We start from the raw sequence: 114,406 nt of genomic DNA, 5'->3' as shown, positions 1-114,406 counted from the left end.
CCTCCGTACGCTTGTCGGCGGGGTTGGTGAACAGCTTGCCGGTCTGGCTGAACTCGACAAGCCGACCGTGACGCACCTGCTTGTCGTCCACCTCGGCGGTGAAGAAGGCGGTGTAGTGGCTGACCCGGGCGGCCTGCTGCATGTTGTGCGTGACGATGACGATCGTGTAGTCGCTGGTCAGCTCGAACATCAGGTCCTCGATCTTCGCCGTGGCGATCGGGTCGAGCGCCGAGCAGGGCTCGTCCATGAGGATGACCTCGGGCTTGACGGCGATCGTCCGGGCGATGCACAGCCGCTGCTGCTGGCCGCCGGAGAGCGCCAGGGCGCTCTTGCGGAGCTTGTCCTTGACCTCGTCCCACAGGGCGGCCTTGGTGAGCGCCTCCTCGACGTGGTCGTCGAGACGGCCCTTGATGCCGTTGATCCGCAGGCCGTACGCGACGTTGTCGAAGATGGACTTCGGGAACGGGTTGGGCTTCTGGAACACCATGCCGATGCGGCGGCGGACCTGGATCGGGTCGACGTCGCGGGCGTACAGGTCCTGGCCGTGGAAGGACACCTCGCCGCTGACCCGGGCGCCGGGGATCGGGTCGTTCATCCGGTTGAGCGCCCGCAGCACTGTGGACTTGCCGCAACCCGACGGCCCGATCATCGCGGTGACCTGGTTCTGCTGGATCGGCATGGTGGTGCCGCGCACCGCCTCGTAGCTGCCGTAGTAGACGCTGACGTCACGCAGTTGCATCACCGGCGTGTCGGTGGGCTCGACACCGGAGGCGGTACCGCCGGGGGCGTGCACCGCGACGGAGGGGCGGGTGGTGAGGTTGTTGCTGGCCATGTCAGCGCTCCTTGATGGCGAACCGGCTGGAGATGAAGCGGGCGATGACCGTGAAGCTGAGCACGATCACGATGAGCGTCAGTGCCGCACCCCAGGCCCGGTCCTGGGCGGCCGGGAACGAGGTGCTGGCGTTGCGGAAGATCTGTGCCGGCAGGGCGGTGTTGGAGCCGTCGAAGAGGTTCCAGTTCGGCGTGAAGACGATGCCGGTGACGATGATGATCGGCGCGGTCTCGCCGGCCGCGCGGGCCACGGCGAGCAGTGAGCCGCTGGTGATGCCGGAGATCGCCGCCGGCAGCACCACGGTCAGCGTGGTCTTCCACTTGCGCGCGCCCAGCGCCATGCTCGCCTGGCGCAACTCCTCCGGGACCAGCCGGAGCATCTCCTCGCTGCTGCGGATGACCACCGGCAGCATCAGGCAGGCAAGCGCCAGCGCACCGGCGAAGCCGGTCTGCTGACCGACGAGCAGCACCCAGCTGATGTAGACGAACAGACCCATCACGATCGACGGCACGCCGGTCATCACGTCGGCCATCAGCCGGATCACCCGGGCCAGCGGCTTCTGCTTGCCGTACTCGTTGAGGTAGATCGCGCCGAAGACGCCCAGCGGGATGGCCATCAGCGCGGCGGCGCCGGTGATGACAAGCGTGCCGATGATCGCCGGCGCCATGCCGCCGCCTTCCCGGCGGTAGGAGTTGGGGATGTCCTCGGTCAGGAAGGACAGGCTCATCACCCCGGCGCCCTTGCCGATGACCGTGTAGGCCACCAGGGCCAGCGGGATGACGGCGAGCAGCACGGCCCCCCAGATGGCGGCCGTGGCGAGGTGGTTGGTGAACCGGCGACGGCCCGACAGGGCGGCCCGGGTCAGGTCGGGTCCGCCGGTGGCCGGGCGGGTGGCGGGTGGTGCGGTGACGCTCACGCGACGCTTCCCTTCATCCGGGCCTCGGCCCGACGGACGACCGTCTGGGCGAGCACGTTGATCAGCACCGTCATCGCGAAGAGCACGACGCCGAGGCCGATCAGGGCCGCGGTGAAGGTGCCGGTGGACTCGCCGAACTGCTGCACGATCACGGCGGCCATCGAGTTGCCGGGGGCGAACAGGTTGGCCGTGATGTTGGTGGCGCCGCCGATCACCAGGGCCACCGCGATCGTCTCGCCCATCGCCCGGCCGAGGCCGAGCATCACCGCGCCGACGACGCCACCGAAGCTGTGCGGGAACACCGCGCCGCGGATCATCTCCCAGCGGGTGGCGCCGAGCGCGAGGGCAGCGTCCTTGTCGGCGCGCGGCACGGTGCTGAACACCTCGCGGGTGATCGAGGTGATGATCGGCGTGACCATGATCGCCAGGATGAGACCGGCGGTCATGAAGTTCCGCCCGCTGCTGACCGGGCCGAAGATGCTGCCCAGCACCGGAATGCCGCCGAAGACGTCGTGCAGCCACTGGTAGACCGGCACCATGGCGGGCGCGACGACCAGGATGCCCCAGAGACCGAAGACCACCGACGGTACGGCAGCCAGCAGGTCGATCACGGTCACCGCCGGCCCGCGCAGCCGGCGCGGCGCCAACTCGGTGAGGAACAAGGCGATGCCGACCGAGACCGGCACCGCGAACAACAGGGCGATGAGTGACGAGATCGCCGTGCCGAACGCGAACGACAGCGCGCCGAAGATCGCGTCACCGGCGGCCGGGTTCGGGTCCCAGGTCCGTTCGGTGAGGAACCGCAGGCCCATCGCGTCGAACGCCGGCCATGCCTCGCGGACGGTGGTGATCAGGATCAGCCCGAGAATCGCCAGCACCAGCAGGCCGGTGCCGAGCGTCCACCAGGAGAAGACGCGGTCGCCGAGTGCGCTGCTGCCGCGTTGGGACAGCGTCGACCGGGCGGTGGGGGGCTTGTTCGTCAAGGTCATCTTTACTCCAGCTCAGGTACCCGGCTGGGGACGGGATCGCGTCGATCCCGTCCCCGGCTGGCGATCTTGGTCCTGATCAGCCCTGGATCTTGTCGACCTGGGCCAGCGCCTTCTCCTTGAGGGAGGCGGGCAGCGGCGCGAAGTCGATCTCCTTGGCCAGGTCCTGACCGTCGTTGAGCAGGTACGTGAGGAAGCCCTTGACCAGGTCGGCCTTGGCGGCGTCGCCGTACGAGGTCTTCACGATGATGAAGGTCGGAGCGGTGATCGGGTACGAGGTGGCACCGGCGGCGTTGAGCGGGTTGTAGCTCAGGTCCGCGGCGATCTCGGCGCCCTCCAGGCCGGCGGTGGTGCCCTCGATCGTCGGCTCGACGAACTGGCCGTCCTTGTTCTTGATGGCGGCGAACTTCAGGCCGGTGGCCTTGGCGTCGCTGAGGTCCACGTAGCCGACGGCGCCGTTGGTCTGCTGCACGATCTGGGCGACACCTGTGTTCTTCTCGCCACCCTGGGTGCTGGCCGGCCAGTTCACGGTGTCACCGCTGCCGAGCTTCCAGGTGCCCGCCGCAGCGGCGTCGAGGTACTTGGTGAAGTTGCTGGTGGTGCCCGAGCCGTCCGAGCGGTGCGCGACCACGATCGGGGTGCTGGGCAGCGTGACGCCCGGGTTGTCGGCCTTGATCGCGGCGTCGTCCCAGGTCTTGATGTCGGTCTGGAAGATCTTGGCGAGCGTCTCCGGGCTGAGCTGGAGCTTGTCCACGCCCTGCAGGTTGTAGGAGATCGTGATCGGCGCCGCCACGGTCGGGACGTAGAGGAACGAGCCGGCGGCCACGCCGTCGGTGTCCTTGACCAGGCTGTCGGTGCCGGCGAAGTCGACCAGACCCTCACCGAACTGCTTCTTGCCGGTGCCCGAACCGGTCGCGTTGTAGGTGACCGTGACCTTGCCGGCCTCACCCTTGAAGGCCTCGATGACCTCTTGGTAGTACGCGTCGGGGAAGCTCGCGCCGGACGCCTTCAACTCACCGGACAGGTTCGCGTAGGCGCTGTCGCCGCCGCTGTTGCTGCCGGGCTCCGTGCTGTTGTCGTTGCTTGCGCAGCCGGTAAGCGCGAGCGCGGCAAGCGCGACGCCGGCGAGGACGCGCCGCGAAAGCACGTTGCGGTTCACCAGGTAAGCCTCTCTATCGGGGTGCATCAGCCCGTCCGGGCCGTACGCGAATCAAGCTGTCAGGCCCAGGTAGCCGGACTCCCGGCACCAGGTGAACGAAAAATGAACTTGGCGGCACCGGTGATGGCCGACCGGGAACGAGATGTGACGCTCTGGCGCACCGACGCCTCAGATGCCCGGTATGGGCACCCGGCTCAGAGCCGGACGGTCCCGGTCACCAGGTAGACGACCTGCCGGGCGACGTTCACGGCCTGGTCGGCGTAGCGCTCGTAGTAGCGGCCGACAAGCGCCAGGTCGATCGCCGACTCCACGCCGTACGACCAGCCGGAGACCAGCATCGACAGCAGGCGTTCCTGCGCGGCGTCGACCTCGTCGTCGTCGAGGCCGAGCTGCATCGCGTCCAGCGGGTCCCGGGTGGCCAGCACCACGGTCGTCTTGTCGGCGATGCGGGCCGCCGCGTGCGCCATCTCGGTCAGCACCGGCACCGCCGGCGCCGGCACCACACCCACCGGGTGGCGCATCAGGACGACCTTCGCGATGTGTACGGCGAGGTCACCCATCCGGTCCAGGGCGCCGGCGATGCGCAGCGCGCACACCACCAGACGCAGATCGGAGGCGACGGGCTGGTGCCGCACCAGCACCTCGGGGATCATGGCCTCGGCCTCGGCGCGGCGGCGGGCCAGGACCGCGTCGTCGGCGATCACCGTCTCGGCCGCGTGTCGGTCGACGTCGAGCAGGGCGACGCTGGCTTGCCGGATCGCCGCACTGGCCTCGCGGCTCATCGTCGCCAGGATTCCGGTGAGCCGGTCAAGTTGCTCGTCGTAGCTCTCGCGGCCCATCGCCCCTCCGTCCCACCGGGGCCACGGCCCGTCCTGCCGCAGTACCCGCCCAACGTCAGGCTGAACACCGTGGCACGGCGCCGCCGGGCTGGTCGGCGCCCTGGCCAGCAACCTACCTGCCGAACCCGCCCCACGCCCGCTCCACGCCCGCTCCGCAATCCGCCGGCAGGGCTTTGTTAAAAGGGGGCCCTTGCTATACATCAGGCGTTAAGAAGGTGCCCTTCCTTACATCTCGGCGAGGAGGTCGAGCAGGAGGGCGGCGGTCCAGCTGAAGGCCGGGGAGCCGAGGCCCGCGCCGGTGTCCGGATGGAAGTACTCGTGGCACCCCGCCGTGGCCGCCAGCTCGATCATCGACGCGCCCAGGCCGGCGGCCAGTCGGGGGTGCCCGTGTGTCAGCAGCCCGTACCGGACCAGCCAGTTGATGTTCATCCAGCTGGGGCCGCGCCAGTAGCGCAGCGGCTCGAAGTCGACTGCGGTGCGGTCGTGGCTGGGCAGCGGGCGGGTCATCCGGGCGGCGAGCCCGAAGCGGGGTGAGCCGGCCTCGACGAGGATCGCCTCGACCTGCGCGGTGGGCAGGTCCGGCAGGATCAGCGGGGTCAGCCCGAGCACCGTCCGGGCCGGGGTGAGCCGGCCGGTACGCAGGTCGCGGGCGTGGAAGGTGCCGGTCGTCGGGTCGTAGAGCCGGTCCACAAGCGCGGTGGTGATCGCCGCGGCGCGCTGTCGGTGCGGGCCAGGGTCCGCGCCGATCTCCTGCGCGATGTGCGCCAGCGCCGACTCGGCCGCGCCCATCGCCGCGTTGAACAGCGGACACTCCACCAGGAACGGGTGCCGGTCGGCCAGCTGCTCGTCCCGGTAGCCGGCCGCCCGGTAGGCGGTGACTATCGCGACGTAGCGCGCGTAGTCCAGGTCCGTGGGGCGGTGCGCGGCGGCGGCGTGCACGATGTCGCGCCGACGGTACGCCCGCAGCACCGCCGCCTCGGCCGGCACGGCGGCCAACGGCTCGTCCCAGGCCGGGCTGTTGTCCAGCCCGGACTCCCACGGATGCACGATGCTGGCCAGCCCGGCACCACCGACGTCACGATGGTTGCTCAGGTAGTGCTGCTGAGCCACCAGGCGCGGATAGAGCCGGCCCAGCGCGGCACGGGCCGGCTCGGACGGTGCCCGGCGGTAGGCGTGCCATGCGGCCAGGGCGTGCACCGGCGGCTGGACCAGCCCGGAGGTGGCCGTACGCGGTGTGCCGGCCACCGAGGTGGTGGCCCAGAAGGCTGGTCCGGGGAAGTAGGCGTCGTCGGCGACCACCGGGTTGAAGACGATGTGCGGGACCCGCCCGTCGCGCCACTGGGCGTCGAACAGGCTGGTCAGCTCCGCCCAGGCGCGCTCGGGGCGCAGGTGCGCCCAGCCGATGGCGATGAACGCCGAATCCCAGCTCCACTGGTGCGGGTAGAGGGTGCGAGAGGGCACCGTGTGGTCGTGCTCCCAGTTGCCGTCGAGTGTGGTCCGGGCCACCGCGGCGAGGGCGGCCCGTTCCCGTGCTGCGGTGTCGGCAGGCGGGGTGTCCCCCGGCCCGACTGCTGGCACAACCTGTTCCACCATGTGTCACTTCCCGGTAGCGCTGGGTTCCAGAATAGGCTCCGGCCAATTCGACGCTCGCCGGACCCGGCCGCCGGCTCCCGGTGGCAACGATCACGAGATAGTCTGGGAACCGGCGCATATGGGTCGAAGGTGGTCGATGGCGCAGACCCGATCCATGCGTACGGGGGCGGCCGCAGGTCCAGTGGCATGACGAGGCGAAGGAGCCCCGGATGAAGCAGTCGCGGCAGGGTCCCACGGGCACCCAGGGCGCGGACTACACCGAACGCTTGCAGCAGCTCAGCGGCGCCCGCTGGAAGCGGGTCCTGGACGTGCAGGCGCCCTACCGGTGGAACCTGCGCCGGCTGCGCCTGGGCCGGACCCTCGACGTCGGCTCGGGACTCGGCCGCAACCTGATCAACCTCGGCGAGGGGGCGATCGGGGTGGACCACAACCCGACGTCGGTGGCGCACAGCCGCGCACTCGGCCTGCAGGCGTACACCACCGAGGAGTTCTTCGCCTCCGAGCACGCCCGGCCGGGTGCCTTCGACTCGCTGCTCGCCGCGCATCTGCTGGAGCACATGCCGGCCGAGCAGGCCCGCGCGGTGGTCGCCTCGTACCTGCCGTTCGTCCGCCCCGGCGGCCGGGCGGTCTTCATCACCCCGCAGGAGCGTGGCTACCACAGCGACTCGTCGCACGTCCGGTTCGTCGGCTTCGCCGAGGCGGCCGAGGACTGCGACGCACTCGGCCTGAACGTGCAGCGGCAGTACTCGTTCCCGTTCCCCCGCGCCGCCGGGCGGGTGTTCACCTACAACGAGTTCGTGACGGTGGCCCGACTGCCCTGAGCGCCGCTGGTTACGGTGGTCCGATGAGCGAGCGCAGCACCGCCCCGGGCAGCCCGACCCGCTGGGCCACCGACACCGGACCGGAACACTCGCAGTGGTACGTCGACCGGTTCCGGCAACTGGCCGCCGAGGGCGCCGACCTGGCCGGTGAGGCACGGCTGGTCGACGCACTGGTGCCGCCACGCTCACGGATTCTCGACGCCGGCTGCGGCACCGGCCGGGTCGGCGCCGAACTGGCCGCTCGCGGCCACACGGTCGTCGGCGTGGACGCCGACCCCGTGCTGGTCGAGGCCGCCCGCGCCGACCATCCGGGGCCACGCTGGCTGGTCGCCGACCTGGCGACGTTGGATCTCGCCACGGCCGGGGAGCCGGAGCCGTTCGACGCGGCGGTGCTGGCCGGCAACGTGATGACCTTCGTGGCCGCCGGCACCGAGGTGGCGGTGCTGCGTCAGGTGGCCGCGCACGTACGCCCCGACGGGGTGATCGCGATCGGCTTCGGCACCGACCGGGGCTATCCGCTTGCCGACTTCGACGCCCATGTGGCCGCCGCCGGGCTGCGGCGCGACCACCGCTTCGCCACCTGGGACCTGCGCCCGTGGCACGACGACGCGGACTTCGCCGTCAGCGTGCTGCGCCGCCCCGCCTGACCACGTCACGAGTCGCGGTCCGCGCCGCCCTCCGGACCGGCCGCGCCCTCCACAGCGGGTGCGGCCTGCGGAGCGGGTGCGGCCCCGCCGTGGGAGGTGCGGGCCGGCGGCAGCGGGCGGATCGGGGTGATCGTGGGGAGGTAGGCGATCGCGTCGAAGCTCTCGGTCAGCGACGGCAGGTCGTAGTAGTGCTCCTCGTCGCGTTCCGCCTCGTAGAGGCCGGAGATCAGACGGGTCCGCCAGGGCCGGTCGAGTTGGTGCGCGAGGTTGGCGGCAGGTTGGCCGCGCAGGTCGACGACCTGTGCACCGGTACGGTCGAGCAGCGCCTCCACCGATGTCGGGTCCGGCGGCGGGATCTCGGTGCCCGGTATCCGGCCCCGGCCGACGGTGATGTGCACGGCGGCGTATCCGCCGCCCAGCGCGGCCCGCAGGTGGGCGCCCATCATCGTGTCGCCGTGCGCCGCGACGTGAGCGCTGCCCTCCCAGACGACGACGCGGTCACCGGTACGCCGGTGGTGATCGAGCAGTCGCCCGGCGGCGTCGCGTTCCTCCCGGGCGGTGTCCCGGCCGACGCCGATGGCGTTGCCGTGGAAGTCGACAATCGCGTCGACCAGTCGCAGCGCCTCGTCGCCCCCCGGGCCGTCGGTCACGCCGGCGACCAGGTCGCGGGCGGTGCGGGCGAGGTGGACGAACGGTACGCCGGGGTGGGTGCCGAGCCGGCGTTGGACGTGTTCGCCGTTGTCGTGGGCGGTCCGGATGATGTCGAGGAGTTCACCGACCCGGGTGGCGGCCGCCGGGTCCAGCGGGGCGAGCAGTTCCGTGACCCGGTCGTAGTCGGCGGGCAGGGTGCCCGGGGCGTTGACCGCGACGACGCGTACCCGGTCGTGCGGGTGGGTCTCGTTGTGCCGTCGGAGCCGGATGAGCGCGTCGCGCATCTCCACCGTCCGCCACGGGCCCCACGCCTGGGCGAGGGTCGAGGTCAGGTCGACGTCCTCGCCCCGGACGAACCGGTCGTAGCGGTCACCGACCCGCTGGTTGTCCAGCAGCGCAATGGTCCGGAAGCCGCGCCGGATGAGCGCGTGGGTGGTCTGCTCGACAAGCCGGAAGGGTTCGGTCGCCTCGCGGGTGCTGGTGCCCAGGCCGACGACGGTGGCCGTCCCGACGAGGGCGGCGAGTCTCTGCGCGGTGCGGTGCTCGTCCATTCCCCGACGATGGGACTTGAACCATTGTTGAAGTCAAGTCGTGAGGTCAGCGGGCCGGGTCGTGCCGCCCGATCTCGCACAGCTTGGCACCGGACTCCATCGCGGCGAGTTGCGCCTTGAGGTGGCGTACCCGCTGCTCGACCTCGGTCACCAGCCGGCCCGCGACCCGCTCCCAGTCCTCGCGCTGCGGATCGACCGGCAGGTCGGTGAACAGGTCGGCGATCTCGCGCACGCTCAGGCCGACCCGCTGGGCGAGCTTGGCCACCTGGATCCGACAGGCGGCGGACTCGTCGAAGCGACGCTGGTTGCCGGCGGTGCGTACGGCGGTGACGACCCCGTGGTTCTCGTAGAACCGCACGGCCGACGGCGCGACACCGCTGTCGGTGGCCACCTCGCTGACGCTGTACGTGCGATGTTCGAGAACCGTCATGACGGCAGGATAGGCACCTCGCCCCGTTGACCTCAACTAATGTTGAAGTTGCAGGCTGGTGGTCATGAGCGGTCCGACCGAACACCACAGCCCTCCCACCGACGTACGCATCGCCGTGATCTCGGGCAGCGTCCGCACGGAGCGGATGGGTCCGACGATCGCCGGCTGGGTCGTCGCCACCCTCGACGACACCACCGTCGATCTGATCGACGTCGCCGACGTCACGTTGCCGGACGACAGTCTGCTGTGGCCCGGTGGTGGCCCGAGAAGCGAGGTGGCCGACCGGATAGCCGCGGCCGACGGGTTCGTCTTCGTCACACCGGAGTACAACCACAGCTACCCCGCCGCGCTGAAACGGCTGATCGACTGGCACTACGCCGAATGGCGTCTCAAGCCGGCGACCGTGGTGGCCTACGGCGTGCAGGGCGGGCACGCGGCGATCGAGCACCTGCGCGGGGTGCTCGCCGAACTCGGCGTGGTGGCGACCCGGCGGGCGATGGGTCTGCGCGCACCGTGGCAGTTCCTCGACGATCAGGACCGGTACGCCCCGGACCCGGAGGTCTGCCAGGGCCTGGCCGCGAGCCTGGCCGAGCTGCGGTGGTGGGCCGAGCTGTTGGCCGAAGCCCGCCGCGACCGGCCCCTGCCGGTCTGACGTTCCTACGGGGACAGCCGACCCGGCCGCGCCTCGGTGCCGCAGTGGCGTCGGGGGCGCGGTCGGGTCGGCTGGGCGTCAGCGGTCAGTCCGCCGAGTTCAGCCGGGCAAGGTGCGCCTCGTCGAGGGTGAGGGCGACTCCGTCCAGGGCCGCGTCGAGCTGGTGGAGTTTGCTGCCGCCGAGGATGGGCCGGATGCCCTGGCTGACCAGCCAGGCGAGCACCACCTGGCCGCGCGTCGCGCCGGTGTCGCGGGCCACCGCGTCCAGCGCCGCCAGCCGGCGGGTGTTGCCCGGATGGTCGTAGACCTGCGGGATCGACTTGGCCGGATTGTCGTACGCCCCGCTCAGCAGCGGCGTGTAGGCCCAGAGGTCCATCCGGTGCGCGCGGGCGAAGTCGAGTTGCTCGTCGCTGAGCACCCCGTGCGGGTGGACCACGCCGTCCGGTCGGGTGCCGGGGCGTACCCGCAGGTAGGTGGCGTTCAACTGGAACGCGTCGATCGGCATGGTGCCTCGGGCGGTCGCGTACGCGCGGGCCCGTTCGATCCGCCAGGCCGGGTGGTTGGAGGCACCGACCCGGCGTACGGTGCCGGCGGTGACCTGCTCGGCGATCGCGTCCACGCTCTCCTCGATGGGCGTGGCCCGATCCTCCTGGTGCAGCCAGAGCAGGTCGACGTGTCCGACTCCCAGCCGGTCCAGGCTGCCGGCGAAGGCGTCGCTTATCGCCCGGCGGCTCAGCCCTGCCCGGTGTGCGGGCCAGGAGCCCTTCCACAGCGGCTCCGCGCCGACCTTGGTGGCGATGCGCACCCGCTCACGGACGCCGGGGCGGGCGGCGAGCCAGCGGCCGAGGATCCGCTCGCTGTCCCCGCCCCGTCCGTCCGGGCTGTGCCAGAACGCGTAGCAGTCGGCGGTGTCGATCCATTCGCCCCCGCGTTCCACGAACCGGTCGAGCAACTCGAACGACGTCTTCTCGTCGACGACAGTGCCGAAGGTCATCGCGCCGAGCACAAGAGCGGACACGGCCGGGCGTCGAGCCTCATCGAGGTGATCCGAAGTCATGCGACCACGATTCAACCTGGAGCGCGCTCCAGGTCAAGCGGTACGGTCCCGAGGGTGAGGACGTACACACCCGCCGAGGCGGCGCGGCGCAGCGGTTTCTCCATCGACACCTTGCGCTACTACGAACGGGAGGGCATCCTCGCGCCGGTGGCGCGTACACCCGGTGGGCGTCGGGTCTACCGCGACAGCGATCTGTCCACACTGGATTTCCTGCGCTGCCTGCGCGACGCGGGCATGCCGATCGAACGGCTGCGTCGCTACGGCGAGCTGTGCCGCGACCCCGACACCGTCGCCGAACGCGTCGAACTGCTGCGCGAGCACGCCGCCGCCGTCCAGCAGCAGATGGACCAGCTTCGAAGCTGGCAGGCCCGGGTCGAGGAGAAGCTCGCCTGGTACGAGAGGCAGCTCGAACAGAGCTGAAGACCGTCGACGTCGCCGGGGCGGCAGATGATGCCGCCTGTGTGAATTACGCCATTTTATGCTTGTTTGTAAGCTTGGCCTGGTAGTTGGCTGGTCGGCATGGCACGCATCGCATACAACGCAGCCGACGCGGCGGCGTTCAAGGCCACCCGACACGTCACCGAGGACAGCCTCGCCGCCTGGCAGGCCGCCGTGATCCGGCATCTCGACCCGCAACCGGGGATGCGGGTGCTCGACCTGGGCTCCGGCACCGGAAGTTGGGCGCGGGCCTTCACCACCTGGCTGCCCGACGCCGAGGTCGTCGCCGTCGAACCATCAGCGGCGATGCGGGAGCAGAGCGTGTTCGCGCCGGTCCTGGCGGGCAACGCGGCGCACATCCCGCTGCCCGACGGCAGCGTCGACGCGGTCTGGCTCTCCACCGTCATCCACCACGTTCCCGACCTGCCCGCCGCCGCACACGAACTGCGCCGGGTGCTGCGCCCCGGCGCCCCGGTGCTCATCCGGTCGGGGTTCGCCGGTCGACCCGAGAGGATCAGCCTGTTCCGCTACTTCCCGGAAGCCATCGCGGTGCTCGACACCTTTCCGAGCATCGCCGACGTCGAAGCCGCCTTCGGCGCGGCGGGCTTCGCCCTGGCCGCCGTCGAGCAGATCCCCGAACTCACCGCCACGTCGCTCGGCGAGGTGGTCGCGAGCCTGCGTCGGGAGGCGCACACCCTGCTGCAACTGATCGACGACGACGCGTACGCCGCCGGGCTGCGGCGACTGCACCAGGCCGCACAGGCGGACAGTGGACCGGTGATCGACGCGCTCGACCTGCTCGTCCTGCGCTGATCGTGTTTCGGGCCACCGGGCAATCGTCGACTCCACTACGGTCATCGGTGGACAGCAGCAGGTCGTCGCCGGAAGGGCCGTGATGCCGGGTCGGTTCGTGTACTGGATGAACGTCTCCGTCGATCTGCGGATCGAGTACGCCACGGGCGAGGCGGGCGGCGGCAACTGGATGCGCATCACCGAGCCGCTGCACCGCGTCTTCAACGAGCGGGCCCGGGCCATGTCGCTCGCGGTCGAGGGCCGCACGATCTACGAGACGATGGAGTCGTTCTGGCCGGCCGCCCGGCACGACGACGCGCTGCCCGACTTCCTGCGCGAGTACGGCGAGATCTGGACCTCGATGCCCAAGGTGCTGGTGTCGCGCACCCGCACGCACGCCGAGCACAACACCCGGATCATCGGCGGCGACGACGCGATCGAGCAACTGGCGCAGCTGCGCGCCGAGACCGGCGGTGTCATCGGCGTCGGCGGCGCCACCCTGGCCACCCAACTGCTGCGCGCCCGGCTGCTCGACGAGGTGCTGCTGTTCACCCATCCGGTCGTGCTCGGCAGCGGTCGGCCGCTGTTCGACGCGTACGACGAGCCGCTGGAACTGGACCTGCTCGAACAGGCGTCCTTCGACGAGGGTGTGACGATGCACAGGTACGCCGTCCGGAACACCCGCCCCGCGTCGTCGTGAGCGCCATCCGGGCGGCCACCACCGTGATCCGTCCTGCCCGCGACAGCGACGCGGACGCCGTCGCCGAGGTGTTCCTGGCGTCCCGAGCAGCCGCCATGCCCTACCTTCCGCGACTGTACGACGACGAACAGACCAGGGCGTGGATCACCCAGGTGATGCTGCCGGCCAGCACCACCTGGGTGGCCGAGTCCACGGCGACCGCCGAGATCCTCGGCTTCGCCGCCCTCGACGGCGACCTGCTGGCACACCTGTACCTGCGGCCCGACGCCCGCCGGCAGGGCATCGGCACCGCGCTGCTGGCCCGGGCACAGCAGGCCAGCCCGGGTGGGCTCAGCCTCCGCGTCTTCACCCGCAACACCGCGGCGCGGGTCTTCTACGAGCGGCACGGTTTCCGCCCGGTCGACAGCGACGACGGCAGCCGCAACGAGGAGAACGAGCCCGACATGACGTACCACTGGCCGGGTCTGCGCTGACCCACGACGGGTCAGCCCACCTCGGGCAGGTCGGCGGCGGCACCACGGAGGGCGGCGACGCTGGCCAGCACCGCGGGATGGTCGGCCGCACCCAGCCGGTACGCGATCCGGGTTCGTCGGCGGATGGGCAGCGGAATCAGGCGGGTGCCGGCCGGTGGCCCGTCGACAGCCAACTGTGGCACCAGCCCGACACCCTGACCGGCGGCGACCAGGGCGAGCACGGCGGTGAAGTCGTCGGCGTGGTGGCGCACGGTGGGGCGGAATCCGGCCAGTTCACAGGCGTGCAGGGTGACGGCGTGACAGAGCGTTCCCGGGCTGCCGATGATCCAGTCGGCGTCGCGTACCGCACGCATCGGGTCGTCGGGCACCGGGTCGGCGGCGGGCAGCGCGAGGAACACCGTCTCGTCCAGCAGCGGCGTCGAGTCCAGCGCCGGGTCGGGCTGCACCGGCACGATGTCGTAGTCGTGCACGAGGGCGACGTCGAGGCGACGCTCGCGCAGCGCGGCCGGCACCGCGACCGGATCCAACTCGGTGACCAGCAGATCCAACCCCGGATGCTGGCGGGCCAGGTCGACCAGGGCGGGTAGCAGCAGGGGACGCACCGCGCTGGGGTACGCCCCGATGCGTACCGTGCCGAGCAGTCCACCGCGAGCGGCGGCGAGGGTGGCCTCGGCGGCTTCCAGCCCGGCGAGGATCACCTCGGTGTGCTGCACCAGCGCCGTCGCGGTGGCGGTGAGGCGTACCCCTCGACCGACGCGTTCCAGGAGCACGACGCCGGTCTCCCGTTGCAGCGCGGCCAGCTGCTGGGAGACGGCGGACGGTGAGTAGGTGTGCGCCTCGGCGACGGCGGCGATGGTGCCGAGGCGGGCCAGGTCGCGCAGCAGACGCAGCCGACGAACGTCAAGCATCAGCTCAGCTTACGGATTCGTGGAGGAATCGGAACTGGTGCTTCACGCTGTGCGGTCGCAGGCTTGTGGCATGACACCCACCGGACTGTACGTACCGCTGATCACGCCCTTCGACGCGCGCGGCGAGGTCGACCAGGACGCGCTGACCCGCCTCGCCGACCAGGTGCTCGCCGACGGCGCCGACGGTCTGGTGGCCCTCGGCACCACAGGCGAACCGCACGCGCTGAGCACCACCGAGCAACGCGCGGTGCTCGACACCCTCGGCGCTGCCTGTCGGCGACACCGCGCCGGCTTCATGGTCGGCGCGCACACCGCCGAGGACCTGCGCGCCCTCGCCGGGCGGCCCGGCATCACCGCGGCGCTGTGCCTGGTGCCGCCGTTCCTGCGCCCCGGCGAGGAGGCGGTGCTCGCGCACTTCGCCCGGCTGGCGGAGGTCTCCCCCGTGCCGTTGGTCGTCTACCACGTGCCGTACCGCACCGGGCAGGCGCTCTCCGCCGGGGCGCTGCGTCGCCTCGCCGACCTGCCACAGGTGGTGGGCGTCAAGCACGCGGTCGGCGGCATCGACGCCGACACCATCGCCCTGCTCGCCGACCTGCCACCGGACTTCGCGGTACTCGGCGGCGAGGACGCGTACCTCTCGCCACTGCTCGCGCTCGGCGCACACGGCGGCATCCTCGCCTCCGCGCACCTGGCCACCGCCGACTACGCCGCCCTGGTCGCGGCCTGGCGCGACGGGGACCTCGCCCGCGCCCGGCCGCTCGGACACCGGCTCGCCACCCTCTCGACGACGCTGTTCGCCGAACCCAACCCGTCGGTGATCAAAGCCGTGCTGCATGCCCAGGGACGCATCCCGACCCCGACGCCGCGCCCACCACTGCTGCCCGCCACCGCCCAGGCCACGGCACTGGCGTTGGCGTGCGCCGAGGAGGTGACCAGGACGGCCGACCCGCGCATGGTCACCTCGACCGTCGGGACGTCATCGCGGTGTGACGCCGGGGCGTGACCATTGCGCGGTGGGGCGGCCGTTGAGACGCCACGGGTGCCCGGTGACCCGAGGCCAGCCTTCAGGCGAGTTCTCCCAGTTCTCCTGCCGGCCGTACACCGTGAGGTCCAGGGCGTGGTAGGTGGTCGTCAACGCCTCCACGCCCCGCCCGGTGGTCCAGTAGGTCTCGTAGACCTTGTCGCCGTCGCGCAGGTAGCACGCGATGAGCCCGAAGCCGCGACCGTCGACCAGGGCCGGGTCGGAGTCTTTCGCCGAATACCAGGGGAACCGGTAGCCCATGAACTCCGCGAACGGGGCACTTTCGTCGTAGGACCCCTGGCAGAACACGGCGTAGGTGACGTCCCGCGCGTGCAGGTAGTCAAGCATCTGCATGTGACAGGTCGAGAAGGTGCACCCCTCACACTGCTGCTCGTACGGTTTGCCGTCGTGCCACATGTGGAAGTAGGCGATGAGCATCCGACGGCCCTCGAACACCTCCACCAGCGGGATGTCCCCGCCAGGTCCCCGCACCGTCACCGTCGGCATCAGGGTCATCGGCAGCTGACGACGAGCGGCGGCGATCGCGTCTCCTTCGCGGGTGTGTGCCTTCTCCCGGGCCAGCAGTTCGTCACGCTCGCGCAGCCAGGTCTCCCGGTCGACGATCGGGGGCGCGGCGGCGCTGGAGGTGGGGGTTGCCGTCATGGCTGTCTCCTTCGTGCAGTGGGGATCGGTCACAGGTACAGACGACCGAGTCGGCGATCGTCATCGGTGACCGATGACAAATGGGTCCACGGTCGTCAGTACGGTAGTGCGGACCAATCAGCCCCGGAGAAATCACATGTCCGACTCGCCTGATGAGCAGGCGCTCTGGCTGCAGCGCGCCTTCGACGAGCACCGGCGTGAGCTGCACGTCCACTGCTACCGCCTCGCCGGCAACGTCACCGACGCGGACGACCTACTCCGGATCGAGAACGGGAAGATCGTGGAGAGCAACGCCTTCATCGGTGCCCGCCACGTCGCCGCCTTCGGCATGCCCGCCACGCTCGAGCCCGACGCCGGAGCCGAGTGACGTGGGAGTACTAGGAGCTGATCGACCGGCGGGCCGCTTGCGGGTCCAGGCTCGCTCCGGCCGGGACCAGGCTCACCAGGCCCGCCGGCAGCCGGACGGGACGGGTCTGCCCGTAGCCGAGCATGGTGGCAACCTCGGCGTCGGCGAGCACGTAGCGCCGGCCCAGGTCGGTGACCACGCAGAGCGCGCCGCCGGCGGCGCCCGGGGTCGCCGTCGCCTCGACCAGGGCGCCGCTGCCGGGCTCGACCAGCACGTGGTCGGCCACCGTCCGGCCGGCCGCCGCCGCGACGGTGGGCGTGGCGGCGGACAGGTCGGGCAGGGTCGCGTCCAGGCGCAGGTCGACGCCGGTCAGGTCGTCGCCGACGAGGGCGCAGAGCACCGGTGAGCCGGGGGCGGCCAGTCGGGGCGGCGCGCTCGGTGGCGCGTCGGGGCCGGTGGGCGCGAGATCGGGCAGCTTCGGCAGGGTGGCGAACCGCCCGAGGCTGATCTGCTCCGGTTCGCGCTGGCCGGTCCGGGCGAGTTGCAGGCCGGCCTGCAACTCGGTGACGCCGGCGAGGCCGTCGCGCAGCACCACCGCGTACTGTCGTCCGCCGCCGGAGTTGCTGACCAGCAGGACGTCGCCGATCCGGGCGTCGACCACCCGGTCGGAGGGCTCGCCGAGGTCGGGCAGGTGCAGTGGGGCGAGGTCGAGTCCGGCGGGCACGGTGTTGAGCACGGCCGCGGCGACCGGGACGGCCCGGGCGCGGGTCGTGGCCAGCGCGGCCAGCACCCGGTCGGCGTCGCGGATCAGGTGCCGGCGCTGTTGCCGTACCAGGTGCAGCCGGCCGCCCGGGTCACGCAGGATCAACGCCTCGTCGCGCAGCGGCCGCCCGCCGGGGTCGCCGGTGCCGATCAGCAACACCGACCGGGGATCGCGCCGGCCGGCCTGCGGGCCGGTCGAGCAGACCGTCCAGGGCGCGGCGGAGAGCCGGTTGGCCGCCGGCAACGAGTCGGGTGCGTCGGCGATGCCCAGGGGCAGCCCGCGGGGTACGCCGTCGATGGCGCGTCGCGACACGAGCACGGTCTTCGGCTGTTCGGCGCCGATGACCAGCAGCGCCGAGGTGTAGTTGGGCACCGGGTGCAGCCGGTTGTCCCGGTAGACGAACCGGGCCCCCGACTCCTTCTCCACGATCACCGCCGCAGTGTCGCGCCACTTCGCCGCACCACCGGTGAACAGGCCGTAGAGGGCGAAGCCGCCCAGCCCGACGACCGCCACCAGGACGCTGGCCAGGCCCGCCCCGGCGAGCCGGCGAAACGGTGACTGCGCGGGGTCGGTTTCGCGCATGACCAGCGCGGCGACCACCCGCTGGAGGGTGAACTGATACGAGTGCAGCTGATCCTGCCGCGACGGCATCGCTTCCCTTCCGGCGAGGTGATCGGCGCACAGAATATGCGGTGCGTCGATGTCTCGCCGACCGTCCGCGACGACGCCGCAGCCGCACCGGCGGCTGCCAATCGGCATGAACCGGGCGTTTCGGGGTAGCTGACCGGGCGGGCCGTCCGGATCGACCAGGCGGCGGGTTCGGGAGGTGGGAGATGCGCGCGCTGCTCTGGGTCGTCGGAGTCGTCGGAGGAATTATCGTCCTGCTCGGCCTGCTCCTCGAAGCGGTCCGCTGGCTGGTGATCATCGGGCTGGTCGCGCTCGCCGGAGTGATCATCCTGGCCTTCGTGCGGGGACGTCAGTCGGCCCACAACTATCCGAACCGCCGCTGAGCTCAGGTCGACCCGATCGGGCACCCCGCGTCAGCCGGGACGTGGCCCTGCGGTGGCCACGGCGCCCAGGCGGTACAGACCGCCCGCGAGCCGCGCCACCGCGGACCGTACGTGGATCAGGTGCCGGCGGGAACGAGGGCCGGGGTCGGGTTCTCCTCGACCACGCCGGGCCGACGACGGTTCGGCAGCGAGAGCCGGAAGATCTTCTTCCAGGCCGAGAAGACCTGCCGCGGCAGTGAGCCGGTGACGTACTTGAGGCCGTACTTGTCGAACAGGGCCCGCACCTCGGGGGCGATCTCCTGGTAGCGGTTGCTCGGCAGGTCGGGGAAGAGGTGGTGCTCGATCTGGTACGACAGGTTGCCGGTCATGATGTGCATCAGCCGGCTGCCGCTGATGTTGGCCGAGCCGAGCATCTGCCGCAGGTACCACTCACCGCGGGTCTCGCCCTCGATCGACGTCTTCTCGAAGGTCTCCACCCCCTCCGGGAAGTGCCCGCACATGATGACGGCGTGGCTCCACAGGTTGCGGATCAGGTTGGCGGTGAAGTTGGCGGCCATGGTGTGGAAGAACGACGGACCGGACAACACCGGGAAGAGCACGTAGTCCTTGAGGATCTGGCGGCGCAGCTTGCGGCCGGTGGCCTTCAGGTTGGCGCGGAACTGCGGGTCGTTCTTGAGGCTGCCGTCCTTGAGCTTCTCGCGCAGCTCCAGGTCGTACGCGGCGATGCCGTACTCGAAGAAGCAGGCGTTGACGAAGTTGTAGAACGGCTGACCCAGGTGGGCCGGGTGCCACGGCTGGTCCTCGTCGACACGCATGATGCCGTAGCCGAGGTCGTTGTCCTTGCCGACGACGTTCGTGTAGCGGTGGTGCAGTTCGTTGTGCGACTGCTTCCACTGCTCGGCGGGGCTGACGTGGTCCCACTCCCAGGTCGTCGAGTGGATCTTCGGGTCGCGCATCCAGTCCCACTGGCCGTGCAGGATGTTGTGCCCGATCTCCATGTTCTCGAGGATCTTCGCCAGCGACAGCCCGGCGGTGCCGACGATCCAGGCCGGCGGGAACAGCGAGAACAGCAGCACGACCCGGCTGCCGACCTCCAGCTTGCGCTGGGTCGAGATGACCTTGCGGATGTAGGCGGCGTCCCGCTCACCCCGGTCGGCGATCACCCGTTCCCGGATGGCGTCGAGTTCCTTGCCGAGGGTCTCGATGTCCTCGGCGCTGAGGTGCGCGATCGGGTTGACGGCTTTCTTCTGGATGACGGTCACGTCGACGTTCTCCGATCAAATTTCGAGTTCACAGGCGCCGGCCGCGGCCGACACGCAGGTCTGCACGCGTACGCCGTCGCCCGGCAGGGCGGTGGTGAGCTGCCCGTTACGCAGGTCACGGACCGCGCCTTGACGCATCGGCAGCACACAGCCGAAACAGATACCCATCCGGCAGCCCGAGGGCATCAACACTCCGGCGTTTTCTCCGGCGTCGAGAAGAGGGGTGCCGCCGTCGGCCTCGATGGTGACCGACGAGCGGGTGAAGGTGACCGTGCCGCCGTCACCGGCGGTGATGATCGTCGGCCGGAACCGTTCGGTGTGCAGCCGGTCGGTGGCGCCCCGCGCGGCCCAATGCTGCTCGACGGCGTCCAGCAGACCGATCGGGCCACACGCCCAGGTCTCGCGTTCGCAGTGGTCGGGCACCAGGGTGTCGAGCTCGGCCACGTCCAGCAGGCCGTCGACGGCGGTGTGCCGCTCCACCAGCCGGATGACACCGCGCGCGGCCAGGTCACGCAGTTCCGCGCCGAACACCACGTCGGCCGAGGTCGGCGCGGAATGGATCAGCACCACGTCGCTGCCGGCCAGGGCGCCGCTGCGCAGCATCCCGGCGACCGGGGTGATGCCGCTGCCGGCGGTGAGGAACAACACCCGCGACGGTGCCGACTGGGGCAGGACGAAGTCACCGATCGCCTGGTCGAGCTGCACGATGGTGCCGGGGCGCACCCGGCGCACCAGGTAGTTGCTGACCACCCCGTCGGGGATCGCCTTGACCGTCACCGTGATCGGGTCGGTCCGTCCACCCGGCGCGGACGTCACCGAGTAGGCCCGCCACAGGCGTACGCCGTCGACGTCGACACCGAGTCGGATGTACTGTCCGGGCACGTGGCCACGCCAGCTGCGGCCGGGCTGGATGACCACGGTCGCCGCGTCCGGGGTCTCCGGGCGTACGGCGAGGATGCGGCCGCGCAGGTCGGCGCCGGCCCGCAGCGGCGCGACCATGTCGAGGTAGTCCGCGGGCAGTACCGGCGTGGTCACCGTCTCGGCGAGCCGCCACAGGCGGCGCCGGAGGGACCCTTTCGCGCCCGGTGGCGGAACGGTGGCGGTCATATAACGATCGTCGCGGCCCGCTGGCATAAAATCTTGGCCAGCGAAGGTAAAGCGATCCATCCCTTTTGTGCGGGGAGAACAACGTGGCGGACATTTCCGGCACCACTCATCGGGCATCCCGCCTCGAACTGGAACAGCGGGTGGCCCGCGAGCTACGCGACCGGCTACCGCTGGTCGCCGCGCAGACGGTCAGCGCGATCACGGCCGAGGTGCCCAGCTACTCCGGCACCCTGACCGGGCAGATGCGGGACAAGATCGAAAACGCGGTGCAGATCGCGTTGGGCACGTTCCTGCAACTGTTGGAACGCCCGCAGACCAGCGCGGCCAGCACCCCGCTGGTGCCCGCGCTGGAGGCGGCGTACGCGCTGGGCAGCGGTGAGGCCCGCTCCGGTCGCAGTGTGGACGCGCTGCTGGCCGCCTACCGGATCGGCGCCCGGGTCTCCTGGCGGGAGATGGCCGCGGCCAGCGTGGCGCTCGGGCTGCCCGCGGCCACCGTTGCGGAGTTCGCCGAGCTGATGTTCGCCTACATCGACGAGCTGTCCGCCGCCAGCGTGGCCGGGCATGCCGACGAGCTGGCCAGCGCCGGCCGGGCCCAGCGACGCAACCTGGAACGGCTCACCCAGCAGTTGCTCGCCGGTGAGCCGGAGGAGGTGCTGATGCGCAGCGCCGAGCGGGCCGGCTGGCAGGTCCCGGAGACGCTCACCGTCGCCCTGCTGCCGCAGGCCAAGCTGCGCGGCGCGCTCGCGCTGCTCGACGAGCACACCCTGGAGAGCAGCGAGGAGCTTCCCGCCGGTGAGCCCGGCGAGGAGACGGCCGTGCTGCTGGTGCCGGACATGCACGGCGACCGGCGTCGCCAGCTCGCCCGGGTGCTGCACGGCCGCCGGGCGGTGCTCGGCCCGGCCCGCCCGTGGGCGCACGTCAGCTCGTCCTACCGGCGGGTGGTCCGCATCGTCGGGCTGGGCATCGCCCACCCCACCGACGGTGAGCCGCTGGACACCGACCGGCATCTGGCCGAGCTGCTGCTCAGCGCCGACATGGAGGCGCTGACCGACCTGCGCGCCCGGGTCCTGCAACCGCTCGCCGACCTGCCCTCGGCCACCGCGGAACGGCTCGCCGAGACGCTGCGTTCCTGGCTGCTGCACCAGGGTCGACGCGACGACATCGCCGCCGACCTGTTCGTGCACCCGCAGACGGTGCGCTACCGGATGGGGCAGCTGCGCCAGCTCTACGGCGAACGGCTCACCGACCCGCGCAGCCTGCTCGACCTGACGGTCGCGCTGGCGCTGCCCGGCGAAATCGCCACCGCGAGCTGACCGGGCGCTACCTCACTCGGGGGTCCTGGGCCCGAGCAGGCGGATCTCCTCGACGTCGAGTCGCGCCTCCAGCTCGCGCTGGACGGCGTCGTCGATCTGCCGGCGGTCCCGTAGCCGGGTGATCTCGCGCCGCTTGTGGTCGAGGGCCGCCAGGCGCAGCTGGCGTTCGACCTCCCGCGCGGCCGTCGTCTCGTCCTGCGGGTCGGACTGGAGTACGTCGAGATGGCTCTCGTACTCGTCCTGGATCCGGCGCACGGTGTCCGGGTCGGCACCGACCCGGTCGGCGAGGTCCGGCAGGGCGTGCAGGGTCTGCCGGATGGCGTGGCTCTGCGCCTGCCGTTTCTCGTCGGTGCGGTCCGGGTCCCCGGTCAGCCGGGCCCATTTCATCACCAGCGGCAGGGTGGTGCCCTGCACGAGCATGGTCAACAGGATCACCGCGGCGACACAGAAGATGATCAGGTCGCGCTCCGGCACCGGCTGGCCGTCGATGCTCATCGGGACCGCGAGGGCCGCCGCCAGGGAGACCGCACCGCGGAAACCAGCCCAGCCGGCCACCATACGGACCCGCCAGTTGACCCGCCGGTCGAGGTGGGCCTTGCGCACGTCCGCCAGGCGCAGGATGACGGCCATCAGGTTCACCCAGAGCATCCGTACCGCCACCAGCACCACGGCCACCACCACCGCGATGAGCAGCGCGCGGGTCAACGCCAGGCTGGTGACGCCGCGGACCGCCCGGGGGATCTGGAGCCCGACCAGCACGAAGAGCCCGCCGTTGATGAGGAAGGTGGTCAGGTCCCAGAACGACAGGGCAAGCACCCGGGAGCGGGCCCGGATCACCCGAGGGCTGGCGTAGGCGAGGATCAGCCCGGCGACCACCACCGCGAGCACCCCGCTCTCGTGGACGGCCTCGGCGAGGAAGAACGCGGCGAACGGGGTGAGGACGCTTACCGCACCCTCCCGCAGCGGATCGTCCAGGCGCTTGCGAATTTTGATCACCACGATGCCGACCAGCAGCCCGGCCGCGATGCCGCCGAGGAAGGACAGGCCGATCCGCTCGACCAGTTCGAAGGCGTTCGGTGCGGCCCCGCCGCCGAGCAGGCCGAGTGCCACGGCGAACAGCACCAGAGCCGTACCGTCGTTGATCAGGCTCTCGGTGTGCAGGGTGGTGAGCAGCCGGCGGGGCATCTTCTTGGCCAGCCCGGCGACCGCCGCCGCGTCGGTCGGGGCGAGGACCGCGCCGAGCACCCAGGCCACCGCCGGGTCGATGCCGAAGCGCTGCACGACCAGGGAGACCGCCACCATCGTGAGGCCCACCAGCACCACCGCCAGCATGGTGATCACCACGATGTTCGCCCGGATCTCACGCAGGCTGGTGGTCAGGCTCTCGCGGTAGAGGATGGCCGGCAGGAACAGCAGCAGCACCACCTCTGGCGCGAGCATCACGTGGGAGAACGGCGGCAGCAGTCCCAGCAGCGCACCGAAACAGATCAGCAGCACCGGCGGGGCGACCCGGTACCGACCGCCGATCGTCGTGCCGATCAGCACGGTGATCCCGAGAACGATGATCAGCAGCAGTTCCTGCACGTCGCCCCCCCCGTTCGTCGCCCACCACATGGTGGTACGCCGAACGGCTTCTCCGGGTCGATTCGCCAGCTAACTGCGCACGCCGGCGGCGCTGTCTGCTACCGGCGGGAGCCGACGGCGCAGCCGGTCACCGGCGGGAGCCGGCGGCCAGGTCCTCCTCGATCCGGCGGGCGGTTTCCAGCAACGGTGGCAGCAGTTCTCGACGGATCGCATCGAAGGTGCCGCGACTGGCGTGGGCGGAGACGTTGACCGCGGCGACCACCGCGCCGTCGTCGCCGTGGATCGGTGCGGCCAGCGACCGCAGCCCCTCCTCCAACTCCTGGTCGACGATGGCGTAGCCCTGCCCGGCGATCCGGTTCAGGGTGGTACGCAGCTTCGCCGGGTCGGTGATGGTCCGCCGGGTCAACGCCCGCAGCTGCGCCGTGGCGAGGTAGTCGTCCAGCCAGTCGGTCGGCTGGGCGGCCAGCAGCACGCGCCCCATCGAGGTGGCGTACGCGGGGAACCGGGTGCCGACGCTGATCCCGACCGTCATGATCCGTTTGGTGGGTACCCGGGCCACGTAGACCACCTCGTCGCCGTCGAGGACGGACACCGAGCAGGACTCGTGCACCTGCGCGACAAGCGCCTCCATGTGCGGCTGGGCGACCTCCGGCAGGCTCAGGCTGGACAGGTAGGCGTAGCCGAGGTCGAGGATGCGCGGTCGCAGGGCGAACAGTCGTCCGTCGGTGTGCACGTAGCCCAGCTCGACGAGGGTGAGCAGGAACCGGCGGGCGGCGGCCCGGGTCAGTCCGGTGGCGCGGGCCACCTCGCTGAGCGTGAGTTGCGGGTGTTCGGCGTCGAACGCGCGGATCACGGCCAGGCCCCGTTCCAGGGACTGGACGAACTCCCCCGATCGCGCCGCGTCGGTCACCGGTCCTCCTGCCGCAGGGTTTCCTGAGCCACCTTGAACGCCCGGTTCGCGGCCGGTACGCCAGCGTAGACGGCGACCTGGAGCAGCACCTCGCGGACCTCCTGCGGGGTCAGTCCGTTGCGCAGCGCGGCGCGTACGTGCATCGCCAGTTCCTCGTCGTGGTGCAGGGTGGCCAGCACGGCGAGGGTGATGCAGCTGCGGGTGCGCCGGTCCAGGCCGTCGCGGGTCCAGATCTCGCCCCAGGCGTAGCGGGTGATCAGGTCCTGGAAGTCGGCGGTGAACTCGTCGGTGTTGGCCACGGCCCGGTCGACGTGCGCGTCGCCGAGCACCTGCCGACGTACGGCCATGCCGGCGTCGTGTCGCTGCTTGTCGTTCACGGGTTCGTCCCGCCCTCCGGCTCGAAGTGGGCGCGCAGCAGCCGGGCCACGGCGGCGGGCTGTTCGACGTTTGCCAGGTGCGCGGCGTCGTCGACGACGGCCAGCCGCGCGGCCGGGATCCGTTCGGCGATGTCGGCGGCGTGCTCGGGTGGGGTGGCCGGATCGTCGGCCGCGCCGATCACCAGGGTCGGTGCGCGCACGGCCGCCAGGTCGGCGCGCAGGTCCATGGCGGCGATCGCCTCGCAGCAGGCGGCGTAGCCGGCCGGCGGGGTTGCGGTCAGCATGTCCCGGTAGCCGGCGACCGTGTCGGGTCGGGCGGCGGCGAAGCCCGGGGTGAACCAGCGGGACACCACGGTGTCGGCGAGGCTGCCCAGCTGTCCGGCGCGGACACCGGCCGCCCGGGCCCGCCACACCTCGGCCGGGCCCAGGCAGGCCGAGGTGCAGAGCAGGGCGAGCCGGTCGATCCGCTCGGGGGCGTGCGCGGCCAGCCACATGCCGACCATGCCGCCGAGGGAGAGCCCGGCGTAGTGCGCGGACCCCACCCCCAGGTGGTCGAGCAGCCCCAGCACCTCCCGGCCGAGCAGGTCGATGGTGTACGGCCCGGGCGGTACCGGTGAGCCGCCGTGACCGAGGTGGTCGTAGCGGACCACCCGGAACCGGTCCGCGAGGGCGGCCACCTGCGGTTGCCACATGGCTCCGGTGGTGCCCAGGGAACTGCCCAGCAGCAGCACCGGCGCATCCGGCGGCCCGTCGACGGTGGCGTGCAGTGTCATCCGGTCCCCCGCTCGTAGGTCTCCAGGGCGCGGTCGACAAGCGTGGCCGCGCTGCCGAGCCAGCCGGCCGGGTCCAGTGCCGCGTCGACGTCGGCCACCGACAGGTGAGCCCGTACGTCCGGGTCGGCGAGCAGGGCGTCCCGGAAGGAGGCGGCGGTGGCCGCCCGGGCGACCAGGTCGTGTGCGGCGGCCCGGCCCAGCGCCGGTGCCAGCCGGGTGGCGACGGCCTCGGCGAGCAGCAGGCCGCCGGTGGCGTCGAGGTTGGCGCGCATCCGCTGCGGGTGTACCCGCAGGTTGCCGAGCATCCGGGCGGTACGGGCGGCCGCCCCGCCGGCGAGGTGCAGCAGGTCGAGCAGGGGTTCCCATTCGGCGTGCCAGCCGCCGGTGGCCCGTTCGTGTTCCTGACCGGCGGCGGCGAACAGGGTGCCGACGAGGCCGGGGCCGCGTCGGGCGGCGGCGGTGACCAGCACCGAGTCGACCGGGTTGCGTTTGTGCGGCATGGCCGACGAGCCGCCGCGCCCCGGACCGCCCTCGGCGACCTCGCCGACCTCGGTCTGGGCGAGCAGTCCGACGTCGAGGGCGACCTTGCCGGCGGCGGCGAGCAGCCCGCCGAGCGCGGCGGCCAGGTCGAGCACCGGCTGGCGGCGGGTGTGCCAGGGCAGTGGGCCGGCCGCCAGGCCCAGGTGGGCGGCGAACCGGTCCGCCACGACCAGACCGCTCGGCCCGTACCCGGCGAGGGTGCCCACCGCCCCGCCGAGCTGTGCGGGCAGCGCGGTCCGCGCCTGCGCCAGCCGGGTCCGGGCGTCGTGCAGGCCGAGCAGCCAGCCGGCCGCCTTGAGCCCGAAGGTGGTGGGGGCGGCCTGCTGACCGAGGGTGCGGGCCACCATCACGGTGTCGCGGTGGGCGCGGGTGAGCCCGGCAGCGGCATCGGTGGCGGCGTCGAGGTGACGCAGCAGCGGCCCGGCGGCCCGGGTGACCACCAGGGCCAGGGCGCTGTCGAGGATGTCCTGGCTGGTCGCGCCGTGGTGCACCCAGGGGCGGGCGGGTGGGGCGACGGCGGCGGTCAGCTCGCGTACCAGCGGGACGACGGGATTGCCGGCGGCGTCGGCGGCCGTGCCGAGCGCCGCCGGGTCGTACCGGTCGGCGTGGCAGTGCCGGGCGATCTCGTCGGCGACCGGCCCGGGCAGCAGACCGGCGTCGGCACCGGCGCGGGCGAGCGCCGCCTCGGCGTCCAGCAGCGCCTGCAACAGGTGGCTGTCGTCGAGTTCGGCGTCGACGTCGACCGCGCCGGACAGGCCGCGCAGCAGCGACTCAGACGGCGAAGAAGACGGTTTCATGCTCTCCCTGCAGGCGGATGTCGAACTGGTAGCCGTCCGCAGCCGGACGGGCCACGAGCGTGTCGCGGCGGCCGGGGTCGACGGTACGCAACACCGGGTCGGCGGCGTTGGCCGGTTCGTCCGGGAAGTAGATCCGGGTGACCAGGCGGTGCAGCAGTCCCCGGCCGAACACCGACAGGTTCAGGTGCGGCGCCTCGGTCTCGCCGTCGGGGGTGGGCAGCGGTCCGGGTCGGACGGTGTGCAGCGCGTACCAACCCTCGGCGTCGGTGTCGGCGCGGCCGAAGCCCCGGAAGCCGGGCACGGTGGCCGCGCGGGCGCCGCGCGGGTCGTCGGGGTGGTCGAAGTGCCCGTCCGGGTCGGCCTGCCAGCTCTCCACCATCGCGTCGCCGACCGGTGCGCCGGTGCCGTCGACGATCCGGCCCCGGATCCAGAACGCCCCCGGGGTGCCCTCGGGCACCACGTACGGGCCGTCCGGCCAGCTCAGACCGATGTGCAGGTACGGCCCGACGGTCTGGGCGGGCGTGACGCCCAGGCGCTCACTCATCGTCGTCCTCGTCCTCGAAGGGGGTGGCCTCCCGGCCCCGCAGCACGATGTCGAACCGGTAGGCCAGCGCCCACTCCGGCCGGGTGGCGGCATGGTCGTAGCGGGCCACCATCCGCTCGCGGGCCTGCGGGTCGCGGACCGAGTTGAAGATCGGGTCCTGGGAGAACAGCGGGTCGCCGGGGAAGTACATCTGGGTCACCAGGCGCTGCGTGAAGGCCCGGCCGAACAGCGAGAAGTGGATGTGCGCGGGCCGCCAGGCGTTGTCGTGGTTACGCCACGGGTAGGCACCGGGCTGCACGGTGACGAACTCGTAGCGCCCCTGGTCGTCGGTGAGGGTACGCCCGACGCCTGTGAAGTGGGGGTCCAGCGGGGCGGGCCAGTTGTCGATGGCGTGCCGGTACCGGCCGGCGGCGTTGGCCTGCCAGATCTCCACCAGGCTGTGCGGCACGGCCCGGCCGTCGCCGTCGAGGACCCGACCGTGCACGATGATCCGCTGCCCCTGGGGCTCGCCGTCGTGCTGCCGGGTCAGGTCGTGGTCGAGTTCGCCGAGGCGTCCCTCGCCGAGCAGCGGGCCGGTGATCTCGGTGAGCCGCTGCGGCAGGTAGGTCAGCGGCTGCTGCGGCGCGCGGATGACTGTGGACTTGTAGCCGGGGCTGAGCAGCGGCGGGTGGGCCTCGACGTCGTCGCGCCGGTAGCCGGGCAGCAGCAGCTTCCGGGTGGTCTCGCTCATCAGGTCCCCTTCGGGCTTGCCGGACGACGCTTCATCACACCCCGGCCTTCTTGGTGGCTTCCAGGGCGCGCAGCACGGTGAGTTCGTCGGTGCTGGGTGGCTCGCCGGTGCTCACCTCGTCGGCGACGGCCAGCGGCCAGCCGGTGGCGGCACGGACCTGGTCGACGGTGACGCCGGGATGCAGCCGGGTGAGGGTGAGTTCGCAGGTCACCGGGTCGGCGGTGAGCACACCCAGATCGGTGATGACGGTCTTCGGGCCGCCGCCGCGCAGTCCGAGCCGGGCCCGGTAGCCCGGACCGGCGCCGTACCCGACCGAGGTGACGAAGTCGACCCGGTCGATGAACGTACGCAGGCTCTGCCGGACGATGACGACCACCTCGCCGCAGGAGGCGGCGATCTCCGGAGCGCCACCGGCGCCGGGCAGGCGGACCTTCGGGTCGGTGTAGTCGCCGCCGATGACCGTGGTGTTGATGTTGCCGTACCTGTCGAGTTGGGCGGCACCGAGGAACCCGACGTCGATGCGGCCGGGTTGCAGCCAGTAGTTGAAGACCTCGGGCACGGAGACCACCGCGTCGGCGGTGTCGGCGAGCACACCGTCGCCGATGGACAGTGGTAGCCGGTCGGGTTTGGCGCCGAGGCAGCCCGACTCGTAGATGAGCACCAGGTTCGGGGCGTGGGTGACCCGGGCCAGGTTGGCGGCGGTGCTGGGTAGCCCGATGCCGACGAAGCAGGCGGTGCCGTCGCGCAACTGTCGGGCGGCGGCCACGGTCATCATCTCGTCGGAACTGTAGTCGGCGCTCACGCCGGCACCTCCACATCGCGCACGTGCCGGGCGATCCACTCCTCGAAGCTGGCGCGTTCCCGGCTGATCGCGTCCCAGGCCCGGTAGAAGTCGTTGTCCCGCACCGAGTATCCCTGGGTGTACGACGGGTGCGCGCCGCCGGGGACGTGCGCCACGGCGGTGACTGCCCAGCCCGGCAGGATCACCTGCCCGGGTACCGGATCGAGGTCGTCGACGATCTCCTCGACGGTGACCAGCGACCGCCGGGCGGCCAGCACCGCCTCCTTCTGCACCCCGGTGATGCCCCACATCTGCACGTTGCCGGCGGGGTCGGCACGTTGGGCGTGCACCACTGTCACGTCGGGTCGCAGGGCGGCGACGGCGGTCAACGTCTCCCCGGTGAAGGGGCATTCGATCGGGCGGATGTTTGCGGTGTGCCGGGGCAGGTCGGTGCCGGTGTAGCCGCGCAGCACGGCGAAGGGCAGGCCGCTGGCGCCGGCGACATACCGGTTGGCCATCCCGGCGTGGCTGTGTTCCTCCAGTTCCAGCGGCACCGGCCAGGAGTTCTGCACGGCGTCGCGGAACCGGTGCAGGGAGCCGACGCCCGGGTTGCCGCCCCAGGAGAAGACCAGCCGACGGGCACAGCCGGCACCGATGAGCTGGTCGTAGATGACGTCGGGGGTCATCCGGACCAGGGTCAGATCGCGCCGTCGTTGTCGGATGATCTCGTGGCCGGCAGCGAACGGGATGAGGTGGGTGAAGCCTTCCAACGCCACCGTGTCCCCGTCGCGGACCAGCTCCGCGACGCCTTCGGCCAGCGAGACGAGCTTCGCCATCAGCTTCCGCCCTCCCGGGTCCAGGGCCGCCGCCGGTGTTCGGCATGCGGACTCGCGTACACATCTCGAACGTAGTGGCCCGGGCCGACGTCCGTCAACGCGTCGGATTCCGGTGCGCGGAATGTCCACAGCATGCGTTGACTAGCCCGACGGGCCGTGCCATGTTCTGAACGAGAACGATCGTTCGGTTTCCGAACAGCCTGTGGAGCGCTCCTCCGGACCACACCCCCACCCCGCAAGGAGGATCACCATGTCCCTGCTCGACACCGGCGCCTGGCACGGCACGCTCTACAGCGACGGCTGGGTGGAGGCGGCCGGCGGCACCGCCGCGGTCCGTTCCCCGGCCACCGGCGAGGAGATCGGTCGGGTCGGCGTTGCCGACGCCACCGACGTCGCCCGGGCCGCCGTGCGGGCCGCGCAGGCGCAGCGCGCCTGGGCCGCCACCAGCTACCAGGACCGGGCCGCGGTGCTGCGCCGGGCCGGTGCGCTGTGGGAGCAGCACGCCGCCGAGGTCGGCGACTGGATCGTCCGCGAGGCAGGGTCGATCCCGCCGAAGGCCGGCGTCGAGACCAGCACCGCCGCGCAGGAGTGCTACGAGGCGGCAGCCCTGGCCTCGCATCCGCTGGGCGAGATCATCCCGAGCGCGCAGCCACGTCTGAGCCTGGCCCGACGCCTGCCCGTCGGCGTGGTCGGGGTGATCGCGCCGTTCAACTTCCCGCTGATCCTGGCCATCCGCTCGGTCGCGCCGGCCCTGGCGCTGGGCAACGCCGTGGTGCTCAAACCCGACCTACGTACGGCGGTGTCGGGCGGGTTGACGCTGGCCGCCGTCTTCGCCGAGGCCGGGCTGCCCGACGGGCTGCTGCACGTGCTGCCCGGCGGGGCGGACACCGGGGCGGCGCTGGTCGCCGATCCACACGTACGGGTGATCAGCTTCACCGGGTCGACCGCCGCGGGCCGCAAGGTCGGCGAGGCCGCCGCCCGGCACCTCAAGCGGGCCCACCTGGAACTCGGCGGCAACTCTGCCCTGGTCGTGCTCGACGACGCCGATCTGGACCTCGCCGTCTCGGCCGGCGCCTGGGGTTCCTTCCTGCACCAGGGGCAGATCTGCATGACCACCGGCCGGCACCTGGTGCACGCCAGCCTGGTCGAGCGTTACGTCGAGGCCCTCGCCGAGAAAGCCGACCACCTGCCCGTCGGCGACCCGACCAAGGAACAGGTGGCGCTCGGGCCGATCATCGACGAGACCCAACGCGACAAGATCCACTCACTTGTCACCGCGAGCGTCGACGCGGGCGCGCGGTTGGCCGCCGGTGGCCGCTACGACGGGCTGTTCTACCGCCCGACCGTGCTCGCCGACGTCACCCCGGCCACCCCGGCGTATGCGCAGGAGGTCTTCGGGCCGGTCGCGCCGGTGCTCAGCTTCACCGACCTGGACGAGGCCGCCGCCCTGGCCGCCGACACCGAGTACGGCTTGTCGCTCGGCATCCTCAGCCGGGACGTGCCGAAGGCGCTGGCCCTGGCCGATCGGATCCCCAGCGGCATCGTGCACATCAACGACCAGACGGTCAGCGACGAGGCGGTGGCCCCGTTCGGTGGGGTCCGCGCCTCCGGCACCGGCTCCCGCTTCGGCGGCGCGGCGGCCAATGTGGAGGCGTTCACCGAGACGCAGTGGTTGACCGTGCAGGGTGACATCACCCGTTACCCGTTCTGAGTCGGGGGCAACAGTGGCGGGCGGCAGCCGCTCCCCCGGCGCGTCGGTGACCTCGCGGGTGCTGGCCGTGCTCGGCGCGTTCGACGCGGCCCATCCGGCGTTGACGCTCAGCGACATCGCCCGGCGCAGCGGCCTGCCGTTGGCCACCACGCACCGGCTGGTCGCCGAACTGGTGACCGGCCGGGCGTTGGCGCGCGGCGTCGACGGCACCTACCGCATCGGGGTGCGGCTGTGGGAGATCGGGCTGCTCTCGCCGCTGCACGGCCAACTGCGCGAGGTGGCGCTGCCCTACCTGCAGGAGCTGTACACCACGGTCCGGGAGAACGTGCACCTGGCGGTCCGCGACGGCGACGAGGCGCTCTACGTGGAGAAGGTCACCGGGCACCGCGCGGTGCCGACCATCTCCCGCGCCGGGGGCCGCCTGCCGCTGCACGCCACCGGGGTCGGCAAGGCGCTGCTGGCGTACGCCCCACCGGAGGTGATCGCCGCGCACCTGCGGGGACCGTTGCGCCGCTGCACCCCGTACACCATCACGGAGCCGGGTCGACTGGCTCGCGAGCTGGCGGCGATCCGCGAGCGCGGCTGGGCGCGGACCCACGAGGAGATGACCCTCGGTTCCTGCTCGGTCGCGGTCGTGGTGCCGGGGCCCGACGGCGCGGCGCTGGCCGCGATCGGCGTCGTCGGGCACAGCCTGGGCGCCGCACCGCAGCGGCTGGTCCCGGCGCTGCGGGCGGCGGCCGACCAGGTGGCGGCCCGGCTGGCCGACGAGCCGCCCGCGACACAGCGCGCCACCGCCTGACCGGCGCAGGTTGGCCTTCCACTGGATGGAAACCGACAGCGGCGGCCCGGGTCGGCAGCGGGCAGGCTGAGGGCGGTGGGAGACGGCGACGAGGTCGCCGACGATCAAGGAGGCACGGATGCGTACCCAGGTCGGCATCGTCGGAGCGGGACCGGCCGGTCTCATGCTGTCGCACCTGCTGCACCGGCAGGGCATCTCCTCGGTGGTGCTGGAGAGCCGCAGCCGCGACTACGTGGAACACCGGGTGCGTGCCGGCGTGCTCGAACAGGGCTCGGTCGACCTGCTGCGCGCCACCGGCCTGGGCGACCGGCTGGACCGGGAGGGCCTGCGCCACGAGGGCATCGAACTGCGCTTCGACGGCGAGTCGCACCGGGTGGCGATGACCGAGCTGACCGGCCGGGCGATCACCGTGTACGGGCAGCAGGAGGTGGTCAAGGACCTGATCGCCGCGCGGCTGGCCGCCGGTGGCACGATCCTGTTCTCCGCCGAGGCGACCCGGCTGTCCGGCCTGGAGTCGCCGTCGCCGGTGGTGCACTACCGGTACGAGGGGCGCGACGAGGAACTGCACTGCGACTTCGTGGTCGGCTGCGACGGTTTCCACGGGGTGAGCCGCTCGGCCGTCCCCGACGGGGTGCTGCACACCTACGAACGCACCTACCCGTTCGCCTGGCTGGGCGTCCTGGCCGCCGCCGCGCCGGCGGTCGACGAACTCATCTACGCCCACCACGAACGGGGTTTCGCCCTCTACAGCATGCGCTCGCCGGAGATCTCCCGGCTCTACCTGCAGGTCCCGGCGGACGAGGACATCGCCGACTGGCCCGACGAGCGGATCTGGGCCGAACTGCGGACCCGGTTGGAGACCGTGCCGGGCTGGAGCCTCAACGAGGGGCCGGTGCTGGAGAAGGCGATCACCCCGCTGCGCAGCTTCGTGGTCGAGCCGATGCAGTGGCAGCGGCTGTACCTGGCCGGCGACGCCGTGCACATCGTGCCGCCCACCGGCGCGAAGGGCATGAATCTGGCCCTGGCCGACGTGGCGCTGCTCGGTGACGCCTTCGCCGCCTGGTACGCCGACGGTCGCACCGACCTGCTCGACGACTACTCGCGTACCGCCCTGCGTCGGGTCTGGCGGGCGCAGCAGTTCTCCTGGTGGATGACGTCGATGCTGCACCGCCTCAACGCCGACGACCCGTACGAGGCGAAACTCCAGTCGTCGGCGCTGCGCTACCTGACCACCTCCCCCGCGTACGCCACAAGCCTCGCCGAAAACTACGTCGGCCTACCGACCGTCTGAAGGAAGGGCACCTTATTAACGCCTCGGGTAGAGGAAGGTGCCCTTCTTAACAACACCCGCAGATGGCGGGAACCGGAGTCGTCTGCTGGCCGACTAGGTACCCGTAGCGACGGGCGTCCGGGCGAGACGCAGCATCACTGACCCGAAGGGCACGGGCCAGGCTACTGAAGGCTCCTACTCCGATCGGAAAAGTGCATGTCTGCAACCGACGTCTCCGGCCCGCCGGAGACCGCTCCCGAGCCGTCCACTGTCGAGCCACCGTCGGGTCGGCCGCAGCGGCGGTCGTCCCCGCTGGCCGCGCTGCTGGTGCGGCTGCACTTCTACGCCGGCATCCTGGTCGCCCCGTTTCTGGTGGTCGCCGCGTTGACCGGCCTGGCGTACACCGTCACGCCGCAACTGGACCGGGCGCTGCACGGTGATCGGTTGATCGTGACCACGAGCGGCGAGCAGCCCCGGCCACTGGCCGAGCAGATCACCGCCGCCCGGGCGGCCCACCCGGACGGCAGCCTCGTGGCCGTGTCACCCGGCACCGCAGACCGTACGACAGCTGTGGTGTTCGCGTTGCCGGATCTGGGCGACAAGCAGCACACCGTCTACGTCGACCCGTACACCGGCACGGTGGCCGGGCAGTTGACCACCTGGTTCGGCTCCACCCCCGTCACGACCTGGCTGGACGACCTGCACCGCAACCTGCACCTCGGTACCTTCGGCCGGCACTACTCGGAGATCGCCGCGAGTTGGCTGTGGGTGCTGGCGCTCGGCGGCATCATCCTGTGGTGGCGTCGCCGCGCCACCGGGCGGGGACGGGTGCGGCACCTGCTGGTGCCGGACCTGTCGACCGGGCGCGGAGTACGACGGACCCGGGGCTGGCACGCCACCCTCGGCGTCTGGCTCGCCGTGGGCCTGCTCGTCCTCTCGGCGACCGGGCTGACCTGGTCCCGGTTCGCCGGCGGCAACTTCTCCGCCGGCCTGACCGCGCTCGACGCCGCCCGCCCGACCCTGTCCACCAGTCTCACCGCCGCTCCCGCCGACGGCGGCGGGGAACACCACCACGGCGGCGCACCGTCGCCGACGGCCGAACCGGCGACCTTCGACCGGGTGCTCGCGGTGGCCCGGGACGCCGGGCTGGACGGGCCGGTCGAGATCAGCCCCGGCGAGGCCGGCGACGCCTGGGTGGTCGCCCAGACCGACAACACCTGGCCGGTCGGCTGGGACCGGGTGGCCGTGGACCCCGCAGCCGGTACGGTGACCGCGCGCAGCGACTTCGCCGACTGGCCGCTGCTGGCCAAGCTCAGCGCACTCGGCATCCAGGCGCACATGGGTGTGCTGTTCGGCCCGGTCAACCAGATCCTGCTGGCCGCCCTCGCGATCGGTCTGCTCTGCGTCATCGTCTGGGGCTACCGCATGTGGTGGCAGCGCCGCCCCACCCGGGTCGACCGGCGGGCCCTGGTCGGTGCCCCGCCTGCCCGGGGTGCCCTGCGCGGACTGCCCTGGTGGGCGCTGCTGCCGGGCGTGCCGCTGGTCGCCGCGCTGGGCTGGGCCCTGCCCTGGTTCGGTGTGACACTGCTCGGCTTCCTGGCCGTCGACGTGGCCCTGGGCTTGGCGGCCCGACGACGCACGGGCCTGACGTCCGTCGGGTGAGGCACTGCGTTTCGGCGCGATGGCGGTAACCGGGTGCGCCCGAATCCGCCATCACGCCGAAACGGAGTCGATCACCACAGCTGCGGGTCAGTCGACGACCGGGCTGCGCCGTTCCAGCAGTGTGACGTCGCGCCAGCGGCCGTGGTGGCGGGCCACCCGCTCGCGGACGCCGACCACCCGGAACCCCGCCCGACTGTGCAGCGCCAGGCTGGCGGTGTTCTCCGGGAAGACCGCGGACTGGATGGTCCAGATGCCCGCCGCCTCGGTCGAGGCGATCAGGCCGTCGAGCAGCAGCCGGGCCACTCCCCGGCCCTGTGCCGCCGGGTCGACGTAGACGGAGTGTTCCACCACACCTGCGTACACCGGCCGGGTCGAGGTGGGCGACACGGCGATCCACCCGAGCAGCGTCCCGGCGTCGTCGACCGCCACCAGGCGGTGCGCCGCCAACCGCCCGGCGTCGAAGGCCGCCCAGGTGGGGGCGACGGTCTCGAAGCTGGCCTGCCCACCGTCCAGCCCGGCCTGATAGATCGCCAGCACCCGGTCGGCGTCCGCGGCCGTCATCGGCCGCAACACCACCTCAGCCATCGGCCCCCGCTCTCGTTCGCTCCGTACCTGCTCAGGGGCGGTCTCCGGGGTCCGTGACGCGCCCTCGCCTCACCGTACTCCGGCACCTCCCGGCCTTGATCATCGGCATCCCGCCGGGACGGGGACCGCCGCCAGTCGGCATCCCGCCGGGACGGGGACCGCCGCCAGCAGGCCGGGACCGCATCATCGGCAGCACGCCGGCCCGCTGCCGAGGGGTTCTCGACAGCGGGCCGACATGGTGCAGGGCGGGTCGGGTCAGCGTTCGGTGAGGTAGTCCTCGACCGCGTCCGCCGCCTTGGCGGTGCCGCCGTTGGCCCGTACCTCGGACTGGGCCTCGGTCAGGCGGCCGCGCAGCGCCGTGTCTGCGGCGACCGCGTCAACGGCCGCGCGCAGCGTCTCGGCGGTGACCTCCTCGGCGGGCAGCAGCCGACCGAGACCGGCATCGGCCAACTGTTGCGCGTTGGCGAACTGGTCGACCGCCTGCGGGATCGCGACCGTGGGCACCCCGAACCAGAGCGCCTCGGTGCAGCCGCCCATGCCGGCGTGGGTGACGAAGGCCGAGGCGTGGGCCAGCACCACCAGCTGCGGCACCCGGCGATGCACCTCGACGTTGCCGGGCAGCGGTCCCAGGTCCGCCGGGTCGACCTTGTCACCGATGGCGATGACCACGTGCCACGGCGAGTCGGCGAACCCTTCCAGGCAGGCCCGGTACACCGGCAGCTGGTCGTTGTAGGCCGTACCGAAGGAGACCAGCAGGACCGGCCGCCCGTCGGTGGGCGGCGTCCATCCCGGCTCGGTGAGCCGGGCCGGGTCCAGGCACGGGCCGACGAACCGGACCGTCTCCGGCACCCGGTCGGCGTGGGGTTGCATCACCCGTGGGATCAGCGACAGCACCCGCCGGGGGAAGGTGAGGAAGGTGCGCGAATCCTGGTGGATGCCGTGGTCGGCCAGCCAGGCGTCGAAGGTGGCGTAGTAGTCCCGCCCGGACGCCGAGGAGGTCAGGGCGGTGAAGAACTCGGCCATGTCCTGCTGGTAGCCGGTCCAGGCGACCATCGTCGGTGACAGTTGCACCGCCGGCACGCCGTACCGCTCACCCAGCAGCGGGCCCGGCAGGCCGCCGATGTCGTAGAGCACGAGGTCGGGCCGGTCCGCGTCGTAGCGTGCGGTCAACTGCGGCAGCACCGCGATGCCCTCGTCGAGGAAGACCCGCATGGCCGTGGCCGGGTCCTCCGGCCACGGCGTGTCGCCCTGCGGCAGGATCGTCGGGTGGGCGATGGGCTCGGCGCCGGTCGGCGCGACCAGGCCGGTGAGCGGTTCGCCGACCACGTAGGTCACCCGGTGTCCCCGGTCGACCAGTTCGCGGATCAGCGCCAACGAGGGGTAGATGTGGCTCGGCGCGGTGCAGCCGACCATGGCGATATGAGCTGGTTTACGCATTCGAGATAGGTCCCGTCGAGTCGGAGAGACATGTCATCCGAGGGAAGAGGCGACGCGGACCGGGCCCGGGCCACTCACCGGGGGTGAGGGCGTCACCGGGCCGACGTCGCACCGGTCAACGACCGGTGCGACGCGCGCCGCCTCAGGCGGAACGCAGGCGCATGAAAGCGATGATCATGCGTACGACCCTAGTGCGGCAGCTCAGAGCCGTCAAACCGGAAACACCGGTACGTCTTGTCGGCCGCGAACATCAGCCGGTACTGTCCCGGCAATAGCCACCGATCAACCCGCCGCCACCCCGACCGGCCGGCATCTGCTCTGGTTTCGGCGGCCCGCCGTGGACTGGCAGTCCCAGGCCCTGCCGATCGGCAACGGCCGCCTCGGTGCCATGCTCTTCGGTCAGCCCGACCACGAACGCATCCAGTTCAACGAACAGAGCCTGTGGGGTGGGGTCGACGGCTACGACAACGCCCTGGCCGGGCAGCCCGACGACGTGTTCGACCCGAGCATGACCGGGTTCGGCTGCTACCTGGCCTTCGGTGACCTGCACCTGCGCTTCCACGCCCACCAGCAGCCGGACGTCGACTACCGCCGGACGCTGGACCTGGAGACCGGCATCCACACCACCCGCTTCGGTACGCCCGGTCGAGTCCTCCGGCGGGAGGCGTTCGCCAGTCGTACCGCCGATCTGCTCGTCCTGCACTACGTAGCCGAGCGGGCCGACGCGCTCGACTGCGACATCACCCTGACCAGCGCGCAGGACGCGACCGCGACCGCGGACGCCGCGACCATCGCCTTTCGCGGCATGCTGGGAAACGGGCTGCGGTACGCCGCGGCCGTCCGGGTGGCGGCCACCGACGGGCAGGTCACCACCGACGGCCACCGCCTGCGGGTACGGTCGGCGACCCGGCTGACGCTGCTGCTGGACGCGCGTACCGACTACCGGCTCGACGCCGCCGCGCGGTGGCGGGGCGCGGACCCGGAGCCGGCGGTGCGCGCGGCGCTCGACGCGGCGGCCGGACAGCCCCACGCCTCGCTGCGGGCGGCACATCGTGCGCAGAGCAGGACGGTGGCCGACCGGGTACGGGTGAGCTGGGGTGCCAGCGCCGACCAGGTCGTGGCGTTGCCGACCGACGAGCGGCTGGCCCGCTACCGCGCGGGCGGTGTCGACCCCGAACTGGAACAGACCATGTTCGTGCTCGGCCGGTACCTGCTGCACAGTTCCTCGCGGCCCGGTGGCCTGCCCGCCAACCTGCAGGGGCTGTGGAACGACAGCAACCAGCCACCCTGGGCGGCGGACTACCACACCAACATCAACGTCCAGATGGCCTACTGGTGCGCCGAGACCACCGACCTGGGCGACAGCCACCGGGCACTCGTCGAGTTCGTCCGGCAGGTGGCGGTGCCGAGCCGGGTCGCCACCCGCAACGCCTTCGGCGCGCACACCCGAGGGTGGACGGCCCGCACCAGCCAGAGCATCTTCGGCGGCAACTCGTGGCAGTGGAACACCGTCGCCAGCGCCTGGTACGCCCAGCACCTCTACGAACACTGGGCCTTCGGTCAGGACGTCGGCTACCTGCGGAACACCGCCTACCCGATGATCAAGGAGATCTGCGAGTTCTGGACCGACCGGCTGGTCGACGACGGCACCGGCACGCTCATCGCGCCGCAGGGCTGGTCACCGGAGCACGGCCCACGTGAGGACGGCGTGCCGTACGACCACCAGATCATCCGGGACCTGTTCCAGAACTACCTCGACTGTGCCGTCGCCCTCGACGTCGACCACGACTACCAGGCCACCGTCGCCGACCTGCGATCGCGGCTCGCACCGGACCGGATCGGCAGGTGGGGTCAGCTCCAGGAGTGGCGGGAGGATCGCGACGACCCGGACGACCGGCACCGCCACACCTCGCACCTGTTCGCCGTCCATCCGGGACGTGAGATCACCCCGACGGGGTCACCGGGGTTCGCGGCCGCCGCGCTTGTGTCGTTGACGGCCCGCTGCGGTCGGCACGACGGCGGCCCGGTCAGCGACACCACTGTCACCGGCGACAGCCGCCGGTCGTGGACCTGGCCCTGGCGGGCGGCGATCTTCGCCCGGCTGGGCCAGGCACCGCAGGCATGGACGATGCTCCGCGGGCTGCTGCGGCACAACACCCTGGACAACCTGCTGTGCACCCACCCGCCGATGCAACTGGACGGCAACTTCGGCATCACCGCGGCGATCGCCGAGATGCTGCTGCAGAGCCACGACGGCACCATCCACCTGCTGCCCGCGCTGCCACCACACTGGCCCGACGGCAGCTTCGCCGGGTTGCGGGCCCGAGGCGGCTACCGCGTCGACTGTGTCTGGCGGGCCGGCCGGGTCACCGACTTCACGATCACCGCTGACCGCACACCCCGCCGCGACCCGGTGGCCGTCCGGGTCGACGGGCAGGACGTGCTTGTCGAGCCGGCACCCGGCTGACCGTCTCAGGACGTCAGCAGGCCCTCGGCCGCCAGGTCGTCCCAGAGCGCGTCGGGCACCGGCTTGGCGAGCAGGTCGGCGTTACGCACCACCTGCTCAACACTCTTGACCCCGACGACCACGGTCGCCACCGCCGGATGCCGGGCCACGAAGGCCATCGCCGCCTGCGGCAGGGTCACCCCGTGCCGCCGACACGTGGCGGCGATGCGGACCGCCCGGTCGTACACCGGCTGCGGCACCGGACGGTAGTCGTACATCCTGCCTGGCTCCTCGGTGGCCAGCACGCCGCTGTTGAAGACCCCGGCGGCGAGCACCGACACCCCGCGTTCCTGGCAGGCGGGCAGCAGGCGCTCCTGCGCCGACTGGTCGAGCAGCGTGTACCGGCCGGCGAGCATCACGGTGTCGACGTCGGTCTCCACCACGAACCGGTGCAACATCTGCCACTGGTTCATACCGACGCCGATGGCACCCACCACGCCCTGCGCCCGCAGGTCGTGCAACGCCGGGTACGCCTGCTCGACCGCCTGCTGCCAGTGGTCGTCGGGGTCGTGCAGCAGCACCACGTCGATGCGGTCGAGACCCAGCCGGTCGAGGCTGGACTCCAGCGACCTGCGGACCCCGTCGGCGCTGAAGTCCCACTCGCGGACGTGGTCGGCCGGCACGTCGAAGCCGCCTTCCTCGTCACGCAGGTGCGCGGTCTGCGGCGAGGGCACCAGCAGCCGTCCGACCTTCGTGGACACGGTGTACTCGGCGCGAGGCCGGTCGGCCAGGGCGGCGCCCAGCCGGCGTTCGGACAGGCCGAGGCCGTAGTGCGGGGCGGTGTCGAAGTAGCGGATACCCGCCTCCCACGCCGCGTCGAGGGCGGCGTGCGCCCCCTGCTCGTCGACGGTCCGGTACAGGTTGCCGATGCCGGCCGCGCCGAAGCCGAGCGGACTGACGGTTACCTGCGAGTGGCCGAGCCGTCTCATTGCTGCCTCGATTCTGCGGTGGGGGTGGTGGTCGGTGGGCGCAGCCGCAGCCCGTGCATCCCGCCGTCGACGGCGAGCACGGTCCCGGTGGTGGCGGCGGCCAGTGGGCTGGCCAGGTAGGCGACCGCCGCCGCGACCTCGGCCGGGGTGACCAGCCGTCCGATGGGCTGGCGGGCACGCAGGGCCGCGTACTCGGCGGTGGGGTCGTCGGCGGCGTCGACCAGGCGGCGTACCCACGGGGTGTCGACGGTGCCGGGGTTGACGCAGTTGACCCGGATGCCCTCACCGACGTGGTCGGCGGCCATGGCGAGGGTCAACGCCTGCACCGCACCCTTCGTGGCGCTGTAGAGGGCCCGGCCGGGCAGGCCGGCGGTCGCCGCGATCGAGCAGGTGTTGACGACGGCGGCGGACGCGGAGACCCGCAGGTACGGCAGGGCCGCCCGGGTGACCCGGACGATGCCGACGACGTTTACGTCGTACACCCGGTGCCACTCGTCGTCCGACTGGGCCTCGATGGTGCCCTGCGCACCGGCACCGGCGTTGTTGACCAGGATGTCCAGCCCGCCGAGCCGGTCCACGGCGGCACGCACCGCCGCGTTCACCGAGTCGGCGTCACCCACGTCGCAGGCGATGGCGTGCAGCGGCGCGGGCACGTGCGACGGGTCGAGGTCGAGGCAGGCCACCGCGGCCCCCCGCGCGGCGAGCAGCTCGGCCACCGCCAGGCCGATGCCCGATCCCCCGCCGGTCACCACGGCCGACAGCCCGGCGAACTCCCTGCTCACGCGGTACCGACCGGCTGGCGTTGCCGACCGAGCCCGTCGATCTCCAACTCGATCACGTCACCGCCGCGCAGGTACGGCTTCGGCTCGGGCATCCCGAGCGCCACCCCGGCCGGGGTGCCGGTGTTGATGACGTCGCCCGGCTCCAACACCATGAACTGGCTGACGTAGTGGACGATCTCGGCCACCCCACAGATCATGTTCTTGGTGTTGCCGTCCTGGCGCAGGATGCCGTTGACACTGCACCGCAGGCCCAACTGCTGCGGGTCGGGCACCTCGTCGGCGGTGACCAGCCACGGGCCGAGCGGGTTGAACGTCTCGCAGGACTTCCCCTTGTCCCACTGACCGCCGCGTTCCAGCTGGAACTCGCGCTCCGAGACGTCGTTGGAGATCGTGTACCCGGCGACGCAGTCCCACGCCTCGGCCGGGCTCGCCAGATAGCGGGCGGTACGGCCGACGACGACGGCTAGCTCGACCTCCCAGTCGGTCTTCCGGCTGCCCCGAGGTACGAGCACCTGGTCGTTCGGCCCGACCACGGTGTTCGACGCCTTCATGAACAGGACCGGCTCGGCGGGCGGCTTCGCGCCGGTCTCGGCGGCGTGGTCGGAGTAGTTCAACCCGACACAGACGATCTTGCCCGGTCGGGCGATCGGGGCGCCGATGCGGGCCGTGGGATCGGCCTCGGGAAGCGTGCCGCCGTGCACCGCCGCCCGGACCTCGGCCATGCCGTCCCCGCCGAGGAACGCCCCGTCGATCTCGGACACCAGGCCGGACAGGTCGACCAGTCGGCCGGCCCGGTCCAGTGCGGCGGGCCGCTCCTGCCCGACCGCCCCCACTCGCAGTAGCTTCACCGTGCCCCCTCCGGCCAGACATCGGATCTATCGCCCTGGTTCTATCCGGATCATCGAGCACCGGCAAGCCCCCGACCGGAACTCATCCGAAAAGAATCCACGATCCCGTACGCCGAGAAGGGTCGGTCGCAGCGGCCTCGCAGCCATGAGCGGAGCCGGCCGCCGCAACCGATACCTCCGATGTCTGCCCGGTTGACGCTCCGGCGATCAGGCGGCAGCGCGTTCGGCGGCGTCGATGGCGGCATCGGTGACCCAGAACATGCCGACCAGCAGGATCAGGGCCAGCACGCCCATGATGACGAAGACCGCTTGGAGACCGAACACCTCGGCGAGCCCGCCACCGACCAACGCCCCCAGCGGCATGCTCCCCCAGGCCAGCAGCCGGTATCCGCTGTTGACCCGTCCGAGCAGGCGGTCCGGGGTGATCTGCTGGCGCAGCGAGACCGTGATGACGCTCCAGGAGGTGAGCAGGATCCCGCCGACGAAGAAGATTCCGCCGAGGACGAACGGGTTGGTGCTCACCGCCGGAGCGCCCACGACGACCGCGATCGCGATCATCGCGACGCCGAGCGCGCGGGCCCGGCCGAGCAGCCGCTCGATCCTCGCGGCGACGAGTGACCCGAGCACGATGCCCGCCGCCAAGGCGGTCAGCAGAAGGCCGTAGCCCGGCTCGCTGAGCCCGATGGCCGAGTTCGGCCCGACCGCGTACAGCACCAGCACCGCGAACGTGGCCGTGGTGGTGAGGTTGCTGACCCCGACCATCAGCGCCAGGGTCCGCAGCAGTCGGTGTCGCCAGAGGAACCGTACGCCTTCGGCGATGTCGGCGCGCAGTGTGCTCGTGCCCTGCCGCGCCACCCGGAACCGGCCGCCGACCAGCAGCAGGGCCACTACTGCGGCCGCCCAGAGCCCGGCCGGCCCGAGCATCGCGTACGCGACTCCGCCGGCGACGAGGAATCCGGCCAACGGCGGGCCGACGAACTGGTTGGCGGCCAGTTCGACGGCGTACAGCCGTCCGTTGGCGCGGGGCAGCATCGCGCGCGGGACCAGTTGCGGCAGGATCGACTGGGCCGAGGTGTCGTACAGGGTCTCGGCGGTGCCCGCGCCGAAGGCCACCACGTAGAGCAACCAGATCGAGCCGGCGTCGAGGGCCACGGCCAGGGCCAGCGCGCCGAGCAGGGCCGCCCGGAGGCTGTTGGCGACCAGCATCACCCGCCGCCGGTCGAGCCGGTCGACGAGCGCGCCGGCCGGCAGGGCGAACAGCAGCCACGGCAGGCTGAACGCGGCGGCCACCCCGGCGACGAGCACCGGCGAGGTCGTGTAGCCGACGGCGGCCAGCGGCAGGGCGATCTTGACGATCCCGTCGGCGAGGTTGGACACCGCCGACGCCGACCACAACCGCCAGTACCGGCCACCCAGACCGCCCGTGCCCGTCGACTCCGCAGCGGTCGGCTCGAGACCGGCCGACACCGCGCCCGTCGACTCTGAGCCGGCCGGTTGCGCGGTCGCTACTGGCTCATCCACCCCCGTCACCGCCAGATCATCGCAGACCTCGCGCCCCTGCTCGACCCCACCCGAGGCCGCCGACCCACGGCGGTCGACCGGCCGGAAAACCGACCGTGGAGAACCGCGATCATGGATGACCGGAATTATCGATATTCACAAGCATCTTGCTCCGACCCATGGTGCACGCCCATACTTTGGCTACACGCGAAGCAGCGGATTGGCACGAATTGCACCGTTGGCACGGCGAGGTGGACGGACACCAGCTCCGTAGGGCAGCACCTCGCGCATCGCGACGCCGGTCCTCGTCCTCGGTCCACGCTTACCTGCCGTGGCCCGGTCCGGCGCGCTGTCGTAGTCCATGGAGGTGGACGTGAAACGAACCGTAGCGGCGCTGGGATCCCTGGCTGCCGCGTCCCTTCTCGCCGTGACGGGCGTGCTCTTCGCCCCGTCACCGGCCTCCGCCGCGTCCCTGGTCGAGGTGACCAACTTCGGCACCAACCCGGGCAACATGCGGATGCACATCTATGTGCCGGACGTCCGGCCCGCCAATCCCGCAGTCGTGGTCGCCATGCACGGCTGCGGCGGCAACGGCCCCGGGTTCTACTCCGGCAGTGAGTTCGGCCGCCTCGCCGACCAGTACGGCTTCGTGGTCATCTACCCCACCGCCACCCAGCAGGCCGGCTTCGGCAACTGCTTCGACGTGTGGTCCGCCGCCTCGAAGGTGCGCAACGGTGGCAGCGACCCCGTGTCGATCATGTCGATGGTCAGCTACGCCCAGCGCCAGTACGGCGGCGACCCGCAGCGGGTGTACGCCACCGGCAGCTCGTCGGGCGGCATGATGACCCAGGCCCTGATGGCGCTCTACCCGGACGTCTACAAGGCCGGTGCGGCGTTCATGGGCGTGCCGTTCAACTGCTTCGCCAACGCCGCGGACTTCCCGCCCACCAACAGCCAGTGCGTCAACGGCCGGATGGACCGGACCCCGCAGCAGTGGGGTGACGCGGTCCGGCAGGCGTACCCCGGCTACACCGGTGCTCGCCCGCGGGTGCAGCTGTGGCACGGCACCAACGACAACCTGATTCCCTTCCAGCTCCTGCAGGAGTCGGTGGAGCAGTGGACCAACGTGGCCGGGCTGAGCCAGAACCCGACCCGCACGGACACCCCGCAGGCGAGCTGGAACCGGCGTCAGTTCGCCGACTCCACCGGCACGGTGCGGGTGGAGGCGTACGCCATCCAGGGCGCCGGGCACAGCCTGCCGTCGACCGGCATGGCTCGGGCCGCCATCGACTTCTTCGGCCTGACCAGCAGCACCCCGCCGCCCACCACCCCGCCGCCGACGACTCCGCCGCCCACCACCCCGCCGCCGACGACCCCGCCGCCGGGTGCCACCTCCTGCCGGGTGCAGTGGACGGCCGACACCTGGAACAACGGCCTGGTCGCCAACCTCACCGTCACCAACACCAGCCCGGTCGCGGTCAACGGCTGGACGGTGCAGTGGACCTTTGCCAACGGCCAGCAGGTGACGAACACCTGGAACGCCACGATCACCCAGAGCGGCAACCAGGTGACCGCCCGCAACGTCGGTTACAACGCCACCATCGGGGCCAACCAGAGCATCACCTTCGGTTTCCAGGCCACCCACAACGGCACCAGCAACCCGCCTGACCGCTTCACCCTGAACGGGGCAGCCTGCAGCTGACCCCTCGACCAGATCGGTGCCCCGGCCGTCATCGGCCGGGGCACCGGCACGACCGGTCCGCGCGGGGCACGCGCTCCTCGACCTGGCAAGGGCGGGAGTACCGCTCAGAGTGTCGTCGCGTCGACCGGCGGCAGATCGATCGGGACGCCGGTCAGGCGTTCGCTCTGCGCCCACAGCTGCTGTGCCACCCCGACGTCGAGGGCGCGGGCGCTGCGGGTCGCGGGCACCGGCGGGCCGACGTTCTCCGCCCGGTGCGCCGGGCCCCAGTAGCTGCCGCCCTCGGCGTCCGGGTCGGTGGCGGCGCGCAGGATCGGCAGCGCCCCCTCGGCCAGCGGCATCGCCAGGTACCGGCCGATGCCGTTGACGATCGTGACCAGACGGTGGCGACCCTGACTCGGCCCGGTGTACGTCCACCCGGGATGGGCGGCGGTGACCCGCAACGACGTTCCGGCCCCGGTCAGCCGCCGATGCAGCTCCAGGGTGAACAGCAGCATCGCCAGCTTGCTCTGCCCGTAGGCGGCGAACCGGGCGTAGCGCCGCCGCTGCCAGTTCAGGTCGTCGAGATCGATCCGCCCGGTCCGGTGCGCGTTGCTCGCCACGTTGACGATCCGGGCCTGCTCGGTGGCGAGCAGCAGGGGCAGCAGCCGGCCGGTGAGCGCGAAATGGCCGAGGTAGTTGGTGCCGAACTGCAGCTCGAAGCCCTGCCGGGTACGCCGCAACCGCGGATACAGCACCCCGGCGTTGTTGACCAGCAGGTCGAGCCGGTCGTGCTCGGCCCGGTAGGCGGTGGCGAACGCGGCCACCGAGTCGAGGTCGGCCAGATCGAGCGGACGGCAGTGCACCTCGCCGTGCGGGTGCCGGGCGCGGATCGCCTCGGCCGCGGCCTCACCTCTGCCGCGATCCCGGCAGGCGAGCACCACCCGCGCACCCTTGCCCGCCAGTGCTCGCGCCGTCTCCAGGCCGAGCCCGCTGTTGGCCCCGGTGACGATCACCGTGCGGCCCCGCTGGTCGGGAATGTCGTCGTACGTCCAGTGGGGCATCTGTTGCTCCTCGGTCCACTCGGGGCCTGGCCGGCGCGACCAGGTTGCTCGTCAAGGCGACCGGTGCGGTCCGCCGGCGGGATGGCCCCGCCGGCGGACCGCTCGGGGTCAGCCGATGGTGCAGAGGGTGCCGTTGAGCCGGAACGCCGTCGGTACGACGTTCGGCCCGCTGTACTCGCCGACGAAGCCGACAGTGGTCGAGGCCCCGGCGGAAAGCCGACGGTTGTCGTCGTTGCCGGTCACCCGCACGGTGCTGCCGACCTGTTCCCAGGTGGCGCTCCACCCGCTGCCGACCCGCTGCCAGGAGGTGGGCCAGGTCCAGGTCAGGGTCCACCCGTCGACCGTGTGCTCACTGTTGTTGACGATGTCGACGTTTGCCACGTACCCGTTGCCCCAGTCCGTGGTGCTGGCGAAGCGGACGGTGCAGCCGCTGCTCGCCGGGCTGCCGGTGGTGAAGGTCAGCGGCGCCGACGCCCAGGAGACCCGTCCGGCGGTGTCGCGGGCCAGCACGTTGACCGTGTACCTGCGGCCCGGCACGAGGTTGCCGACGGTCAGGCTGGTCCCGGGCGTCTCGCCGAGCTGTTCGCTGACCGCGCCGTTCTGCCGGTGCACCTCGTACTTGGCGATCGGGGCGGCCCCGGCGGTGGCGGCCGGCCAGGTGATCGTCACGTCCCGGTCGGTGACGCCGGTCGCGGCTGGTTGGCCGGGCGCGCCGGGTGCGCCGGTGACCGCAGCCGCCGGACGCACCACCAGGGTGGTCAGCGAGTACGGCGGCAGCGTACGGCTGGTCGCCTCGCCGCTGCGGGCGGTGGTGACCTCGGTGGCACCGTTGGTGTGGGTGTGCACGGTCGGTGCTCCGGCCGCCGGGGCGAACCCGGCGTAGTCGATGGTGACCGGGTGGGCGTTGTCCGGGTCCTTGTTGATCAGCAGGACCGCCACCTCACCGTTGGCCCGCCGCACCGCGTGCGCGCTGACCAGCGGCTGATCGGTCTCGGCGCGGATGAACTGGCCGCCGCTGCGGGCGAACATGCTCATCATGGACAGCCCGTGGTACGCGGCGAACGGGGTGTTCACCGCAGGTTCGCAGACCGAGCCGTCCGGGGTGCAGGTGCCGTTGGAGAGCAGGCCGAAGTCGCCGTAGTCGGTCTGCCCCGCCTCCGTGCTCACCCGGCCGATGCCGTTGTGCACGTTCCACCAGTGCACGGTGAAGACCCCGTTGGCCAGCAGACCGCTGTAGGCGTCGGCCAGGAACAGCGCGGCCGGTTGGCTGGTCATGCCCTCGGAGGTGACGTTGACCTCGGTGAGGCTGATCCCGATGCGGTCGGCCTGCGGCCCGGCGTACCGGCTGATCTGCTGACGCAGCAGGTACACCGCGTCGGTGATGTGGCTGGTCCGGGGCAGCGACTCGGCGGCGCTGCCACCCGGGTACCAGTGCACGTCCACGAAGTCGATCGACGGCCCGGCGATGGACAGCACGGTCTGGTTCCACGGGCCCGGGTCGTTGCCGGCGGTCAGGCCGTCCGGCCAGTTGGCCGGCATGGTGAGCACCGCGCCGACCTTGATGCTCGGGTCGACGGCCTTCATCGCCTCGGCGTAGTCGACCACCAGGTTCGCGTAGTAGGTGGCGCTCTTGTCGGGGTGGTGGTCGGCTTCCCAACCGGACCCGTAGTGACCGTTGCCGTAGTTCTCGTTGCCGACCGTCCAGTACCGCGCGCCGTAACCCTTCGTCACGTTTGCGTACCGCACCCAGTCGGCCGCCTCCTGCGGCGTGCCGGTGCCGTAATTGGCGATGATCATCGGCTCGGCGCCGACCCGCCGCACCGCACCCATGAAGGTGTCGAAGTCGGTGCCGGGGGCGACGTAGCCGCCGGGCGCGGTGTGGTCGCGCCAGTGATAGATGTCGGCGTACGAGCCACCCGGGTAGCGCATCATCTGCACCCCGGCGTCGCGCAGCAGGTCCGACGTCTCGGGGGTGGCCAGATACTGGTCCCAGATGGCGTGGTTGACGCCGAGCGCGGTGTCGGGCACCCGGGCCAGCCCGGCCCGCGCGTTCACGGTCACCGTCACCGGTGCCGTCGCCGCGTCGGCGCTCGGGGCGTCGACCCCGGTCACCACACCCGTGGCGAGCAGCAGGCCGGCCACGAGCAGCGCGCCCGCGTGCCGGGGCAGTCGCCACGATCGGGCCGAGGATCGAACACCGTGCCTGTTCGGAAGTCTCATGGTTGTCCTTTTTCGATCACGAGCGAGATCCGCCCGGTCGACAGCCCACGACCGACGGCGGAGAAGAGAGAACGACCAGCTCACCTGCCGTCACCCGCCGCAGGCCCGGACGGGCCCCCGGCTGCCCATCGGGCGACGGTCACTCGCGCGACAACACATCGACAGATCAGAATTGCACAGCGTACGGCGATCACTCAACGCCCCGCGCACAGAAGGCCGATGCGAGACGGACGAGAAAAGCGCCCGTCCCGGCTCGGGGAACGGGCGCTTTCGCGCATTCGGGTCGGGGCCGCTCGGCGGTCAGGCCCACTCGGCGGTCGACGGTCGGCGGTCGGCGGTCGGCGGTCGCCGGTCAGGGCCGCTCGGTCAGGGACGCTCGGCCACCTGGGCGACGAACGCCTTCCAGGCCGCCGGCCCGAAGGCCAGCATCCCGCCGTCACGGTCCTTGGAGTCCCGGACGAGAACGACCCCGGAGAGATTGTCCGCAACCTCGACGCACGCCCCGCCGTTGCCGCTGCTCCGACTGCTCTTACGCCACCGCGCGCCAGTCAGGCCCATGACGCTGCCACATCCCTCATCAACTCGACGGACTGCCGATGAGACAACGCCTCGCCACGGACGTTCTCCCATGCCGCCAGTATGGCCGCCACGTCGTCAGGGTCGCTAACCACTTGCCCCTGTAGTTGCGTGTCCAGGTAGACAGCGGTGCGATGGTCCCTGCTCGTGGCGATGACGAACGGACCGTCCAGCCCGGCGTAGGCCCCGGCCGCCTGCGGCACGACATGCACGCGCACGTGCGGAAGGTCGCACCAGGCGATCAGTGCCTGCATCTGGTCGCGCATCACGTCCTGACCGCCCACCGGGCGGCGCAGGGCGAATTCGTCCACGACCGCGGTGAGCCATGGCGGGTTCTCCCATTTGAGAATGACCTGCCGAGCGAGCCTCGCCGCCACCAGCTGATCCACCTCGTCGGAGGTGCGCCGCCCGCTCGCGCTGAGGACCGCCCGCGCGTATGCCTCGGTCTGCAACAGTCCCGGCAGGACGGTCGACTCGAACCACCGCAGTTCCGTCGCCTCACGCTCCATCTCCTGCCACGGGCGAAACCACACCAGGTCACGGATCCGGCGTCGTGAAGTGTCCGGCCAAATGTCCGACGCGCTCCGACCGAGGACAGCGGCAGCGGTGGCGCGATGTCCGGGGTGCGGGATGCGGCCCTGCCGGAGCCACCGGTCGGTCGTCTTGGGATCCACGCCTATCTGCGCCGCCAACGAATCTGTGGTGTGGCCTGCCTCCTGGAGCGCCGTCCGCAGTGCGTCGTTCATCGGACCCCCATCGGACATCGGAGATTTCTGCCCACCATATATCTACGCGGTGTTGCCGTCCCATCACCGTTGGCAAGGTGGCGGTAGGCGGTGTTCACGGGCTGGACCGGCAACCCCCGTGGGCGCTGCACGGGGGTCGACCTGTCCGTACACCTTCGAGGGTCGGCCCCCTTCCACGACGCGCACCGACGGAAGGGCCGCCCATGCCCGCGCAGAGACCAGCGAACGCCGCCGCATCCCACGGGATCGTCCCGAGACGGGCTGCAAACCCGACGGGCACGCGACCGGACGGCACGCCACGTGTCGCTCCCGGGGCGTACCTGCTGACCCGGGCGGCGTCACCGCAGTTCAGCCAGCCGATCGTGGTCCGGGTGATCCGCGAGCTGGTCGAGCGGCAGCCGTACGACGGTTGGGCCTGGGTGGATTGCTACGTGCTCGACCGCCACGGCGACGCGACGGTAAAGCGGCAGTTGTTCGTCCGCCCGGACGGGATGCGGCCGGTGCAGGTCCGACCGGTCCCGTACGCCGAACGGCACCGGGCCAAGGTCGGCTGGTGAGCGCGCCGCACGCCCGGGATCATGTCGCCTCCCGCCCGACGTGGCGTTGCCGGGCGTGCGGGATCGCGTGGCCGTGCAGTGCGGCGAAGGTACGCCTGCTCGCCGAGTACCGGGGCAACACCCCGGGGCTGATGGTCTTCCTGGTGACGCTCCGCGAGGAGGCCACCGCCCAACTGGCCGAACTGAACCCCAGCACGCCCCTGCCGGACCTGCACCGACGGTTCACCGACTGGGTTCGCGTCCGGTCGGGACAGCCATCTCGCTCTGGGTGCATCTGTTGCTGCCCTGGCGACAACAACTGCACCCAGAGTCCGCTCCGAAGCTGATTCGATCATGCCCGCTGCCCGCCGCGGCCTGGTCGCGCCAGCGGGTCAGCGGGTCAGCGGGTCAGCGGGTCAGCTCAGTTTCGGGGTGGCGCGGGCGAGGAGGGTGGGGAAGTCGACGCCGGGGGGCAGGGTGCCGTAGGCGTGGCCGTGGTCTGCGGCGAGTCGGGAGGCGCAGAAGGCGTCGGCGACCGCCGGGTGGCCGTGGCGCACCAGCAACGCGCCCTGCAACACCAGGGCCAACTGCTCGACCAGCCGGCGGGCGCGTACCTCCCGGTCGGCCGGGTCGGCGAGGGCCGCCTGCACCTGGCGTACGGCTGCGTCCAGGCGTGGGTCGGCACCGGCGGCGGCGTCCACCTCGGCGCGGAACGCCGCCAGCACCTCGGGCTGACCGGCGAGCGCGCGCAGCACGTCCAGCGCTGCCACGTTGCCCGAACCTTCCCAGATGGAGTTCAGCGGCGACTCGCGGAACAGCCTCGGCATGCCGGACTCCTCGACGTAGCCGTTGCCGCCCAGGCACTCCAGGGCCTCGGCGGCATGGCCGGGCCACCGCTTGCAGACCCAGTACTTGCCGATGGCCAGCGCGATCCGTTTGAACGCCGCCTCGGTCGCGTCTCCCCGGGCGGCCCGGTCGGTGGCTCCGGCCAGCCGCATCATCAGGATCGTGGCGGCCTCGGACTCGATGGCCAGGTCGGCCAGCACGTTACGCATCAGCGGCTGGTCGATCAGGGCGCGACCGAAGGCACGCCGGTGCGTGGCGTGGTGCACGGCGGTGATCACACCCTGGCGCATGCCGGCCGCCGCGCCGATCACACAGTCCAGCCGGGTCAGGTTGACCATGTCGATGATGGTGCGTACGCCCCGGCCCTCGTCACCGACCCGCCAGGCCGCCGCGTCCTCGTACTCGACCTCGGCGGAGGCGTTGGAACGGTTGCCGAGCTTGTCCTTCAGGCGCATCAGTCGCATCGGGTTGCGGGTGCCGTCGGGCAGCACCCGGGGCACCAGGAAGCAGGTGAGGCCGCCGGGCGCCTGCGCGAGGGTGAGGAACAGGTCGCACATCGGCGCGGAGGTGAACCACTTGTGCCCGACCAGCCGGTAGCTGCCGTCAGGTTGCGGGCGCGCGGTGGTGGTGTTGGCGCGTACGTCCGAGCCGCCCTGCTTCTCGGTCATCGACATGCCGGCGAGCAGTCCCCGCTTGGCCAGCGGCGGGCGCAGCCCGAAGTCGTACGCCCGGGTGGTCAGCAGTGGTTCGTAGTCGGCGGCCAGGTCCGGCGCGTGCCGCAGCGCGGGCACCGCCGCGTAGGTCATCGAGATCGGGCAGCCGTGCCCGGCGTCCGGACGCCAGGTGTAGAACTTCGCGGCGCGGGCGACGTGCGCGCCGACCCGGTCGTCGGCCCAGGGCGCGGCGTGCAGGCCGTGCTCGACGGCGGTACGCATCAACTCGTGCCAGGACGGGTGGAACTCCACCTCGTCGATGCGGTGACCGTAGCGGTCGTGGGTACGCAGCACCGGCGGATGCTCGTTGGCCAGCCGACCGTGCTCGACGGCGGGCTGACTGCCGGCGAGCCGGCCGAGGTCACGGACCTCCCCGACGGCCCAACCGGCACCCTCACGGGCGAGGCCCTCCAGCAGCGCCGGGTCGTCGGCGGTGTCGTGGTCGACAAGCGGGGGGACCTGGTTGGACACCTCGTGTGTGGTCACGGCTACACCCCCGGGGCGCGGTGCAGTTGCTTGGCGAACCAGTGATCAGGGTACGGGCTCGTGTTGTACCGCGGGATCTCCTCGTAGCCGGCGCTGCGGTAGAGCCGGATCGCCTCGGTGAGGGCACGGTTGCTGTCCAGGCGTACGCAGTCGGCACCGGCCGCCGCGGCGTGCCGTTCCAACTCGGTGAGCAGTCGTCGGCCGACGCCGAGCCCGCGTACCGACCCGGAGACCCAGAGCCGCTTGATCTCGGCGGGCCCGTCGGGCTCGAAGCGGACCGACCCGCAGCCGACCGCCTCGGAGGCGAGGGTGGCGACCAGGAACACCCCGGCGGGCGGGACGAACTGCTGGTCGTCGTCGGTGTCGAGAGTGAACCCGGACTCGAACCGTTCGGCCAGTTCCCCCGCGTACGCCCGCAGGCAGGCACGGGCGCGCGGATCGGTGGGCGGGCAGACCTCGACGGTGACCATCGACGCCATCAGCAGCCGTTGCACCTCGTTCATCGCGGTGGTCAGCCGGTCACGTTGGCCCACGCTCAACGGGGCGAGCATCGACCAGGCCAGTTCGTCGGATCGGCGATCGAGGTGTGCCCACTCGGCGCGGCCGGCTTCGGTGAGCCGGGCCATGCGTACCCGTCCGTCGCCCTCGGCCGGTGTCACCACGACCAGTCCCGCGGCCTCCAATGTGCGCAGCAGCCGGCTGAGGTATCCGGCGTCGAGGTCCAGCCGGTTGCGCAGCGCCGCCACCTCCGCCCCGGCCGGGCCGATCTCCCAGAGCAGCCGCGACTGGGCCAGCGGCCGATCACGGGCCAGGAACTTGTCGTCCAGCGCTCCGACGCGCTGGGTCACCGTGCGGTTGAAGCCCCGCACCACGTCCACGAGTTCACGCTCCATGTTGTCTGACTTTAGTCAGCTATTCCTTCCGACGGTAGGGGCGGTCGCCTGCGTTTCCGGGGCACGTCCGGGCAGAGACGAGGGTTGCGGAGGTGTGACCGAGGCCCTAATGTTAGCGATAACATCAATCGGTACGGATGAGGTCAGATCCCGTTCCGGTGCCACGGACGAGCCGGGCCGACGCGCACACGGCAGCACACAATGCCACGCCCCCGCGCGCCGACGACGCCCGCCACTGCGCCGTTTCCGGCCGCCGGTCAGGCACCCGAGCACCCGTCTGCCCGCCTGCGGCACGCCGGCTACGTGCTGCGCATCGAACCGCTCAGCTCCTCCTCCAGCGCCAACGACCGGCAGGACGTCCCCTTCCGGGTCAGCTCGTGACGCTCCATCAGGCCGCTACCACCACCCCTCACCCGCAACCAGGGAGGCCGCGATGCCCTACCCGTCCCTCAACCGTCGACACGTGCTCCAGGCCGCCGGCGCGGCCGCCCTCGCCACCGCCGTCGGTCCCCTGCTGCGTGGCGGCACCGCCAGCGCGGCGATCCCGCCGGTCCGACCCGACCTCGGCGTGGCCGCGTACGCCTTCGACATGGGCCAGGTGCGACTGACCGCCAGCCGCTGGCTGGACAACCAGAACCGCACCCTGAACTACCTGCGCTTCGTCGACGTCAACCGGCTGCTCTACAACTTCCGCGCCAACCACCGGCTGTCCACTGCCGGTGCTGCGGCGCTCGGTGGTTGGGAGGCACCCAGCTTCCCGTTCCGCACCCACTCCCAGGGGCACTTCCTGACCGCCTGGTCGCACATGTGGGCCGTGCTCGGCGACACCACCTGCCGGGACAAAGCCAACTACATGGTGGCCGAGCTGGCGAAGTGTCAGGCAAACAACGCCGCCGCCGGCTTCAACCCCGGCTACCTCTGCGGCTACCCCGAGTCGGACTTCACCGCCGTGGAGGCCCGCACCCTCAACAACGGCAACGTGCCGTACTACACCATCCACAAGACCCTCGTCGGCCTGCTCGACGTGTGGCGGCACATCGGCAACAACCAGGCCCGGGACGTGCTGCTGGCGTTGGCCGGGTGGGTCGACTGGCGTACCGGTCGGCTCAGCTCCGCACAGATGCAGGCCATGCTCGGCACCGAGTTCGGCGGCATGAACGCGGTGCTGACCGACCTGTACCAGCAGACCGGCGACGCCCGTTGGCTGACCGTCGCCCAGCGCTTCGACCACGCCGCCGTGTTCAACCCCCTCGCGGCGAACCAGGACCAACTCAACGGGCTGCACGCCAACACCCAGATCCCGAAGTGGATCGGCGCGGCCCGCGAGTTCAAGGCCACCGGCACCACCCGCTACCGCGACATCGCCAGCAACGCCTGGAACCTGACCGTCAACACCCGCACGTACGCCATCGGCGGCAATAGCCAGGCCGAACACTTCCGGGCCCCGAACGCCATCTCCGGGTACCTGCGCAACGACACCTGCGAACACTGCAACACGTACAACATGCTCAAGCTGACCCGCGAGCTGTGGCTGCTCGACCCGAACCGGGTCGCGTACTTCGACTTCTACGAACGCGCCCTGCTCAACCACCTGATCGGCGCGCAGAACCCGGCCGACAACCACGGCCACATCACCTACTTCACCCCGCTGCAACCGGGCGGACGGCGCGGCGTGGGACCGGCCTGGGGTGGCGGCACCTGGAGTACGGACTACAACTCCTTCTGGTGCTGCCAGGGCACCGGCCTGGAGAACAACACCACCCTGATGGACTCGATCTACTTCCACAACGGCAGCACGCTGACGGTGAACCTGTTCATGCCGTCGGTGCTGAACTGGTCGCAGCGCGGCATCACCGTCACCCAGTCGACCAGCTACCCGGCCAGCGACACCAGCACGCTCACCGTCACCGGCACCGTGGGCGGCTCGTGGACGATGCGCATCCGCATCCCCGCCTGGACGCAGGACGCCACCATCAGCGTCAACGGCACCGTGCAGAGCATCGCCACCACGCCCGGCACGTACGCGTCGGTCACCCGCACCTGGACCTCCGGCGACACGGTGACCGTACGGCTGCCGATGCGGGTCGTCGTGGAGCCGACGAACGACAACCCGAGCGTCGTCGCCCTCACCTACGGCCCGGCGGTGCTCTCCGGCAACTACGGCAACACCGCGCTGTCGGCGCTGCCCGCGCTGGCCACCGCCTCGGTCACCCGCACCAGCAGCACGGCGCTCACCTTCACCGCCACCGCCAACAACTCGCAGGTCAACCTGCTCCCGTTCTACGACGCGCACGGGCACAACTACACCGTCTACTGGAGCAGCGGCGGCTCCTCCGGCCCGGTGCAGGCCACGTTCCGGCTGGTGAACGCCGCCACCGGCCTGGTGCTCGGGATCGAGAACATGTCCACCGCCGACGGCGCACCGGCGTTGCAGTGGGCCGACAACGGCACCGCCGACCACGACTGGCAGCTGGTCGTCGACGGCAGCGCGGTGCGGTTCCGCAACGCCAACAGCGGCAAGGTGCTCGGCGTACAGAACATGTCCACCGCCGACAACGCGCAGGTCCTGCAATGGTCGGACACCGGCACCGCCGACCACCGCTGGACGATCGTGGACGCCGGCGACGGCTCGCACAAGATCCGCAACGGAAACAGCGGCAAGCTGCTGGCCGTCCTGAACGGCTCGACCGCGCAAGGCGCCCGCGTGGTGCAGGACCCGGACAACGGCACCCTCGACAACCAGTGGCGGTTCGTCCCCAACGGTGCCCGCCGGATCCAGAACCTGGCCACCGGCCTGGTGCTCGGCGTGCAGAACATGTCCACCGCCGACGGCGGCCTGGTCATCCAGTGGGGTGACACCGGCACCGCCGACCACCTCTGGACCGCGATCGTGGACAGCGGCGGCTACCTGCGGCTGCGCAACTCGAACAGCGGCAAGGTGCTGGGCGTGGAGAACGGCAGCAGCGCCGCCGGCGCCCGGGTGGTCCAGTGGGCCGACAACGGCTCGTCCGCCAACCGGTGGCGGCTACGGTACGGCGCAAACGGCTACTTCCGGATCCAGTCCGCCAACGGCGGCCGGGTGCTCGGCGTACTCGGCGCCTCGTCGAGCCAGGGCACCCAGATCGTCATCTGGGACGACAACGGCGCCAACGACCACCGCTGGCGCTTCATCTGACCACCCCACCACTGATCGGCTGACGCTGATCGCTGACGGCTGACGGCTGACGGCTGACGGCTGACGGCTGACGGCTGACGGCTGACGGCTGACGGCTGACGCTGATCGCCTGACGCGTGTGCGGCCCGGGCCTCCCGCTCGGGCCCCACACGCGTTTCTCGGCAGCCGTTCCCTCAGCAGGCAACGCCCCCACAGTCGTCAATCCATCGACACTCTTGATGATGTTATCGATAACATGCTAACTTCTGGCCAGGAGTAAGGGCACACTCCTCTTCGAGGTCACCGTCTGTCAGGGCACTGCGGGACGTCAGCCACTCCCGCCACCCGACGACCGACGACCTGTCCGGGCCGACACCACCTCAGCCAACCCCACGCTCTCCCACCCCGCCCCACCCCGTTGATCAAGAAGTTTCGGTCTGATCCCACGCGCTCCCCGACCAAAACCTCTTGATCACCGTTCCAGACGGCGGTGCGGACCGACCCGGCCAGCCGGCCGGGATCGGGTTGAGGCCGCAGGGGCGCGCCGGGGGTGGGTGATCAAGAGGTTTTGGTCGGATGTCGAGCTGATTCTGACCGAAACCTCTTGATCAACACTCCGAGCGAGGGCCGGGTTAGCGGCGGGGTGGGGGGGCTACGGATTGGCGGGATACGAGGGAGGGGGCGATGGTTTCGCGGAGAGCGCCGCCGCTGTCGGTTTCGATCTGCGCCAGCAGCATCTCCAGGCTGGCCCGCGCCACCGCGACGAAGTCCGGTCGGACGGTGGTCAGCGGTGGGATGAAGTAGGCCGCTTCCGGCACGTCGTCGAAGCCGACCACGCTTATGTCGTCCGGCACCCGTCGGCCGTGCTCGTGCAGGGCGCGCAGCACCCCGAGCGCGAGATGGTCGTTGGCGGTGAAGACCGCTGTCACGTCGGGCATCCGGGCGAGCATCTGCCCGCACCGGTAGCCGGCCGCCGCCGACCAGTCCGCCGGCACCAGCGGCGGGACCTCGACGCCCGCCGAGAGCAGGGCGCTCCGCCAGCCCTCGATGCGGCCCGCGCTGTCGAACCAGTCGGACGGCCCGGAGACGTGCCAGACCGTACGGTGCCCGGCATCGAGCAGATGCTGGGTCGCGGCTCGGGCACCGGCTGCCTGGTCGACAGTCACCAGCGGCATCGGTCGGCGCGGATCACCGTCGACGGTGACCAACGGTACGTCGTTGGGCAGCCGCTCCAGCGCCTCACCGGCCGACTCCACCGGTGCGATCACCACGATGCCGGCGACCCGGTGGGCCAGGTGCCGTTCGACGACCGCCGAGATGGACCGGTGATCGAGGTCGCGGACGCTGCCCACACTGACCGCGAAGCCGGACTCCGCGGCGGTCTGTTCCAAGGCGGCCAGCAGTGACGCCGGCCCGTAGAGGGTGGTGTTCTGCGCGACCACGCCGATCACCTGAGAGCGACCGGTGACCAGCGCACGCGCCGCCCGGTTCGGCCGGTAGCCCAGCTCGGCTATTGCCGCCTGGACCCGCAGCCGGGTCTGTTCCCGCACGTTCGGGTGGCCGTTGAGCACTCGCGAAACCGTCTGGTGGGAGACGCCAGCGAGGCGAGCCACGTCCGTCATCGCAGGATCGCGTACGGCCATCTCACACTCCCGCATGCCCGTGGGTCGCCGCGACCCGTCGACACTGACCGGAGCGGCTCAGATTCACGATCCCTCTCGCGACGCCCACGCCGGCCCGTGCCAGCCGGGGTGGCTTTTCGCTAGATCACGCACAGTCTACGACAGCGACGACGTCATACGCCGACAGGCCAGACGCGGATTGACGGATGTCCGTCTTTCCGATCAGCACCGATCGGCTAAAGGGTGATTCGAAGTCGCTGCTCCACGCTTTTCGCGTCGCTGCTCCACGCCTTTCGCCGCGCGGCGATCCGGGCCACGATTCCGCGAAATTGCGGCCCGGACCGGCGCGTGGTGCGGGTGGCGCCCATGCCTGGGCGCCACCCGCCGGTCACCGGTGGCTGGTGACCTCGTTCCCGGTGGTCGGCGTTGCCGGAGGAGAACGCCGGACCCACTTCGAGAGCCGCCTGACGATCGAGGTCAGGGCGTCGCCAGCTCGAAGCGTCGCACGGTCACCGCGCCGCCCAGTGCCTGGGTGGCGTGGTTGAAGATGGCGAACCGGTACCCCATGAAGAATGTCCAGTTGTTGTTGAGGGTCAGGGCGTTGCCCAACGAGACGAAGTTGACCCCGTCGGTGCTGTACGAGAAGCGGGCCTGCCGGCCGGAGCCGGGCCTGATGTCGGCGTTGGCCCGCAGCCAGATCCGCCCGCCGGACACCGCCGCGCTGGCGATCTCGCTGCCGGTGCTTGTGGTGTCCCAGTTGCTGTTCATGTTCAGCCCGTTGGTCATGACCACCCGGGTCTGCCCGTTGTCACGCCGTACCCCGATCCAGGCCGAGACGTCGCGCAGCATGGCCAGACCGGTACGGTCGCCGTCGCGCATCGTGGAGTAGTCGAGCTCGACGGTCGCCGTCGAGGTCGGCCCCTGGATGCGGTGGGTGACCGTGTTGCGGGCCTGGTAGAGGTCGTTGGTGACCGAGGCGGTCTGCAGCCGCAGGCCGTTGTTCACCGACCACCGGCTGTTGTCCGGGTTGTGGTTCCACTCCCACTGTGGGCCGAGGGTGGTGCCGGCGAAGGTGTCCACCCCGGTGAGCGGCTTGACCGGACGCAGCGGCAACGGGTTGGGGTAGTTCACGCCCCAGGCGCCGTTGACCGTCTGCACCTGCGGCCAGCCGTCGGCGGTCCAGTTGATCGGGGCCAGAGTCGGCACCCGCCCGCCCGGGTACGCGTCGGTGAAGGCCATGTAGTACCAGGCGCCGTTCGGGGTCTGCACCAGGCCGCCCTGGTGGGGTACGCCACCGCCGGAGATCGGGCCCTGCATGTTGAGCAGCACCTGCCGCTGCTCGTACGGGCCGAAGGGTCCGTTCGTGGACTTCAGCACGTACTGGCCGTTGGCGGGGCGGGTCAACCAGATGTAGTAGGCCCCGTTGCGCTTGTAGAACCGGGCGCCTTCCAGGGTGCCGATGCTCGACGGGGTCTGGTAGACCTGCTGGGCGCGCACCTGGCTGCGCCCGTCGGCGGAGAGCTGCGCGACGCTGATGGTGCCGTTGCCGTACGCGACGTACATCGTGTCGTTGTCGTCGATGAGCATGCCGGCGTCGTAGTAGCAGGGCAGGGTGGCGTGCCGGGTCCAATCGCCGTCGACGGCCTTGGCGGTGTAGATGTGGGTCTGGGCGAAGTTGATGCACCCGGCCCAGTAGTACGTCTGGTTGCTCGGCCGGTAGCTCAGGGTCGACGCCCAGATGCCCTCCACGTACGCCTGTTGCCCGGGGGGCAGGTCGTACTTGGTGCCGAAGTCCAGCCGGGGCACCGAGTGCCCGGCGAACTCCCAGTTCACCAGGTCCCAGGAGCGCAGGATCGGCGCGCCGGGCGAGTAGTGCATCGTCGAGGCGGTCATGTAGTAGACGTCGCCGACCCGGATCACCTCGACGTCCGCGAAGTCCTGCCAGACCACCGGGTTTGTGAAGTTGCCACCGGTGGGCGGCGGGGTCGTCGGCCCCGGAGTGGGTCCGTCGCCCATGCGGACCAGCTGCCACTGCTGGTTGGCGCCGTTCCAGTCGTCGTACTGGACGATGTTGCCGCCGTCGGCGGTCGAGGCGTTCTGCACCTCCATCACCCGGTTCGAGTTCCGGTTGATCAGCCGTACGTAGCCACCGGCCGAGTCGGCCAGCCGGAACTGCTGGTTGGTCCCGTTGTGGTCGGACCACTGCACGATCGAGGCACCGTTGGCGGTGGAGAAGTTGTAGACGTCGAGCACCTTGCCCGACAGCCGCGACTTGAGCCGGTAGTAGCCACCGCCGGAGTCGACGAACTGCCACTGCTGCTGGTTTCCGTCGTTACGCGACCACTGGGTGATCCGCGCCCCGTCGTTGGTCGCCAGGTTGTAGACGTCGAGCGCCTTGCCGCTGTTGCGGTTGACCAGCACGTACCACGCGTTGGTGTCGACCGTCGCGGCCGAGGCCGGCGTGGCGGCCACCGCCACCAGCGTGCCGCCGACCATCACCGCCGCGGCCACCGCGGCCCACATCCGCGACCACCACCCACGCCTACGCGGCGCGGGTCCTGAGACCTCGCCAATGGCAACCATGATCCTCCTTCAGCAATGACGAGCCATCTGAGCGGGACGGTCTCCACTGCGGCGAGCTCGTGGTGATCTCAGGCCAGTCATGTGATCGCTAACATGCCACCCGGTGCCCAAGGGATGACAAGAGATCATTTGCTGGGAGAGACGCGAAGCGGCCCGGACAGCCACAGATATCGTCCGTCTTCACTATCGACTGTGAGCGATAACACGACGTTAGTCAAGACGTAACATCCGCCGCGCGAACGGGCGGCGGAGGGGAAGGTGAGGACCCGCCACCGGCGGGGCGGTGCCCCGGCCGGTGGGTGGCGGGCCGGCCGGGGCGAGGCAGCCGCGAAAACGCGCGCTGCCGCCTCGGCGTGACGGGCGTGCCACCCGTCACGCCGGCAGGGTCGTGCTCAGAAGCCCCGGGCGAGCCGGTAGTACGCCTGGTTCCAGCGCAGTTCGTTGGCGAAGCGGCGCGGCTCGGTGTCCGCGTCGATGACGACCAGTTCGGTACGGGCCATCTCGGCCAGGTCGTGCAGCTCCTCCACCCCGACGCCCTGGGACAGGACGGTGTGGTGCGGCGCGCCCGCGGTGATCCACGCCTCGGCCGAGCCGGCCAGGCTCGGACGGGGCTGCCAGACGGCCCGGGCCACCGGGAGCTTGGGCAGCGGCTGCGGCGGCGCCACCACGTCGACCTCATTGGCGACCAGCCGGAACCGCTCCCCCATGTCGGCCAGACCGAGCACCACCGCCGGGCCGGGTTCGGCGTCGAAGACCAGCCGGACCGGGTCCTCCCGGCCGCCGATGCTCAGCGGGTGGATCTCGACGTTCGGCACGCCTGAGGCGATCGTCGGGCACACCTCCAGCATGTGCGCGCCGAGGATCAGCTCCTGGCCCGGCGTGAGGTCATAGGTGTAGTCCTCCATGAAGGAGGTGCCACCCTCGGCCCCGACCGCCATCGCCTTGACGGTGTGCACAAGCACCGAGGTCTTCCAGTCCCCCTCGCCGCCGAAGCCGTACCCGTCGGCCATCAGCCGCTGCACCGCGATGCCGGGCAGTTGCCGCAGTCCGCCGAGGTCCTCGAAGTTCGTGGTGAAGGCGCGGAAGCCACCGGCGTCCAGGAAGGTACGCAGGCCGAGTTCGATGCGGGCGGCGTACCGCAGCGAGTCGTGTCGGTCACCGCCGGGGCGCAGTTCGGCGGCGACCCGGAACGTGTCGTCGTACTCCTTGACCAGGTCGTCGATCTGCGCCTCGGCGACCTCGTCCACGGCGGTGACCAGGTCGTTGACGCCGTAGGTGTTGACCGAGACGCCGAAGCGCAGCTCCGCCTCCACCTTGTCGCCCTCGGTCACCGCGACGTCGCGCATGTTGTCGCCGAAGCGGGCCAGGCGCAGCGAACGCATCGCCGACCAGCCGATCGCGGCCCGGGTCCAGGCACCGACGCGGGAGAGCACCCGCGGGTCGGTGACGTGCCCGGCGACCGTCTTGCGGGCCACCCCCAGGCGGGTCTGGATGAACCCGAACTCCCGGTCGCCGTGGGCGGCCTGGTTGAGGTTCATGAAGTCCATGTCGATCTCGTGCCACGGCAGCTGGACGTTGGCCTGCGTGTGCAGGTGCAGCAGCGGCGTACGCAGCGCGTCCAGGCCGGTGATCCACATTTTCGCCGGCGAGAAGGTGTGCATCCAGGCGATGACCCCGACCGCCCCCTGCACGCTGGCGTCCTGACAGACCTTCAGGATGTCGGCGCTTGTGGTCAGGACCGGCTTCCAGACCACCCGGGCGGGGATGTGCGGCGAATCGTCGAGCAGGGCGGCGATCTGACGGGACTGCTCGGCCACCTGCCGGAGGGTGTCCTCGCCGTACATCGCCTGGCTTCCGGTGAGGAACCAGACCTCGGGTTCAGGTTGTGCTGCCATGGGAGTTGCCTTCCGCGAGAGGGGCGGTCACTTGTAGCGGATGCCGATGAGGCGCTGGAACAGGATGAACGCGAAGAGCAGGCCTCCGATCACGATCTTGGTCCACCAGGAGTTGAGGCTGCCGTCGAAGGTGATCAGAGTCTGGATCACGCCGAGCACCAGCACACCGAGCACCGTGCCGAAGACGTAGCCCGATCCACCGGTCAGCACGGTGCCGCCGATCACCACCGCCGCGATCACGTCGAGTTCCATGCCGACCGCGATCAGCGGCGCTCCGGACAGGGTGTAGAACGACAGCAGGATCCCGCCGATCGCCGAGCAGAGCCCGCTGATCGTGTAGACCGCGATCCGGGTACGGCCCACCGGCAGGCCCATCAACAGCGCCGACTGCGGGTTGCCGCCGATGGCGTACACGTTGCGCCCCAACCGGGTGTACGCCAGCACGTACGCGGCGATCAGCACGACGGCGAAGGCGATCAGGACGCTGACCGAGACGAAGTTGCCGCGGGGATCGCCGATCCGGTACTGCGCCATCGTGGTCCAGAAGCCGTCGGTGATCCGGATCGACGAGTCACTGATGAACGTGCACATTCCCCGGGCGAAGAACATCCCGGCAAGTGTCACGATGAACGGTTGGATGTCGAAGAAGTGGATCGCACAGCCCATCAGGAACCCGAGGGTCGGCCCGATGAGCAACGCGATGATCAGCACCGGCAACGCCGGCAGGCCGGATTCGAGCAACCAGGCCGAGACCATCGCCGTCATCGCGACCACCGAGCCGACCGACAGGTCGATGCCGCCGGTGAGGATCACGAAGGTCATCCCGACCGCGACCACGAGCAGGAAACCGTTGTCGATGAAGACGTTGAAGATGACCTGGACGTTGGAGAAGGCGCGGTACTGGGACACGCCGATGCCGTACATGACCAGCAGCAGGGCGAGGGTGACAAGCACCGGCACGTGACGCCGGGGCAGCCGGGCCCACCGCGGGCCGGTGGTCAGCGAGGTCGTGCTCACGCCGTCACCTCTTCCTTCTGCGGCTGCGGGGCCGAGGACGGAGAGGGCGGTCCACCGCGCCTGCGCCGACCGAGCTTGGCCCGGAACTCCGGTGCCTGGATGAGGCAGACCGCGATGACGACCACCGCCTTGAACAGCAGGGCCGTCTGGGGGGAGATGTTCATGGCGTACACCGTCGTGGTGAGGGTCTGGATGATCAGCGCGCCGAGGATGGTGCCGCTGAGGTAGAACCGGCCACCGGCCAGCGACGTGCCGCCGATGACGACCGCGAGGATCGCGTCCAGCTCGACCCAGAGACCGGCGTTGTTGCCGTCGGCGCTGGAGACGTTGGCGGTCATCATGAAGCCGGCGACGGCCGCACATGCCGCGCTGACCACGTAGACGAGGAAGACCATCCGGGCTGACCGGATGCCGGCCAGCCGGCTGGCCTCCCGGTTGCCACCCACCGACTCGATGATCATGCCCAGGGCGGTACGGCGGGTCAGCGCCGCGATGAGCAGGGCCGCGCCCAGCGCGATGAAGATCGCCAGCGGCAGGGTCAGCAGGTGCCCCAGCCCGAGCGCCCGGTACGGCCCCGAGTTGATGGTGATGATCTGCCCCTCGGTGACCAGCTGGGCCAGGCCCCGGCCCGCCACCATGAGGATCAGCGTCGCGATGATCGGCTGGATGCCGATCACGGAGACGAGCACACCGTTCCACGCGCCGAGCACGAGTGCGGCGCCGAGCGCCATGGCGAGCGCGGTGAAGACGGTGACCAGGCTGTTCTGGTCCGGTGCCTGACTGATGTGCAGACAGGCGATGGCGCCGCTGATGGCGCAGATCGAGCCGACCGACAGGTCGATACCGCCGGTGGAGATGACCAGGGTCATGCCCAGCCCGACCAGGATCAGCGGGGCACTCAACCGGAGGATGTCGATCGGGGTGCCGTAGAGGTGCCCGTTGTTCACCTCGACGGCCAGGAAGCCGGGCCGGTAGATCGTGTTCACCGCCAGCATCACCACGAGGACCGCCACCGGCCAGAACAGCCGGTGGCTCGCCATCGACCTGAGACGCTCGTTCACTGGCTCGCCTCCTTCCTCGTCGATCCGCTGGCGATGGTCTGCATGACGCGCTCGGCGTCCACAGTGTCGTCGTTGTCGAGCTGCGCCACCATCTCCCGGTCCCGCATCACCGCGACCTTGTGGCTCAGCCGCAGCACCTCCTCCAGCTCGGCCGAGATGAACAGCACGGCCATGCCGCCGTCGGACAACTGCACGACGAGCTTCTGGATCTCGGCCTTGGCGCCGATGTCGATGCCGCGGGTCGGCTCGTCCAGGATGAGCAGGCGAGGCTCGGTGATCAGCCAGCGGGCCAGCAGCACCTTCTGCTGGTTGCCGCCGGAGAGGTTACGCACCGGCACGTCCGGGTTGGCGGGTCGGATGCTCAACGCCTTGATGTACTGCTCGACCAGTTCGTCCTGGCGTCGACGTGGGATCGGGCGGAGCCAGCCCCGGGCCGCCTGCATCGCCAGGATCATGTTCTCCCGGACGGACAGGTCGGGGATGATCCCCTCCGCGCGGCGGTTCTCCGAACAGAACCCGATGCCGTACTCGATGGCCTGAACCGGGTTGCGCAGGCTCGTCGGTTTGCCGTTCACCGTGACCTCGCCCCGGTCGGCGCGGTCCGCGCCGAAGAACAACCGCGCCGCCTCGGTACGCCCCGAGCCGAGCAGGCCGGCCAGGCCGACCACCTCGCCGGCGTGGATGGTCAGGCTGAACGGGGCGACCGCGCCCTTGCGACCCAACTCCGAGACCGCCACGAACGGGGTGCCGCCCTCCACGGCCGCGAGCTCCCGCCGGGGCTGCTCCTCCAGCCGTTCCAGCACGTCGAGTTCCTTGCCGATCATCTTCTCGACCAGGGCGAGCTGCGGCAGCTCCGCGATCGGGTACTCACCGACCAGGGTGCCGTTGCGCAGCACGGTGATCCGGTCGGCGATGCCGTAGACCTGGTCGAGGAAGTGGGTCACGAAGAGGATCGCGATTCCCTCGTCGCGCAACTGGCGCATGACGCGGAACAGCTGCGCCACCTCAGTGGCGTCCAGGCTGGAGGTCGGCTCGTCGAGGATCAGCACCCGCGCCTGCACGTCGATCGCGCGGGCGATGGCGACCATCTGCTGCACCGCCAGGGAGTAGCTGGCCACCGGCGCGGTGACGTCGATGTCGAGGTCGAGGCGGGTCAGCAGTTGCCGCGCCCGCCGGCGTACCTCACCCCAGCGGACGGCCCCGAGAAGTCGGGGCTCCCGGCCGATGAAGATGTTCTCCGCCACGGAGAGGTTCGGGCAGAGGTTGACCTCCTGGTAGACCGTGCTCACGCCGGCGGCGGACGCCTGCATCGGGCCGGAGAAGGCCACCTGCTCGTCGCCCAGCGTGATGGTGCCCTCGTCGATGCCGTAGACCCCGGTCAACACCTTGATCAGGGTCGACTTGCCGGCGCCGTTCTCGCCCATGAGGGCGTGCACCTCGCCGGGAAAGAGCCGGAAGTCGACGTTGTGGAGTGCGCGCACTCCAGGAAAGGACTTACTGATCCCGGTCATCGTCAGGACCGGACGGCTATCCGTCATCCCATCAGGCCTTCTTCTGGGTTCGATTCTGTTCGGGGGCTACGGCCGTCCCGTGACGTCCGCCCGACCGACCCTCAGGGTCGATCGGGCGGACGTGGGCACCGGAGGTGTCGGGCCGCCCGGTCCGTCGGGGAAGTGGGCGACGCGGCGGGGCCGCCACGCTCACTGTGGCGACCCCGGGCATCGATCAGTACTTGCGGTTGGGCAGAGCCTCCTTGGCCTGCTCCTGGGTGAAGGTGGTCTCCTCGGTCTCGATCCGCGGCGGCACCTCTTCACCCGCGTGGATCTTCTTGGCCAGGTCCATCAGCTGTGGGCCGAGCAGCGGGCTGCACTCCGCGATGAAGTTGAACTTGCCGTCGGCCAGGGCCTGCATGCCGTCCTTGACCGCGTCGATGGTGATGATGGTGATGTCCTTGCCGGGCTCCTTGCCCGCCGCGGTGATCGCCTCGAGCGCACCCAGACCCATGTCGTCGTTGTGCGCGAAGAGCACGTCGATCTTCGGGTGGGCCTTGAGGAACTGCTCCATGACCTGCTTGCCACCGGCGCGGGTGAAGTCACCCGACTGCGAGGCGATGACCTTCAGCTTGGGGTCGGCGGCGATCGCCTCGGCGAAGCCCTTCTTCCGGTCGTTGGCCGGGGCCGAGCCGGTGGTGCCCTGCAGCTCGACGATGTTCACGTCGCCGGTCGCGTCCTTGGAGTTCTCGACCAGCCACTCGCCGGACAGCCGGCCTTCCTTGACGAAGTCCGAGCCGAGGAAGGTCTTGTACAGCGACTTGTCGGCCGAGTCCACCGCGCGGTCGGTCAGGATGACCGGGATGCCGGCGTCCTTGGCCTCCTTGAGCACGGTGTCCCAGCCCGACTCCACGACCGGCGAGAAGGCGATCACGTCGACCTTCTGCTGGATGTAGTTGCGGATGGCCTTGATCTGGTTCTCCTGCTTCTGCTGGGCGTCGTCGAACTTCAGCTCGATGCCCGCCTCGGCAGCCGCCTCCTTGATGGAGTTGGTGTTGGCCGTCCGCCAGCCGCTCTCCGCGCCGACCTGGGAGAAGCCCATGACGATCTTGTCGTCGCCGGCTCCTCCGCCGTCGGTTCCGGTGTCACTGTTGCCGCAGGCTGCCATACCGCCGGCCAGAAGCACGGCGGCGAGCGCCGCGACGGCGCGCCGAGGCGCGAGGGACATTCGCATGTTTCTCATCGGATCTCCTCGGGTGGGGGTGCGGGTTCCACGCCGTCGGCCGAGACCGGCGTCGTGGCGTACTGGTGGTGTGGATCCTGTGCAAGGTGGTACGAGGTCGGTCGCGGCCCGGTCGGGTCGCATCCGGGGTCAGGTGGTCGCCGGCGCGGGACGTTGGCCGTAGACGTTCTGGTAGCGGTCGTAGAGGGCGTCGATGTCCGCCTGCGCCATCGGCACCGGCTGCCCGAGCGCCCGTGCCAGGTGCGCGGTCCGGGCGACGTCCTCGCACATCACCGCGGCCTTGACCGCGGCCCGGGCGGTACGCCCGATGGTGAAGACGCCGTGGTTGCGCATCAGTACGGCCGGCGAGCGGTGCCCGGTCAGCGTGCTGACGATCCCCTTGCCGATGTCGTCCCCGCCGATCAGCGCGAACGGACCCACCGGGATCTCCCCGCCGAACTCGTCGGCCTGGGCGGTCAGCCAGCAGGGGATCGACTCGCCGCGGGCCGCCCAGGCGGTCGCGTACGTGCTGTGGGTGTGCACCACGCCGCCGACCTCGGGCATGGCCCGGTAGACGTAGGCGTGCGCGGCGGTGTCACTCGACGGCGACAGGTCGCCCTCGACCGGTACGCCGTCGAGGTCGCAGAGCACCATGTTGTCGGCGGACAGGTCGTCGTAGTCGACACCACTCGGCTTGATGATCATCAGATCCCGGCCGGGTACCCGCGCGGAGACGTTGCCAGCCGTCCAGGCCACCAGTCCGTAGCGGGTCAGTTCGCCGTGCAGCCGAGCGACGGTCTCGCGCAACTCACGCTCGATCATGCCACCTCCTCCAACGCGGTCTCGTTCGTCGACGCGCCCGATCCCGCGGCCGCGTTCCGGATCGCCCGCAGGCGCAGCATCACGTCGTTGGCGCCGCGACCGAAGTGGTCGTGCAGCGTGCGGTACTCGGCGTAGAGCGCGTCGTAGGCGCGTACCCGGTCCGGATCGGGGCGGTAGACCGCCTCGCTGATCCGGCCCATCGCCTGCGACGCCTCGTGGATCGAGGAGTACTCGCCGGCGGCCACCGCGGCGTGGATGGCCGAGCCGAGCGCCGGGCCCTGCGCCGAGCCGATGATGCTCAACGGCCGGTTGGTGACGTCGGCGTAGATCTGCATCAGCAGCTTGTTCGAGGTGAGCCCGCCGGCGATCACCAGGTCGTTGACCGGCACTCCCGCCTCGACGAACGCCTCGATGATCATGCGGGTGCCGTACGCCGTCGCCTCCAGCAACGCCCGGTAGACGTCCTCCGGACGGGTGGCCAGGGTCAGGCCGACGATCATTCCACTGAGGTCGTGGTTGACAAGCAACGACCGGTTGCCGTTCCACCAGTCCAGCGCGACCAGACCGTGGGCGCCGACCGGCTGGGCGGCGGCGAGCTCGGTGAGCCGCTCGTGCGAGGCCACCTCCGCCGGGGCGGCGTGCTTGACGAACCAGCCGAAGATGTCGCCGACCCCGCTCTGACCGGCCTCGTAGCCCCAGGCCCCGGCGCTGATGCCGCCCTCGACGACGCCGCACATCCCGGCCACCTCGGCCGGCTGGGCGCCATTGACCACGTGGCAGGTGGAGGTGCCCATGATCGCGACAAGTCGGCCCGGTGCGAGGGCCTGCGCGGAGGCGGCGGTGACGTGCGCGTCGACGTTGCCGACGGCCACCGCGATGCCCTGCGGCAGGCCGGTCCAGGCGGCGGCCTGCGCGGTCAGCTCGCCGGCCTTGTCGGCCAGCGGCAGCAGCGGACCGTCGAGCTTGGTCACGAAGTCGCCGAAGTCGGGGTTGAGGGCGGTCAGGTAATCCGTCGACGGGTACTTGCCGTCCTGCATGATGCCCTTGTAACCGGCCGTGCAGACGTTGCGGGTCTCGACGCCGCACAACTGCCAGACGATCCAGTCGGCGGCCTCGATGAACCGGTCGGCCCGCTGGTAGACCTCCGGGTCCTCCTCCAGCAGTTGCAGCCCCTTGGCGAACTGCCACTCGGCGGAGATCTTGCCGCCGTAGCGGCCGATCCACGGCTCGCCGCGTTCGTGGGCAAGGGCGTTGATCCGGTCGGCGTGCGGCTGGGCCGCGTGGTGCTTCCAGAGCTTCACCCAGGCGTGCGGCCGCTGCCGCAGCTCCGGCACCTCGCACAGTGGAGTGCCGTCGGCGAGCGTCGGCAGGATCGTGCAGGCGGTGAAGTCGATGCCGATGCCGACGACGTCACGCGGGTCCACTCCGGCGGCGGCGACGGCCGCCGGCACGGCGTGACGCAGCACGTCGCGGTAGTCCTGCGGGTCCTGCAACGCCCAGTCCGGTGGCAGGGACGGGCCGCCGTCGGGCAGTGCGGACTCGATGACGGCGTTGCGGTACTCGTGCACCGCCGTACCCAGTTCGGCACCGTCGCGTACGCGGACCACCAGGGCCCGCCCGGACAGGGTCCCGTAGTCGACTCCGACGACATACCGGTCGCCGACTTCGCCCACACCGCTCATGCTCACCTCCGGCCGATGACGGACCTCAGTGTTAACGCTCACATCCGGCGTCGTCAAGACACCGGCCGGCAACAGCTCCGTAACGGAGTGCGGCGACCCGCCCGACCACCCGCAACGATCGGCGCGACACCGCATACCCGGCCCATCCTGCGCCAGATGCCGGGATGCGCAAGCGGTATCCGATGTCGCACCCGGTCGGCGCGGGCGACGCACGGCCGTCGGCTGCCCGCGACCGCTCCGGCGGCTCCGCCCGCAGCGGCCGCGTCAGCACCGGAGCCCGCCGGCCACTGTAACGACTACAGCCGTCGGCCCGGGCTTGCCGGGTGATCGACCGATGCCATCCACAAAGGCCTCCGGGCCACCCGCGAAGGCGCCTCGATTCGACACATGAGCGTTAACATCCGTCGATTCCACAGGGGCGACTCCACCGCCCTCGTCGACATCCGTGCCGACGCGAGGCCGTACTGGAGCCGATCGCCAACTGAATCGTTTCCACGTGCGAAATCAGCACCAGCAGGACTGGGCAACTGCTCCCGATCAGGTCGAGAAGTCCGCTTGGCATCCATCGACGCCGATTTACAGAACCAGATGGCAGCGATAACATCCCTGACATCGGAGCGCCCGTGTCCGGGAGAACCGCCACCGTCACACCGCCCACGTCGTAACGCGACCACGTGACGGCCGACGCGATCCTCGGGCGGGCCGTGGGCGACGGCGTCCCTGCCACGGCCGGCGGTACTCCGTCCATCTGACCGCGAGCAGACGACGCTGCCCGCGCCCGCTCGACGAACCACCTGGGCTGCCCGACAACTCACCGGTCGGTCATCGATGACTACCACTCACCGTCCCTGTCCCGAGGAGGATCGAATGCGTGCACGACCACGATGGTTGGCCGTCCTGAGCGTTCTGGTACTGACGCTCACCACGGTCATCGTCGACGGACTCCACTCACCGAAACCCGCACAGGCGCTGAACAACGGCGTGGCCCGCACCCCACCGATGGGGTGGAACACCTGGAACACCTTCGGCTGCAACATCAACGAGACGCTGATCCGGCAGATGGCCGACGCGATCGTCAACACCGGCATGCGCGACCTCGGCTACAAGTACGTCGTCGTCGACGACTGCTGGTTCGACCCGAACCGCGACGCGCAGGGCAACCTCCAGGCCCACGCCGGTCGCTTCCCCAGCGGCATGAAGGCCCTCGGCGACTACCTGCACTCCCGAGGTCTGCTCTTCGGCCTCTACCAGGTGCCCCGGGAGAAGACCTGCGCCCAGTACTTCGGCGCCTGGCCCGGTTCCACCGGCAGCCTCGGACACGAATACCAGGACGCCCGGCAGTTCGCCGCCTGGGGCGTGGACTTCCTCAAGTACGACTGGTGCTCACCGTGGGGCACCATCAACGACCAGATCGCCGGGTTCTCGCTGATGCGCGACGCCCTCGCGGCCACCGGTCGGCCCATCGTCTACAGCATCAACCCGAACAGCATCCACGAGAAGACCGGCCCCCAGCGCAACTGGGGCGACATCGCCAACATGTGGCGGACCACCGAGGACATCACCAACGCGTGGAACACCGGTCAGACCAACGGCTACCCGATGGGCATCCAGAACATCGTCAACGTCAACGTGCCCATCGCCTCGTACGCCTCACCGGGCTCGTTCAACGACCCGGACATGCTCGTGGTCGGCAACGGCGGCATGACCGACACCGAGATGCGCAGCCACTTCGCCCTCTGGGCGATCATGGCGGCGCCGCTGATCGCCGGCAACGACATCCGTAACGCCAACGCCGCCACGCTTGACATCCTGCGCAACCAGAACCTCGTCGCCATCAACCAGGATTCCCTGGCGCTGCAGGCAGTGCAGGTCTCCAACGACGGCATCCGCCGGGTGCTGGCCAAGCGGCTGGCCAACGGCGACGTCGCGGTCGCCCTGTTCAACCAGGGCAACTCCACCACCACCGTCTCCACCACGGCGGCGGCGATCGGCAAGTCCGGCAACTCGTTCACCCTGCGCGACGCCTGGACCAACACCACCTCGACGAGCACCGGAACGATCTCGGCCAGCGTGCCGGCGCACGGCACCGTGGTCTACCGGGTCAGCGGTGGCGGCACCACCACTCCCCCGCCCCCGCCGCCCACCTTCCGGCTGCGCAGCGAATCGTCCGGCCGCTGCCTGGACGTCAACAACAGCGGCACCGCCAACGGCACCGCCACGCTGATCTGGGACTGCCACACCGCCAGCAACCAGAGCTTCACTCAGAACGGTCAGGCGCTTCAGGTGCTCGGCAAGTGCCTGGACATCTCCCCGACCGCCACCACCGGCACCCCCGTACAGATCTGGGACTGCAACGGTGGCACCAACCAACAGTGGACGTTCAACAGCAACGGCACCATCAGCAACGTCCGCTCCCCCAACCTCTGCCTGGACGTCAACAACAACGGCACCGCCAACGGCACCCCCGTGATCGTCTGGACCTGCCACACCGCCCCCAACCAACGCTGGACCCGCACCTAACAGCCCCACCCCCGTCCCCTCCCTCGCCTCCCTCCCTCCCTCGCCCCGCCCCTCCACACCCCACGCCCTCACGCCCACCCCGCCCCGCCGCCCCGCCTACCCGCCCCGTCGATCTTGCACTTTCCGCCTCGACGAAAGCTGTCGATCCAGGCATATGGGCGACCAGAAGTGCAAGATCGACGGGGTAGAGCGGGGCGGGCGCGGAGGGCGAGGGAGCGCGAGGGCGGGGAGTGGGAGGGCGGGGGGTCAAGGGAGGGGGGTCAGGGGGTTGGTGAGGAGGGGGGTGAAGGCCAGTTCGGCGGCGCCGGTGAGGGTGGCGTCGTCGCCGAGGGCGGCGATGCGCAGCTTGACGTGTTCGCGGGCGACCGGCAGGACGTTGCGGGCGATGCGGGCACGGACCTGGTCGGCCGCGCCCGGGTACAGGTCGCACAGCATCCCGCCGAACACCACCATCCCGGGATTGAACAGATTGATCAGGTTCGCCACCCCGATGCCGAGCCAGTCACCGACGCGCCGCAGCGCCTCGCGGGCCGCCGGATCTCCCCGGTCGGCGTCGTCGGTCACCGCGCGGATCGCGTCGCGGCCGAACAGTTCGGCGGGCCGACCGGCGGCGTCGAGCAGGGCGCGCTCGCCGACCTCGGCCTCCAGGCAGCCGTACGAGCCGCACCCACAGGCCCGCCCGTCGTACGGGTTGACCACCATGTGCCCGACTTCGCAGCCGTAGCCGCCGTCGCCGCCCAGCAACCGACCACCGACGATGATCCCGCCGCCGACCCCGACGTCCCCGTGCAGGTAGATGAGGTTGTGCAGGCCGACGCCCGCGCCACGCTGGTGTTCGGCCTGCGCGCCCAGGTGCGCCTCGTTGCCCACCAGCACCGGCAGGCCGAGCCCGAGCCGGCGACCCAGTTCGGCGCCGAATGCCTGGTCGACCCAGCCCAGGTCGGGACCGAAGCGCACCATCCCGTCGCCGGGGCGGATCATCCCGCAGTACGACGCGCCCACGCCCACGCAGGTGGCCGACGGCGGCGCGGCGCGATGCAACTGGCGACCGAAGCGGGCCAGCACCTCCACCACCTGCGGCAGGTCGGGCCCGGCGCGGGGGCGTACCGCCTCACGACGGTCCAGGATGACGCCGCCCAGCCCGACCCGGGCGGCGACCAGCCGGTCCACCGCCACGTCGAAGGCGAGTACGTAGATCCGGTCGGAGGCGGGACGTACCAGCAGGGACGGTCGGCCGGCACGACCGGTGTCCGACGGGGACTCCTCCTCGACCAGGCCGACCCGGGCCAGCTCGGTGGTCAGCGCGCGGATGGTGCTGCGGTTGAGCCCCATCCGCGCGGCCAGGTCGGCACGGCAGAGCGGACCGTCCAGATGCACATGGCGCAGCAGTGTGCTGGCGTTGCGCCGACGGATCTCCTCCTGGACCACCGATCCTCCGGCATCAGCGTCGATGCGGACACCCTGACGCGAGGCAGTGTGGTCAACAGCTGCCGTGGCGTCAAGGCGAGGGCCGGGCGACCCACCCACACCGAACCGTCAACGGCTCGTCCCGGCGCGACGCTTGTTGTAGACGTCGAACGCGACGGCTACGAGCAGCACCAGTCCCTTCACCACCGACTGCATCGACTGCTCGACGCCCATCAACTGCATGCCGTTGCTCATCACCGCCATGATGAGGCCACCCACCATGGCACCGACCACGGTGCCCACGCCACCGGTGACGGCCGCGCCGCCGATGAACGCCGCGGCGATCGCGTCCAGCTCGAACATGTTGCCAGCCGCCGGCTGCGCGCCGTTGGAGCGGGAGGAGAAGATGACGCCGGCCACCGCGGACAGGAAGCCCATGTTGACGAAGATCCAGAAGTTGACCGTACGGACCTTCACGCCCGACAGCATCGCCGCCGGCAGGTTGCCGCCGATCGCGTAGACCTGCCGACCGAACACCGTACGCCGGGTGAGCAGCCCGTAGACCAGCACCAGCACGGCCAGGATGATCAGCACGATGGGCAGGCCCCGGGCGTTGGCCAGCTGCCAGGCGAACCACATGACCACGGCGCCGACCAGGACCATTCGCGCGACGAACAACGCGAACGACTCCACCGGCTGCTGGTAGCGGATCCGCGCCACCCGGGTGCGGAAGCAGCTCACCACGTATCCGGCCACCGCGATGCCACCGATGAGCAGGGTGAAGGCGTCGTAGCCGTCGCCGCCGATCAGCCCGTTGAGGAAGCCGGCCGCGATCTGGTTGTACTCCGCCGGGAACGGCGACAGCGAGACGTTCTCGAGCACCCGCAGTGTCAGACCACGGAACAGCAGCATCCCGGCGAGCGTCACGATGAAGGCCGGGATGCCCACGTACGCGACCCAGAAGCCGTGCCACGCACCGACCGCGAGCCCGACGGCCACCGCCGCGAGCACCCCGAGCCACCAGGGTTGCCCCTGCCGGATGACGACCACGGCGGAGACCGCGCCGGTCAGCGCCACCACCGAGCCGACCGACAGGTCGATGTGCCCGCCGATGATCACGATGACCATGCCGATGGCGAGCACCAGGATGTACGAGTACTGAAGGACGATGTTGGTGATGTTGCCGGGGCTCAGCGAGAGACCGTCGGTGAGGAAGGCGAAGAGCGCGACGATGACGACGAGCGCCACGAAGATGCCGCTCTGCCGCAGATTGTTCATGATCAGCGTACGCGGGTCGCTGCTACCGACGTGCAGTGCGTCGGCGGGCGTACTCTCGGCCGACCCGCTCTTGTGCACCGAGGAGGGCTTGGTGCTGGTCATCTGACGGATTCCTTGTCCTTCGCCATGAGTTCCATGAGCTTCTCCTGGGTCGCCTCGGCTGCCGGCAGCACGCCGGTGATCCGGCCCGCCGACAGGGTGTAGATGCGGTCGCACATGCCCAGCAGTTCCGGCAGTTCGGACGAGATCATGATGACCGCCTTACCGTCGGCCACCAGTTGGTTGATGATCGTGTAGATCTCGAACTTCGCCCCGACGTCGATGCCCCGGGTCGGCTCGTCCAGGATCAACACGTCCGGATCCGTGAACAGCCACTTCGACAGGACGACCTTCTGCTGGTTGCCGCCGGAGAGCTTGCCCACCACGGACAGCACGCTCGGCGCCTTGATGTTCATGTCGCGCCGGCTGGTCTCGGCGACCCGGGTCTCCTCGTTGTCGTGCACCCATCCGGCGCGGGCCAGCCTGTGCAGCCCGGCCGATGACACGTTGTGCCGGATGTCGTCGATGAGGTTGAGGCCGAAGCGCTTGCGGTCCTCGGTCGCGTACGCGATGCCGTTGCCGATCGCCTCGGACACCGACCGTGCCCTGATCTCCTTGCCGTGCATGTACAGCCGACCGGAGATGTCCCGCCCGTACGAGCGCCCGAAGACGCTCATCGCCAACTCGGTACGGCCCGCCCCCATCAACCCGGCGATGCCGACCACCTCGCCGGCCCGTACGTCGAGGCTCGCGCCGTCGACGACCAGCCGGTCCTGAGTGGGATGCCGCACGGTCCAGTCCTCGATGCGCAGCACCTCCGCCCCCGGGGAGGAGACCCGGTCGGGGTAGAAGCTGTCCAGGTCACGGCCGACCATGCCGCGGATGATCCGCTCCTGGGTCACCTCGCCCGAGCCCATCTCCAGCCGCTCCACCGTGCGGCCGTCGCGCAGCACGGTGGTCGAGTCGGCGATGGAGGTGATCTCGTTGAGCTTGTGCGAGATCATGATGCAGGTGATGCCCTGGTCGCGCAGCCGGCGCATCAGGTTCAGCAGGTGCGCGGAGTCGACGTCGTTGAGCGCGGCCGTCGGCTCGTCCAGGATCAGCAGCTTGACCTCTTTGGACAGCGCCTTGGCGATCTCGACAAGTTGCTGTTTGCCGACGCCGAGCTGCACCACGGGGGTGACCGGGTTCTCGTGCAGGCCGACCGAGGCGAGCAACCGCGCCGCCTCGGCGTTTGTGCGGTTCCAGTCGATCAGGCCGCTGCGGCCCCGGCGTTCGTTGCCGAGGAAGATGTTCTCGGCGATGGAGAGGTACGGCACCAGGGCGAGTTCCTGGTGGATGATGACGATGCCGTGGGCCTCGCTGTCGCGGATGCCGCGGAAGTCCACCGGCTTGCCGTCGAGCAGGATCTCACCGGAATAGCTGCCCGTCGGGTAGACGCCCGACAGCACCTTCATCAGGGTGGACTTGCCGGCGCCGTTCTCACCGCAGATGGCGTGGATCTCGCCACGTCGTACGGCGAGGGTGACGTCCTGGAGCGCCGCCACCCCCGGGAAGGTCTTGGTGATGCGACGCATCTCGAGGATGTGGTCGTCCATGATCACCGTCCTGCGGTCTCGATCGTGGTGCGGGGCGAAAATGGGGTGGTCCGGGCTCGGCGGCGGGCACCCGCCGCCGAGCCCGGGGAGTGCCGTCAGCCCTTGGCCTGGCCGGCGGCGACCTCCTCGGCGGTGAAGTATCCGGAGTCGATCAGGACCGGCTTGATGTCGTCCTTGAACACGGTCTGCACCGGCAGCAGGTACGACGGGACGACCTTGACCCCGTTGTTGTAGGTCTCGGTGTCGTTGGCCTGCGGCGTCTTGTCCTGGAGGAACGACTCACCGGCGACCACGGCCTGCTCGGCCAGCAGCCGGGTGTCCTTGAAGATCGTGGAACTCTGCACGCCGTCGTTGATCAGCTTGACCGAGGCGATCTCGGCGTCCTGTCCGGTCACCACCGGCATGTCGCCGCTGTAGCCGGCGTTCTGCAGGGCGGTGATGATGCCGCGCGACAGGCCGTCGTACGGCGAGAGCACCCCGGCGACCTTGCTGCCGTCGTTGTAGCTCGACGTCAGCAGGTCCTCCATCCGCTTCTGCGCGCCCTCCTGCTGCCAGCGCAGGATCGCCACCTGATCGATCTTGGTCTGACCGGACTTCACCTTCAGCGTGCCGGCGTCGATGAACGGCTTGAGGGTTTCCATGGCGCCGTTGAAGAAGAAGTGCGCGTTGTTGTCGTCGAGTGACCCGGCGAACAGTTCGATGTTGAACGGCCCGGTCGCCTCGCCCTTCCCGCCGTCCTTGGTCTGCAGGCCCAGACCGACGAGAAGCGCGGTGGCCTGTGCCACGCCGACCTTGAAGTTGTCGAAGCTGACGTAGAAGTCGACGTTCGGGCTGTCCCGGATGAGGCGGTCGTAGGCGATGACCGGGATCTTGGCGTCGGCCGCCGCCTGCAACTGTCCGCTGAGCGCCGTGCCGTCGATCGCCGCGATGATCAGCACATCGGCACCACGGGTGATCATCTGGTCGACCTGCTGCGACTGGGTGGGGATGTCGTCGCCGGCGTACTGAAGGTCCACCTTGTAGCCCTTGGCCTCCAGCTTCTCCTTGACGGAGTTGCCGTCGGCGATCCACCGCTCGGAGGTCTGGGTGGGCATCGAGACGCCGATGGTCAGATCGCCGGGCTTGTCGCTGTCGTTGCCGCCACCACCGGCGCCGTCACCACTGCAGGCCGCCATGCTCAGCGCCAGGACGACGCTACCGAGAGCGGCCAGGATTTTTCTGCTCACTGGCTTCCCCAATCTGAACCCGCGCCGTCAGCCGGCTGCGTGGGTCGCACTTGGAGGCCAAGTGTTAGCGCTCACATGTAGCAGGTCAACACCTGCCCGGAAATCCAGCGGTCACGGTCTCGTAACGTTCCCACGACTCCTCCGATCAGCCAGGTAGCCGCAGGTCAGGGCGGGTGAAGGCGACGGGCGAAGCAGCATCTCATCGACACCTGAGGATGCCCCTGCGGCGTCGAACGCGACTCGCCGACGACCGCCGCGCAGCGCCCGAACGTCGCCCTGCGCCCCGTCGCGCACCGGGTGCGACATCGATGACCACAAAGGGTGACATCGGCGACCACAAGGGACGGCCGGACACGGTGAACCCGCGCAGGCAGCCTCGGGCCTCGACAGCCGCCTGCCCTTGACAGCACACCGACTCCCGGAAGATGCTCTGCTAAATCAGTTTAGCGACTGTATCCCCGGCTCCCCTGAGCAGTTGTCAGCACGCGCGGGCCAGTCGCACCCCACCAGGGAGGATCGATGAGACTGCGCAGGGCGCTGATCGCCGTCGCCGCGGCGCTGGCGATCGGCATGTCCGGTACGGCCTACGCCGCAGCCGGCGACCGGGGCGGTGCCGGCGGCATCGCCGGCATCACCCCCATCACCACCGTCTACACCTACGGTCAGAAGGTCTCGGCCGTCGCCGTCGAGTACCCGGCCACTGTCAACCCGCGCACCCTGGACACCTCGACCTTCGCGGTGTCCGACACCACGTACAACTTCCGCTTCAACCCGATCGAAGACCTGCCGAAGCTGGCGGAGCGGACGGTCACCCACACCTACACCAACGACGCCCCGACCGTCCGCGCCGACCGCCGGTCGGTGCCGGGGCGGTACGTCATCGTGGAGTTGGACCCGGACGAGAACCTCGGCTGGACCGTCGTGCTCTCCAAGTGCCCGACCTTCCTGTGCCACGTCAAGGTCAACGATGACCTGCCCACCCGGGTGGTCCAGCGCAAGGACGTCCACGCCCAGCCGGGCAACGGCAAGGGCAAGGGCCCGGTGCTGGCCAAGGCGGCGCCGAGCACCGCGCACCGGGTCACCGAGAAGGCCGTCAACCTGCTCGTCGACGACTTCCGGTACGGCTCGTACCTCAACGGCGGCATGGTGCTGCCGTACCACTACCACCTGCCGAAGAACTACCAGCCCGGCAGGACGTACCCGCTGATGGTGGTGCTGCCCGGCCACGGCATGGGCTGGGACGGCGACAACCTGGGCGTGCAGATCGCCGCCGACATCCCGGCGACGGCCTGGTTGCAGTCGAGCTGGACCGGCAGCACCGAGGACGTCATCGTGCTGGCCCCGCAGAACCAGCGGGTCGGTCTGCCCGCCGAGGGGGACCTGCTGATCCGGCTGGTCGAGCAGTTCGTCAAGGACCACCCGGTGGACACCGGCCGGGTCTACGCCACCACCGTGTCGTACGGCTCGCGTCTGCTGTGGGAGGCGTTCGCCAAGCGGCCCGACCTGTTCACCGCCGGCCTGGTCACCGGTGGCTTCCAGATCAGCGCCGCCCAGGCGACCGCGATCGCCGCCGGTGAGGTGCCGCTCTGGATCACCCACGGGGTCAACGACCACCTGCTCAACATCTCGCTGGCCCGCAACACGCACGCCGCGCTGCGGGCGGCGTACGAGGCGCAGGGCACCTCGCCCGAGCGGACCGCCGAGCTGCTGCGCTACACCGAGTACGGCGACGAGGCGTTCTCGCTGCCGGACCACCACGCCGCCTACGGCCCGACGTACGAGGACAGCAGCATCCTGCGGTGGCTGCTGGCCCAGCGGTGACGCGTCGGTGAGGATCGGCTCCTGACGCAGCGCGCCGGCCGCGGCACCCCCGTGGTGCGCGGCCGGCGCGCCGCTTTCGATGGTCCGTGCCCGCCCGGCGGAGCGGGCACGGACGCTCCTGGGGCCGACCCGAACGTTCCTGGGGGCCGACCCGAACGTTGCTCAGCCGCCGATCGCGACGGCGAAGATGTGCATGGTCGGCACGTTGGCTGCCGGTCGCGCGCTGATGTTCGGCAGTTCGACCCGGCTCACCGGCTTGTTCTGCAATCCCACCCCGACGTAGTAGACGCAGGCGGCGACGTTGTGCCGCTGGTTGCCGGGCCGGTTCTGGTACGCCGTCACGATGGCGGCGGTGGCGCCGGAGTGCGGTCCGCCGTACCAGTCGGGGGTGCTCAACGTGAAGCTCTGCCGGCTGCCGTCGGCGTAGACCACCGTGGCGGTGCCGGACACGGCACCGTAGGTGCCGGTGGCGAGGAACCCGAGCGTACGACCCGTGCCGGTCACGCTTATCGACTGCCCTGAGGCGATGGCGTTGTCCGCGCCGCCGGGGGCCACGTTCGGCCAACGGAAGTTCACGCCGTTGCGGCTCACGGTGCTGCCCGGGGTGACGCCGGCCTGGGCCAGTGCCTGCGCGGAGAGGCTGGCGCCGTTGCCGTCGAAGTTGGCCGCCCCGGTGTTGGAGTCGTTCGTGGTGCTGGCGTTGCTGAAGCTCTGCTCCAGCGTCGGTGCGGCCGCCGCCGAGCCGGTGGCCCGGTAGGTGCGTCCACCCTGCACGGTGACCTCGATCAGGTCGGTCTCGACGCGGGTGATGAGGGCCGGCGTGCCGTCGGTGGTGTCGACGACGGTGAAGGTGCCGGTGAACATCCGACCGCGCAGGCGTACGGTGCCGGGCCGGTCCGGCCGCACGAGGATCTCGGTGGCCTGGCCGTTGCTCCAGGTGATGCCGACGGTGTGCCCGCCACGCCCGCGCAGGCCGCTGACCGAGCCGCTGGGCCAGGCGGCCGGCAGGGCGGGCAGCAGGTGCAGTTCACCGGCGTGGCTGTGCAGCAGCATCTCGGCGATGCCGGCGGTGGCGCCGAAGTTCCCGTCGATCTGGAACGGTGGGTGCAGGTCGAACATGTTGGGGGCGAGCCGGGCGGTGGTGGCCAGGTAGCGGATGAGGTCGTGGGCGCGGTTGCCTTCCTCGAGGCGGGCCCAGAAGTTGATTTTCCAGGCCAGCGACCAGCCGGTGCCGTCGTCGCCGCGGATCTCCAGGGTCCGGCGGGCGGCCTCGAACAGTTGCGGGGTGCCGCGCCGGGTGATCTGGTTGCTGGGGGCGAGGCCGTAGAGGTGCGAGACGTGCCGGTGGTTGCGTTCGGTCTCCACCCAGTCGTAGAGCCACTCCATGATGTTGCCACGCGAGCCGATCCGGGTCGGGGCGAGCCGGTCGCGGGTGGCCCGGACCTGGGCCCGGAAGGTGGCATCGGTGTTGAGGATCTCGCTGGCCCGGGCACAGCCGTCGAAGAGGTCCCGCAGGATCTGGTTGTCCATGGTCGGGCCGGCGCAGACGCTCGCGTCGGCATGGTGGCCGATCTCGGGTGAGTTCGACGGGTTGGTGACCAGGTAGCCGAGGCTCGGCTCGGTGACCAGGGTGTCGAGGAAGAACTGCGCGGCGCCCTTCATGGCGGGGTAGTTGGCGCGCAGGAAGTCCAGGTCGCCGGTGAACAGGTAGTGGTCCCAGATCATGGTGGCCAGCCACGCGCCGCCGGTCTGCCACATCCCCCAGAACGCGCCGTCGATCACCGACGATCCACGCCAGGCGTCGGTGTTGTGGTGGGTGACCCATCCCCCGGCCCCGTACTGCACCTGGGCGGTACGCGCGCCGCTGACGGTCAGGTCCTGGATCATCGAGAAGACCGGTTGGTAGCACTCGGACAGGTTCGTGGTGTCCGCCGGCCAGTAGTTCATCGGCAGGTTCGCGTTGATCGTGTACTTCGAATCCCAGGCCGGGGTCAGCGAGTCGTTCCAGATGCCCTGGAGGTTCGCCGGTTGGGTGCCCGGCCGCGACGAGGAGATCAGCAGGTACCGGCCGTACTGGAAGAGCAGGGCCGAGAACTGCGGGTCGTTCACCGAGTTGTGCTGGGCGATCCGTACGTCCGTCGGCTGGTCCGCCGCCGAGGTACGCCCCAGGTCGAGACTGACCCGACCGAACAGCGCCTGGTAGTCGGCGACGTGTCGGGCGCGCAGCTGGTCGTAGCTGCTGGCCCGGGCCGCGGTGAGGTGCCGCCACGCGATGCCCTGGTAGTCGCCGCCGACGTTGCGGAAGTTGACATAGCTGGAGCCGATCGAGATGAGCAGGGTCACGCTTGTGGCGCCGCTGACCCGCAGCGTCCCACCGGAACTGCTCACGGTGCCGCCGCTGACGGTGGCGTGCGCCAGCGCGAGGAACCGGACCGCCCCGGTCACGCCTTCCTGGTTGCCGGAGACGCCGTCGAGAGCGATCGTGGCCCCGTCCGGACTGGACACGGTGGTCCGCTGCGGGCTGTCGAACGTCGCGGTGAAGGTGATCGAGGCGGACCGGTCGGCGGTCAACCGCATCGCGATGACCTGGTCCGGCGCGCTGGCGAAGACCTCCCGCTGGAAGCGCACCCCGTTCATCACGTAGCTGACGGAGGTGGTCGCGGTGGTGAGATCCAGCTGCCGGTTGTACTGCGAGGTGCCGCTGGCGTTGGCGAAGGCCAGCCGGAGGTTGCCGACCGTCTGGTAGGCCAGTTGTCCGACCGGGTTGCCGAGCATGGTCTGGTTGATCAGGTTCTGGGCCTGGGTCCACTGGTTGGCGAAGACCAGCCGCCGGATCTCCGCGAGCGAGCCCTGACCTCTGGGGTTGCTGGAGTCGTGCGGCCCACCGGCCCAGACGGTGTCCTCGTTGAGCTGGAGCCGTTCCGTGTCGCTGTTGCCGAACACCATGGCGCCCAGTCGGCCGTTGCCGATCGGCAAGGCCCGCAGCCAGTCGGTGCCGGCAGAGCGGTCGTACCAGAGCGCGAGGTCGCCGGCCGCCAGCACCTGTGGGGGTGCCACCGAGTCGGCGCGGGCGACTGCGGTCCAGGGCAGCGGCAGCAGGGCACCCCCGGCGCCCGCCGCGCCGATCTTGAGGGCCTGCCGTCGGGTCAGGTCTGACATCGATCCTCCAAGGCGGTGACCGATCCCGGCCACCCGAAGCGCGCGGAAACACTGAATGAGGAATCAGCCCGTTGAAGCCAGCCGCGGCCGCGATGCGTCAGGTCGCCGGTAGCCTGCGAAACAGGCAGACATATGATGTGTTTCGGAAATGTTACTACCGCCTCGAACAATAGGCAATGGTCGATACCTGTCTCGGACCTGCCGGATGGACCCGCGAAAACCGCTGCCAGTGGTGATTCTGGGGGAAGGAAGGCCCGACACCCGGACATGCCGAAGAGTGCGACCGGCGGAGCGTTCGCCGGTCGCTTACATCAGATGTTCATGGGTACGCCTTGCTGCGTCGGGGCTGTGTGGTGGCGGCTATGCGGTCGGGCCGCGACGGGCGTGCGGAATCCGGTCCACGTTGGCCAGCCGGACGAGTGCGGCGGTGCGCAGCACGGCGGGCTCGTCGAGGGCCAGCCGGCGCGCATGCTCGACGAACAGGTCCGGTATCCGGTAGCGGGCCCCGCACTCGACGACCAGCCGGCGCTCCACCAGGTCGGCCAGGGTGCGCCGGGCGTGCACGAGAGTCAGGTTGCCAAGCGCCGCCGCCGCGCACACGTCGAAATCCGGGCCCGGATGCAGACCCAGACAGCGGAACAGCCGCCGCCGGCTGGCGGGCAGGGTGCGGTAGGCCAGGTCGAAGGCGGCCGTCGCGGCCCGCTGCTCCGCAGCGGCGTCGACCGGCTGACGGCGTACGCGGTCAAGCGCGACGAACGTGGCGGTGGTGGTACCGCCCGGCAGCCGCCCCGCGTACCTCACCCGGCCTGTCAGCCGCATGAAACCCCCTCCTACCAGCCGAATCCGGGGAGTGACCTCCGACTTCGACGGTGGCCGCACCGGCGACCAAGGTGTCCTTCTCCTGTGTCGAGAGATAAAATGTTATCGATAACACTGCAGGAGTCAATGGCACGGCAGTTCAGCGGGCCAGCCAGCCGCCATCGACCGGGATGATCGCCCCGTGCAGGTAGGCCGCGGCGTCGGAGGCCAGGAACACGGTGATCCCCGCGAGGTCCTCGGGCCGCCCCCAGCGCCCGGCCGGGATCCGTTCCAGGATCGCCTGGTTGCGTTCCGGCTGCTCGCGCAACGCCTGGGTGTTGTCCGTACTGATGTAGCCCGGTGCGATGGCGTTGACGTTGACGCCGTGCCGCGCCCACTCGTTTGCCAACGCACGGGTCAGCCCGGCGATCCCCGACTTCGCCGCGGCGTAGCCGGGCACGGTGATGCCCCCCTGGAAGCTCAACATCGACGCGGTGAAGATGATCTTCCCGCTGCCCCGGGCCACCATGTCCCGACCGACCTCGCGGGCGAGCAGGAACGGCGCGGACAGGTCGACCTCCAGCACGTGGTCCCAGTCGGTGTCGGAGTGCTCGACGGCCGGCGCGCGGCGGATGGTGCCGGCGTTGTTGACCAGGATGTCCACCGGCCGGTCCCGCTGGCCGAGCCACCGCGCGAGCGCCCGGACGGCCTCGCGGTCGGACAGGTCCGCGCGGTACGGCACGAACGAACGCCCCTGCGCGCCGACCCGGGCCTCGACCTCGCTACCGGTCTCCTCCAGGGCGGCGCTCACGCCGATCACGTCGGCGCCGGCCGCGGCGAGCGCTTCGGCCATCGCCAGGCCGATGCCGCGGCGGCAGCCGGTCACCACGGCCAGCCGGCCGCTGAGGTCGAACATCGTCACGCGTCTCCTCCACAGTCCACGAGCACCTTGACGTCGCCACCGGTGGCCAGTGCCTCGAACGCCTGCGCCACCTCGGTCAACGGCACGATGCGGGAGATCAGCCGGTCGGCCGGCACCTGACCACCGTGCACCAGACGGACCGCCTCGACGTAGTCCGCGCGCTCGTAGACGCGTACGCCGATCACCTCCAGCTCGCGCCAGAAGATCCGGTGCAGGTCCACCTCGCGGGGGGCAGGGTGGATCGCCACCACGACCAACCGCCCGCGTACGGCGAGCAGGTCCGTCGCCGTACGGACACCGGCGGCTGATCCGGACACCTCGTAGACCACCTCGGCACCGGCTCCCCCGGTCACCTCGCGGACGTAGCCGGCGACGTCGACAGTCGCGGGATCCACCGCGGGCAGGCCGAGGTCGGCGGCGAGTTGACGCCGCCGCGGGTCGAGTTCGAGCACGGTCACCTGGGCACCGGTCGTCCGCGCGACGGTGCCGATGAGCAGCCCGACCGGGCCGGCGCCGATGACCACCGCGTGTTCACCGGCGACCAGGCGGGACCGCCGTACGTCGTGCACGGCGACCGCGGTCGGCTCCACCAGCGCGGCGTGGGCCAGGGACAGCCCTTCGGGCAGCGGCACCAGGATCCGCGCCGGCACCGTCCAGGACCGCTGCATCGCGCCGGGCGAGTCGATGCCGACGAAGTTGAGCCGGTGACAGATGTGGGTGTGCCCGGCACGGCAGGCGGGACAGTCGCCGCACCAGTCCAGCGGCATCACCGTCACCGGGTCCCCCACCCGGTGGCCCTCGACACCGGCGCCCAACTCCGCGATACGGCCCGACATCTCGTGTCCGATCACCGCCGGCCGCTGGACCCGCTGGTCCATCGCGCCGTGGGCGATGTGCAGGTCGGTGCCGCAGATCCCGGTGTAGGCGACCTCGATGCGGACCTGCCCGGGGCCGGGCGGCACCGGGTCGGCCTCCTTGACGACGAAGGTCTGGTCGCCGACGTAGTACGCGCTGCGGTTCACGCCGCCTCCTCGGTCAGGTGCTTGTCGACGGACGTGACCGGACGCCGGTCCCGCTGCCGGGGTGGCACGGCGGACCGCGGCCGCGACAAACGTCCGATGTCTCTATAGTGGTGGATGCTGGTACCGGTCACCGCCGGTGGATCCGAGCCGAGGGCGCGAGGCGGGCCGGTCCGAAGGGGGCGTGGATGGCACTTACCGACGACGCGATCGCGAAGATCCGGAGCATGATCCAGAGCGGTGAACTGCCACCGGGGGCCCGGCTGCCACCGGAACCACAACTGGCCGCCCAGATGGGGCTCTCCCGCAGCGGCGTCCGGGAGGCGGTGAAGGTGCTGGAGTCGGCCCGGGTGCTCGACGTACGGCGCGGTGACGGCACCTACGTCACAAGTCTCGCTCCGCGACTGCTGCTGGAAGGGCTGGGCCTGGCGGTCGAACTGCTGCGCGACGACACCCTGCTGGAGGTCATGGAGGTGCGCCGGATGCTGGAGCCGGTGGCCACCGGCCTGGCGGCGCTGCGGATGACCGACGCCCAACTCGACGAACTGGCCCAGATCCTGGAGGACATGCGGGCCGCGGCCGACGACGCCGAGAAGCTGATCCAGTTCGACACCGCCTTCCACCACACCGTCATCGCCACCACCGGCAACGAGACCCTCACCTCGCTGCTGGACGGGCTCTCCAGCCGTACGCTGCGGGCCCGGGTGTGGCGTGGCCTGATCGAGGGCAACGCGGCACACAAGACGATCGACGAACACCACGCCATCTATCTCGCCCTGCGTTCGCGGGACCAGCTGCTCGCCCAGGCCAGCGCGCTGATCCACGTGAACACCTCCGAGGCGTGGTTGCGTACGGTGCTCGCGGCCAACGCGGCGAAGGCCCAGCGACGCGCTCATCCGGGCGCTCCGGCGGGGCGGATCGACGGTACGGACAGTCCGTAGGTGCGTACCGCGGTGCCGGCGAAGATCTCGTTGCGCTGCCGGTCGGTGAGCGTCGGCAGGGCCGCCTCCAGGGCCCGCCGCACGCCCGGATAGTCCGACCTGAGCAGGCACACCGGCCAGTCCGAACCAAACATCAGACGATCGGCGCCGAACTGTTTCACCGCCTCCTCGACGAACGGCCGCAGGTCGTCCGGCGACCAGTGCGGCGCCGCCTCGGTCACCAGGCCGGACAGCTTGGCGGTCACGTTCGGGTGGGCCGCCAGGTCGGCGAAGGGCGTACGCCACCGGCGCAGTCCCGCCGCACCCTCGTCGATGCGGGGCTTGCCGAGGTGGTCCAGGACGAACCGGAGTTCGGGCAGCGCCTGTGCCGCCCGGGCCGCGGCGGGCAGCTGATCGGCCCGGATCACCAGGTCGAACACCAGGCCGGCGGCGGCGATCTCGGCCAGTCCCCGGCGTACCTCGGGCCGATCGAGGTAGTCGGGGTCGGTCTCCCCCTGCACCTGCGAGCGGAGCCCGACCAGCAACTCGCCACCGCGCAGCCGCCGGTAGCCGGCGATGGTCTCGGCGACGTCACCGGCGGCAACGTCGAGCCAGGCCACCACTCCCAGGATCGGCGCGGTCTCGGCGGCGTAGCCGAGGAACTCGGCCGCCTCGTCGCGATGGCAGCGACCACCCTCGACGAGCACCGTGCCGTACACCCCGGTCGCGCTCAGCTCGGCGGTCAGGTCCTCCGGTGTGAACGGCCGGCGGATCACCGCCAGCTCGGGCTCGTCGAGCCAGGTGTAGCCGCGTTCCGGCCGCCACAGGTGGTGATGCGCGTCGATGATCATGCCGGCGCTCCCGCCATGGTCGGGGCGGCCCACTCCGGGCCGTCGGGGTAGCGGTAGTCGGCAAGCGCGGCGGGCACGAGTTGGGCGCTCATGCCCGGCGCGGTGGGGGCCAGGTAACGGCCGTCGCTGATGCGTACCGGATCGACGAAGTGTTCGTGCAGGTGGTCGACGTACTCGATGGCCCGCTCGTCGGTGCTGCCGCTGAGCGCGACGAAGTCGAACATGGCCAGGTGCTGCACCAACTCGCACAGGCCCACGCCACCGGCGTGCGGGCAGACCGGCACCCCGAACTTGGCGGCGAGCAGCAGGATCGCCAGGTTCTCGTTGACGCCGGCGACCCGGCACGCGTCGATCTGCACCACGTCGACCGCGTCGGCCTGGAGCAACTGCTTGAACATCACCGCGTTGTGCACGTGCTCGCCGGTGGCCACCTTCACCGGTGCCAGGGCGGCGCGTACGGCGGCGTGGCCCAGCACGTCGTCGGGCGAGGTCGGCTCCTCGATCCAGTACGGGTCGAACACGGCCAGCTCACGCATCCACTCGATCGCCTCGGGTACGCCCCAGACCTGGTTGGCGTCCACCGCGATGCGCACGTGCGGCCCGACCGCCTGCCGGGCGATGCCCATCCGGCGGATGTCGTCGGCCAGGTTGCCGCCGACCTTGAGCTTGATCAGGCGGTACCCCGCGTCGACTGCCTCCCGGCACAGCCGGGCCAGCTTCTCGTCGTCGTAGCCGAGCCAGCCGGGTGTGGTGGTGTATGCCGGGTAGCCCTCGGTCCGCAGGATCCGCTCGCGCTCGGCGCGGCCGTCGGCGGCGGCACGCAGCAGCGCCACCGCCTCCTGCTCGGTGAGGGCGTCGCGCAGGTAGCGGAAGTCCACCTGGGCCACGAGTTGTTCCGGGGTGAGGTCGGCCAGCAGCTTCCAGAGCGGCTGACCGGCCCGCCGGGCGGCCAGGTCCCATACCGCGTTGACCAGGCCGCCGGCGGCCATGTGCACCACGCCCTTCTCCGGGCCCAGCCAGCGGATCTGGCTGTCGCCGACGAGTCGCCGGGCCAACGCGCCGGGGTCGGCGACGAGCTCGTCGACCGACTGGCCGATCACCATGGCGGCCAACGACTGCACCGCCGCCACCTGGATCTCGGTGCCGCGCCCCACCGTGAAGACCAGACCGTGCCCCTCGGCCCCGGCGGTGGTACGCAGCAGCACGTACGCGGCGGAGTAGTCCGGGAACGGGTTCATCGCGTCCGACCCGTCCCGGTGCCGGGAGGTGGGGAATCGTACGTCGATGGTCTCTACGGACGAGATGAGTTCAGTCACCGGGGCTCCTGTGGGATCGGACATCTGACCTGCCTGTGCCGGGTGCTCGCCGGTCGGGGCGCCGCAGCGGTGCACCTCATGTCTGGGCCTTGCCTCCGGTGATGCGGGAGACCACCAGGGCCACCAGGATGACCGTGCCGTTGAGGAAGTTGGTCCACTGTGCGGGCACACCGGCCAGCGTCAACACGTTGATGATCATGAACAGGAGCAGGACGCCGGTGAAGGCGCCGAACACTGTGCCCTTGCCGCCGTTGAGGCTGACCCCACCGATGACGGCGGCGGCGAACACCTGGAAGATGGCGCCGCTGCCCTGCGCCGCGGGCACCGAGGCGAGCCGACCGCTGATCAGCAGCCCGGCCAGGGCGGCGAGCATGCTGGCGACGATCAGCGCGATCCACAGCACCCGGTCGGTACGGATGCCGGCGGCGCGGGCCGCGTCGACGTTGCCGCCGATGGCGTAGAGCGCCCGACCGGCCCGGGTGTAGCCCAGCACCACGATGCCGACGGCGAACAGCAGCAACGACACCCAGATCGACACCGGTACGCCGAACCAGCTCGCCGAGCCCAGGTAGGTCATCGACTCGGGCAGGGCGAAGAAGGTCTTGCCCCCAGAGATGCCGGTAAGCAGTCCGCGCAGCACGATGAGCATGCCCAGCGTGACGATGAACCCGTTGAGGCCGAACCGGACGATGAGCAGGCCGTTGAAGGCGCCGACGAGGGCGCCGACGGCAAGCACGACCGGGACCGCCCAGGCCGACGGCAGCACGTCGAGCCCGAGGCCGCGGGTCAGGGCCGGGTCGATGACCAGCCAGGCGGCGATGCCGGGGGCGAGTCCGAAGGTGGATTCCAGGGACAGGTCCATCTTCCCGGTGATCAGCACGATCGTCTGGGCGAGCACCACTATCGCGATCTCCGACATGCTCTGCAGCACGTTGATGATGTTGTCGGAGCTGAGGAAGACCGGGTTGACGACGAAGCCGACGACCGCGACCGCGATGATCGCCGGCACCAGGGCCAGGTCCCGCAGTCGGGCGATGGCCAGCGTCCGCGACGGCGGCCCGGCCGACGGTGGTGGCGCGGCAGCCGGTGACGCGGCGGTGGACAGCGTCTCAGACATGGTGGAGATCCACCCCTTCCATGGCGGCTACCAGATCGTTGTCGCTCCAGCCGTGGGCCATCTCGCGGACGACCCGTCCCTGGAACATCACCAGCACGCGGTCGCAGATCCGCAGGTCGTCGACCTCGTCGGAGACGACGAGCACGGTGGTGCCGCGGCGTCGTACCTGCTCGACGACGCCGAGCAGGGTCTGCTTGGACCGCACGTCGACACCGGCGGTCGGCGTGATGAGCACCAGCAGCTTCGGGTCACTGGCCAGCGCCCGGCCCATCACCACCTTCTGCTGGTTGCCGCCGGACAGCTCCGCGACGGGCACCTGCGGGCCGGCCGCCTTGATCGCGAGGTCGGCGATGCTCTGCCGGGCGAGGGCGTCGCGGCGCGCCGGGGAGATGAGACCCCGCCGGCCGACCCGGTGCGGCACGGTCATCGTGACGTTCTCCGCGATGGACAGCAGCGGCACCAGTCCCTCCCGGTGCCGGTCCTGCGGGACCAGACCCACGCCGGCGGCCAGCGCGTCGGGCACGCTGCCGGGACGCAACCGCCGGCCGTCGAGGGTGATCGTCCCGCCCGCCGGGCGGGCCAGTCCGACGATCGCCTCGGCCACCTCGACCTTGCCGCTGCCGCCGCCACCGGCGATCCCGACGACCTCGCCGGCCCTCGCCTCCAGCGACAGTTGCGCGCCGGAGGCGGTGACCAGGTCGCGTACCGACACCAGCACCGGCACCTCGCGCGACGGCGGCCGAGGTGCCGCCTCGGGCATGCTCACGTCCTCGCCCGTCATGGCCGCCACCAGCGCCGGCCGGCTCAGCTGCGCCACCGGGGCGGTCACGATGTGCCGGGCGTCGCGGAACACCGTCACCTGGTCGCAGATCTCGTAGATCTCCTGCAGGTGGTGGCTGATGAACAGAAACGTCACGCCCTGGGCGCGCAGGTCGCGGATGCGGGCGAACAACCGCCCGATGCCCGCGCCGTCCAGTTGGGCGGTCGGCTCGTCGAGGATGATGAACCGGGCCCCGAAGGACAGTGCCCGGGCGATCTCCACGAACTGCCGCTGCTCGACGGTGAGCGTCGCGGCGGGCTGGCGTACGTCGACGTCGACCGACCATTCGGCGAGCAGCTCCTGGGCCTGCCGGCGCAGGGTGTTCCAGCGGATCAGCCGGCCCGGCCCGCGGGCGTGCCGGTTGAGGAACAGGTTCTCCGCCACCGTCAGGGCCGGGATGATCGTCGACTTCTGGTAGACGCAGGCGACCTGCCGTCGCCATGCGTCGCGGTCGCCGAGCGGCGGTGCCGCAGCGCCGCCGAAGAGCACCCGGCCCTCGTCGGCCGCCTGCAGGCCGGTGAGGATGCCGACAAGCGTGGACTTGCCGGCACCGTTGCGCCCGACCAGGGCGTGCGTCTCCCCGCGCCGGACCACGATGCCGGCCTCGGACAGGGCCAGTGTCGATCCGAAGCGTTTGGTGACGTTCACCGCCTCGACGACGGGCTGGTCGTCGCCGACCGGCCCGTCGGTCGGGGCTTGCCGGGTGGCGCTCATCCGTTGTTGCCCCACAGCGAGGCGTCGTCGAACTTCGTGGTGGGCTCGCCGCCGATCGGCGCGCCGTCCAGGGTCACCAGCGGCGCGGGCAACTGGTCCTCCAGCAGCCCGTCACGCACCTGAATGATGGTGCTGCCGTGCTCGGTCGGGCCGGGCTGGAACGTCTTGCCCTCGATCGCCGCCTTGACGTACTCCAGCCCGTACTTGGCGTAGAGGTCGGCGGGCTGGCTGACAGTGGCGTCGATGAGACCCTCGCCGATGTTCTTCAGCTCCTCGGGGATGCCGTCGTTGGAGACCACGAAGACGTGCCTGGGGTCGGTCGGGGGCACCTGGAGACCGCGTTGCTTGAGGATCTGCAGCGTGCCGGAGAGGGCGAACGACGACTGCATGTAGATGCCCTTGACGTCCGGGTCGGAGGCGAACCGGGTCTGCAGCTTCGACGCCGCCACGTCCGCCTTCCAGTCGGTGGCCTCGCCGAAGACGGTGATGCCGGGGAAGTCCCGTTGCATGCACTCGTTGAACGCCTCGGTGCGGTCCCGGCCGTTGATCGAGTCGAGGCCACCCTGGAGCATCACCACCTTGCCCTTGCCGCCGAGCTTGGTGCCGAGGAACTGGCAGGCCTTCGTCCCGTACGCGCGGTTGTCGGCGCGGACCACCATGAACACGTTGCCGGTGTCCGGCCGGGTGTCGATGGTGACCACCGGGATCTTCTTGTCGTCGAGCTGGGCCAGCGTGGGCGCGATGGCCGCGGTGTCCTGCGGTGCCATCACCACGCCCTTGACGCCCTGACTCATGAAGGTCTGGGTGTTCGAGATCAGGTTCGCGATGTCGTTCTGCGAGTTGGTGGTCTTCAGGTCGACCCCCAGCTCGGAGGCGAACTGCGGCACGTAGGTGATGTACGAGTTCCAGAAGTCGGTGTCGGAGCGCGGGTAGTCCACCCCGACGAGCAGCTCGGAGCCGCCCGAGCCGGACCCGCCGGTGGCGTCGTTGCCGCAGCCGGCGGCGAAGGTGGCCGACGCGGCGAGCATCGTGGCCACCCCCATACCGAGCAGAGCCCTACGGTTCATTGCCGTTCCTCCATATCGGGAAGTCATCGACACGGTCGCGCCCGGGGGTGGCGGCGACGCGGGTCGGACGGGGATGGCGAAGGATCAGACATCAATGGCGGCCTAGACATCGGACGTTATACGTTTCCGCCGCGTAACGTCAACGCCCCGATCCCGAGGCGGAGCGGCACTCGACACGTGGATCCGCGACGAAGACACGCCGATAGGTCTGATGATTGTGCGCGGTGACGACTCAGCGGGGCGAACGGTTCACCCGCCGATGTTGGCGGTCACAACCGGTCGCCGATCGATCACTGTTTTCCGTCGCAGAGGCGCTCCGGGAACGCTAACATCGACGCCCGGTGATTGTCAGCCCTCGTCCCGAATCGTCCCCGGGACGGCCCACCGAAGACCGACGTCACTGGCAGGCTGGGGGCATGAGTCGCCACATCCAAGTCACCTTCGACGCCCATGACCCGACGGCACTGTCGTCGTTCTGGCGGAACGTGCTGGGCTACGTACATCCGGGTCCGCCCGGGGTCGACCTGCCCGACGGCGCTGACCCGCTGGCTGCGTGGGACGACTTTCTCGCCCGACTCGGGGTGCCGCCGGAGCAGCGCAACACGCGATCGGCCATCGAGGACCCGGACGGGCACGGTCCCCGGCTGTTCTTCCAGCAGGTACCGGAGGACAAGGTCACCAAGAACCGGGTCCACCTCGACGTGCGGGTCGCGCCCGAGTTGCAGGGCGACGAGCGGATGGCCGCGCTGGAGGCCGAGTGTGATCGGCTGGTGGCGCTGGGCGCGAGCCGGCTACGCCGGGTCGAACCCGCGCCGCCGTTCGAGAGCGGCTTCATCGTGATGGCCGATCCGGAGGGCAACGAGTTCTGCCTGGACTGAACCGGCCACGAGGGGGTGACACCGACGCCACGGCCGGGGGGTGCGGCCGTGGCGTCGGGTGTCCTACTCCCCCAGGCAGTCGCGCACCGCGGCGCTGAGCAGGTTGGCTCGTTCGTCGTCGACGCCGCCCATCTGGTTGACCACGTAAGCGAAGCCGACCTGGTGGGCGTCGTCACCGAAGGCCAGGTGCCCGCCGGCACCGTCGTGGCCGAAGCTGCGTGGCCCGAGCATCGGCCGGGGCAGCGAGTGCACGAGGAACCCGGTGCCCCACTGGTGTCCGGCGTCGGGGTGGCCGTACACCTGCTGGCCGGCGGCGCGGACGGCGATCGCGTCGTCGACGGATGCGGTGGTGAGCAGCGGGGGTCCGTCGATCTCCGATACGCAGGCGGCGTAGAGGCGGGCGAGGCTCTCGGCGGTGCTGACCGCGCCCGCGCCGGGGACCTGCGCCGCCTGGATGGCCGGGTCGTTGAAGCTGACCTCGTTGTTCTCGTCGGCCGGGAAGGGGAAGGCACCTCCCATGGTGATGGCGCGTTCGGAGACCGGGTCGATCTCCGGGCCGGGGTCCCCGATCGGCCCCAGCATCCAGGCGACCGCGTCGCGTTCGGCGGCCGGCAGTCCGATCCAGGTACGCAGGCCGAGCGGCTCGGCGAGGGCGCGGGCGAACCAGACGCCGGGCAGCTCACCGGTGATCCGGCGGATCACCTCACCGATCAGCCAGCCGAAGGTGATCGGGTGGTAGCTGTGCGCGGTGCCCGGCTTCCACAGTGGCGCCTGCGCCTCGATCGCCTGGATCACCGGATCCCAGGCGAGCACTTCCTCCCTGGTGAAGGGCTTGTCCAGCGCCGACAGGCCGGACTGGTGGGTGAGCAGCCAGCGGACCGGGATCTCCGCCTTGCCGTTCTGGCCGAACTCGGGCCAGTAGCGGGTGACCGGGGCGTCCAGGTCCAGCCGGCCCTGCTGGACCAGCAGGTACGCGCAGATCGTCATGATCCCCTTGGTGCAGGAGAAGACGACGGCCGGTGTCCCGGCGGTCCACGGTCGCCCCGAGCGGGGGTCGGCCGACCCGCCGTGCAGGTCGACGACCTTGCGTCCGCGCCGGTAGACGGCGACCGCGGCGCCGACCTCCTGCCGGTGGGTGAAGTTGTCACGGAACACGTCGGCGACCCGGCCGAAGCCGTCCTCGACGTCACCGTGGATCTGGGTGTCGGTCAACCCGCTATCCCTTCACTGAGCCCTGAAGCAGGGCCTTGATGAACTGCCGCTGGAAGATCAGGAACACGATGAGTGTGGGGGTGAGGATCAACAACGACCCGGCGCACAGCAGCACCAGGTCCGTCCCCCACTGTCCCTGGAAAGCGCCGAGCGCACCAGCCATGGTCCGCTTGGTGGCATCATCGACCATCACGATGGCGAGCAGGAACTGGTTCCAGGTCCAGAGGAACAGCAGGATCGTCAGCGAGGCGATCGCCGGGCGGGCCAGCGGCACGTGGATCCGCCAGAACAACTGCCAGGTGTTGCTGCCGTCGACCCGCGCCGCCTCGGACAGTTCGGCCGGCACGTTTGTGAAGTGCGCCCGCATCCAGAACACCGCGAACGGCATGTAGAGGCCGATCAGCGGCAGGATGATCGCCCAGCGGGTGTTGAGCAGGCCCAGGTCACGCATCTGGTAGTACAGCGGCGTGACCACCGCCTCGAAGGGCAGGGTCAGCCCGAGCAGCAGCAGCCCGAAGGCGATGTGACCGCCGGGTACCCGCAGGTGACCGAGGCCGAAGCCGGCCATTGTCGCGATGAGCACGCCGATCGGCACCACCCCGGCCACGATCAGCATGCTGGACTTGAGCAGGGCGCCCATGTTCGCGGCGGTGAAGGCGTCGGCGAAGTTGCTCCACTGTGGGTCCGACGGCCAGGCCAGACCGGTGGGTACGGTGCCGCGCGGTTGCAGCGCCGCCGACAGCATGCTCAGGAACGGCAGCAGGGTGACCACGACGAGGGCGATCAGGAAGATCCGCCCGCTCACCCGCTCGCTGCGACTTGTCAGGTTCATGGCTTCTCCCCTCGGGTCAGCCGCTGGATCGGCAGCACGCAGACCAGCACCAGCAGCATCAGCACCACGCCCAGGGCGGAGGCGAGCCCGACCTGCCGCTGGGAGAAGGCGAGCCGGTAGATCTCCAGGCCCGGCACGGTGGTCTGGATGCCCGGACCGCCGCTTGTGGAGATGTAGACGATGTCGAAGCTGGCCAGTGCCGCGATGACGGTCACCGTGAGGCAGACGCCGATCTCCTGGCGCAGGCTGGGCAGGGTCACGGCGAAGAACTCGCGGATCGGGCCGGCACCGTCCATCCGGGCCGCCTCGTAGAGCGACGGGTCGATCTTGCTCATGCCGGTGACCAGCAGGATGGTGCAGAGGCCGAGCATGATCCAGGTCCCGATCACCCCGACCGCCGGCAGCGCGGTGCTGAACTCACCGAGCCAGGGACGGGTGACGCGGTCCAGGCCGACGGCCCGCAGCAACTGGTTGACCAGGCCGTTGCTGGACAGCACCCAGCTCCAGGCGATGCCGGCCGCGACAAGTGGGATCACCTGCGGCAGGAACAGCACGGTACGGACCAGGGTGCCGCCCGGTCCGGTGGTGATCCGCCGTACCAGGCTGGCCACCAGCAGACCGAGCACGACCGGGATGAAGCTGAAGAAGATGATCAGGACGAACGCGTTCGTGATGATCTTCAGCAGGTCCCGGTCGGTGAAGACGGTCAGGTAGTTGTCGAACCCGACCCACTGGGCCGGCCCGATGCCGTTCCAGCGGTACAGCGAGTACTGCACGGTCAGCGCGAGCGGGCGCAGCACGAAGAAGCCGTACATGAGCAGAGCGGGCAGGACCCAGAGCCACCCGATCCACCTGGTCGGGCGACCCCTACGGTTTCGGCGCGCGGGTCGCGCCGGGTCCGCCCCGCCGGGCCGGGTCGCGGTGCCCGGCCCGGCGGGGACGCTGCCGAGGGCAGACGTCATCGGATTCCTTCCGTGGCTTCCCCGGCCCACGGGCCGGGGAAGAGGTCAGCGGGACAGTTCCTTCTCGTACTCGGCCTGCACCGCCTTGACGTAGCCCTGCGGGTTCTGCTGGCCGGCGATCAGCTTCTGCATCTCCGGGGTGATCGCCGAGGCGAAGATGCCGCCGGTGGCGTTGGCGGTGAAGTCGACGGCACCGTTGTCGGCGCCGAGCTGCTGCGAGGCCTTGAGGGTCTCGGCCAGCACGGTGCCCTCGCCCACGGCCGGCAGCGCCGACGTGCTCGGGCCGCCCGGGTGCGAGCCGCCGACGTTCACCGAGATCTCCCGGGCCTTGTCGTTGGTGTGCGCCCAGTTCAGGAAGTACGCGGCGGCGTCGGCGTTCTTGGCCTTGGCCCCGACGCCGAAGGTGTTCGGCGCGGACATCGCGACCCGCTTGGCGTCGGGGGTCTCACCCGGGAAGAGGAAGAAGCCGACGTTGCCGGCCATGTTCTTGTCCAGGTTCGCCGACTCCCAGTCGCCGTTGAACATGAACACGCCGTTGCCCTTCATGAACTCGCCCATCATCGCGGTGTAGTCGATGGCGTTCGCGTCCTTCGGGAAGTAGCCGGCCTGGGCCCACTTCTGGATGCTCTCGGTGGCCTTGAGCGCGGCCGGGGTGTCGAAGGTGGCACCCGGCTTCTGGAAGATCCAGTCGGCGATCTGCTGCGGGTCGCCGAACTGGTTCTGCAGCGCCTGGTGCGGGAAGTTGATGCCTGCGGTGTTCTTGTTGAACTGCATGATCGGCTGAAGGTTCGCGGCCTTGGCCTTGGCCAGCAGGTCCTCGAACTCGGCGATGGTGGCCGGCGGCTGGGTCATGCCGATCTGCTCGGCCTGCTTCTTGTTGTAGAACACGCCGGTGACGCTGTAGCCCAGCCCCATGCCGTAGAGGGAGCCGCTGCCACGCTGGGCGCCACCGTCGCTGAGCCGCAGCTGCACCAGCTGGGAGGCGGGGAACTTGTCCCACCCGTGGGCGTCGAAGTACGGGTCCAGGTTCTTCAGCAGGCCGTCCTTGACCAGGTCGACCATGGTCGGCAGCCGGATGATGTCGGGCGCGTTGTCCGAGGCCAGGACGCGCGGGGCGTTCTCCACGATGACGGTGAACTGGTCTTCGCGGACGTTGAACGTGACGTTCGGGTGCTGCTTGGTGAACTCGTCGGCGAGCGCCTTGGCCAGCGGGAAGCCGGTCTCGGCGTACATCTCCAAGGTGATCGGGTCGGTGCCGAGCTCGGTGCTGACCGCGGCGTCGGCATCGCCCGACGGGGTCTGCTCCGTGCCCGGAGCGCTACAGGCGGTGATGGTCAGGCCGGCGGTTAGCAGCGGCACGAGTAGTGCCAGCCGGCGTCGAGTGAACCTGGTCGAGAACTCCGGCACCTCAATGCTCCTTGACTCGTCCGCGTGCCTCGCCGTCCGACGGTCCGCGCGCCCCACGGATCGACCTTCGGCCGGGTGGGACGACGCACCGGGACTCCGGCTCGCGGTATCCAATGACAAAATGGCGGATTACGTCCTCCGCCAGCGGCTCAACTACGTCGCTAAACTGATTTAGCAGAGCATGCGCGTGATGCCGGGCACTGTCAAGAAGCAGTTGGCAACGGTCCGGAAACAACCGGTTCACCTGGCGGGTCCGACGCCGGCCGGGCCGCCCGCCGGTGATCGGTCCTTTGCCGCAACGCATCATGATGGGACGGCGGCGCGCGACGGACCGCCGCGATCGGAGGACTGATGGGCCGCGACCGAGCAACCCTGGCCGATGTCGCCAAGCGGGCAGGGCTGTCCAAGACCGCCGCCTCGATGGTGCTCAACGGGCGGGAGGGCACCCGACTGTCCGCCGAGGCGCACCAGCGGGTCTTCGCCGCGGCCGAGGAACTCGGTTACCGGCCCAACGTGGCCGCGCGCAGTCTGCGTACCCGCAAGACCGCCACCATCGCGTTCGTCTCCGACATCGTGGCCACCACCCGCTTCGCCGGTGGCCTGATCCGCGGCGCGCTGGACGCCGCCCGCGAGCGCGACCACGTCCTGCTCATCACCGAGACCCAGGGCGACGCGACGTTCGAGCGGTACGCCATCGAGGCGATCCTGGACCGCCAGGTCGACGGCGTCATCTACGCCGCCATGGCCACCCGCCGCCTGTCCGTGCCGCCGGCGATCCTCAGTGGGCCGGTCGTGCTGCTCAACGCGACGAGCGCCGAGGACCTGCCCTGCGTGCTGCCCGACGACGAGGGGGCGGCCGCCGCGATCGCCGAGACCCTGCTCGGGTGCGGCCACCGGGACCGGATCGCACTGATCGGGCGCAACCGGCAGAAGGAACGTGATCCGGAGATCTCGCTGGCCGCCGAGGCCCGGTTACGCGGCATCCGAGCCACCCTCGCCGCCGCCGGGGTCTCGCTGCTCGTCGAGAGCTTCTGTCCCGAGTGGCTGCCGGAACACGGCTACACCGCGACCCGGGCGCTGCTGGCCCGGCCGGACCGGCCGACCGCGATCATCTGCATGAACGACCGGCTCGCCTTCGGCGCGTACCAGGCGCTCGGCGAGGCGGGGTTGACCATCCCCGACGACATCTCGGTGATCTCCTTCGACGACGACCCCACCGCCTCGTGGTTGCGCCCGCGGCTGTCCACGGCCGCCCTGCCGCACGAGCAGATGGGGCGACGGGCGGTGGAGTTGCTGCTCGACGGCGAGGCCCCGGCGCAGTCGCTCGTGCCGATGCCGCTGCGGCGGCGCCGGTCGGTCGCCGCGCCGGCCGGCTCACCTGCTGCGGAGCACGACTGACGGCAGTGCGGTGCTAGCCGCTAAACCGATTTAGTGGTACGTTCCCCGCCATGCTACGTCTGCCCGACCACTGGGTGTGGGACAGCTGGTACGCCCAGGACGACGACGGTTCGTGGCACGCGTTCTTCCTGCGTGCCTCCCGGGCCCTGCTCGACCCGCACCGCCGCCACCGGCGCGCCTCGATCGGTCACGCCGTATCGGCGGACCTCCGCTCCTGGCAGCTCGTCCCCGACGCGCTGGTGCCCGCCGACTCCCCCGCCTGGGACGACCTGGCGACCTGGACCGGCTGCACGGTCCGTGGCCCGGACGGGCGGTGGTACCTGTTCTACACGGGTGTCGGACGGGCGGAGGACGGTCTCGTCCAGCGCGTCGGCCTCGCCGTCTCCGACGACCTGATCACCTGGCACCGGCACGGCGACGGCCCGCTCGTGGAGGCCGACCCGACCTGGTACGAGCTGCTCGACCCCCAGATGTGGTACGAGCAGGCCTGGCGTGACCCGTGGGTGTTCCCGGACCCGGCCGGCGACGGCTGGCACATGCTCATCACCGCCCGGGCCAACCAGGGGCCCGCCGCCGAACGCGGCGTCATCGGCCACGCCACCTCCCCGGACCTGCTGACCTGGACCGTCAAGCCGCCACTGTCCGCACCGGCCGGCTTCGGTCACCTCGAGGTGCCCCAGGTCGCCGTCGTGGACGGCCAGCCGCTGCTGCTGTTCTGCACCAACGCCGTCGCCGACGGCCCCGAGCACCAACTCTGGGTGGTGCCCGCCCCCACCGTCGGGGGCCCCTGGGACGTGGCCGCCGCGCAGCCGATCGCGCTGCCGAACCTGTACGCGCCACGACTGGTGCCCGACGACGACGGCTGGTCCCTGATCGGCTTCGTCGACCACGTCGACGGTGAGTTCGTCGGTGCGATCAGCGACCCGGTGCCCGTGCACTACCAGCCGGGCACCGGCCTGCTCCCCCGACTACCCGCCGCCAGGACCAGCGGAGGCTGAGGTGCACACCAGCGACCCTTCCCCGACGGTCACCGTGCTCGGCGAGGCTGTCGTCGACCTGGTGCAGGACCCGGACGGCCGGTTCACCGCCCACCCGGGCGGCAGCCCGCTCAACGTGGCGGTCGGCCTGGCCCGGCTCGGCGTACCGGCGACACTGCTCGCCCGCTTCTCCACCAGCCGGTTCGGTCGCCTCCTGCGCGCCCACGCCGACGCCAACGGTGTCGACCTGCGTCACGCCGTCGACACCGACGATCCGGCCACCCTGGCGATCGCCTCGCTCGACGACGACGGAGTCGCCACGTACGACTTCTACGTCGACGGCACCGCCGACTGGCAGTGGCGCGACGCGGAGTTGTCCCCCGCGCTGACCGGCCGAGGCATCCTGCACACCGGTTCGCTGGCGGTGTTCCTCTCCCCCGGCGCCGACCGGGTGGCCGACGCCCTGCGTACCGCGCGGGCCCGAGGCACCCTGATCAGCATCGACCCGAACATCCGCGCCGGCCTGCTCGGTGGCCCCGCACCGGCCCGCGCCCGCGTCGAGCACCTGGCGCGACTGGCCCACCTGGTCAAGGCCAGCGAGGAGGACCTGGCCTGGCTCTACCCGGGTCGACCGGTCGAGGACGTGCTGCGGCACTGGCAGGACCTCGGGGTCACCCTCGCGGTGGTGACCCTGGGCGCCGGCGGTGCGCTCGCCGTGTCCGGCCCCCACCACTTCCGGCAGCCGGCTCCGGTCGTCGAGGTGGCCGACACCATCGGTGCCGGTGACGCGTTCACCGCCGGGCTGCTGGCGCAGCTGTCCCGCGCCGCACCCGGATGGCCTGACGCGGACATCGCCGCGGCCCTGCGGTACGCGGTCGAGGTCGCCGCCGTCACCTGCACCCGCCCGGGCGCCGACCCGCCGTACCGACACGAGCTGTCGAACCCTTTTCAGCCGGGCACCTCGTCCTGACCACGCCGCGTCCGGTGCCCGCCATCGGAGCTGCCCGGGTTCACGGCTCGCCGGCACTCGTCGGGCCCTGCCGTCGGTCGGCCAGCGCGGACTCGATCCGGGGCAACAACGCCACGCCCACCGTGTAGGCGGCGAGCAGGCCGATGGCCGCCAGGGCGGGCAGGGACCGGCCGACCGGCAGCAGCAGTAGCGGCACCACGCTGACGAGCAGGTGCGCCAACCCGCCGTCACAGCCCGACAGTCTCCGCACCAGCAGCGTACTCATCAGGTAGAGCGAGGTCCCGCCGTAGAGCGCGACGGCGCCCGGCCAACCCAGCGGCTGACCACCCGGCTCGTCACCGGCGGAGACCACGGCGAGCACGTCCTCGAAGCCGAGCGCCGTGTAAATGACGCCGGCGAGCAGCGGCAGGTGCCCCAGGGAGTAGACGTCCGCGCCGACCCGGTCCCGCTGCGCGCCACGCGCGCGCAGCAGCGCCGTTTCGGCGACCGGGCTGACCCGGTCGAAGTGGACCGCCCACAGACAGGAGATCAGTACGAACCCGATCACTGCCGCAGCCAGCACCGTAGGCCTGGTGACCATGACGCCGACGCCGACGCCCACACCGGCCGCGAGGAACGACTCCCCCAGCGCGATGATCAGAATCAGGCCATGCCGTTCGGCGAAGTAGTCGGGACTGCGCAGCGGCCATCCACCGAACCGGTTCTGCACCACCCCGCGATCCCCGCCGACCTCGATCACGAACGCGAGCGCCCACAGCCCGGTCTGCGCCCAGCCGCCGTACACCGCACCGATCAACAGGGGCACCCAGGCCAGCACGCTCGCCATGGCGAAGCGCCGGAGCCGCAACCGCTGCATCGGCCCGCTCACCCAGTAGTAGAGCGACACGTGCACGGCGCGCATCAGCATGTACGACAGGGCCAGCAGCAGTGGCCCATCCAGACCCGGTCCGCTGGTCCAGGCTGCCGGCATGACCAGGGCCGCGACGAAAAGCCCCGCCATCGCCGCCAGTACCGCCAGGCGTACCGGTGGCAGGTCGACGCGCGTCTCGTTGCCCAGCCAGAGGTATCCGGACCAGGCGAACCAGAGCAGCATCAGCAGCAGCAGTCCGCGTCCCATCGCCACCGGGTCCGGTGGCTTGCCCATGAAGGCGACGATGCGGGTGAGGGCGAAGACGAAGACCAGGTCGAAGAAGATCTCGAAGGGGGTGACGGTGGGCACGCCCCGGCCGGGGGCCGGTCGGGGGATCCGCCAGCGCCGGCCCACAGCCAGGCCGGGTCAGCTGCGCGGGAAGGCGAGCGGGCCTCGGCCGGTGTCACTGCCGCCGGATGCCGGGCGGCAGGTCCGCTGCGCTGCACCCTGCCCGCTGCCGTACGCCATCCTCCGACGCCCCTCCCTCACCGCGACCTGCGGCTTTCCCGATGTTAGACAGGCACGGCACGGCGTCGGGACGGTTCGGCGGAAGGGGCGCTTCAGCCGGGTACGTGGGCTGCCGGTAGGCCGGTGTAGCGGCCTCGGTGGTAGAGCAGTGGTGAGCCGGTGCCGGCGCTGCGGAGCAGTTCCGGTTCGGCCAGCACGATGGCGTGACTGCCGACCCTGACCCGGTCGATCACCCGGCACAGCAGCCAGGCCAGCGCATCGGCCAGGACGGGTACGCCCTCCGGGCCGGGCTGCCAACGGGTCGGCGCCGCGAACCGGTTGATCCCGCTGGTGGCGAAGGTCCGCGCGAGTTGGTGCTGGTCGTGGGCGAGCAGGTGCACCCCGACATGCCGTGCCGCCGCCATGGTGGGCCAGCTCGACGAGCCGGTGTCCACGCAGAACGACACGACCGGCGGTCGGAGCGAGACGGCGGAGAAGGAGGTGGCGGTGAATCCGGCCAGCGGGGGGCCGGGCGCGGTGACCACGGTGACCGTGCTCGCCTGGTGACGCAGGAGGTTGCGGAGCTCCGCCACGTCGGCATCGACGGGCTCGAGATCGTCGGTGGGCGGCGCCATGGGGTACTCCCTACGCTCCGGGAACGGCCTCCGGTCAATAACCTACTGATCCGGTTGGTTATGTCGATATTCTGAGCCGGTCTACCGGACCATGACAAGTGGCGTCCAGATCCCGGACGGCTCTCCCCGTTTCGGCCGCAACAGCACGACGCTGTGGGTGCGTTTCCTGCTGCTCCAGCGACAAGAAACGCACCCACAGTGTTCAGCGGACGCCGCGCGCAGGGTGCGCGCCCCGGGTCACGAGGTGGTCGTGGCGAGGCTGGGTTCGGCGGTGCGCTGTTCCGGGGTGCTCACCGTCGTACTGGGGCTGCCCGGCGCGAGCTGCACCCGCACCTCGGAGTCGACCGCGATGCCCAGGGCGAGGAACTCGTTGCGGGTGAGCGTCACCGTCACCGGCTGACCGCCGGTCGTGGCCACGTCGACGCGGATCTCGAAACCGATCCGGGTCACCCGGGTCACCCGGGCGGCCACGCCGGTGGTGCCGCCGGAGAACAGTTGCAGGTCGTGCGGGCGCACCAACTGGTCGCCGAGCTGGGTGACCGGGCCGAGGAAGCGCATGACGAACTCGTTGGCCGGACGGTCGTACAGGTCGTCGGGCGAGCCGATCTGCTCCACCCGCCCCTCGTTGATCACCACGATCTCGTCGGCGACCTCCAGGGCCTCCTCCTGGTCGTGGGTGACGAAGACGGTGGTGACGTGCACCTCGTCGTGCAGCCGGCGCAGCCAGTCCCGCAACTCCTTGCGGACCTTGGCGTCCAGGGCGCCGAACGGCTCGTCGAGCAGCAGCACGGTCGGCTCGACGGCCAACGCCCGGGCCAACGCCATCCGCTGACGCTGCCCGCCGGAGAGCTGCGCGGGCAGGCGCTCGGCGAACTGTTCCAGGTGGACCAGGGCGAGCAGCTCGTCGACCCGCCGACGGATCTCGTCCTTGGGCCGCTTACGGATCTCCAGACCGAAGGCCACGTTGCGGCGTACGGTCAGGTGCTTGAACGCGGCGTAGTGCTGGAACACGAAGCCGACGTTGCGTTTCTGCGGCGGCAGACCGGTGGCGTCCACGCCCTCGATCTCCACCTTGCCGACATCGGCACGCTCCAGGCCCGCGATGATCCGCAACAGGGTGGACTTGCCGCCACCGGACGGACCGAGCAGGGCGGTCAGTCGGCCGGACGGGATGCTCACCGACACGTCGTCCAGTGCGACGAAGTCGCCGAAACGCTTGCCGACGTTGACAATCTCGATGCTCAACGGTCTTCCTTCGGCCTCAGGACGGACACGACGATGATGCAGGCGACAGCGACGAGAGCCAGCAGGAACGCCGTCGCGTACGAGCCGCCCTTGTCGAAGTTCAGGTACTTCTCCTCGACGACGAGGGTGGCCGTACGGGTCTCGCCGAGCACGTTGCCGGAGACGACCTTCACCGCGCCGAACTCACCCAGGGAACGGGCCAGGCTGAGCACGACGCCGTAGATCACGCCCCACTTGATCGCCGGCAGGGTGATCCGGCGGAACGTCTGCACGGCGTTGGCGCCGAGGCTGCGGGCGGCCTGTTCCTGCTCGTCGCCGATCTCCTGAAGGACCGGTACGACCTCCCGGATGACAAGCGGCAACGCCACGAACACGGTGGCCAGCACCATGCCCGGAGTGGCGAAGATGATCTGGAAGCCGGCCGCTTCGAGCGTCGGGCCGAACCAGCCCTCCCGACCGCCGTAGACAAGCACCAAGGCCAGACCGACGACGATGGGCGAAACCGACAGCGGCATGTCGAGCAGGGCGTTCAGCGTCCGCTTGCCGGGGAAGTCGTAGCGGACCAGCAGGATCGAGATGCCGACGCCGAACACCGTGTTGATCACGACGGCGGTCACCGCGATGACCACGGTCAGCCGCAGGGCGTGAGTGACGTCGGGATCGGTGAGAATGTCGCCCAGGCTGGTGAAGCCGTCGGCGAGGGCGTTGCGGCCGACCAGGTACAACGGCCAGGCCACCAGGAGGAACAGGTACGCGGTGACCACCGCGCGCAGCACGTACCGGCCGGGCCGGCGACCGACCGGGGTACGGGTGATCGAGTGTTCAGCCACGGCGTACCACCCTCCGCTGGATGACGTCGAGCACGACGATGACGGCCAACGAGATGGCCAGCAGCACCACCGCGACCGCCGCCGCGCTGTCGATGTTGTCGTTCTCGATGCTGCTGAGGATGCGTACGGAGGCCACCTCGGTGCGCATCGGCAGGTTGCCGGTGAGCAGCACCAGTGAGCCGTACTCGCCGACGGCGCGGGCGAACGACAACGCCGCGCCCGCGGCGATGGCCGGGGTGAGGCTCGGCAGCACGATGCGCCGGAAGGTGGTGTACCGGCTGGCTCCCAGCGACGCGGCGGCCTCCTCCACCTCCGGGTCGAGTTCGGCCAGCACCGGCTGCACGGTCCGGACGATGAACGGCAGGGTGACGAAGAGGAAGGCGAGGAAGACCGCGATCCGGGTGTTGGCGATGTTGACCCCGAGCGGGCTGGTCGGCCCGTACAGCGAGAGCAGCACCAGGCCGGCGACGATCGTCGGCAACGCGAACGGCACGTCGATGAGGATCTCCAGCGCCCGCTTGCCGAAGAACCTGTCGCGGACCAGCACCCAGGCGATCAGGGTGCCCATCACGATGTTGACCAGGGTGACGAGCAGGGCGGTGCCGACGGTCAGCCGGATGGTGGCGGCGGTCTGCTCGTTGGTCACCGACCGCCAGAAGCCGGCCCAGCCGCCCTCGGCGGCGGTCACCGCGACGGCGGCCAGCGGGATCAGCACGAGCAGGCTGAACCACACCATGGCCACGCCGAGGCCCAGCCCGGACACCCGGGTCAGCGGCAGGCCGCTGCGGACCGACCGGCGGGGGGCCGCCGGTCGGTCCGGAGCGAGGGTTGCCGAGGTCACTTCGCCTTCCCGGAGGCCGCGATGACCTTGGTGATGATGCCCTCGTTCTCGTCGAAGAACTTCTTGGACAGCGCCGACCAGCTCTCGAAGTCCGTGTCGACGGTGAGCAGCTTCTGCGGGGCCGGGAACGGGTTGGCCGGGTCGAGCGCGCCCTCGATGTCGCTGGTGTCGACGCCGTCGATGATCGGGCGGAAGCCGGTCAGGGCGAACTGCCGCTGGCCCTGCGGGCCGAGTACGAAGTCCAGCCACTCCTTCGCCTTCGGGTCCGCGTCGGAGAGAACGGCGCCCGGGTTCTGGATCAGGATGGTGGTGGGAGGCAGGATCCAGTCGAGATCCTCGCCGTTCTGCCGGGCCAGGATCGTCTCGTTCTCGTAGGCCAGCAGCACGTCACCGGTGCCACCGAGGAAGGTGGTGGTGGCGTCCCGGCCGCTGCCCGGCAGCGACACCACGTTGGCGAACAGCTTGGTGAGGAACTCCTCGGCCTGGGCGTCGGTGCCACCGTTGGCGGCGATGTGGCCCCAGGCGGCGAGGGCGTTCCAGCGGGCGGCGCCGGAGGAGGCCGGGTTGGGCGTGACGATGCCGATGCCGGGCTTGATCAGGTCGTCCCAGCCCTGGATGTTCTTGGGGTTGCCCTTGCGGACGGCCAGGACCACGACCGACGAGGAGACGATGCCCTTGTTCGGGCCGTCGTCCCAGCTCTCGTCGACCAGACCGGCGTCGACCAGGCGGGTCACGTCGCTGCTGACGGAGAAGTGCACGTAGTCGGCCTTGAGGCCGGATACCACCGCGCGACTCTGGTCGCCGGAGGCGCCGTAGGAGGACTTGAACCGTACGCCCTTGCCCGCCTCGGTCTTGTTCCATTCCGCGGCGATGGCCTTGTTGGCCGCCTCGGGCACCGCGAATCCGACGATGTTCAACGTGCTGGAGTCACCCGCCGAGGTGCCGCCGCCGCAGCCCGACAGGGCCAGGCCGGTGACCATGGCTGCAGCGATGGCCGTTCTGATCCGGAGCCTCATCGCAGGTGTCCTCCTCCAGTGCGCGCCCGCACTCTATATATCCGACCGACTAGATAGGGAATATGCCCGTTTTGGGCTACCAGCAGGAAATGCAGCGTTGGATCGCGGTCACGGACCGGGCCTCGGTGCCCGGCCGACAACGGTGCGACGACGCGATCCCGACGCGCCCGGCTCACGCCGGCGCGGCAGCATCGATCGCCTGCCCGACCGCGCACCGAATATCCCACTAACTCGACAGGATTTCAAGCCTTAGTCCGGGACGGACCGGGTGCGGACCCGACCGGCGTGGGCATCCGCCGAGCGGTCGACGGTCACGAGCAGGTCGGCGAGGCTGGACCGGTCGACCACCCGCTCGATCGCGCGGTGCACCGACTGCCACACCTCACCCAGCCCGGCGGCCACCCCGTGATACGTCGCCACCTCGGCCGGGGCCCCCCGAACCGTGGTCAGCGGCCCGCCGGTGGCCCGCAGCACGTCACCGACGGTGATCTCCTCCGGTGCCCTGGTCAGCGCGTATCCACCGTCGGAACCGCGTGCGCTGTGCAGCAGACCGGCACGGCGCAGATCCAGCAGGATGCCCTGCAGGAAGGAGTACGGGATGTCCTGGCTGGCCGCGAGCGCCGCCGCCTTCACCAGGGCCGGGTGCTGCTGCGCCATCGCCAACATGGCTCGTACGGCGTAGTCCGATCGCGCTGACACGTACACGCCTACGTCCCCGGTGCCCTACATACTCCATCGAACATATAGGGATACTGGACAAGGTCGTACGGCGCGTCAAGTGCCATGGTGCCGGCGGAGGCGTCAGGAGACGCGCATCGCCCGTACGGCCTCTCCCGCGTACAGGCAGGCGGCCCGGTGCCCGGCGGCGACCTCGACGAGCGCCGGGTCGGTCTCGGCGCAGTCGGGTCGGGCCTGCGGGCAGCGGGTCCGGAACCGGCAGCCACTGGGCGGGTCGACCGGGCTGGGAATGTCCCCGCTGAGGATGACCCGCCGACGTTCCCGCTCGACCTGCGGATCCGCCACCGGAATCGCCGACAGCAGCGCGGCGGTGTACGGATGCGCGGGCTCCCGCCAGATCTGCGCCGGTGTGCCGCTCTCCACGATGCGACCCAGATACATCACCGCCATCCGGTCGCTCATGTGCTCGACGGCGGCCAGGTCGTGGGCGATGAACAGGTAGGTCAGTCCCAGGTCCCGTTGCAGCCCGCGCAGCAGATTCATGATCTGCGCCTGCACGCTGAGATCGAGCGAGGCTATCGGCTCGTCGAGGACGATCAGGTCCGGCTCGCCGGCGAGCGCGCGGGCGATACCCACCCGCTGCCGCTGGCCGCCGGAGAGCTCGTGCGGGTGCCGGTCGGCCAGGTCCCGTCGCAGACCCACCGCGTCGAGCAGTTCCTCGACGCGGCGACGACGAGCGGCGGAGCTGTCGACGAGCCGGTGCACGATCAACGGTTCGGCGATGCTGGACCCGACGGTACGGCGCGGGTCGAGCGACGCCTGCGGATCCTGGAACACCATGGCGACCCGACGCCGCAACGCCCGCAGCTGCCGACGTGACCAGCCGGTCACGTCCTGCCCGGCCACCCGGACACTGCCCGTGGTGGGATCGACCAGGCGCAGCAGCGCCAGACCGGTTGTCGACTTGCCGCTGCCCGACTCCCCCACCAGCCCCAGCGTCTCGCCCCGGCGTACCTGCAAGGACACCCCGTCGACCGCCCGGACCACACCGGCCGAGGTCGGGAACCAGACCCGCAGGTCGTCGAGTTCGGCGACCACGTCGGCCGATCCCCGCTGCATCGGCACCTGCACCTCACCGCGCTTCATCGGCCCTCCCCGTCGGGTCGCTGCGGGTAGAAGGTGCGGACGTGATGTGCGCCGGCAACCGGGACCAGCGGCGGCAGCTCGTGCTCGCATCGGGCGTCGCCGCGCACCGGGCAGCGGGGCCAGAAGGCACAGCCGGCAGGTAGGTCGTGCGGGCTGGGTGGCGCGCCGGCGATGGTGACCAGGTCGCCACCGCCGGCCCCCGGCTCAGGTCGGGCGGCGAGCAGAGCCGAGGTGTACGGGTGCCCCGGCCGGTCGAACACCGCCTCGACCGGCCCCTGTTCGACGATCCGCCCGGCGTACATCACCGCCACCGTGTCCGCGATGCCGGCGACCACGCCCAGGTCGTGGGTGATCCAGACGACCGCGGTGCCGAGGCGCTGTTGCAGGTCGGCGACCAGCTCGACGATCTGGGCCTGGGTGGTGACGTCCAGCGCGGTGGTCGGCTCGTCGGCGATCAGCAGATCCGGTTCGCAGGCCAACGCCATGGCGATGACCACCCGTTGGCGCATGCCGCCGGAGAACTGGTGCGGGTAGGCGTCCACCCGTTGCGCGGCCGACGGGATGCCGACCAGGTCGAGCAGCTCGATGGCGCGGGTACGGGCGGCCCGCCGGGTCAACCCGAGGTGTTCCTCGCCGGCCTCGGCGACCTGCCGACCCACGCTCAACACCGGATTGAGTGAGGTCATCGGATCCTGGAAGACGAACCCGACGTGCCGACCCCGCATCCGCCGCCGCCGGTCCGCCGGTAACGCGGTGAAGTCCGACCCGAGCAGCCGTACGCTGCCGGTCACCCGGGCGGCGCGCGGCGCCAGGCCGGTGGCGGCGAGCACGCTCATGCTCTTGCCGCTGCCCGACTCGCCGACCAGGGCGAGGGTCTGCCCCGCCTGGACCGACCAGTCGACCCCGGCCACGGCGCGGGCCGGACCACGCCGGGTGCCGATGGTGACGGTGAGCCCCGACACGGCCAGTACGGCATCGCTCATCCGGTGCTCCTCCTGGCCTCGTTGACAGTCAACTGACGGGGGTCGAGCACGTCACGCAACGCGTCACCGACCAGGTTGAACGCCAGCACGGTGCAGAAGATGGCGGCACCCGGAAAGACACCCAGCCACCAGGCGTCGGTGACGAAACCCCGACCGTCGTAGAGCATCCGACCCCAGGCGGGGGCCGGCGGCTGCACCCCGAGACCGAGGAAGGACAGCGCCGCCTCGGACAGGATCGCGAAGGCCAGCGACAACGACGTCTGCACGATCAGCGGCGCGGCGATGTTCGGCAACACGTGCCGACGCATGATCCGCAGGTCGGACGCGCCGATGGAAACCGCAGCCCGGACGAAGACCTGCTCCCGCACCGAGAGCACACCGGCCCGGGTGACCCGGGCGAAAATCGGCGTGTAGACCACCCCGATGGCGATCATCGCGGTGAGCAGGCCCGGCCCGAGCACCGCCACGATGGCCACCGCGAGCAGCAGCACCGGGAACGCGAACAGCACGTCCATGCAGCGCATCAGCAGGTTGTCCACCCAGCCCCGGTAGTAGCCGGCGAACAGGCCGAGGGTGACCCCGGCGAGCAGGGCGATGCCGACGCTGACCGCGCCGACCTGAAGGGACACCCGGGCGGCGACCATGACCCGGCTGAGCACGTCGCGGCCGAGTTCGTCGGTGCCGAACGGATGCGCCCAACTGGGCGCCTGCAGCATCCGGTCGACGTCCACGTCGTTGATGCCGGACGGTGCCAGCCACGGCCCGGCCACCCCGACCACGACCAGCAGCACCAGGACCGCGGCGCCGGTCAGGGCCAGCGGGTCGTGGCGCAACGCCGACGCGGCACGCCGCAACTGCCCCTCGCTCGGGCTGACCGTCGGCGCGCTCATTTGACAGTGATCCTCGGGTCGAGGCGGGCATAGAGAATGTCCACCAACAGGTTGACCAGTAGGAACAGCGCCGCGACCAGCAACACCGCGCCCTGGAGTACGGGATAGTCGCGGGCCTGGACCGCGTCGAAGGTGAGCCGGCCGATGCCCGGCCAGGCGAACAGCACCTCGATCACGATCACCCCGCCGAGCAGGCTCGCCAACTGCACCGCCACCACGGTGACCACCGGGATCAGGGCGTTGCGCAGCACATGCCGCAACACCACCACCCGGGTCCGCAGCCCCTTCGCCTCGGCGGTACGGACGTAGTCCTCCGACAGCACCTCAAGCATCGACGAGCGGATGAACCGGGTCAGGATCGACGCGGTCACCAGGCCCACGGTCGCCGCCGGCAGGGCGACGTGCGACGCCCACCGGGCCGGGTCCTCGGTCAACGCCACGTACCCCGACGGCGGCAGCCAGCCGAGCACCCCGGCGAAGAGCAGGATGCCCATGATGCCCATCCAGAAATCCGGCACCGAGACGCCGAACTGGCTGAACACCCGCGCCGCGTGGTCGACGAACGATCCGCTGCGCATGGCCGACACGATGCCCAGCGGCAGGGCGATCACCAACGCGAACAGCACAGCGGTCACGGCCAGCGACAGCGTCGCGGGCAGCCGCTCCAACACGATGGCGGTGACCGGCCGGCCGCTGCGGAAGCTGACCCCCAGATCGCCGGTCAGCGCCCGCCGCAGATAGTCGAAGTACTGCACCACCAGGGGCTGGTCCAGCCCGGCCCGAGCCCGCAGCGCCTCGTAGGTCTGCGGGTCGAACCGGGTGCCCAGCGCCACCCGGACCGGGTCACCCGGCACCAGTTGCAGCAGCAGGAACACCACGAGGGTGACGCCGAGCAGCACCACACAGGACTGGAGCAGTCGGCGGATGACGAAGCGGGCCACCTGCGGTCCCCTGCCCGCTCACCGTGTCAACGCCACGTCGCGGAACCGGATCGCCCGGTCGGTGCGTACCTGATAGCCGGTGACCTGTTTCGACCAGCCCTGCGCCACGTCGGGGTTGTAGAGGTAGATGTAGCTGGCGTCGTCGACGATCTGCTTGGCCACCTGCTCGTACTGCTGCTTGCGGGCGCCCTGGTCGGTCTGCGTGCGGGCCCGGTCCAGCAGTTGGTCGACGGCGGGGTTGTTGTACTTGTGGAAGTTGAACGTGCCGCCGCTGTGGTGCTGGGCGTAGTAGAACTCGTCCGGGTCGATGTTGCCCAGCCAGCCGAGCATGAACGAGTCGAAGTTGCCGTTGCCCTGCTCGTCGAGCCACTGCGCGAAGTCCAGCGTACGGATCTTGACGTTGACGCCGATCGCTTCCAGCTGTGAGGCGATGACCTGGGCGGCGGTGACCGTCTCCGGGTACTCGCTCGTCACCATCAGGTCCATGGTCAGGTCACTGACCCCGGCCTGGTCGAGCAGCTGCCGGGCCTGGTTCACATCGTGCGAGTACGGGGCGTACTCGTAGTAGAAGGCGCTGTTCTGCGGAATCGCCGTCTGGTTGACCGTGGCCAACCCGAACTTGGCGGCCTTGGTGATCGCCTCGCGGTCCAGCGCGAACGCGATCGCCCGGCGCACGTTGACGTCGTCGTACGGCTTACGCGCCTGGTTGAGGGCCAGGTACCAGTAGTCGGTCGACGGCACCGACTCGACGGTCGGCTCGTCGCCGTCGAGCAGCGCGGGCACCTGCTGCGGCGGCAGGTTGTCGGTCCACTGCACCTCGTTGCCGCGCAGGTTCTGCAACGCCACCGTGGGGTCGCTGACGAAGGTGAACCGCACCCCGTCGAGCTTGGGCCGCTCACCCCAGTAGTTGTCGTTGCGGACCAACTGGATGTTGTCGCCGGAGGTGTAGCCGCCGATGGCGAAGGGTCCACTGCCGATCGGCTTGGTGGTGATCTCGCCGGACTCCACGTTGGCCTTCTGCACGATCGCCACGCCCTTGAAGCCGCCCAGGTTGGCCAGCAGATTCGGGGTGGGCGCGGACAGGGTGATGACCACGGTGGTCGGGTTCGACGCGGCCACCGACTTGACGGTGCCGAACTTGTACGCCGTGTTCAGCTTCTCGTCGATGATCCGGTTGTACGAGTAGACGACGTCCTCGGCGGTCAACGGCGTACCGTCGGAGAACTTGACCCCCTCGCGCAGGGTGAACGTCCAGGTCAGCTGGTCGTCGCTGGTGGTCCACTCGGTGGCCAGCGACGGCTGCATCTCCAGGTTCGCGTCCGGCTCCACCAGGGTGTCGAAGACGTTCTCCAGCACCTGGAAGCTGTAGTAGGCCGAGGTCTTGTGCGGGTCGAGCTGGTCGGGTTCACCGCCGATGGCGGCGTTGAGGACACCGCCCGCGGCGGTCCCGTTCCCGCCGTCGACATCGACGCCCTCCCCCGCGCTGCACCCGGCCGCCGCGAGGAGCGTCAGCGCGAGTGTGGCCCCGGCCAACCGGAATCTGGTGCTGGACATGGTCCTCCCCCTGGATTCTGCTGCCTGCTGCCGGCCCCCACGCTAACCGCAAACCATCCGACCGGCAGGTTGGAGACCTGCAGTCGACGAGCATCGCCATCGAGATGTGACCTTGTGCGCGCCGGCCCGTCTCAGCCCGGGTCGCCGGCAGCGCAGTTGTTACTTGTCAATCGAACGGTGTACTCGGCGTCGTCGTGGGTGATGCCCGACGGCTGACCGTCGAACCAGGTCTCCACCTTGCGCCAGCCCGCACGCTGCTCGTAGTGCAGGTGCGGGGCACCGGAATTGCCGGTGCTGCCGATCCGCCCGATCTGCTGCCCCTGGGCGACCCGCTGCCCGACCTGCACCATCGGCGGTTCCAGCAGGTGCAGGTACTGGGTCTCCCACCGCCCGCCGTGGTCGATCTTCACCCAGTAGCCGCCACCGCGACCCCGAGGCCCGTCCGGATCCTCCGGCGTACGCCCACCGAGCGACCCGTTGATGCCCGCCACGGTCACCGTGCCCGCGTACGAGGCGAGCACCGGCTGCCCCCACGGATCACCGTCGAGGGGGAAGAAGTCCACGTCGTTGTCGCCGTGACCGGGATAGGTGCCCAACTGCCAGGTCTCCCCGCAGCCCACCGGCATCTGGAACAACGGTCGTGGCCCCGGCGGCAACACCTGCGGCACCACGACGTACGCGACCGCGCCGAGCACCCCCACCAGCCCGACCACCAGCAGCAGCCAGGGCAGACGCCGACGGCGTCGCCGGTGTCCTCGAGGTCGGCCGGTCGTCACGCCCCGAAGCATGTCAGACCCCCACAACGCTGCTGCTCCGACGGTCAGCGAACACGGTGCGACCCACGCCCACCCTCGGGCACCAAGGTCACGCTCGATCCAGGATCGAGTGGTATTGAATTGGCGAATAGCCACTCGATCCTGGATCG

102 protein-coding genes (1 of these 102 cut by a window edge) are annotated in these 114,406 nt (G+C 70.6%); 27 read left to right on the top strand and 75 right to left on the bottom strand.

What is annotated here, in order from left to right; translation table 11 throughout:
- The 6 genes from pstB to Vgi01_RS10305 form a co-directional block, all read right to left on the bottom strand.
- Positions 1–832, bottom strand: the 5' portion of a protein-coding gene (pstB, locus tag Vgi01_RS10330; RefSeq protein WP_102657209.1) for a phosphate ABC transporter ATP-binding protein PstB. 26 nt of this gene lie to the left of the window's left edge; only the first 832 of its 858 coding nucleotides appear in the window; it begins with the start codon at positions 830–832; the stop codon falls past the left edge of the window.
- Between the two features lies 1 nt (position 833).
- Entirely contained in the window at positions 834–1,748 is a 915-nt protein-coding gene (pstA, locus tag Vgi01_RS10325) for a phosphate ABC transporter permease PstA (RefSeq protein ID WP_102657208.1), read from the bottom strand.
- Positions 1,745–2,737 carry a phosphate ABC transporter permease subunit PstC gene (pstC, locus tag Vgi01_RS10320; RefSeq protein ID WP_102657207.1) on the bottom strand — a complete coding sequence of 331 codons (993 nt, stop codon included), beginning with the start codon at positions 2,735–2,737 and terminating at the stop codon, positions 1,745–1,747. Before pstC ends, pstA begins: the two co-directional genes overlap by 4 nt.
- Positions 2,738–2,813: 76 nt before the next feature.
- Positions 2,814–3,893, bottom strand: a complete 1,080-nt coding sequence (gene pstS, locus Vgi01_RS10315) for a phosphate ABC transporter substrate-binding protein PstS (protein WP_102657206.1) — start codon at positions 3,891–3,893, stop codon at positions 2,814–2,816.
- Between the two features lie 194 nt (positions 3,894–4,087).
- Positions 4,088–4,732, bottom strand: coding sequence for a phosphate signaling complex protein PhoU (gene phoU / locus Vgi01_RS10310; protein ID WP_102657205.1), 645 nt, complete (start codon positions 4,730–4,732; stop codon positions 4,088–4,090).
- Between the two features lie 225 nt (positions 4,733–4,957).
- Complete coding sequence (locus tag Vgi01_RS10305) at positions 4,958–6,325, bottom strand: MGH1-like glycoside hydrolase domain-containing protein (RefSeq protein WP_204290855.1); 1,368 nt, start codon at positions 6,323–6,325, stop codon at positions 4,958–4,960.
- Between the two features lie 209 nt (positions 6,326–6,534).
- Between Vgi01_RS10305 and Vgi01_RS10300 the strand changes: the two genes are divergently transcribed.
- Complete coding sequence (locus Vgi01_RS10300; protein WP_102657203.1) at positions 6,535–7,146, top strand: class I SAM-dependent methyltransferase; 612 nt, start codon at positions 6,535–6,537, stop codon at positions 7,144–7,146.
- Positions 7,147–7,169: 23 nt separating this feature from the next.
- Entirely contained in the window at positions 7,170–7,793 is a 624-nt protein-coding gene (locus Vgi01_RS10295; protein WP_204290854.1) for a class I SAM-dependent methyltransferase, read from the top strand.
- A 5-nt stretch (positions 7,794–7,798) separates the two neighbouring features.
- Here Vgi01_RS10295 and Vgi01_RS10290 read toward each other — a convergent pair whose 3' ends face one another.
- Positions 7,799–8,995 (bottom strand): erythromycin esterase family protein, encoded by a 1,197-nt coding sequence (locus Vgi01_RS10290; protein ID WP_204290853.1) that lies wholly within the window; start codon positions 8,993–8,995, stop codon positions 7,799–7,801.
- 46 nt (positions 8,996–9,041) lie between these two features.
- Complete coding sequence (locus Vgi01_RS10285) at positions 9,042–9,425, bottom strand: MerR family transcriptional regulator (protein WP_204290852.1); 384 nt, start codon at positions 9,423–9,425, stop codon at positions 9,042–9,044.
- Between the two features lie 64 nt (positions 9,426–9,489).
- Here Vgi01_RS10285 and Vgi01_RS10280 point away from each other — a divergent pair, with 64 nt between their 5' ends.
- On the top strand, positions 9,490–10,077 hold the full coding sequence (locus tag Vgi01_RS10280) for an NADPH-dependent FMN reductase (protein ID WP_204290851.1): 588 nt from the start codon (positions 9,490–9,492) through the stop codon (positions 10,075–10,077).
- Between the two features lie 85 nt (positions 10,078–10,162).
- On the opposite strand, the gene Vgi01_RS10275 is transcribed toward Vgi01_RS10280, so the two are convergent.
- Positions 10,163–11,134 (bottom strand): aldo/keto reductase, encoded by a 972-nt coding sequence (locus Vgi01_RS10275; protein ID WP_102657198.1) that lies wholly within the window; start codon positions 11,132–11,134, stop codon positions 10,163–10,165.
- Positions 11,135–11,188: 54 nt separating this feature from the next.
- On the opposite strand from Vgi01_RS10275, the gene Vgi01_RS10270 reads away from it, so the two are divergent.
- The 4 genes from Vgi01_RS10270 (at position 11,189) to Vgi01_RS10255 (ending at position 13,537) form a co-directional block, all read left to right on the top strand.
- Positions 11,189–11,554, top strand: coding sequence for a MerR family transcriptional regulator (locus tag Vgi01_RS10270; RefSeq protein ID WP_102657197.1), 366 nt, complete (start codon positions 11,189–11,191; stop codon positions 11,552–11,554).
- Positions 11,555–11,653: 99 nt separating this feature from the next.
- Positions 11,654–12,385 (top strand): class I SAM-dependent methyltransferase, encoded by a 732-nt coding sequence (locus Vgi01_RS10265; protein WP_204290850.1) that lies wholly within the window; start codon positions 11,654–11,656, stop codon positions 12,383–12,385.
- Positions 12,386–12,467: 82 nt separating this feature from the next.
- Entirely contained in the window at positions 12,468–13,064 is a 597-nt protein-coding gene (locus Vgi01_RS10260; protein WP_204290849.1) for a dihydrofolate reductase family protein, read from the top strand.
- Positions 13,061–13,537 carry a GNAT family N-acetyltransferase gene (locus Vgi01_RS10255; protein WP_239088883.1) on the top strand — a complete coding sequence of 159 codons (477 nt, stop codon included), beginning with the start codon at positions 13,061–13,063 and terminating at the stop codon, positions 13,535–13,537. Before Vgi01_RS10260 ends, Vgi01_RS10255 begins: the two co-directional genes overlap by 4 nt.
- An 11-nt stretch (positions 13,538–13,548) precedes the next feature.
- Here Vgi01_RS10255 and Vgi01_RS10250 read toward each other — a convergent pair whose 3' ends face one another.
- Positions 13,549–14,445 carry a LysR family transcriptional regulator gene (locus Vgi01_RS10250; protein ID WP_102657194.1) on the bottom strand — a complete coding sequence of 299 codons (897 nt, stop codon included), beginning with the start codon at positions 14,443–14,445 and terminating at the stop codon, positions 13,549–13,551.
- 70 nt (positions 14,446–14,515) lie between these two features.
- Between Vgi01_RS10250 and Vgi01_RS10245 the strand changes: the two genes are divergently transcribed.
- The gene (locus tag Vgi01_RS10245; RefSeq protein ID WP_239088882.1) at positions 14,516–15,448 is read left to right on the top strand and encodes a dihydrodipicolinate synthase family protein; all 933 of its coding nucleotides are present in this window, start codon (positions 14,516–14,518) and stop codon (positions 15,446–15,448) included.
- Here Vgi01_RS10245 and Vgi01_RS10240 read toward each other — a convergent pair.
- On the bottom strand, positions 15,422–16,129 hold the full coding sequence (locus Vgi01_RS10240; protein WP_102657193.1) for a DUF899 family protein: 708 nt from the start codon (positions 16,127–16,129) through the stop codon (positions 15,422–15,424). The genes Vgi01_RS10245 and Vgi01_RS10240 overlap by 27 nt on opposite strands.
- Before the next feature lie 136 nt (positions 16,130–16,265).
- On the opposite strand from Vgi01_RS10240, the gene Vgi01_RS30570 reads away from it, so the two are divergent.
- A complete protein-coding gene (locus Vgi01_RS30570; RefSeq protein ID WP_239088881.1) occupies positions 16,266–16,496 on the top strand; it encodes a hypothetical protein in 231 nt (76 codons plus the stop codon).
- A gap of 10 nt (positions 16,497–16,506) precedes the next feature.
- On the opposite strand, the gene eccB is transcribed toward Vgi01_RS30570, so the two are convergent.
- Positions 16,507–17,889, bottom strand: coding sequence for a type VII secretion protein EccB (eccB, locus tag Vgi01_RS10230; RefSeq protein ID WP_204290848.1), 1,383 nt, complete (start codon positions 17,887–17,889; stop codon positions 16,507–16,509).
- 182 nt (positions 17,890–18,071) lie between these two features.
- On the opposite strand from eccB, the gene Vgi01_RS10225 reads away from it, so the two are divergent.
- Positions 18,072–18,248: a hypothetical protein gene (locus tag Vgi01_RS10225; RefSeq protein WP_199180131.1), complete on the top strand. Its 177-nt coding sequence runs from the start codon at positions 18,072–18,074 to the stop codon at positions 18,246–18,248.
- Between the two features lie 116 nt (positions 18,249–18,364).
- On the opposite strand, the gene Vgi01_RS10220 is transcribed toward Vgi01_RS10225, so the two are convergent.
- Together Vgi01_RS10220 and Vgi01_RS10215 are read right to left on the bottom strand one after the other, a co-directional pair.
- Positions 18,365–19,510, bottom strand: a complete 1,146-nt coding sequence (locus Vgi01_RS10220) for a fatty acid desaturase family protein (RefSeq protein WP_102657191.1) — start codon at positions 19,508–19,510, stop codon at positions 18,365–18,367.
- A 15-nt stretch (positions 19,511–19,525) separates the two neighbouring features.
- A complete protein-coding gene (locus Vgi01_RS10215; RefSeq protein WP_102657190.1) occupies positions 19,526–20,617 on the bottom strand; it encodes a ferredoxin reductase in 1,092 nt (363 codons plus the stop codon).
- An 83-nt stretch (positions 20,618–20,700) separates the two neighbouring features.
- Here Vgi01_RS10215 and Vgi01_RS10210 point away from each other — a divergent pair, with 83 nt between their 5' ends.
- The gene (locus Vgi01_RS10210; protein WP_102657189.1) at positions 20,701–21,930 is read left to right on the top strand and encodes a PucR family transcriptional regulator; all 1,230 of its coding nucleotides are present in this window, start codon (positions 20,701–20,703) and stop codon (positions 21,928–21,930) included.
- A 12-nt stretch (positions 21,931–21,942) separates the two neighbouring features.
- Here the strand turns inward: Vgi01_RS10210 and Vgi01_RS10205 are convergent, their stop codons facing one another.
- The 9 genes from Vgi01_RS10205 to Vgi01_RS10165 form a co-directional block, all read right to left on the bottom strand.
- Positions 21,943–23,514, bottom strand: a complete 1,572-nt coding sequence (locus Vgi01_RS10205) for a Na+/H+ antiporter (RefSeq protein WP_199180130.1) — start codon at positions 23,512–23,514, stop codon at positions 21,943–21,945.
- Positions 23,515–23,641: 127 nt separating this feature from the next.
- Positions 23,642–24,424: an IclR family transcriptional regulator domain-containing protein gene (locus Vgi01_RS10200; protein WP_204290847.1), complete on the bottom strand. Its 783-nt coding sequence runs from the start codon at positions 24,422–24,424 to the stop codon at positions 23,642–23,644.
- Complete coding sequence (gene pcaC / locus Vgi01_RS10195; protein ID WP_013733706.1) at positions 24,421–24,801, bottom strand: 4-carboxymuconolactone decarboxylase; 381 nt, start codon at positions 24,799–24,801, stop codon at positions 24,421–24,423. The genes Vgi01_RS10200 and pcaC overlap by 4 nt, the downstream gene beginning before the upstream one ends.
- Complete coding sequence (pcaD, locus tag Vgi01_RS10190) at positions 24,798–25,574, bottom strand: 3-oxoadipate enol-lactonase (RefSeq protein ID WP_204290846.1); 777 nt, start codon at positions 25,572–25,574, stop codon at positions 24,798–24,800. The genes pcaC and pcaD overlap by 4 nt, the downstream gene beginning before the upstream one ends.
- Positions 25,571–26,911 carry a 3-carboxy-cis,cis-muconate cycloisomerase gene (gene pcaB / locus Vgi01_RS10185; RefSeq protein WP_204290845.1) on the bottom strand — a complete coding sequence of 447 codons (1,341 nt, stop codon included), beginning with the start codon at positions 26,909–26,911 and terminating at the stop codon, positions 25,571–25,573. Before pcaB ends, pcaD begins: the two co-directional genes overlap by 4 nt.
- The gene (gene pcaG / locus Vgi01_RS10180; protein WP_204290844.1) at positions 26,886–27,455 is read right to left on the bottom strand and encodes a protocatechuate 3,4-dioxygenase subunit alpha; all 570 of its coding nucleotides are present in this window, start codon (positions 27,453–27,455) and stop codon (positions 26,886–26,888) included. Before pcaG ends, pcaB begins: the two co-directional genes overlap by 26 nt.
- The gene (pcaH, locus tag Vgi01_RS10175; RefSeq protein ID WP_204290843.1) at positions 27,448–28,185 is read right to left on the bottom strand and encodes a protocatechuate 3,4-dioxygenase subunit beta; all 738 of its coding nucleotides are present in this window, start codon (positions 28,183–28,185) and stop codon (positions 27,448–27,450) included. The genes pcaG and pcaH overlap by 8 nt, the downstream gene beginning before the upstream one ends.
- Positions 28,186–28,219: 34 nt before the next feature.
- Complete coding sequence (locus Vgi01_RS10170) at positions 28,220–28,987, bottom strand: CoA-transferase subunit beta (protein ID WP_239088879.1); 768 nt, start codon at positions 28,985–28,987, stop codon at positions 28,220–28,222.
- Positions 28,984–29,802, bottom strand: coding sequence for a CoA transferase subunit A (locus Vgi01_RS10165; protein WP_204290842.1), 819 nt, complete (start codon positions 29,800–29,802; stop codon positions 28,984–28,986). Before Vgi01_RS10165 ends, Vgi01_RS10170 begins: the two co-directional genes overlap by 4 nt.
- 250 nt (positions 29,803–30,052) lie before the next feature.
- Between Vgi01_RS10165 and Vgi01_RS10160 the strand changes: the two genes are divergently transcribed.
- From Vgi01_RS10160 to Vgi01_RS10145, 4 genes are all read left to right on the top strand, one after another.
- Positions 30,053–31,513 (top strand): benzaldehyde dehydrogenase, encoded by a 1,461-nt coding sequence (locus Vgi01_RS10160; protein ID WP_204290841.1) that lies wholly within the window; start codon positions 30,053–30,055, stop codon positions 31,511–31,513.
- Between the two features lie 13 nt (positions 31,514–31,526).
- Complete coding sequence (locus Vgi01_RS10155; RefSeq protein ID WP_204290840.1) at positions 31,527–32,312, top strand: IclR family transcriptional regulator; 786 nt, start codon at positions 31,527–31,529, stop codon at positions 32,310–32,312.
- 118 nt (positions 32,313–32,430) lie between these two features.
- Complete coding sequence (locus Vgi01_RS10150) at positions 32,431–33,603, top strand: 4-hydroxybenzoate 3-monooxygenase (protein WP_102657180.1); 1,173 nt, start codon at positions 32,431–32,433, stop codon at positions 33,601–33,603.
- A gap of 195 nt (positions 33,604–33,798) precedes the next feature.
- Complete coding sequence (locus tag Vgi01_RS10145) at positions 33,799–35,244, top strand: PepSY-associated TM helix domain-containing protein (protein WP_204290839.1); 1,446 nt, start codon at positions 33,799–33,801, stop codon at positions 35,242–35,244.
- A gap of 87 nt (positions 35,245–35,331) precedes the next feature.
- On the opposite strand, the gene Vgi01_RS10140 is transcribed toward Vgi01_RS10145, so the two are convergent.
- Both Vgi01_RS10140 and Vgi01_RS10135 read right to left on the bottom strand, forming a co-directional pair.
- A complete protein-coding gene (locus Vgi01_RS10140; RefSeq protein ID WP_204290838.1) occupies positions 35,332–35,829 on the bottom strand; it encodes a GNAT family N-acetyltransferase in 498 nt (165 codons plus the stop codon).
- Between the two features lie 255 nt (positions 35,830–36,084).
- Positions 36,085–37,266 (bottom strand): macrolide family glycosyltransferase, encoded by a 1,182-nt coding sequence (locus tag Vgi01_RS10135; RefSeq protein ID WP_239088877.1) that lies wholly within the window; start codon positions 37,264–37,266, stop codon positions 36,085–36,087.
- Between Vgi01_RS10135 and Vgi01_RS10130 the strand changes: the two genes are divergently transcribed.
- Entirely contained in the window at positions 37,265–39,733 is a 2,469-nt protein-coding gene (locus Vgi01_RS10130) for a glycoside hydrolase family 95 protein (protein ID WP_308441772.1), read from the top strand. The two genes, Vgi01_RS10135 and Vgi01_RS10130, sit on opposite strands and share 2 nt — an antisense overlap.
- 5 nt (positions 39,734–39,738) lie before the next feature.
- Here Vgi01_RS10130 and Vgi01_RS10125 read toward each other — a convergent pair whose 3' ends face one another.
- The 4 genes from Vgi01_RS10125 to Vgi01_RS10110 form a co-directional block, all read right to left on the bottom strand.
- The gene (locus Vgi01_RS10125) at positions 39,739–40,701 is read right to left on the bottom strand and encodes an aldo/keto reductase (RefSeq protein ID WP_102657176.1); all 963 of its coding nucleotides are present in this window, start codon (positions 40,699–40,701) and stop codon (positions 39,739–39,741) included.
- Positions 40,698–41,483 carry an SDR family NAD(P)-dependent oxidoreductase gene (locus Vgi01_RS10120; RefSeq protein WP_102657175.1) on the bottom strand — a complete coding sequence of 262 codons (786 nt, stop codon included), beginning with the start codon at positions 41,481–41,483 and terminating at the stop codon, positions 40,698–40,700. The genes Vgi01_RS10125 and Vgi01_RS10120 overlap by 4 nt, the downstream gene beginning before the upstream one ends.
- The gene (locus tag Vgi01_RS10115) at positions 41,480–42,331 is read right to left on the bottom strand and encodes a fumarylacetoacetate hydrolase family protein (RefSeq protein WP_204290836.1); all 852 of its coding nucleotides are present in this window, start codon (positions 42,329–42,331) and stop codon (positions 41,480–41,482) included. Before Vgi01_RS10115 ends, Vgi01_RS10120 begins: the two co-directional genes overlap by 4 nt.
- A gap of 207 nt (positions 42,332–42,538) precedes the next feature.
- Positions 42,539–43,798, bottom strand: coding sequence for an MFS transporter (locus Vgi01_RS10110; RefSeq protein WP_233196704.1), 1,260 nt, complete (start codon positions 43,796–43,798; stop codon positions 42,539–42,541).
- A gap of 394 nt (positions 43,799–44,192) precedes the next feature.
- Here Vgi01_RS10110 and Vgi01_RS10105 point away from each other — a divergent pair, with 394 nt between their 5' ends.
- Positions 44,193–45,533 carry an extracellular catalytic domain type 1 short-chain-length polyhydroxyalkanoate depolymerase gene (locus Vgi01_RS10105; protein WP_204290835.1) on the top strand — a complete coding sequence of 447 codons (1,341 nt, stop codon included), beginning with the start codon at positions 44,193–44,195 and terminating at the stop codon, positions 45,531–45,533.
- A 104-nt stretch (positions 45,534–45,637) separates the two neighbouring features.
- On the opposite strand, the gene Vgi01_RS10100 is transcribed toward Vgi01_RS10105, so the two are convergent.
- The 4 genes from Vgi01_RS10100 to Vgi01_RS10085 form a co-directional block, all read right to left on the bottom strand.
- Positions 45,638–46,573, bottom strand: a complete 936-nt coding sequence (locus Vgi01_RS10100) for an oxidoreductase (RefSeq protein ID WP_204290834.1) — start codon at positions 46,571–46,573, stop codon at positions 45,638–45,640.
- Between the two features lie 108 nt (positions 46,574–46,681).
- Positions 46,682–48,793 (bottom strand): cellulose binding domain-containing protein, encoded by a 2,112-nt coding sequence (locus Vgi01_RS10095; protein WP_239088876.1) that lies wholly within the window; start codon positions 48,791–48,793, stop codon positions 46,682–46,684.
- Positions 48,794–49,159: 366 nt separating this feature from the next.
- A complete protein-coding gene (locus Vgi01_RS10090) occupies positions 49,160–49,351 on the bottom strand; it encodes a DUF397 domain-containing protein (RefSeq protein WP_102660165.1) in 192 nt (63 codons plus the stop codon).
- Positions 49,342–50,115 carry a DUF5753 domain-containing protein gene (locus Vgi01_RS10085; protein ID WP_102660164.1) on the bottom strand — a complete coding sequence of 258 codons (774 nt, stop codon included), beginning with the start codon at positions 50,113–50,115 and terminating at the stop codon, positions 49,342–49,344. Before Vgi01_RS10085 ends, Vgi01_RS10090 begins: the two co-directional genes overlap by 10 nt.
- A 203-nt stretch (positions 50,116–50,318) precedes the next feature.
- Here Vgi01_RS10085 and Vgi01_RS10080 point away from each other — a divergent pair, with 203 nt between their 5' ends.
- Complete coding sequence (locus tag Vgi01_RS10080; RefSeq protein WP_204290833.1) at positions 50,319–50,672, top strand: hypothetical protein; 354 nt, start codon at positions 50,319–50,321, stop codon at positions 50,670–50,672.
- A 19-nt stretch (positions 50,673–50,691) separates the two neighbouring features.
- On the opposite strand, the gene Vgi01_RS10075 is transcribed toward Vgi01_RS10080, so the two are convergent.
- The 3 genes from Vgi01_RS10075 to Vgi01_RS10065 all read right to left on the bottom strand — a co-directional run bounded on the left by Vgi01_RS10075 (position 50,692) and on the right by Vgi01_RS10065 (position 53,589).
- Positions 50,692–50,868, bottom strand: a complete 177-nt coding sequence (locus Vgi01_RS10075; RefSeq protein ID WP_204290832.1) for a hypothetical protein — start codon at positions 50,866–50,868, stop codon at positions 50,692–50,694.
- A gap of 199 nt (positions 50,869–51,067) precedes the next feature.
- Positions 51,068–52,696, bottom strand: a complete 1,629-nt coding sequence (locus Vgi01_RS10070) for an isovaleryl-CoA dehydrogenase (RefSeq protein ID WP_204290831.1) — start codon at positions 52,694–52,696, stop codon at positions 51,068–51,070.
- 2 nt (positions 52,697–52,698) lie between these two features.
- Entirely contained in the window at positions 52,699–53,589 is an 891-nt protein-coding gene (locus tag Vgi01_RS10065) for a bifunctional helix-turn-helix transcriptional regulator/GNAT family N-acetyltransferase (RefSeq protein WP_204290830.1), read from the bottom strand.
- A 201-nt stretch (positions 53,590–53,790) separates the two neighbouring features.
- Between Vgi01_RS10065 and Vgi01_RS10060 the strand changes: the two genes are divergently transcribed.
- Positions 53,791–53,970: a fascin domain-containing protein gene (locus Vgi01_RS10060; RefSeq protein ID WP_102660160.1), complete on the top strand. Its 180-nt coding sequence runs from the start codon at positions 53,791–53,793 to the stop codon at positions 53,968–53,970.
- A gap of 52 nt (positions 53,971–54,022) precedes the next feature.
- Entirely contained in the window at positions 54,023–56,764 is a 2,742-nt protein-coding gene (locus Vgi01_RS10055) for a beta-L-arabinofuranosidase domain-containing protein (protein ID WP_204290829.1), read from the top strand.
- A 611-nt stretch (positions 56,765–57,375) separates the two neighbouring features.
- On the opposite strand, the gene Vgi01_RS10050 is transcribed toward Vgi01_RS10055, so the two are convergent.
- The 9 genes from Vgi01_RS10050 to araB form a co-directional block, all read right to left on the bottom strand.
- Positions 57,376–58,365, bottom strand: a complete 990-nt coding sequence (locus Vgi01_RS10050; protein ID WP_199180323.1) for a LacI family DNA-binding transcriptional regulator — start codon at positions 58,363–58,365, stop codon at positions 57,376–57,378.
- A gap of 477 nt (positions 58,366–58,842) precedes the next feature.
- Positions 58,843–60,888 (bottom strand): family 43 glycosylhydrolase, encoded by a 2,046-nt coding sequence (locus Vgi01_RS10045; protein ID WP_239088874.1) that lies wholly within the window; start codon positions 60,886–60,888, stop codon positions 58,843–58,845.
- A 452-nt stretch (positions 60,889–61,340) separates the two neighbouring features.
- Complete coding sequence (araA, locus tag Vgi01_RS10040) at positions 61,341–62,843, bottom strand: L-arabinose isomerase (RefSeq protein ID WP_204290827.1); 1,503 nt, start codon at positions 62,841–62,843, stop codon at positions 61,341–61,343.
- Positions 62,844–62,870: 27 nt separating this feature from the next.
- Positions 62,871–63,860 (bottom strand): galactofuranose ABC transporter, permease protein YjfF, encoded by a 990-nt coding sequence (gene yjfF, locus Vgi01_RS10035; RefSeq protein ID WP_204290826.1) that lies wholly within the window; start codon positions 63,858–63,860, stop codon positions 62,871–62,873.
- Entirely contained in the window at positions 63,857–64,900 is a 1,044-nt protein-coding gene (locus tag Vgi01_RS10030) for an ABC transporter permease (protein ID WP_204290874.1), read from the bottom strand. The genes yjfF and Vgi01_RS10030 overlap by 4 nt, the downstream gene beginning before the upstream one ends.
- Before the next feature lie 17 nt (positions 64,901–64,917).
- Entirely contained in the window at positions 64,918–66,459 is a 1,542-nt protein-coding gene (locus tag Vgi01_RS10025) for a sugar ABC transporter ATP-binding protein (RefSeq protein ID WP_204290825.1), read from the bottom strand.
- Between the two features lie 187 nt (positions 66,460–66,646).
- A complete protein-coding gene (locus tag Vgi01_RS10020) occupies positions 66,647–67,654 on the bottom strand; it encodes an ABC transporter substrate-binding protein (RefSeq protein ID WP_239088869.1) in 1,008 nt (335 codons plus the stop codon).
- Positions 67,655–67,783: 129 nt separating this feature from the next.
- On the bottom strand, positions 67,784–68,455 hold the full coding sequence (locus tag Vgi01_RS10015) for an L-ribulose-5-phosphate 4-epimerase (protein WP_204290824.1): 672 nt from the start codon (positions 68,453–68,455) through the stop codon (positions 67,784–67,786).
- Positions 68,452–70,137 carry a ribulokinase gene (gene araB / locus Vgi01_RS10010; RefSeq protein WP_204290823.1) on the bottom strand — a complete coding sequence of 562 codons (1,686 nt, stop codon included), beginning with the start codon at positions 70,135–70,137 and terminating at the stop codon, positions 68,452–68,454. The genes Vgi01_RS10015 and araB overlap by 4 nt, the downstream gene beginning before the upstream one ends.
- A gap of 867 nt (positions 70,138–71,004) precedes the next feature.
- Here araB and Vgi01_RS10005 point away from each other — a divergent pair.
- Entirely contained in the window at positions 71,005–72,657 is a 1,653-nt protein-coding gene (locus Vgi01_RS10005) for a glycoside hydrolase family 27 protein (RefSeq protein ID WP_204290822.1), read from the top strand.
- A gap of 246 nt (positions 72,658–72,903) precedes the next feature.
- Here the strand turns inward: Vgi01_RS10005 and Vgi01_RS10000 are convergent, their stop codons facing one another.
- The 4 genes from Vgi01_RS10000 to chvE form a co-directional block, all read right to left on the bottom strand.
- Entirely contained in the window at positions 72,904–74,085 is a 1,182-nt protein-coding gene (locus Vgi01_RS10000; protein WP_204290821.1) for an ROK family transcriptional regulator, read from the bottom strand.
- A 108-nt stretch (positions 74,086–74,193) separates the two neighbouring features.
- Positions 74,194–75,444 (bottom strand): multiple monosaccharide ABC transporter permease, encoded by a 1,251-nt coding sequence (gene mmsB, locus Vgi01_RS09995; RefSeq protein ID WP_204290820.1) that lies wholly within the window; start codon positions 75,442–75,444, stop codon positions 74,194–74,196.
- Complete coding sequence (gene mmsA, locus Vgi01_RS09990) at positions 75,441–76,979, bottom strand: multiple monosaccharide ABC transporter ATP-binding protein (protein WP_102659393.1); 1,539 nt, start codon at positions 76,977–76,979, stop codon at positions 75,441–75,443. The genes mmsB and mmsA overlap by 4 nt, the downstream gene beginning before the upstream one ends.
- A 95-nt stretch (positions 76,980–77,074) precedes the next feature.
- Positions 77,075–78,205, bottom strand: a complete 1,131-nt coding sequence (gene chvE, locus Vgi01_RS09985; protein ID WP_043720736.1) for a multiple monosaccharide ABC transporter substrate-binding protein — start codon at positions 78,203–78,205, stop codon at positions 77,075–77,077.
- Between the two features lie 519 nt (positions 78,206–78,724).
- Here chvE and Vgi01_RS09980 point away from each other — a divergent pair.
- Positions 78,725–80,026, top strand: a complete 1,302-nt coding sequence (locus Vgi01_RS09980; RefSeq protein ID WP_102659360.1) for a hypothetical protein — start codon at positions 78,725–78,727, stop codon at positions 80,024–80,026.
- 162 nt (positions 80,027–80,188) lie between these two features.
- Here Vgi01_RS09980 and Vgi01_RS09975 read toward each other — a convergent pair whose 3' ends face one another.
- The 4 genes from Vgi01_RS09975 to Vgi01_RS09960 form a co-directional block, all read right to left on the bottom strand.
- The gene (locus Vgi01_RS09975; protein ID WP_204290819.1) at positions 80,189–83,185 is read right to left on the bottom strand and encodes a glycoside hydrolase family 95 protein; all 2,997 of its coding nucleotides are present in this window, start codon (positions 83,183–83,185) and stop codon (positions 80,189–80,191) included.
- Between the two features lie 360 nt (positions 83,186–83,545).
- Positions 83,546–84,004 carry a hypothetical protein gene (locus Vgi01_RS09970; RefSeq protein ID WP_204290818.1) on the bottom strand — a complete coding sequence of 153 codons (459 nt, stop codon included), beginning with the start codon at positions 84,002–84,004 and terminating at the stop codon, positions 83,546–83,548.
- 139 nt (positions 84,005–84,143) lie between these two features.
- Positions 84,144–84,899 carry an SDR family oxidoreductase gene (locus Vgi01_RS09965; protein ID WP_204290872.1) on the bottom strand — a complete coding sequence of 252 codons (756 nt, stop codon included), beginning with the start codon at positions 84,897–84,899 and terminating at the stop codon, positions 84,144–84,146.
- A gap of 2 nt (positions 84,900–84,901) precedes the next feature.
- Complete coding sequence (locus Vgi01_RS09960) at positions 84,902–85,927, bottom strand: zinc-dependent alcohol dehydrogenase (protein ID WP_204290817.1); 1,026 nt, start codon at positions 85,925–85,927, stop codon at positions 84,902–84,904.
- A gap of 185 nt (positions 85,928–86,112) precedes the next feature.
- On the opposite strand from Vgi01_RS09960, the gene Vgi01_RS09955 reads away from it, so the two are divergent.
- The gene (locus Vgi01_RS09955) at positions 86,113–86,865 is read left to right on the top strand and encodes a FadR/GntR family transcriptional regulator (protein ID WP_102659365.1); all 753 of its coding nucleotides are present in this window, start codon (positions 86,113–86,115) and stop codon (positions 86,863–86,865) included.
- Here the strand turns inward: Vgi01_RS09955 and Vgi01_RS09950 are convergent.
- From Vgi01_RS09950 to Vgi01_RS09930, 5 genes are read right to left on the bottom strand one after another with little or no spacing between them, the layout of a single operon-like run.
- Positions 86,817–87,695 carry an amidohydrolase family protein gene (locus Vgi01_RS09950; RefSeq protein WP_204290816.1) on the bottom strand — a complete coding sequence of 293 codons (879 nt, stop codon included), beginning with the start codon at positions 87,693–87,695 and terminating at the stop codon, positions 86,817–86,819. The genes Vgi01_RS09955 and Vgi01_RS09950 overlap by 49 nt on opposite strands.
- Positions 87,692–89,035, bottom strand: coding sequence for an enolase C-terminal domain-like protein (locus Vgi01_RS09945; RefSeq protein ID WP_102659394.1), 1,344 nt, complete (start codon positions 89,033–89,035; stop codon positions 87,692–87,694). The genes Vgi01_RS09950 and Vgi01_RS09945 overlap by 4 nt, the downstream gene beginning before the upstream one ends.
- Before the next feature lie 52 nt (positions 89,036–89,087).
- Positions 89,088–90,128, bottom strand: coding sequence for an ABC transporter permease (locus tag Vgi01_RS09940; protein WP_204290815.1), 1,041 nt, complete (start codon positions 90,126–90,128; stop codon positions 89,088–89,090).
- Positions 90,121–91,662 (bottom strand): sugar ABC transporter ATP-binding protein, encoded by a 1,542-nt coding sequence (locus Vgi01_RS09935; RefSeq protein WP_204290814.1) that lies wholly within the window; start codon positions 91,660–91,662, stop codon positions 90,121–90,123. Before Vgi01_RS09935 ends, Vgi01_RS09940 begins: the two co-directional genes overlap by 8 nt.
- Positions 91,659–92,729 carry a sugar ABC transporter substrate-binding protein gene (locus tag Vgi01_RS09930; protein ID WP_239088868.1) on the bottom strand — a complete coding sequence of 357 codons (1,071 nt, stop codon included), beginning with the start codon at positions 92,727–92,729 and terminating at the stop codon, positions 91,659–91,661. Before Vgi01_RS09930 ends, Vgi01_RS09935 begins: the two co-directional genes overlap by 4 nt.
- A gap of 416 nt (positions 92,730–93,145) precedes the next feature.
- On the opposite strand from Vgi01_RS09930, the gene Vgi01_RS09925 reads away from it, so the two are divergent.
- On the top strand, positions 93,146–93,607 hold the full coding sequence (locus Vgi01_RS09925; protein ID WP_204290813.1) for a VOC family protein: 462 nt from the start codon (positions 93,146–93,148) through the stop codon (positions 93,605–93,607).
- A gap of 63 nt (positions 93,608–93,670) precedes the next feature.
- Here Vgi01_RS09925 and Vgi01_RS09920 read toward each other — a convergent pair whose 3' ends face one another.
- The 4 genes from Vgi01_RS09920 to Vgi01_RS09905 are packed head-to-tail and all read right to left on the bottom strand — an operon-like array spanning position 93,671 to position 98,020.
- Complete coding sequence (locus Vgi01_RS09920; RefSeq protein ID WP_204290812.1) at positions 93,671–94,819, bottom strand: serine hydrolase domain-containing protein; 1,149 nt, start codon at positions 94,817–94,819, stop codon at positions 93,671–93,673.
- 4 nt (positions 94,820–94,823) lie between these two features.
- Entirely contained in the window at positions 94,824–95,651 is an 828-nt protein-coding gene (locus tag Vgi01_RS09915; RefSeq protein ID WP_013733644.1) for a carbohydrate ABC transporter permease, read from the bottom strand.
- Positions 95,648–96,613 carry a carbohydrate ABC transporter permease gene (locus Vgi01_RS09910; protein ID WP_102659372.1) on the bottom strand — a complete coding sequence of 322 codons (966 nt, stop codon included), beginning with the start codon at positions 96,611–96,613 and terminating at the stop codon, positions 95,648–95,650. The genes Vgi01_RS09915 and Vgi01_RS09910 overlap by 4 nt, the downstream gene beginning before the upstream one ends.
- 45 nt (positions 96,614–96,658) lie before the next feature.
- Positions 96,659–98,020 (bottom strand): ABC transporter substrate-binding protein, encoded by a 1,362-nt coding sequence (locus Vgi01_RS09905; RefSeq protein ID WP_204290811.1) that lies wholly within the window; start codon positions 98,018–98,020, stop codon positions 96,659–96,661.
- Between the two features lie 351 nt (positions 98,021–98,371).
- Here Vgi01_RS09905 and Vgi01_RS09900 point away from each other — a divergent pair, with 351 nt between their 5' ends.
- From Vgi01_RS09900 to Vgi01_RS09890, 3 genes are read left to right on the top strand one after another with little or no spacing between them, the layout of a single operon-like run.
- Positions 98,372–99,418 (top strand): LacI family DNA-binding transcriptional regulator, encoded by a 1,047-nt coding sequence (locus Vgi01_RS09900; RefSeq protein ID WP_102659373.1) that lies wholly within the window; start codon positions 98,372–98,374, stop codon positions 99,416–99,418.
- Between the two features lie 50 nt (positions 99,419–99,468).
- Positions 99,469–100,416 (top strand): glycoside hydrolase family 68 protein, encoded by a 948-nt coding sequence (locus Vgi01_RS09895; protein ID WP_204290810.1) that lies wholly within the window; start codon positions 99,469–99,471, stop codon positions 100,414–100,416.
- A gap of 1 nt (position 100,417) precedes the next feature.
- Positions 100,418–101,365 (top strand): carbohydrate kinase family protein, encoded by a 948-nt coding sequence (locus tag Vgi01_RS09890; protein WP_204290809.1) that lies wholly within the window; start codon positions 100,418–100,420, stop codon positions 101,363–101,365.
- Between the two features lie 40 nt (positions 101,366–101,405).
- Here the strand turns inward: Vgi01_RS09890 and Vgi01_RS09885 are convergent, their stop codons facing one another.
- The 13 genes from Vgi01_RS09885 to Vgi01_RS09825 form a co-directional block, all read right to left on the bottom strand.
- The gene (locus tag Vgi01_RS09885) at positions 101,406–102,584 is read right to left on the bottom strand and encodes a low temperature requirement protein A (RefSeq protein WP_158244923.1); all 1,179 of its coding nucleotides are present in this window, start codon (positions 102,582–102,584) and stop codon (positions 101,406–101,408) included.
- A gap of 251 nt (positions 102,585–102,835) precedes the next feature.
- Entirely contained in the window at positions 102,836–103,357 is a 522-nt protein-coding gene (locus tag Vgi01_RS09880) for a flavin reductase family protein (protein WP_102659377.1), read from the bottom strand.
- 237 nt (positions 103,358–103,594) lie between these two features.
- On the bottom strand, positions 103,595–104,602 hold the full coding sequence (locus Vgi01_RS09875; protein ID WP_204290808.1) for a sulfate/molybdate ABC transporter ATP-binding protein: 1,008 nt from the start codon (positions 104,600–104,602) through the stop codon (positions 103,595–103,597).
- Positions 104,599–105,432, bottom strand: a complete 834-nt coding sequence (locus Vgi01_RS09870) for a sulfate ABC transporter permease (RefSeq protein ID WP_102659379.1) — start codon at positions 105,430–105,432, stop codon at positions 104,599–104,601. The genes Vgi01_RS09875 and Vgi01_RS09870 overlap by 4 nt, the downstream gene beginning before the upstream one ends.
- Entirely contained in the window at positions 105,425–106,273 is an 849-nt protein-coding gene (gene cysT, locus Vgi01_RS09865) for a sulfate ABC transporter permease subunit CysT (protein WP_204290807.1), read from the bottom strand. The genes Vgi01_RS09870 and cysT overlap by 8 nt, the downstream gene beginning before the upstream one ends.
- Positions 106,270–107,289 carry a sulfate ABC transporter substrate-binding protein gene (locus Vgi01_RS09860; RefSeq protein ID WP_204290806.1) on the bottom strand — a complete coding sequence of 340 codons (1,020 nt, stop codon included), beginning with the start codon at positions 107,287–107,289 and terminating at the stop codon, positions 106,270–106,272. The genes cysT and Vgi01_RS09860 overlap by 4 nt, the downstream gene beginning before the upstream one ends.
- Before the next feature lie 249 nt (positions 107,290–107,538).
- On the bottom strand, positions 107,539–107,994 hold the full coding sequence (locus tag Vgi01_RS09855; protein ID WP_204290805.1) for an RrF2 family transcriptional regulator: 456 nt from the start codon (positions 107,992–107,994) through the stop codon (positions 107,539–107,541).
- 96 nt (positions 107,995–108,090) lie between these two features.
- Positions 108,091–109,113 (bottom strand): ABC transporter ATP-binding protein, encoded by a 1,023-nt coding sequence (locus tag Vgi01_RS09850; protein WP_239088867.1) that lies wholly within the window; start codon positions 109,111–109,113, stop codon positions 108,091–108,093.
- On the bottom strand, positions 109,110–110,096 hold the full coding sequence (locus tag Vgi01_RS09845; protein ID WP_102659384.1) for an ABC transporter ATP-binding protein: 987 nt from the start codon (positions 110,094–110,096) through the stop codon (positions 109,110–109,112). The genes Vgi01_RS09850 and Vgi01_RS09845 overlap by 4 nt, the downstream gene beginning before the upstream one ends.
- Positions 110,093–110,986, bottom strand: coding sequence for an ABC transporter permease (locus tag Vgi01_RS09840; RefSeq protein WP_204290804.1), 894 nt, complete (start codon positions 110,984–110,986; stop codon positions 110,093–110,095). Before Vgi01_RS09840 ends, Vgi01_RS09845 begins: the two co-directional genes overlap by 4 nt.
- A complete protein-coding gene (locus tag Vgi01_RS09835; RefSeq protein WP_102659386.1) occupies positions 110,983–111,927 on the bottom strand; it encodes an ABC transporter permease in 945 nt (314 codons plus the stop codon). Before Vgi01_RS09835 ends, Vgi01_RS09840 begins: the two co-directional genes overlap by 4 nt.
- A gap of 18 nt (positions 111,928–111,945) precedes the next feature.
- On the bottom strand, positions 111,946–113,481 hold the full coding sequence (locus tag Vgi01_RS09830; protein WP_102659387.1) for an ABC transporter substrate-binding protein: 1,536 nt from the start codon (positions 113,479–113,481) through the stop codon (positions 111,946–111,948).
- Positions 113,482–113,612: 131 nt separating this feature from the next.
- A complete protein-coding gene (locus Vgi01_RS09825) occupies positions 113,613–114,257 on the bottom strand; it encodes a M23 family metallopeptidase (protein WP_204290803.1) in 645 nt (214 codons plus the stop codon).
- Positions 114,258–114,406 lie beyond the last annotated feature (149 nt).

It is taken from the genome of Micromonospora gifhornensis (assembly GCF_016863515.1).
GTDB lineage: Bacteria > Actinomycetota > Actinomycetes > Mycobacteriales > Micromonosporaceae > Micromonospora > Micromonospora gifhornensis.
Note: the sequence above shows the minus strand (reverse complement) of the source record. Positions and strands in the feature narration are given on the sequence as shown.

Excerpts from the sequence above, each read along its gene's own strand:
- Vgi01_RS10095 (WP_239088876.1), bottom strand. The coding sequence starts at position 48,793 with ATGAGACTTCCGAACAGGCACGGTGTTCGATCCTCGGCCCGATCGTGG.
- Vgi01_RS09900 (WP_102659373.1), top strand. The coding sequence starts at position 98,372 with ATGGGCCGCGACCGAGCAACCCTGGCCGATGTCGCCAAGCGGGCAGGG.
- Vgi01_RS10275 (WP_102657198.1), bottom strand. The coding sequence starts at position 11,134 with ATGACTTCGGATCACCTCGATGAGGCTCGACGCCCGGCCGTGTCCGCT.
- Vgi01_RS10250 (WP_102657194.1), bottom strand. The coding sequence starts at position 14,445 with ATGCTTGACGTTCGTCGGCTGCGTCTGCTGCGCGACCTGGCCCGCCTC.
- Vgi01_RS09845 (WP_102659384.1), bottom strand. The coding sequence starts at position 110,096 with ATGAGCGATGCCGTACTGGCCGTGTCGGGGCTCACCGTCACCATCGGC.
- pcaG (WP_204290844.1), bottom strand. The coding sequence starts at position 27,455 with ATGAGTGAGCGCCTGGGCGTCACGCCCGCCCAGACCGTCGGGCCGTAC.
- Vgi01_RS10050 (WP_199180323.1), bottom strand. The coding sequence starts at position 58,365 with ATGACGGACGTGGCTCGCCTCGCTGGCGTCTCCCACCAGACGGTTTCG.
- Vgi01_RS10100 (WP_204290834.1), bottom strand. The coding sequence starts at position 46,573 with ATGCCCCACTGGACGTACGACGACATTCCCGACCAGCGGGGCCGCACG.
- Vgi01_RS10225 (WP_199180131.1), top strand. The coding sequence starts at position 18,072 with ATGCGCGCGCTGCTCTGGGTCGTCGGAGTCGTCGGAGGAATTATCGTC.
- Vgi01_RS09915 (WP_013733644.1), bottom strand. The coding sequence starts at position 95,651 with ATGAACCTGACAAGTCGCAGCGAGCGGGTGAGCGGGCGGATCTTCCTG.
- Vgi01_RS09970 (WP_204290818.1), bottom strand. The coding sequence starts at position 84,004 with ATGCGGCTGACAGGCCGGGTGAGGTACGCGGGGCGGCTGCCGGGCGGT.
- Vgi01_RS10265 (WP_204290850.1), top strand. The coding sequence starts at position 11,654 with ATGGCACGCATCGCATACAACGCAGCCGACGCGGCGGCGTTCAAGGCC.
- Vgi01_RS09850 (WP_239088867.1), bottom strand. The coding sequence starts at position 109,113 with ATGAAGCGCGGTGAGGTGCAGGTGCCGATGCAGCGGGGATCGGCCGAC.
- Vgi01_RS10145 (WP_204290839.1), top strand. The coding sequence starts at position 33,799 with ATGTCTGCAACCGACGTCTCCGGCCCGCCGGAGACCGCTCCCGAGCCG.
- Vgi01_RS10260 (WP_204290849.1), top strand. The coding sequence starts at position 12,468 with ATGCCGGGTCGGTTCGTGTACTGGATGAACGTCTCCGTCGATCTGCGG.
- araB (WP_204290823.1), bottom strand. The coding sequence starts at position 70,137 with ATGAGCGGTGTGGGCGAAGTCGGCGACCGGTATGTCGTCGGAGTCGAC.
- Vgi01_RS09930 (WP_239088868.1), bottom strand. The coding sequence starts at position 92,729 with ATGAACCGTAGGGCTCTGCTCGGTATGGGGGTGGCCACGATGCTCGCC.
- Vgi01_RS09860 (WP_204290806.1), bottom strand. The coding sequence starts at position 107,289 with ATGAGGCTCCGGATCAGAACGGCCATCGCTGCAGCCATGGTCACCGGC.
- Vgi01_RS10005 (WP_204290822.1), top strand. The coding sequence starts at position 71,005 with ATGCGTGCACGACCACGATGGTTGGCCGTCCTGAGCGTTCTGGTACTG.
- Vgi01_RS10165 (WP_204290842.1), bottom strand. The coding sequence starts at position 29,802 with ATGGCGAAGCTCGTCTCGCTGGCCGAAGGCGTCGCGGAGCTGGTCCGC.
- Vgi01_RS10020 (WP_239088869.1), bottom strand. The coding sequence starts at position 67,654 with ATGAGAAACATGCGAATGTCCCTCGCGCCTCGGCGCGCCGTCGCGGCG.
- Vgi01_RS09895 (WP_204290810.1), top strand. The coding sequence starts at position 99,469 with ATGCTACGTCTGCCCGACCACTGGGTGTGGGACAGCTGGTACGCCCAG.
- Vgi01_RS09910 (WP_102659372.1), bottom strand. The coding sequence starts at position 96,613 with ATGACGTCTGCCCTCGGCAGCGTCCCCGCCGGGCCGGGCACCGCGACC.
- eccB (WP_204290848.1), bottom strand. The coding sequence starts at position 17,889 with ATGCCGTCGCGGCAGGATCAGCTGCACTCGTATCAGTTCACCCTCCAG.
- Vgi01_RS10280 (WP_204290851.1), top strand. The coding sequence starts at position 9,490 with ATGAGCGGTCCGACCGAACACCACAGCCCTCCCACCGACGTACGCATC.
- araA (WP_204290827.1), bottom strand. The coding sequence starts at position 62,843 with ATGGCAGCACAACCTGAACCCGAGGTCTGGTTCCTCACCGGAAGCCAG.
- Vgi01_RS09950 (WP_204290816.1), bottom strand. The coding sequence starts at position 87,695 with ATGATCATCGACGCGCATCACCACCTGTGGCGGCCGGAACGCGGCTAC.
- Vgi01_RS10150 (WP_102657180.1), top strand. The coding sequence starts at position 32,431 with ATGCGTACCCAGGTCGGCATCGTCGGAGCGGGACCGGCCGGTCTCATG.
- Vgi01_RS10160 (WP_204290841.1), top strand. The coding sequence starts at position 30,053 with ATGTCCCTGCTCGACACCGGCGCCTGGCACGGCACGCTCTACAGCGAC.
- phoU (WP_102657205.1), bottom strand. The coding sequence starts at position 4,732 with ATGGGCCGCGAGAGCTACGACGAGCAACTTGACCGGCTCACCGGAATC.
- Vgi01_RS09945 (WP_102659394.1), bottom strand. The coding sequence starts at position 89,035 with ATGTCCGATCCCACAGGAGCCCCGGTGACTGAACTCATCTCGTCCGTA.
- Vgi01_RS10245 (WP_239088882.1), top strand. The coding sequence starts at position 14,516 with ATGACACCCACCGGACTGTACGTACCGCTGATCACGCCCTTCGACGCG.
- mmsA (WP_102659393.1), bottom strand. The coding sequence starts at position 76,979 with ATGGACGACCACATCCTCGAGATGCGTCGCATCACCAAGACCTTCCCG.
- Vgi01_RS10105 (WP_204290835.1), top strand. The coding sequence starts at position 44,193 with ATGGAGGTGGACGTGAAACGAACCGTAGCGGCGCTGGGATCCCTGGCT.
- Vgi01_RS09830 (WP_102659387.1), bottom strand. The coding sequence starts at position 113,481 with ATGTCCAGCACCAGATTCCGGTTGGCCGGGGCCACACTCGCGCTGACG.
- pcaB (WP_204290845.1), bottom strand. The coding sequence starts at position 26,911 with ATGAAACCGTCTTCTTCGCCGTCTGAGTCGCTGCTGCGCGGCCTGTCC.
- Vgi01_RS10080 (WP_204290833.1), top strand. The coding sequence starts at position 50,319 with ATGCCCGCGCAGAGACCAGCGAACGCCGCCGCATCCCACGGGATCGTC.
- Vgi01_RS10300 (WP_102657203.1), top strand. The coding sequence starts at position 6,535 with ATGAAGCAGTCGCGGCAGGGTCCCACGGGCACCCAGGGCGCGGACTAC.
- Vgi01_RS10065 (WP_204290830.1), bottom strand. The coding sequence starts at position 53,589 with ATGGAGCGTGAACTCGTGGACGTGGTGCGGGGCTTCAACCGCACGGTG.
- Vgi01_RS10060 (WP_102660160.1), top strand. The coding sequence starts at position 53,791 with ATGCCACGCCCCCGCGCGCCGACGACGCCCGCCACTGCGCCGTTTCCG.
- Vgi01_RS09980 (WP_102659360.1), top strand. The coding sequence starts at position 78,725 with ATGAGACTGCGCAGGGCGCTGATCGCCGTCGCCGCGGCGCTGGCGATC.
- pcaH (WP_204290843.1), bottom strand. The coding sequence starts at position 28,185 with ATGAGCGAGACCACCCGGAAGCTGCTGCTGCCCGGCTACCGGCGCGAC.
- Vgi01_RS10085 (WP_102660164.1), bottom strand. The coding sequence starts at position 50,115 with ATGAACGACGCACTGCGGACGGCGCTCCAGGAGGCAGGCCACACCACA.
- Vgi01_RS10215 (WP_102657190.1), bottom strand. The coding sequence starts at position 20,617 with ATGACCGCCACCGTTCCGCCACCGGGCGCGAAAGGGTCCCTCCGGCGC.
- Vgi01_RS10055 (WP_204290829.1), top strand. The coding sequence starts at position 54,023 with ATGCCCTACCCGTCCCTCAACCGTCGACACGTGCTCCAGGCCGCCGGC.
- Vgi01_RS09940 (WP_204290815.1), bottom strand. The coding sequence starts at position 90,128 with ATGTCTGAGACGCTGTCCACCGCCGCGTCACCGGCTGCCGCGCCACCA.
- Vgi01_RS09925 (WP_204290813.1), top strand. The coding sequence starts at position 93,146 with ATGAGTCGCCACATCCAAGTCACCTTCGACGCCCATGACCCGACGGCA.
- Vgi01_RS10125 (WP_102657176.1), bottom strand. The coding sequence starts at position 40,701 with ATGAGACGGCTCGGCCACTCGCAGGTAACCGTCAGTCCGCTCGGCTTC.
- mmsB (WP_204290820.1), bottom strand. The coding sequence starts at position 75,444 with ATGACCAGCACCAAGCCCTCCTCGGTGCACAAGAGCGGGTCGGCCGAG.
- Vgi01_RS09880 (WP_102659377.1), bottom strand. The coding sequence starts at position 103,357 with ATGGCGCCGCCCACCGACGATCTCGAGCCCGTCGATGCCGACGTGGCG.
- pcaD (WP_204290846.1), bottom strand. The coding sequence starts at position 25,574 with ATGACACTGCACGCCACCGTCGACGGGCCGCCGGATGCGCCGGTGCTG.
- Vgi01_RS10135 (WP_239088877.1), bottom strand. The coding sequence starts at position 37,266 with ATGCGTAAACCAGCTCATATCGCCATGGTCGGCTGCACCGCGCCGAGC.
- Vgi01_RS10305 (WP_204290855.1), bottom strand. The coding sequence starts at position 6,325 with ATGGTGGAACAGGTTGTGCCAGCAGTCGGGCCGGGGGACACCCCGCCT.
- Vgi01_RS09975 (WP_204290819.1), bottom strand. The coding sequence starts at position 83,185 with ATGTCAGACCTGACCCGACGGCAGGCCCTCAAGATCGGCGCGGCGGGC.
- Vgi01_RS09840 (WP_204290804.1), bottom strand. The coding sequence starts at position 110,986 with ATGAGCGCGCCGACGGTCAGCCCGAGCGAGGGGCAGTTGCGGCGTGCC.
- Vgi01_RS10090 (WP_102660165.1), bottom strand. The coding sequence starts at position 49,351 with ATGGGCCTGACTGGCGCGCGGTGGCGTAAGAGCAGTCGGAGCAGCGGC.
- Vgi01_RS10240 (WP_102657193.1), bottom strand. The coding sequence starts at position 16,129 with ATGACGGCAACCCCCACCTCCAGCGCCGCCGCGCCCCCGATCGTCGAC.
- Vgi01_RS10015 (WP_204290824.1), bottom strand. The coding sequence starts at position 68,455 with ATGATCGAGCGTGAGTTGCGCGAGACCGTCGCTCGGCTGCACGGCGAA.
- Vgi01_RS09965 (WP_204290872.1), bottom strand. The coding sequence starts at position 84,899 with ATGTTCGACCTCAGCGGCCGGCTGGCCGTGGTGACCGGCTGCCGCCGC.
- Vgi01_RS10285 (WP_204290852.1), bottom strand. The coding sequence starts at position 9,425 with ATGACGGTTCTCGAACATCGCACGTACAGCGTCAGCGAGGTGGCCACC.
- Vgi01_RS10295 (WP_204290854.1), top strand. The coding sequence starts at position 7,170 with ATGAGCGAGCGCAGCACCGCCCCGGGCAGCCCGACCCGCTGGGCCACC.
- Vgi01_RS09935 (WP_204290814.1), bottom strand. The coding sequence starts at position 91,662 with ATGAGCGCCACCCGGCAAGCCCCGACCGACGGGCCGGTCGGCGACGAC.
- Vgi01_RS09955 (WP_102659365.1), top strand. The coding sequence starts at position 86,113 with ATGGCACTTACCGACGACGCGATCGCGAAGATCCGGAGCATGATCCAG.
- Vgi01_RS30570 (WP_239088881.1), top strand. The coding sequence starts at position 16,266 with ATGTCCGACTCGCCTGATGAGCAGGCGCTCTGGCTGCAGCGCGCCTTC.
- Vgi01_RS10290 (WP_204290853.1), bottom strand. The coding sequence starts at position 8,995 with ATGGACGAGCACCGCACCGCGCAGAGACTCGCCGCCCTCGTCGGGACG.
- Vgi01_RS10030 (WP_204290874.1), bottom strand. The coding sequence starts at position 64,900 with ATGGCGAGCCACCGGCTGTTCTGGCCGGTGGCGGTCCTCGTGGTGATG.
- Vgi01_RS10025 (WP_204290825.1), bottom strand. The coding sequence starts at position 66,459 with ATGACGGATAGCCGTCCGGTCCTGACGATGACCGGGATCAGTAAGTCC.
- Vgi01_RS10045 (WP_239088874.1), bottom strand. The coding sequence starts at position 60,888 with ATGTGGGCCGCGGTGGCCGCGGCGGTGATGGTCGGCGGCACGCTGGTG.
- pstC (WP_102657207.1), bottom strand. The coding sequence starts at position 2,737 with ATGACCTTGACGAACAAGCCCCCCACCGCCCGGTCGACGCTGTCCCAA.
- Vgi01_RS10140 (WP_204290838.1), bottom strand. The coding sequence starts at position 35,829 with ATGGCTGAGGTGGTGTTGCGGCCGATGACGGCCGCGGACGCCGACCGG.